Genomic DNA, 110,413 nt, shown 5'->3' with positions numbered 1-110,413 from the left:
AATCGGCGTCCTTGTGGATGAGCGCAATGTAGTGGAGTTCACGCATCGCTGTCTGGGTCCCAACCTGCCTGTCGATAGATCGAGCGGACCGTACCAACAGGAATGTCCTTGCGCGGATGCGGCAGTATCACCGTCCACCCACTCGACAGATGCCGATATTTATGGTGCGAACCGCGTGTCGATACAAGGATGAACCCGTCGGCCAGCAGGCGACGGATGATCTGTCGGCTATCGCGCTGCACGGGCGCCATGATAAACCGCCCCCAAAATGGTTGGGCACATCATGCGCCGCCAGCGAGAAGCAGAGCATCGGGCGCCGCCCGATGCAAGTGTTGCTAGACGTCCAGGTTGCTGACGCTGAGGGCATTGTCCTGAATGAAGTCGCGGCGGGGTTCGACCAGGTCGCCCATCAGGGCGGTGAAAATCTCGTCCGCTTCGGTGGTGTTGTCGATCTCGACCTTGAGCAGGGTGCGGGCATTGGGGTCGAGCGTGGTTTCCCAGAGCTGGGAGGCATTCATTTCCCCCAGGCCCTTGTAGCGCTGCAGCGACACGCCCTTGCGGCCGGCATCGGTCACTGCCTTGAACAGCGAAGCCGGGCCAAACACGGGAATGGAGTCGCCCTTGCGGGTCAGCGTCGGCACGCCGCCATAGATTTCGTCCAGCCGGTCGGCGAGCTGGCGCAGCTTGCGCGCGTCGGCGCTTTGCAGCAGCAGCTTGTCGATGACGTGGGTCTCGGTCACGCCGCGCACGGTGCGCGAGAAGGCCAGGCTTTCGTCGTCGGTGATGGCGCCGGACCAGCCGCGTTCCAGCTCGTCGGAAATGCGGTCGAGCCGGTTGGAGATGCGGTTCATGGTGCCGGTGATGCGGTCCGGATCGGCCAGGCCATCGGGATCGAGCCCGCCGACAATCGCCGCCTGTTCGACCAGGCTGCGATTATAGCGGGTGTTGAGATTGTCGATGGCCAGCACGATATCGCGCGCCTGCTGCACGATGCCAAGCAGGTCGCCGCCGGCATGTTCGACGCCGTCACGGGTCTTGAATACCGCGTCGTCGAGCCCGGCTTCCATCAGATATTTGTCCAGCGCCGCTTCGTCCTTGAGGTACTGCTCGGACTTGCCGCGCATGGCTTTGTAGAGCGGCGGCTGGGCGATGTAGATGTGGCCGCGCTCAATCAGCTCCGGCGTCTGCCGGTAGAAGAAGGTCAGGAGCAGGGTGCGAATATGGGCGCCGTCCACGTCGGCGTCAGTCATGATGATGATCTTGTGGTAGCGCAGCTTGTCGGCGTTGAACTCTTCGCGACCAATGCCGGTGCCGAGCGCCGTGATCAGCGTGCCGACCTGATCGGAGGAAATCATGCGGTCAAAGCGGGCGCGCTCGACATTGAGGATCTTGCCGCGCAGCGGCAGCACCGCCTGATTGGAGCGGTCGCGGCCCTGCTTGGCCGAGCCACCAGCCGAGTCACCCTCGACGATGAAGATTTCAGACTTGGCCGGGTCGCGTTCCTGGCAGTCGGCCAGCTTGCCGGGGAGCGAGGAGATTTCCAACGCGCCCTTGCGGCGGGTCAGTTCGCGCGCCTTGCGGGCGGCTTCGCGGGCGGCAGCGGCTTCCGCCACCTTGCCGACAATGATCTTGGCCTCGTTGGGATGCTCTTCGAACCACTGGCCGAGCTTGTCGTTGACGATGCTTTCAACGACCGGGCGAACTTCGGAGGAGACCAGCTTGTCCTTGGTCTGCGAGCTGAATTTCGGATCGGGGACTTTCACCGAAAGCACGCAGGTCAGCCCCTCGCGGGTGTCGTCGCCGGTCATGCTGACTTTTTCGCGCTTGGCGATGCCCGAGCTTTCGGCATAGCCGACCACCTGGCGCGTCAAGGCGCCGCGCAGGCCGGCCAGATGGGTGCCGCCATCGCGCTGCGGGATGTTGTTGGTGAAGCACAGCACGTTCTCGTGATAGCTGTCATTCCACTGCAGCGAGACTTCGACGACGATGCCGTCCTTTTCGCCGATCATGGTGATTGGCGCCTCGAGCACGCCGGTCTTGGACTTATCGAGATATTTGACGAAGGCTTCGAGACCACCCTCGTAATACAGCTCGGTGCTGACCAGCTCGGGGTGGCGGGAATCGTTGAGAATGATGCGGACGCCCGAGTTCAGGAAGGCCAACTCGCGCAGGCGATGCTCCAGCGTCTTGAAATCGAACTCGACCATGGTGAAGGTGTCGGTCGAGGGGAAAAAGCTGATGGCGCTGCCGCTGCGGCCTTCATAAGTGCCGGGCTGCTTGTTGGCGACATAGGTGCCGGTCTGGGCCAACGGCGCATCGGCGACGCCATGGGTGAAACCCATCTCGAAAATCTTGCCGTCGCGGCGGATATTGAGCCGCAGCCACTGGCTCAGCGCATTGACCACCGACACGCCCACGCCGTGCAGGCCCCCCGAGACCTTGTAGCTGTTCTGGTCGAATTTACCGCCGGCATGGAGCTGGGTCATGATGACCTCGGCCGCCGAGATGCCCTCTTCCTGATGGATGCCAGTGGGAATGCCGCGACCATTGTCGTTGACCGTCACCGAACCATCGGCATTGAGCGACACCGTGACCAGGTCGGCGTGACCGGCCAGCGCCTCGTCAATGGCGTTATCCACCACCTCATAGACCATGTGATGCAGGCCCGAACCGTCATCGGTATCGCCGATATACATGCCGGGGCGCTTGCGCACGGCGTCGAGGCCCTTGAGCACCTTGATGCTGTCAGCGCCGTATTCGTCGGGAATGGGATTTTCGCTATCGGTCATGGGGTCCGAATCAGTCTATTTCGCAGGTACTTTGTTCTACCGGAACAGGGGTCTAACCCCAAGCAAAATGGGCTTTTGCGGGCCATTTGCGGGGGATAGGCGCCCCGATTCGCCGGTTCATTCCCAGGCGCCGCCTCAGTCGGGATAAACCCGTCCATCGCGCACCGTGATCAGCTGCGCCCGCTCGCCCAGCGCCTCGAACAAGACCCGGTCGGTACCAGTCAGAAAACACTGCGTACCCAACCCGTCGAGCGCCAAAAACAGCGCCCGGCGCCGGTCGGGATCGAGATGGGCGGCGATCTCGTCAAGCAGCAGAAACGGGGTGATGGCGGTGCGCAATTTGACCAAGCGCGCATGCGCCAGGATGAGGCCGATCAGCAGTGCCTTTTGCTCGCCGGTCGAGCCCAGCGCGGCCGGCATGCCCTTTTGGGCATAGGTCACCTCAAGATCGACCCGGTGTGGCCCTGATATGGTGCGCCCGGCGGCACGATCAACCCCGCGCGCGGCCCGCCAGGCGTCGCGCAGGGCGGTTTCCAGCGCCGCCGAGGACGGATGGTCGACCACGCCCTCCAGCAGCGGCGTCAGCGCCAGATGGGCGGCCGGGAAACTGACATCATCGAGACTCTGCTCGATCAGCGCCTGCAGATGCTCAAGGCTATCGGCGCGCGCCAGATGGATCGAAGCACCCAGCTCGGCCATCTGCGCCTCGATGGCATTGAGCCAGGCCGGATCGCCCTGCTCTTCCAGCAGCCGATTGCGCTGGCGCATGGCCTTTTCGTAATCGCCGACCGAGGCCGAGTGGCTGGGAATGAGGGTGGTGACGAGCCGATCGAGAAAGCGCCGCCGATCGCCGGCCGGGCCGGAAAACAATCCATCCATCGCCGGGGTTAACCACAGCACGCGCAGATAGTCGCTCATCGCCTCGATAGAGCGGGCATTGGCGCCATTGATGCGCACCCGCCGCCCGCCTTCAGGCGCCGCGCCGGTGCCGATATCGGCCGGTCCGTTATCGGTTTCGATGGTGGCCGCCACCGCCCAGCCGATATCGCTGCCATGGGCCTGCAGGGTCTCAAAACTAGCCCCACGCAGCCCCCGGCCGGGCGACAGCACCGAAATGGCTTCGAGCAGGTTGGTCTTGCCGGCGCCATTGGGGCCGGTCAGTACGACATGGCGAGAATCAAGATCCAGCGCCGCCGCGGCATAATTGCGGAAGGCGGTGAGGCGCAGGCGGGAGAGGTGACGGGTCATTACACCCTTTCTACCCCTCTCCCCTTGAGGGAGAGGGTGGATCGGCGCAGCCGAGACGGGTGAGGGGTCGTAACAGTCGGCATTGCAGGCTTCACCATCGCAGACCCCTCATCCGCCCTTCGGGCACCTTCTCCCTCAAGGGGAGAAGGGAGGATCGAGCATGCGACAAGTCTGGGCCCTGCGAGCATAGCTCTCCGGGCGTTCGCGGCTTAAATCGCTCCACCGGAGCGATTTCCCCTGCGGGACGCCACTTACACCCGCATCGGCATCAGCACGTAGAGCGCGCGGGTTTCGCCGTCGTCCTTGACCAGCGTCGGCGAGCCGGCGTCGTTGAACATGAAGACGGCGTTTTCCGAACGAATCTGGCCGATGATGTCGAGCAGATAGCGGGCATTGAAGCCGATCTCGAAGCCGTCGGTTTCAAATTCCACGGCCAGCTCTTCGCTGGCCGTGCCATGGTCGGGATTGGTCACCGACAGTTCGAGCAGGCCGTTGGTGGCATGCAGCTTGACCGCCTTGCCGCCGCGATCGGAGGCAATGGTGGAGACGCGGTCGACAGCGATGGCAAAGCTGGCGCGATCGACATTCATCTGCTTGTCGTTATTCTTGGGGGTCACCCGATCGTAATCGGGGAAGGTGCCTTCGATCAGCTTACTGAGCAGCACCACGGTGCCGACGGTGAAGCGGATCTTGGTGTCGCTGACTTCCACCGTGACGTCGCCATCGGCGCCGTCGAGCAGCTTTTGCACTTCACCCACGGTCTTTTTCGGCACGATGATGCCGGGCATGCCCTGGGCACCAGCCGGCGCGTCCAGCTCGGCGCGGGCCATGCGGTGGCCGTCGGTGGCGACGGCGCGCAGTACGGTGCCGACATTGGAAATGTCGACGGTGTGGAAATAGATGCCGTTGAGATAGTAGCGCGTCTCCTCGTTGGAGATGGCGAACTGGGTGCGCTCGATCAACTCGCGCAAAGCCGAGGCGGGCATGGTGAATTCATGGCCGAAGCTGCCCGACTTAAGATCGGGGAAGCTGTCCGGCGACAGACACGCCAGGTTGAAGCGCGAGCGGCCCGAGGTGAGCACCATGTTCTCGCCGCCATCGGTCTCGAGCCGCACTTCGGCGCCATCGGAGAGCTTGCGGACGATTTCATAGAGCGTATGGGCCGGGACCGTGGTGGTGCCGGCAGTCGACACCATGGCCGGCACCGATTCGGTGACTTCGATGTCGAGGTCGGTGGCGCGCAGCTCGACCTTGTCGTCGCTGGCCTTGAACAGCACGTTGGCCAGAATGGGGTAGGTGTTGCGCCGCTCCACCACCCGATGCACATGGCTCAGCGACTTGAGCAGATGATTGCGTTCGAGCGTGACTTTCATTCGGCAACTTCCCTGGCACTACGCGACGACAAAAAACCCCGGCGGACCGGGGTTTGGACATTTACAATTTGTGAACGCAAAGGCAAGGGCGGGGACAGGTTTGCCGCAGGATTTTCCGTCGCATTGGTCTGCCCTTCTCCCAGCGAGGGGAGAAGGGGGCAACCCGCCCGCTATTCTTCGAGCATGCGCTTGAGCAGCTCGATCTCCTGCGCCAGTTCCACGTCGTCCTTGATCATCTGCTCGACCTTGCGCACCGAGTGCAGCACGGTGGTGTGATCGCGGCCGCCGAAGCGCCGGCCGATTTCGGGCAGCGACCGCGAGGTCAGCGCCTTGGCGAGGAACATGGCGATCTGGCGCGGACGCACCACGTCGCGCGAGCGACGGGCCGACAGCAGCTCGTTGCGCGGCACCTTGTAGTGGCGCGAGACGATCTTGAGGATGTCCTCGATACGGACGCGGCGGGCTTCGCGGCTGCGGATCAGGTCGCCCAGGGTCTTTTCGGCCAGCGGCACGGTGATCAGTTCACCGGTCAGCTGGTTGGCGGCGACGAGGCGGTTGACCGCGCCATCGAGATCGCGGCCATGGCTGACCACGGCGCGGGCGACATAGTCGATCACCGGCACCGGGAAATGCATGCCATAGCGGGTTGCCGACTGCTCGGCGCGGCGCTGCACGATGGCCCGGCGCAGATCGAGATCGAAGCCGGAAATCGGCACCACCAGCCCGCCCGACAGGCGCGACTTGATGCGTTCGTCGAGCATTTCGAGATCACGCGGCGGTGCATCGCCGGCTACCACCACCTGCTTGGCGCCGGTGAGCAGCGTGCCCAGCGTATGGCCGAATTCGGTGGCGGACTTGCCCTGCAGGAACTGCATGTCGTCGATGAGCAGCAGATCGACCCGACGCAGCCATTCCTTGAAGCCGAGTGCCGACTGGCGCTGCACGGCGGTGATGAAATGATACATGAAGTGGTCGGCGGTCAGATAGACGATATTCTTGGACGGCTCGGCCTGCTGCACCGCATGGGCGATGGCGTTGAGCAGGTGGCTCTTGCCCAGACCGACCGTGGAATGAATGTAGACCGGATTGAAGGTCACGGTGTTGTTGGCGACCGCCTGGGCGATCTGCTTGGCCACGCCGAGCGCCATTTCATTGGCGCCACCGGGCACAAAGCTCTCAAAGGTCATGCGCGGATCGATGGCACTGCCGGCCAGGGCATCGCCCTTGGCGGCAGAATTGTCGCGCACCATGCGCGGCTGGCTCGTCGTCGGCAGCGGGGCAGGCGCCAGAGCGGGAGCAGCGGTTTCATTGGGGGCGGCGGGTTCGGCATTGGCCTGGACCAGGCGCGGGCGGGCCTGACCATTGACGCGCAAAGTCACCTGAATGCGGCCGACTTCCGCAGCATCCTGGCGGAAGGATTCCAGAATCCGGTCGCTGTAGTTGGACTGGACCCAGGAGCAGAGGAAGCGCGTCGGCGCCGACAGATGCACCACGTCCTCGACAATTTCCTCGAGCTCCAGCCGGGCGAACCAGGACGCGAAGACATCTTCGCCAACACCGGCCTTGAGGCGCGCGCGGACCCGGTTCCACAGATCGCGCTGGCCTTCGGAGGTGTCGGAAGTGGTCATGACAGGTTTTTCGCCTTGAGTGGTCGGAAGGGAAGAGGAGGAATTGGCCTTGGCCCAATCATCCCCTCCGGCAATTGCCTGTCGCGTCATCTTGATGTGCCCCATTCTGTTCGATCCGCTGGCCCGCAAAGCCAGTGGATGTGCCCTGTCATTTTTTCTGCCGTGGCCGGAACCGGAGGGCTCCAACTGGCCATAGCTTCGCCGTTGGCGTCCGACATTGCGGACGCATTTACACTCCCCGGTGGTTGCCCCACCGGCTGCCATCTCAATCTTGTCGTGAACCCGGCCCTACGGCCGAAGGCCTACTGAACCATGCCGATATCGAGGGGACTGGCCCCCAAACACGCTGCCAACACAACCTTCACCGGTACAAAAACACCTGCGGCGTTGCCGCCGAGAAGCTAAAAACCAACGCTCGGAAAATGAGCCTGCCAACCTCGCCGGACACTCATTCTTGGTGTCCTTTGCCGTGTTGACCAATTCACTTTAGAGGCAGGGTTTTGGCCCCGCAACCGTGGAATCTTTAAAATGAGGGGTTGACTCCGAGGTTGTGATTTCTGGTCCCCCGCCCCCGCCAAAGTCCCTCAAAGCAAGGGTCTGTGACTCAACGCAGATTCCATTCCTTAAGTCGGCCCGAAGGGTAAAAAATTTATTTCCGCCCGGGTGATTTTTCCGCCGCACGCCCGATTTCCGCGCTGCGGCAAAAACGACCTTCATGGCGCCAAGCCTTTGGCAGGCCAGCACAAAGCCCCAAACGGGCATACCCGTCCGGCAATTGGCTATCCTGTCAGGAGCTTCGTAGGACGCCGGACAGACGGAAAAACCTTGCCCGGTACCATACAAAGAAAATGGGCCCCTTGCGGAGCCCAGTTTCACATGCTGGCAGCAGCAGCCCTTAGGGCGCCGCGCTGGCCGATCAGGCGCTAAGCGCCTTGACCCGGCTATTGAGGCGGGAAATCTTGCGGGCCGCCAGATTGGCGTGGACGATACCGCGAGTGGCCGCACGGTTGATCTCGGGAGCCGCTGCGCTCAGCGCTGCCATGGCAACTGCGTGGTCGCCGGCAACAATGGCTTCTTCAACCTTGCGGATGAAGGTGCGCACGCGCGAACGGCGCGACTTGTTGACCGCGGTGCGGGCTTCGATCTTGCGGGTGGCCTTCTTGGCTGAAGGAGTATTGGCCATAACGGTCCTCTTGGCGTCCAACCGGCCACATGCACCCTCATGGGTCACAGGCGTCCGGGATGAAATGAAATTCGGCGGCGTTCGTCTGCCACCAAGTTGGGCGGTCTATAGGGGATGGCGGGGTGAGCGTCAACTGGATTCAGGCCACAAGGGGCGCTGAGGCCTGCTATGGCGCCTTCTGGCACACCGGACAGAAAAACGTCGAGCGTCCCGACTGCACGATGCGCTGGATGGTGCCGGTGCAGAGCGGGGTCGGACAGGGCTCGCCTTCGCGGTCATAGACGGCGAAACGATGCTGGAAATAGCCCGAGCCGCCTTCGGCATTGCGGAAGTCGCGCAGGGTCGAGCCACCCACTTCGATGGCCTCCACCAGCACCTGCCGCACCGCATGGGCCAGGTCCTCCAACGCCGCCTTGGGCTTGCCCTTGGCGGTCACCAGCGTGCCGGCCAGCACCGTGGGCAGGATATGGGCCCGGTGCAGCGCCTCGGCCACATAGATATTGCCCAGCCCCGCCACTACCCGCTGATCGAGCAGCGCTGCCTTGATCGGGGATTTCTTGCCCTTGAACTTGGCCGCCATCATGTCGGCATTGAAATCATTACCCAGCGGCTCGGGGCCCAGATCCTTGAGATAGGGGCTGTCGCCAATATCGTCATAGAGATCGATGAAACCGAAGCGGCGCGGATCGGCATAGATCAGATGGCTCTTGCCATGGGCGGGATGGGAAATATCCCAGATCATGTGATCATGTTTGGGCTCGGTGCCCGGCTCGTAATAGCGCGGCGGCTTGTCGATGCCGTGCTCGGCAAAGCGCCAGGAGCCGGTCATGCCCAGATGGCTCAGCACGGTCTGGCCATTGCTCAGCCCGATCAGCAGATATTTGGCGCGGCGACCCACCGACACGATGGTCTGGCCTTCCAGCGCTGCGGCCAATCCCTCGGGAAACGGAAAGCGCAGATTGGCGCGGCGCAGCGTCACGGAATCGATCCGCGCCTCCACCAGCCAGGGCTCCAGCCCCCGGCGTACGGTTTCGACCTCGGGCAGTTCGGGCATTGTTGGCCTCTTTACCTGTGCGGCTTTGTGCCATGGCAAAGCCAGAATGGGTTGCATATGGTGCGGCCGTACGAGATGTACGAATATCATACAAGGCCGATTGGACGATGCCATGACCGACGCGCGCGAGACCACTCATTTCGGCGAGCAGACCGTGGCGATGGACGATAAGCAGGGCCTGGTCAATGCGGTGTTCCATAATGTGGCCGACCGCTATGATTTGATGAATGATCTGATGAGCGCCGGCGTGCATCGCTTGTGGAAGGACGCCCTGGTCAATGAGCTGGCGCCGCCCAAGACCGGCACGCGGCCGTATCAGGTCCTCGACATGGCCGGGGGCACCGGCGACATCGCCGAGCGCATCATCAATGCCTCGGTCGGCTATGCCGAAGTCGTGGTCTCGGACATCAATTCGGACATGCTGCGGGTCGGGGCCGAGCGTGCCAAGGCCTGGCGCTATCCGGCGCAGGCCAGCTTTGTCGAAGCCAATGCCGAAGAGCTGCCCTTCGCCGACAACAGCTTTGACGCCTATACGATCGCCTTCGGCATCCGCAACGTGCCGCGCGTCCAGAAGGCGCTCGACGAGGCGCATCGCGTGCTCAAGCGCGGCGGCCGCATTCTGGTGCTGGAATTCTCCCAGGTCGACGTGCCGGGCCTCGACAGTCTCTACAAGCTCTATTCCGACCGGGTGATCCCGCCGATGGGCAAGGTGGTGACCGGGGATTCCCAGCCCTACCAATATTTCGTCGAATCGATCCGCAAATTCCCTGCCCCGACGGCGTTTACCGCCATGCTGACCCAGGCCGGCTTCAAGCGCGCCAAACACACCTCCTTCACCGGCAACATCGCCACGCTGTTCTCCGGATGGAAGCTCTAGCCCATGGTCATCGGCGCTTATCTCCGTCTGTTCCGCGCCGGCTATGTGCTGGCGCGCGAAGGGGCGCTGTCCATTCCCGGTGAACTGCCCCCCGCGCTGGCGCCGCTGCGCCTCGGCATCTGGCTGGGCCGGCTGATCGAGCGCCCCAGCGTGCGTAAGACCGGCCATGTCGAACGCCTCAACAAGGCGCTCAACCGGCTCGGCCCCACCTATGTCAAATTCGGCCAGACCCTGGCCACCCGCCCCGATGTGGTCGGGCCGCAGATCGCCAATGATTTGGCCGGGCTGCAGGACAAGATGGACCCGTTCGACGCCACGCTGGTGCCGGCCATTCTCAAGACCGCATTGGGCGACAAGGCCGACGAGCTGACCGAGCTGTCCCCGCCCATCGCCGCCGCCTCCATCGCCCAGGTGCATCAGGCCAGGCTCAAGCCGGCCAGCGGCCTGCCCAAGACCGTCGCGGTCAAGATCCTGCGCCCCGGCGTCGAAGCCCGCTTCATGGCCGATATCGAGAGCTTTTACGCGGTCGCGCGGCTGGCCGAGGGGCTGGTGCACTCGACCCGCCGTCTGCGTCCCACCGAAGTGGTGGCCACCCTCGACCGCTCGGCACGGCTCGAACTCGATTTACGGCTCGAAGCTGCGTCCATTTCGGAAATGGCCGAGAACATCAAAAACGACACCGGCTTCGTCATCCCCACCGTGTCGTGGGATCACGTCGCGCAAAATGTGCTGACCACCAGCTGGGTCGACGGCATCCCGATTCGCGACCATGCGGCGCTCGATGCCGCCGGGGTCGATCGCAAGGCGCTGGCGGCCAACCTGCTGCAGAGCTTCCTGCGCCATGCCATCCGCGACGGCTTTTTCCATGCCGACATGCATCCGGGTAATCTGTTCGCCGATCGGCGCAATGGCGACGTCATCGCCGTCGATTTCGGCATTATGGGTCGCATCAACCGCAAGGAACGCCGCTTCCTCGCCGACATTCTTTACGGCTTCATCACCCGCAATTATCGCCTGGTGGCCGAACGGCATTTCGATATCGGCTATGTTCCCAAGGACCAGTCGGTCGACGACTTTGCCCTCGCCATCCGCTCCATCGGCGAGCCGCTGCATGGCCGCACCGCCTCGGATATTTCCATGGCCCGCGTGCTCGGCCAGCTGTTCACCATCACCGACCTGTTTTCCATGGAGACGCGCCCCGAGCTGGTGCTGCTGCAAAAATCCATGGTGCTGGTCGAAGGCGTCGCCCGCGCGCTTGATCCGCATCTCGATATCTGGACCGTGGCCGAGCCGGTGGTGGGCGATTGGCTGCGCAAGGAAGCCGGACCGCTGGGGCGGCTGGAAGACATCAAGGACCATTTCACCACCGCCGCCGAGGCGGCCGGGCGACTGCCCATCATCATCGAGCAGGCCGAACTGGCGCTGGCCGATTATCACGCCAACAAGGCCCGCCCGCGCGATCGAGTGCTGCGCTGGGCCATGCTGGGGCTGATGGGGATTACCGGGCTGACCATGGCGGCGCTGCTGTGGCGCCTGCTGACGCTGACTTCGCTGTGAGGCCTATACGATGATTGATGTGGTTTCCGTCGACCTGGTCTGGCTGCCGCATGGCGTGGGCCTGCCCGTGCCGAGCCGGCAGACCGCCGGCGCCGCCGGCATGGATCTGGCCGCCGCGCTGCCGGTAGGCGAAGTGATGGTGCTAGCGCCGGGTGTGCGCGGGCTGGTGCCTTGCGGCTTTGCCATGGCGCTGCCCGAAGGCCACGAGGCACAGGTGCGGCCGCGCTCGGGCCTCGCGGTCAAATATGGGGTGACTGTGCTCAACGCGCCGGGCACAATCGACGCCGATTATCGCGGCGAGGTGATGGTGCCGCTGATCAATCTGGGGCAGGCCGAATTCACCCTGCGCCGCGGCGACCGCATTGCCCAGATGGTGATCGCCCCGGTCAGCGCGGCAAGTTTCGTAACGGTGGAGACGCTCGATGACACTGAACGCGGCCATAACGGCTTTGGCTCAACCGGACGCGGCTAACCCGGTGAGCGGGCGCGCGCCATTCTGGCTCGGCGCGGCCCTCGCCCTCACCCTCGCCACCCCCGCTTTTGCCGGTGACCGGGCCGGCATCGACTATCTCGGCTATTCCGACGATTTCCGCTATTTCGCCTTTGAAGAATTCGGCATTCAGGACGGCTCGGGCTTTGCCTATGCCAATATCTATGTGCTCGATCTAAGCAGTGACAGTTGGGTCAAGGGCGCACCGATCCGCGTCCGCCTCGACGATGAGAGTGTCGGCCTGCCCCAGGCCCGCGCCGAAGCGCAGGAACAGGCAAAGCCGCTGCTCGAACAATATGGCATCACCGAGCCGGTGGACATTCTGGCGCTGAATGGCGACGGCACGGTCGATGCCGATTTCAACCAGCTGAGTGTCGGCTGGCCGAGCTATGGCATGAGCGCGCCGGACCATGTGTTCGATTTGACGCTGGAGAGCTTCACCGCGCCGGGCGACGCCGCCTGCGCCAGCTATACCGATGAACCAGTCACCGGCTTTGCCCTCATTTACACCAAGGACGGCACCAGCACCGAAGTGCATCGCGACGAGACGGTGCCGAAAAGCCGAGGCTGCGTCTCGGCCTATCGGCTCTATGGGGTGATCGCCCCGTTTGACAGCTTTGCTGCCTTCAACACCGACCCGACGGCCGGCGTGGTGGCGATTGTCAGCGTCTATTCGCTGGGCTTTGAAGGGCCGGACCGGCGCTTCATCGCGGTGCCCCTTGCTCCCTGACCCGCTCTCGCCCGAAGAGACGCGGCGCTATTCGCGCCATCTGGTGCTCAAGGGCATGGGCGGGGCCGGGCAGCAGGCGCTGAAGGCGGCGCGGGTGCTGGTGGTCGGCGCCGGCGGGCTGGGCAGTCCGGTCATCGCCTATCTGGCGGCTTCCGGCATCGGCACCATAGGCATTATCGACGATGACGAGGTCTCGCTGTCCAATCTGCAGCGGCAGGTGCTGCACACCACTGCCAGCATCGGCAAAGCCAAGGTGGCGAGCGCCGCGGAATTTGCTGCCGCGCTCAATCCGCATGTGCAGATCGTGCCGCACAGCCTTAGGCTGACGCCTGACAATGCCCCGGCCATTTTCGCCGATTATGCGCTGGTGCTGGACGGCACTGACAATCTCGCCACCCGCCGTATCACGGCCGCTGCCGCCGAGGCCCTGGGGCTACCGCTGGTTTCCGGCGCTGTCTCGATGTTTGACGGCCAGGTCACCATCTTCGCGCCGGGCGGCCCGCGCTTCGACGATATCTATCCTGCCGAAGCCGACGATGCCGACCTGCCCAGTTGCGAAGCCACCGGCATTCTGGGGCCGCTGACGGGCGTTATCGGCACGCTGATGGCCATGGAAGCCATCAAGCTGCTCACCGGCATCGGCGAGCCACTGATCGGGCGCCTGCTGACCTATGACAGCAAGGGCGGCCGGTTTTCGGAGTTTTCGTATTAGGGGCTGCTGGCTTGCGCCGTCGCACCCACACCCTCGACGTCACTCCGGCCTTGAGCCGGGGCTCATCTCGAGATCGCCCAACAGCCGCAAGGTCGCTCCGCCACCCACCGTGTCACGACCAGCATCTCAGGATGGGTCCCGGCTCAAGGCCGGGATGACATCGCGGATAGGATCGTCACCCGCGCCAATTCGGCATTAGGCGTCAGGGTGCTTGAACACCAGCGCGGCGTTGGTGCCGCCGAAGCCGAAGGAGTTGCTCAGCACCACGCCCAGATCCACATTGTCGCGGCGCTGGCGCAGGATGTTCATGTCTTCGAAGGCTGGGTCCAACGTTTCGATATTGGCGCTTTCGGCGATGAAGCGGTGCTTCATCATCAAAATGGAATAGATCGATTCATGCACGCCGGTGGCGCCCTGGCTGTGGCCGGTCAGCGACTTGGTGGCCGAGATCGGCGGGCAGTTGTCTTCATTGCCGAACAGCGCGCGGATCGCCTCGATTTCACGCAGGTCACCGACCGGCGTGGAAGTGGCGTGCGGGTTGATATAGTCGACCTTCTGCTTGACGTTCTTGAGCGCCATGCGCATGCAGCGCTCGGCGCCTTCACCCGAGGGAGCGACCATGTCGAGCCCGTCCGAGGTAGCGCCATAGCCGATCAGCTCGGCCCAGATCTTGGCGCCGCGCGCCTTGGCGTGCTCATATTCTTCCAGCACCAGCACCCCGGCGCCGCCGGAAATGACAAAGCCGTCGCGATTGGCGTCGTAGCAACGCGAGGCCACGGCAGGCGTGTCGTTATAGCGCGAGCTCATCGCGCCCATGGCGTCGAACAAATCGCTCAGGGTCCAGTCGAGGTCTTCGTGACCACCGGCGAAGACGATGTCCTGCTTGCCCATCATGATCTGTTCCATGGCATTGCCGATGCAATGCTTGGACGTCGCGCAGGCGGCGGTGATGGTGTAATTGATGCCCTTGATGCCGAAGGGCGTGGCCAAAGTCGCCGAGGCCGTGGACCCCATCGCCTTGGGCACGGCCAGCGGCCCGATGCGCTTGGGGCTGAGATTTTTGCGGGTGATGTCGGCGGCTTCGACGATGGTGCGGGTGGAGGCGCCGCCCGAACCCATGACGATGCCGGTCATCGGGTTAGAGATGTCGCTCTCTTCCAGCCCCGCATCGGCAATCGCCTGCTGCATTGCCAGATAGTTCCACGCCGCGCCCTTGCCCATGAAGCGGGTGACGCGGCGGTCGAGGATTTCAAACGGGTCGAGGCCGGGATCGCCCTTGACCTGGCTGCGGAAACCCAGCTCGGCATAGTCCGGCGCGGCAACAATGCCGGGCTTGGCGGCGCGCAGGCTGGCCGTGACCTCGTCGAGCGAATTGCCGATCGAGGAAATGATACCCATGCCGGTGACGACAACTCGTCTCATCGTGTCCTCGCTTATGCTCTTGTATGGGCGCACTTTAGGGCCGGCGCCGCATTATGGTCGGAAAAGGTCCGGCATTAAGGCCGGTCAGGCACTGGCCTTCTGGTCATGCAGCTGGGCATCGGTAAACAGCCCGACGCGCAAATCCTTGGCTTCATAGATGATCTTGCCGTCAGCCTTGACCCAGCCGTCGGCAATGCCCAGCGTCAGGCGGGACTTCATGACCCGCTTGAGGTCGATGCCATATTCCACCAGCTTGACGTCGTCCGTCACCTGGCCGGTAAACTTGATCTCGCCACCCAAAGCGCGCCCCTTGCCGGGCTGGCCGATCCAGCTCAGGAAAAAGCCGGTCATCTGCCACACCGCGTCGAGCCCGAGGCAGCCTGGCATCACCGGGTCGCCGATGAAGTGGCATTTGAAGAACCACAGATCGGGGTTTACATCGAGTTCGGCCCGCACCTGGCCACGGCCAAAGGCGCCGCCGGTTTCATCGATCTGGGTGATGCGGTCGAACATCAGCATGGGCGGGGCGGGAAGACGGGCGTCGCCCTGACCGGGCAATTCGCCACGACCATGGGCCAGCAGCTCTTCATACCCAAATGCATTCTGCCGCTCGGCCATGCTTGTTACCCCGGTTAACCCTGTTGTTTTGTCTCGTATAGACGCGCGCAAGGGGGGTCAAGTCAGCCCCGGTTCGCCAGATCGCGCCGCCAGAGGCCCGCCGCGCCCCTGCGACTTGTATGAATACCCTGCCGTGGCTATAAGGAAGCCAGCAATTCCCGGCCCTTTTTCGTTTCCAAGGACCCCATGACAGATCGCTCCCAGACCGTCCGGTCGCATCCATCGCGCAAGCCCTGCCTCACGGCGGTCCTGCGCATGGCCGGTCTTCGCCCGACCCGTCAGCGCGTGGCGCTTGCCGAACTGCTGTTTGGCGGCCCGCATCGTCACGTCAGCGCCGAGCAGTTGCATGGCGAAGCTTCCGACGCCCGGGTCAATGTCTCGCTGGCGACAATCTATAATACGCTGCATCAGTTCCATGAAGCCGGACTGTTGCGCGAAGTCGCCGTGGATGCCTCGCGCTCCTATTTCGATACCGATACTTCCGATCATCATCACTTCTTCGTGGAAGATGAGCAGCGGATGATCGATATTCCTGCCGCCTCGGTCCAGTTCCTGGCCCTGCCCGACGCCCCCAAGGGCATGGTGGTGAGCCATGTCGACGTGGTGATCCGGGTGCGCAAGGCGCAGGCCTGACACTTTCAGCGAGCCGATATTTGGCGCGTCCAGCCCCCCGGCGCGACGAAATTGCATTCGGTGCCGGTGACAGCGCCCCACGCATCGACCATATTGCACGCCGAACGAAAACAGCGGCAGGGGTGGCTCATGAGCCAAAAGGTCAATCTCAAAGCCTATTTCGACCGAATCGGCTTTGCCGGCTCCATCGCCCCGACCTTGGCGACACTTGAGGCGATCCACGCGCTGCACCCCGCAGCCATCGCCTTTGAAAATTTCAATCCCCTGCTCGGCCTGCCGGTCAATCTCGATCTGGCTGCCATCGTCAAGAAGCTGCTGACCGACCGGCGCGGCGGCTATTGCTACGAGCACAATCTCCTGCTGCAGGCGGTGCTGCGCGAACTCGACTTCACTGTGCGCGGACTGGCGGCGCGGGTGCTGTGGAACGACCCCGATGCCACCGACAGACCAGCGACCCATATGCTGCTGGCCGTCGACATCAGCGGCGTCACCTATATTGCCGATGTCGGCTTTGGCGGCATGACGCTGACTGGTCCGCTGCGGCTCAAGGCTGATGTCGAGCAGGCCACCCCGCACGAGGCCTTCCGCCTCACCGGCGGCGATCCCGAGTGGCGGCTCGAAGCCAAGCTGGGCGATGAATGGCGCGCGCTCTACCAATTCGACACCGCCGAGCGGCAGTCCGCCGATTACGCCGCGTCCAATATTTTTCTCTCCACCGATCCCGAATCGGGCTTCCGCAAGGAACTGCGCGTCGCCCTGACCCCGCCCGGCAAGCGGCTGGCGCTCAGAGATAACCGGTTGACCACCCATGTGCTGGGCCAGCCCTCGGAAACCCGCCACCTGACCAGCGTCGCCGAACTGCGCGAGGTGCTGACCAATATTTTCGGCATTCATCTGCCCGCCAGCGAGCTGCTCGACCCGAAGCTCGAATCCATCCTCGCCACGGCCGGCGTGGCGGTGGACTGAATGGCCCCGGTCGTCGTCGACCCGGCCAAAATCAGGGAATTCACCAGCAAGGCGGCGTTTTACGACTGGCTCGCCTCCCATCACGACAGCGCCGACGAGGTGTGGATCCGCATCTTCAAAAAGGCCAGCGGCCACCAGAGCATCACGGCGGTGGAAGCCATCGACGTAGTGCTTTGCTGGGGCTGGATCGACGCCATCCGCAAGGGCTGGGACGAGATTTCCTTCGTCCAGCGCTATACCACACGCAAGCCCAAGAGCCTGTGGAGCCAGGTCAATCGCGACAATGTCGCCCGGCTGGTGCAAGAGGGCAAAATGACCGCGCATGGCCTGCGCCATGTCGATGCCGCCAAAGCCGACGGGCGCTGGGACGCCGCCTATGCCACCACCATGGAGGCGCCGGTCGACCTGCTCGCTGCCATCACCGCCAATCCTGCGGCCAAGGCACGCTATGATACGCTCAGCGCCCAAAACCGCTTCGCCCTGACCTTTCGCGTCCACAGCCTCAAGACGCCCGCTGGCCGCGCCAAAAAGATTGCGGCCTTTGTCGAGATGCTGGCGCGTGGCGAAACCATCTATCCGCAGGGCCCGGCGAAATGATCCGCCACCTGGCTTTGCTGCGCGGGGTCAATCTGGGCCAGCGCCAGGTCAAGAGCGCCGATCTCAAAGCCGCTTTCGAGGCGATGGGCTTTGCCAATGTCAAAACCATCCTGGCCAGCGGCAATGTGCTGTTCGATGCTGCGCCCGCAGCCGTCGGCCAGAAGGCGATCGAGGACGCCCTCGCCGCAAGCTTCGGCTTCCCTATCGGCACGGTGTTGCGCACCCAGGACGAGATCCGCGCGCTGCTGGCCGCTGACCCGTTCAAGGGCCGCAAGGAAGATCACGACACCAAGCTCTACGTCACCTTCCTCGCAGACAAATCCGCCAAAACCCTGCCCATGCCCAATGCCATAGCGGGCGACTACGAGGTGGTGCAGCTCACCGACGACGAAGTGTTCATCCTGGCGTTCCGTATGCCCAATGGCCGTTTCGGCGCGGGCATGGAGCAGATCTGGAAGCATTTTGGCAACAAGCGCCTCTGGACCTCGCGCAATTTCAATACCGTGGTAAAAGCCGCCGCATAAAGCGTCTGGGAGGCTCCTGCATGATCACCGTTTTCGGCTCGACCAATCTCGATCAGGTCGGCACCGTCAGCCGTTTGCCCAAGCCGGGCGAAACCGTCGCCGGCGGCACCTTCTCCATGGCGGCCGGGGGCAAGGGCGCCAATCAGGCGCTGGCCGCCCGCCGCGCCGGAGCCGAAGTGCGCCATGTGTCGGCCGTGGGCGATGATGCCTTTGCCGGTCTGGCGCTGGAACTGCTCAAGGCCGATGGGGTGAATCTCAGCGCGGTGCGCGTCGTCGACGGCCCCACCGGCATTGCCATGATCTTTGTCGACACCAAGGGCGAAAACGTCATCGCCGTGCTGCCCGGCGCCAATGGCCAGGTGACGCCCGAAGACGCCGATGCGGCGCTGGTCGGGCAGAGCGGCGGAGTGTTGCTGGTGCAGCAGGAAATCCCGCAGGCCGCCACTGCGCGGGCGCTGGAGCTGGCGCGCGCCCAGGGCATCACCTCCATCCTCAACACCGCGCCTTTCCTCGACAGCACCGCCGCACTGGCGCCGCAGGCCGCGATCCTGATCGCCAATGAAACCGAATTTGCCCTGCTGACCGGCAGCGACATCAGCGAACTCGACAAGGCCATGGCGGATTGGGCCCGCCAGCACAGCCAGACCGTCATCGTCACTCTGGGCGGCGATGGCGCCCGCGCCGTCACGGCCGCAGGCCAGACCATCTCGGTGCCGGCCCTGCCAGTCAAGCCGGTCGACACCGTGGGGGCCGGCGACACGTTTTGCGGCTATCTCGCCGCCGGGCTCGACGCCGGGCTCGACCTCGAAGCCGCCATGAAGCGCGCTGCGGTCGCCGCGAGCCTGGCGTGTCTCAACCCCGGCGCGCAGCCGGCCATTCCACGCAGCGACGCGGTCGCAGCGGCGCTCTAGGGCTTAGCTCCGCGCCCGTTGCTCCACCCCCTCCCAACCTCCCCCATCATGGGGGAGGTGTCGGCTTTGTGGTTGTGACCCGATCGCTGCCCCAACTCGATCTGATACCTCCCCCTTGACGGGGGAGGCTAGGAGGGGGTGGCGGAGAGCCCCGATATTCGGGCCAATCCCCAACAAAAAGGGCAGGCCCGACCGGACCTGCCCTTTTCAATTCATCCTGCTGCTGCCGCCCTTATTTGGGCGCCAGCACCATGACCATCTGACGGCCTTCGGAACGTGGCTGGCTTTCCACCTTGGCGATGGCGTCCATCTGTTCCTTCACCTTGACGAGCAATTGCATGCCCAGTTCCTGGTGCGCCATTTCGCGGCCGCGGAAACGCATGGTGACCTTGACGCGGTCGCCCTCGTCAAGGAAGCGCTCTACAGCCTTCATCTTGGTCTCGTAGTCGTGCGTGCCGACATTGGGGCGCAACTGGACTTCCTTGACCTCGATTACCTTCTGCTTCTTGCGGGTCTCTGCCGCTTTTTTCTGCGCCGCATATTTGTAGCGGCCGAGATCGAGCATCTTGGCAACCGGCGGGACGGCGTTGGGCGAAATCAGGACGAGGTCGAGCCCCTGCTCCTGAGCCTCAGCAAGAGCGGCGCGGGTATTGACGATCCCGCGATTCTCACCTTCAGCATCGATGAGCTGGACATCGGCGCTGGTGATATCTTCATTGGCAGGCGGCCCATCTTTCTGGGGCGCGACTTGTCTCATGGGACGACGAATGGCAAACGATCCTTGTGTTATTAAGCCAAGCGGGTGATTTCGGGCATAAAATCGTGTTACGCGGGCGATAAGTCAACTGGCAAACTACCAGAATTTCTGGCCTGTTGCGCCACGCAAACGCCGCGATTGCCACGCCCGATCGGCACGGCTAACGATTCATTTCCGTGAGAGGGAAATCTTCCCCATGTCTATAGCACAGATCCGCAGCTTCCGCATCCCCGTCGGCACCGGCGCCGCCGCGCGCGACATTGCCGTCGAGCAGCGCGACGGGCGCGGACCGGGCCTGTTCTGGCTGGGCGGCTTTCGCTCCGACATGGCTGGCAGCAAAGCGCTGGCGCTCGACGCGCTCGGGGCCCAACACGGCCTTGCCGTCACCCGCTTCGATTATTCCGGCCACGGCATCTCCGGCGGCGACTTCAACCACGGCACCATCAGTCGCTGGCTCGAAGAAGCCGAGGCGGTGCTGGCCACCACCAGCGGCCCGCATATCATCGTCGGCTCCTCGATGGGCGGCTGGCTGGCGCTGCTGCTGGCAAGGGCGCTGCTGGCGCGTGGCAGCAAGGCGCATGGCGTGGTGTTGATCGCCCCGGCGCCCGACATGACCCATGAGCTGATGCTGCCCGACTTCACCCCGGCCGAGCACGAATCGCTGCAGAATAACGGCTATGTCGACCAGCCCAGCGCCTATTCCGACACGCCTTACCGCATAACCCGGGCGCTGATCGAGGATGGCGCCAACCATCTGCTGTTTGGCGGCGTCATCGAAACCGGCTGCCCGGTGACGATTCTGCAAGGCGGGCAAGATCCCGACGTGCCCCAGGCCCACGCCATTCGCCTCGTCACCCACATGCTGCACGACCCGGTGACGTTGACGCTGATCCCCGACGGGGACCACCGGCTGAGCCGCGATGAAGATCTGGAACGGATGCAGGACGCGGTGCTGCGGCTGGTGGAGGCTTAGTCGCGCAGCACCAGCTTGGTGCGCTGCACGCCATCCACCCCGAAATTGTCCGGGCTCAGCCAGCGTTCATATTCGGCCTGCAGCGCCGGCCATTCGCCATCGATGATGGAGAACCAGGCAGTGTCGCGGCTCTCGCCCTTGACGATGCGGTCCTGCCGAAACACGCCCTCGAATTGAAAACCAAACCGCAGCGCCGCCGCTTTGGAGGCTTCGTTGCGGGCATTGCATTTCCACTCGAAACGCCGATAACCCAGATCATCGAAGGCGTGGCGGGCGAACAGATACAGTGCCTCGGTGGCGAGACGCGTCCTGGCCATGGCCGGCCCCCAATAGACGCCGCCGATTTCGATGGAGGCGTGCTCGGGGAAAATCCGCATCCAGCCCTGCCGACCCAAAGTCTTGCCCGTAGCCTTGTCGATCACCGCGACATAGCGGTCGGGTCCGGCATTGGTCTCATCGATCCAGGCGCCGACCTCTTCGACACTTTGCGGCGCTTCGCCATAGAGCCAGCGATAGCGCTCGGGCACCCCCGCGCCGATCGAAGCGGCATAGAGCCCGGCAGCATGCTGGGACCCGAGGGGTTCGAGCCGGGCGTAACGGCCTTCAAGGGTAGAGTGCGGCGGCGCGGATTTGGCCGGTTGCGGGGCGGTCATGGCCGCGTCTCCTTGAGGATGGCGCCCAGTCCGGCGCGATAATCGGGATAGAGCAGCTCGATCCCCAGCGCCTGCTTGATGGCGGCATTGGAGACGCGCTTGTTGTCGGCATAAAAGCTGCGCTGCATCGGTGTCAGTTCGGCCGTGGCATAATCCAGCACCGGTGGCTGGGGCACGCCCAGCACATCAGCGGCATGGGCGATCACCTGCTGCGGCGGCGCCGGCTCGTCATCGGCCAGATTGAACGTGCCATCGAGCCGCGCGGCCGCGGCCAGCGCCGTCACCCGACCGATATCGGCAACATGGATGCGGTTGAACACCTGGCCGGGCTTGGCGATGGGCCGCGAGGTGCCATCGCGCAGCTTGTCGAAGGTCGAGCGGCCCGGTCCGTAAATCCCGGCCAGCCGCAAAATCGTCAGTTTCACGCCCCGCGCCTGGGCATAATCGCGCCACGCCTGCTCAGCCAGCACCCGGCGGTCGCTGCGGGCATTGCGCGGCACCAGCGGCGCTGACTCGTCGATCCAGGCGCCGCCGAAATCGCCATAGACCCCGACGGTGGAATAATAGCAGAGCCATTCGAGGTCCGGTGCGGCATCGAGATCGGCCCGGTGCTGCAGCAATGCCGGGTCACCCGCTTCGTCGGGGGCGATGGAGAGGATCACATGGCTGGCGCGGCGCAATGCTGGGCCGAGTGTGACGCCCGGCGCAGTGCCGTCGAACAGATAGGTACCGATGCCCTGCTGGCCCAGCATGCTCGCCTTGTCGGCGCTGCGCACGGTGCCGTCGACAGTGACGCTGGGGTCTATCTGGCGCAGCGCATCCACTGCCGCTTGTGACGAATAGCCCAACCCAAATACAAAACACTTCATCCGATATCCCCGTCCCACTCCGCCGCTACCGCGCTGTCGCTTTCCCGCGCCAGTTGGCTTGGTCGCAGCGCCTCGGCCCGCGCCGGCACCAGCCGCCGCAGCGCCCAGATCGCCGCCCCACGCACCAGCGGATCATCATGCTCCAGCCGCGCTTCGGCCAGTTTGCTCAATGCCACATCGCCTGAATTGCCGATGGCGATCAAGACGTTGCGCAAAAATCGGCCATGGCCAATGCGCTTGATTGGCGAGCCGGCAAACAGCACGCGGAACCCGGCATCATCCAATTGCGCCAGATCGGCCAGCCGCGGCCGCTCCAGTTCCTCGCGCGCCCGCAGCCGCGCTTCCCGGCTCACCGAGGCAAATTTGTTCCATGGGCAGACCGCCAGGCAATCATCGCAGCCATAGATGCGATTGCCCATCGGCACCCGGAACTCCAAGGGGATCTGGCCCTTATGCTCCACCGACAGATAGGCCAGACACCGCCGCGCATCGAGCTGGAACGGCGCGGGGAAGGCCTTGGTGGGGCAGATATCGAGGCAGCGGGTACATGAGCCGCAGCTTTCGGCATGCGGCTTGTCTGCGGGCAGCTCCGCCGAGGTGAGGATGGCCCCCAGAAACAGCCAGGAACCGAAATCGCGGCTGACCAGCACCGAATGCTTGCCCTGCCAGCCCAGCCCTGCCGCCTCGGCCAGCGGCTTTTCCATCAGCGGCGCAGTATCGACGAAGACTTTGACCTCGGCGCCGGAGCGCCGCGCCAGCAGCCCTGCCAATTCCTTGAGCTTGCCTTTGATGATCTCATGATAGTCGCGATTGCGGGCATAGACCGAAATGGTGCCAAGCGATTTTTCGCCCAGAATGGCCAGTGGATCGCTTTCGGGGCCGTAATTGAGACCGAGCAGGATCACCGACTTCGCCTCGGGCCACATGTTTCGTGGGCTGGCCCGGCGCTCCGCCGTCTCTTCCATCCACGCCATGTCGCCATGCCAGCCGGCCGCCAGTGCGGCGTTCAGTTTTTCCGGCAGGTCGGGGCGTGCATCGGCCGGGGCAATGCCAAAACTTTCAAAGCCCAGCGCCATGGCGCGGGCCCGCAGTTCGGCGACGAGTTTTTCGGTATTTTGGGCCACGATGCTCAAGCTACTGCATTTTGGCGTGGCGTGGATAAATCTGGCGTTCAAAAGTCGAGATCGGCATAGCCCTTTTGCGGCGGCATGGCGACGACGCGGTCATTGAGCAGGGTGCGGAAGGCCGGCCGGGATTTAATGCGGGAATACCAGTCGCGGGTTTCCCCGGCCTTGTCCCAGTCGATATCGCCGAGGTAGTCCAGCGTCGACAAATGCGCCGCCAGCGCGAAATCGGCCAGCGTCATGGTATCGCCGGTCAGCCAGGCGCGGGTGGCGAACAGCCAGTTGAAATACAGCATATGCTCATTGAGATTGGCCTTAGCCACGCGCAGCACGGCCGGATCGGGCGTCGCCCCGCGCTGGTCGCGCTTGACGATCTTTTCCTCGAGCACGTAGCGCGTCACTTCCTCGTTGAGCTTGACGATAACCCATTCGATCATCCGCCACATCTCGGCGCGCGGCCCCGGATCAGCCGGGATCAGCCCGGCCACGGCGCTGGGCGTATAGAGGTCTTCCACAGTGTGGATGGTGGCCAGAATGCCGACGATGGGCTGGTCGCCTTCGCCGATCAGGATCGGCAGGGTGGCGGCCGGATTGATTTCCAGCAATTGCTCGTCGCGCAGCCAGGGCTTGATCTCTTCCATGTCCAGCGGCACGCCATATTCGGCGCACATCAGGCGGATGAGGCGCGAGGACGGGTCGAGGGGATGGTGGATAAGGCTCGGCATTTACACGCTCTGGTTACAACCGGCCCGTTTGCCGTTCCCCGCCTTGGCGCATAGTGCGAACAGAGCTAAGAGGATCGGCCACTGCGGCCCTGGAAACGAGTTAGGGGATCAGATGAACGTCGATCAAGGTCTTTTTGTGCCGCTGATCCTGGGAATCCTCGAAGGGCTTACCGAATTCCTGCCCGTCAGCTCCACCGGGCACCTGCTATTGGCTGGTCATTTCTTCGGATTGAGCCAACCGGCGACCTTTATCGTGCTGATTCAGCTCGGCGCGATCCTGGCAGTTATCACCGTCTATTTCGCCAAACTGGGCCGGCTGATCGCCGATGCGCTGACCGGCAAGCCCTATGCCTGGCAATTCGCGCTGGCGGTGATTCTCGCCTGCCTGCCGGCGGTGGTGGTCGGGGTGCTGCTGCGCGACTTCATTCAGGGCGATCTGTGGAACTCGGCCTGGCTGATCTGCAGCACGCTTTTGGTCGGCGGCATTATCCTGTTGCTGGTCGACCGATTGAAGCTCGAAACCAAATATGACGATATTTACCAGTTCCCCTGGCATCTGGCGCTGATCATCGGGCTGTTCCAGATGCTCAGCCTGGTGCCGGGTGTGTCGCGCTCGGGCGCCACTGTGGTCGGGGCCATGCTGTTTGGCGCCAGCAAGCGCGCGGCGGCCGAATTCACCTTCTTCATCGCCCTGCCGATCATGATCGGCGCCTTTGGCTATGATCTCTATAAAAGCCGCGAGCTGATCGATCCCGATCTGGCGCTCAGCGTCGGCATCGGCTTTGCCGCCGCCTTCGTGGTGGGGGCACTGGTGGTGCGCTACCTGCTCGATTTCGTCAGCAAATACGGTTTCACCCCATTTGCCTGGTGGCGCATTATCGTCGGCGCCGCCGGCATGATCGCGCTGCTGATCTGGGGCTAGGGCGAAACCGCCCTATTGCTCGAGCGGCTTGTAGGTCGCCGGGATGGAGAAGAAGGCGCGTGGAATTTCCACGTCCTTTTCCACGTCATAGAGCGAGAAGGTCAGTTCGGCTCCGCTTGGCTCGACCAGGCTCCACTGCACCAGCTCCAGCGAATCGGTGTCGAAAATCAGCGACACCTGCACCGTGCCGGCCACGGTTTCGTCGATCACCGTGATCGACAGATAGCCATCGGAATTGGTGACGCCGATCACATTGGCATTGAGCAGGTCGATCTTGTCGCCGAGGAACTGGCGCAGCGGGATCGAATCCTGCGGATAGGCGTAATAGGTCTCGTCGCGCCGGTTGAGCACGTAAAAGCCCTTGCCGACGGAGACGATTTCCTCGCGGCTGGGCGGCGCGTAGCGGAAGGCGATCTTGTTGGGGCGTTCGAGAAAGAACGTGCCCTCGGTGCGCCCGCCATTGGTGTCGATCTGCAGGAAGCGACCGACCATGGTGCGGATGGCCGAATTATGCGCGCCGATATTGGCGATGAGTTGCTGTTCCTCGGGCGTCAGCGCCCGGTCGAGCGCCCAGGCCGGCACAGTGAGGGCAAAGGCGGCGGACAGGCCAAGCAGCAAGGCATCGCGGCGAATCATGAATAGAGGTCCCTGGCTGACAATCACGGTAAGGCTAACCTAGAAAGCAATTACGGCAACAGGTGGTTCCGCCCGTTGCCGCATGCTGTCACGTCTGCGTCAGTAGCGCCGACTGTTAATAGGGGTCCGACCCCACCAGAATCTCGCGCTTGCCGGCATGGTTGGCCTGGGAGATCAGCCCCTCGCGTTCCATGCGTTCGATCAGCGTTGCCGCCTTGTTGTAGCCGATGGCCAGACGGCGCTGCACATAGGAGGTGGAGGCCTTCTTGTCGGTGAGCACGATATGGACGGCCTTGTCGTAGAGCTCGTCGCCCGAGCCGGCATAATCGTCACCGCCCGCCGCGCCTTCGCCGCCGAACTCGCCACCTTCACCGTCTTCCTCGGTGATGGAATCGAGATAGTCGGGCGAGCCCTGGCTCTTGAGATGGGCCACCACGGCTTCGACTTCGGCGTCCGAGACGAAGGGGCCGTGCAGGCGCTTGGTGCGGCCACCGCTGGCCATGTAGAGCATGTCGCCATTGCCCAGCAGCTGCTCGGCGCCCTGCTCGCCCAGAATGGTGCGCGAGTCGATCTTGGACGTCACCATGAAGGAGATGCGGGTGGGGAAGTTGGCCTTGATGGTGCCGGTGATGACGTCGACCGACGGGCGCTGGGTGGCGGTGATGATATGGATGCCGGCGGCACGGGCCATCTGGGCGAGGCGCTGGATGGCGCCTTCGATGTCCTTGCCGGCCACCATCATCAGATCGGCCATTTCGTCGACGATGACCACGATATAGGGCAAGGGCTCGAGATCGAATTCTTCGCTCTCAAAGATCGCCTCGCCGGTTTCGCGGTCAAAGCCGGTCTGCACCGTGCGGGTGATGACTTCGCCCTTGGCTTTGGATTCGGTGACGCGCTGGTTGAAGCCGTCGATGTTACGCACACCGATCTTGCTCATCTTGCGATAGCGATCTTCCATCTCGCGCACGGCCCATTTCAGCGCCACCACCGCCTTTTGCGGATCGGTGACCACCGGGGTCAGCAGATGGGGAATGCCGTCGTAAATGCTGAGTTCCAGCATTTTCGGGTCGATCATGATCATGCGGCACTGCTCGGGCGTCATCTGGTAGAGCAGCGACAGAATGAAGGTGTTGATACCCACCGACTTGCCCGAGCCGGTGGTGCCGGCGATCAGCAAGTGGGGCATGCGGGCGAGGTCAGCGATCACCGGCTCGCCGCCAATGGTCTTGCCGAGGCAGATGGGGAGCTTGCCCTTCATCTTCTCGAAATCGGAGCTGGCCAGCATTTCGCGGAAATAGACGGTTTCGCGATTCTGGTTGGGCAGTTCGATACCGATGGCATTGCGCCCCGGCACCACGGCGACGCGGGCGGAAATCGCGCTCATCGAGCGGGCGATATCGTCGGCCAGCGAAATCACGCGGCTCGACTTGATGCCGGGGGCCGGCTCGAGTTCAAACAGGGTGACCACCGGGCCGGGGCGGACATTGATGATGTCGCCCTTGACGCCGAAATCTTCCAGCACGCCTTCAAGCTGGCGGGCCATTTCTTCCAGCCGCTCCGGCGCATGCTCGGGCGCCGGACCATTATGGTGCGGCGTGGCGAGCAGGCTCAGCGGCGGCAGCTCGAACCCACCGGGCTCATCGAGGAACGAGCTTTGCGCCTCGCGCAGCATGCGCTGGCCGGGAGCCGGGCGCGGCGCCGGCGCGGCAACGACGCGGGGCTTGGCCGGATCAACCGGATGGAAACGCGAATCGCCGCGCTGCTGATGGCTGGTCGGCGTGCTTACCGGCAGGTCGGGCACGAAGGGAATGTCGTCCTCGACCTCTTCAGGGTAGTCGAGTTCGGTATCGTCATAGCTTGGGCGGGCATTGATGCGCGGCGAAATGGCGGGCGCGGCGTCGAAGGCCGGCTCGACCGGGGCGTGGATGCGGCGCGGCGTCAGCGACGGCTCGCGGCGTTCGACGACAGGGGCCTGGCCATCCATGCTCGGCTCGACTTCATCGTCGCGCCAGGTCGCGGCTTCGGCAGCGCGGCGTTCGGCATGGCTTTCGCGGGCGCGGCGGAAGGCGGTGCGCAGCGAATAGCCGGTATGGACCAGCGCGCCGAGCACGATATCGACCAGCGGATTGGTCTCGGGCTCATCGGCCTCCGGCGCGGCGGCAGCGCCCTTGCGGCCAGCGGCCAGCGGCTTTTTCGGACCTGTCGGCACGGCGCTGCCCAGACCCATGGCGATCCAGAAGGCGGCCATGGCCGGAATGGCGATGATGATGGCGAACAGCACGGCGGTGACCGCCTGCGGCGCTTCGCCGGCCACCAAAGTGGCCAGCATGGTGAAGCCATTGCCGATCAACCCGCCCAGCCCGGTGGGCAGCGGCCAGCTGGCCGGCATGGCGACAAAGGACAATACCCCCGCGCCCAGTATCGTCGCGGCAACCCAGCCAGTGAGGCGCATGCCGAGATGGGTCGGCATGCGGCGGCGGGCAAAGGCCCAGCCCCACAAGGCCGGCGGCACCAGCAGCAGCAAAGCGGCCAGTCCCAGCACCTGGAACAGCGAATCGGCGATCACCGCGCCGGGAAAGCCCAGCCAATTGGCCGGCGACTTGGCGGTGGCATAGGAAAAACTCGGATCGTCGACCGACCAGGAGGCCAGCGCCACGAGGCACACCGCCACCAGCCCGAGCAGCACGAAGCCGGCCAAGCGCACCGGAATGCGAATGGCCAGCGCGGGCGGCGGCATCGGCACAGCCTTGGCGCTGCCGCGCGAACGCTGCGGCACGGAGCGGATTTCATCGAGCACTGGCGAGGGGGAGCTGGACATGGGCGAACTCAATACTGCCCGGAACAAACCGGGCCCACTAATTGCTGCCAATCTAAGCCGAGCGGGTTAACCCAAGGCTAACCATGGGAATTTGTGAGGGCGGCAGGCGCGTGCACAAGCGCCGCCAGGCGCGGTTTCGACCAGAACAGGCGGAGCCCCGAGGCGGCAACCGCCCCGATGGATAGTAAAATAGTGAGGTGATCGTCGCCTCGGGGCGTCGGGTTTTTCTCGGAAGGCAGACCGCAAGCCCCAGCATGAAACCGTAGCCTCATGCCCGAATGCCCCATCCGCACAGCCCAGGGCGGAGCGCGACCTCCACCCTCCCGACCGTCAATCCGGACACCGGTCGCTGCAGCGCCCCTGTATCCCGGAAGATGGGAGGAGTATGCGCGAGGTTTTGGGGGCGGGGATAAGATGGATAAGTTTTGGGGGGGTGTGGCGCCTGGGGCACCACCCCCTCCTAGCCTCCCCCTTCAAGGGGGAGGTATCGCTCCACTCTTGGGCGCGATCGTGCCGCACACGCGAAGCGAAAGCCCCTCCCCCTTGAGGGGAGGGAAGGTCGACTGATGGTGTTGGTGCACCACTCTTGCGATACGCCTCAGTTGTATGCGCGCTCGCCATGGCTCGAAATGTCGAGGCCATCCACTTCGCTCGATTCGGCGACGCGGACGCCGCCGAACAGCGCCTTGACCACCAGCATGGCGACAAAGGCCACGACGGCCGACCACAGCACGGCCACCAGCACGGCCAGGCCCTGGATCACCAACTGCCCGCTGATGGAGTAACCCTCGGCGCCGAAGCCGCCCAGGGCCGGCGCGGCGACGATGGCGGTGCCGAGGGCGCCGACAATGCCGCCAATGCCATGGATGCCGAAGACGTCGAGGCTGTCGTCATAGCGCAGCCAGGGCTTGAGCGTGACCACGGCCCAGAGACAGACAAAGCCGGCCACCGCGCCCAGGACGATGGCGCCCAGCGTTCCGGCAAAGCCGGCTGCGGGGGTGATGGCGACCAGCCCGGCCACCGCACCCGAGACAAAGCCCAGCGAGGAGGCATGGCCGCGGGTGATTTTTTCGCCCAGTGCCCAGGCGATGCCGGCAGCAGCCGGCGCGGTGATGGTGTTGAGGAAGGCCTGTGCGGCCAGACCATTGGCGCCGAGGGCCGAGCCGGCATTGAAGCCGAACCAGCCGACCCAGAGCAGGCAGGCTCCGATATAGGTGAACACCAGATTATGCGGCGCAATCGGCTCTTTCATATAGCCCAGACGCGGCCCCAGCACGATGGCGGCGACCAGTGCGGCGACACCAGAATTGATATGCACCACGGTGCCGCCGGCAAAATCGAGCGCCCCCATATTGAAGAACAGCCCGGCCCCCGACCACACCATATGGGCGATCGGCAGATAGGACAGCGAGAACCAGATCGCCAGAAACGCCAGCACGGCGCCGAATTTCATGCGCTCGGCAATGCCGCCCACCACCAGCGCGGCGGTGATGCAGGCGAAGGTCAGCTGGAACACCACGAAGACCAGCTCGGGAATGCTGCCCGACACCGCATCGGGCGTGACATTGGCGAGGAAGAGATTGGAGAAATCGCCGATAAAGGCCGAAATACCGCCATCGGCGGGGCCGGAAAAGGCCAGCGAATAGCCATAGGCCACCCAGAGCAGGGCGATCATGACAAAGGCCCCAAACACTTGGGTGGCCACCGACAGGATGTTTTTGGAGCGCACCAGCCCGCCGTAAAACAGCGCCACGCCCGGAATGGTCATCAGGATGACCAACAGGGTTGAAACGAGCATCCAGGCGGTATCGCCGCTATCGATGCTGGCGACGGCCTCTTCGACCACTTCGGTGGCCGGCGCGGCCGCGTCCTGAGCCAGCGCCGGCAAGGCCAGCAGCAGAGAGGCGAGTGCAGCGCTCCCCAATAGTCTTGACGTCTTCATCTTGGTTCTCCCGATGACGTTTTTTGTGTCGTCGCGTGTCCGAACCGCAAAAGTGGCGTCCACTTTTGCGGGACGCGCGCTAAAGTGCAGACGCGCCGGTTTCGCCGGTGCGGATACGGGTGACGGCGAGCAGGTCGAGCACGAAAATCTTGCCGTCGCCGATGCGACCGGTGCGGGCGCTGTCGCTGATGGCGGTGCTGACGGCGTCGGCGAGATCATCGTCGACGGCGATTTCGAGTTTGAGCTTGGGCACGAAGTGGACGGCATATTCCGTGCCGCGATAGATTTCCGAGTGGCCCTTCTGGCGGCCATAGCCCTTCACCTCGGTCACGGTCATGCCGTGGACATCGAGCGTATTGAGAGCCTGGCGCACCTCTTCGAGGCGTGATGGCTTGATAATCGCGATCACCAGTTTCATGTGTTCCCCTTTGCGACTTGGCGCTGTCTGGAATGCACAAGACGACTCAAGCGCCGTGCCAAGTCGGGGACGCAGCGAAAATACAAGATGATTCAATGACTTATGATTTTCGTTGGAATCGGCCGGCGCGTGCGGCCGGATAAATGCTCAATTTTTGCGCAAGGCGAAAAGCCTCTGATCAAAATTGCAGCAGTCGCCGCGACGATCAGCGCGCTTGCACCAAAACACGGCCGGACCACAAATAGAGCGCAAGGAGACACGGCATGAGCACTAGCAACGATAATTTCGACGTGCTGATCGTGGGTGGAGGGCCGGTGGGCCTGACGCTGGCGCTGGCGCTGGTGCAGTCGGCCCGCGGCATCCGTATTGGCCTCGTCGATCGCCGGCCGCTGTCAGTGCCGCGCGATGCCCGCGCTTCGGCCATTGCCGCCGGGGTGCGCCGGGTGTTCGAGGCACTGGGCGTGTGGCCGGCGATGGCCGCCGAAGCCCAGCCGATCACCGCCATGCGGATCACCGATTCGGGCGAGGGCGATATCGCCCGACCGCTATTCCTGACCTTTGATGGCGATGTGGCGCCGGGCGAGGCCTTTGCCCATATGGTGCCCAACCGCGTCAGCGGCCAGGTGCTGCTTGATGCCGTGTCCGCGCATATCGAGGTCATTGCCCCGGCCACCATTACCGGCTTTGCCGAAGGTGCTGGCAGCGCAAGGCTGACGCTGGCCGATGGCCGTGTGCTGAGCGCCCCACTGGTGGTCGCTGCCGATGGTGGCCAGTCGACCCTGCGCAACATGGCCCAGATTGGCGTCATCGCCCATGATTATGGGCAGACCGGGCTGGTCACCAATATCGGCCATGAATTGCCGCATGATGGCATGGCCTATGAGCATTTCCGCCCCGCCGGACCGTTTGCCAGCCTGCCGCTGCCGGGCAACCGCTCGTCGCTGGTGTGGACCGAGCGGACGGCCGATGCGCCACGTTTCCTCGCCATGGACCACGCCACGCTGGCGCGCGAAATCGAGGCGGTGATGGGGTCCAGCCTGGGCGCGGTTACTGTCGAGGAAGATTTGCAGGGGTTTCCGCTGCGGCTGCAGATTGCGCGCGAGTTTATTGCCCCTCGCCTGGCACTGGTCGGCGACGCTGCGCATGTGGTGCATCCGATTGCCGGACAGGGGCTTAATCTGGGGCTCAAGGATGTGGCGGCTTTGGCCGAAGTGGTGATCGAATCGATCCGGCTCGGGCTCGATCATGGCGGCGCCGATGTGCTGGGGCGCTATCAGAGCTGGCGCCGGCTCGATACGGCCAGCATGGCGGCGATGACCGATGGGCTCAATCGGCTGTTTTCCAACGACCTCGCCCCGGTGCGTGCGCTGCGCGATGTCGGGCTGGGGCTGGTGGATCGGGCCGGTCCGATCAAGGCGGCGCTGATTCGCACTGCGTCGGGCGTGTCCGGCAGCGGCCCGAAACTGCTCAGCGGCTTGCCGATCTAAAATGGTCCGGTTCGACTCCACGGCGATCGAGCGCGCGGAGTACGATCCAGAGAGCCGGGTGCTGCAAATCTGGTTCAAGCCCTCGGGTGGCCCCTATGACCATCTCGAGGTGCCCGAAGAGGTGTTTTACGAGCTCTGCACCGCCCCCTCAGCCGGGCGCTACTACAACGAGCATATCCGCGACCGCTATGAGGTGATCCCGCCTTAGCCGCCGCCCTTCAGCTCCGGCATTTTCCGCAGGGCTTCGGGGTCGACATTGCGGGCTTCGTCGAGGCTGAGCAGCGGCACGCCCTTCACAATCGGAAAGGCCAGCCGCGCTGCTACCGAAATCAGCTCGCTGCGGTCGGCCGATAGCGTCAGCCGCGTCTTGGTCAGCGGGCAGACCAGCATTTCGAGCGTCTTGACGTCGAACTCATGGCGCAGATTGGGGGCGGGCGCCTGGGCCATGGTCAGTTGAGCGAGCTGGCGCCGCCGCTGGCGCCCCGGGCAATTTCATATTCGGTCATGGCGATCAACGTCTCGGCCCGCTGCTCCAGCGTCTGCGCCTCGAGCAGCACCTGCTTCTCGGCCGGACCGTAGGGGCCGACCATGCAGCAGAAATTGACCAGATCGGCGGTGCCGGTCCGCTCGATCTCTTCCCAGTTCAGCTCGATGCTGGCGAATTCGGCATAGTCGCGCATCATCTTGACGAAGCGCTCGCGGTCCACCGCCTCCTCGCCGAAATCGCGGGTGAAATCGCTGGCGTAATCTTCCGCCGCGATCACGCCCTGCCGATACGGCGTCAGCACGGTCAATTCATGGGCCAGGCGAAACCGCGTCACTCCTTCGAGAATGACGAAGTAGCGGCCTTCGCCACTTTCCTCGAAATGGGTCAGCCGCCCCAGACAGCCAATGGCCTGCAGCGGGCTGCGGGTCTTGGGGCTTTCCTCGCTGGTGTCCTCGGGCTGTATCAGCCCGATCAACCGGTCGCCGCGCAGCGCCGCATCGATCAGCTCGATATAGCGCGGCTCGAAGATATTGAGCGGGCGATGCGAAAACGGCAGCAGCAAAGCGCCCGACAGCGGAAACAGCGGTACGGATTTGGGCAGGTCGGCCGGAGCGGCCGGGCGTTTCAGCATCGATTCGTTTCCCTTACGAGAACAGCGCCGCCGACAGCAGGCGCCTGCCCTTGAGTGTCGCCGGATCCTTGGGGCCCCAGGCGTCGAAGAATTCGAGCAGCTTTTTGCGCGCGCCGTCGTCGTTCCAAGTGCGGTCACGCTTGAAGCTGGCGATCAGCGCCTCGGCGGCCTCGACGCGCTTGCCTTCGGCATTGAGCGCCAGCGCCAGATCATAGCGGGCCTGATGGTCATCGGGGTTGGCGGCAACGGCGGCTTCCAGCGTCGCGATTTCGCTGACATTGGCAGCTTCGGCGAGCAGGCGGATGGAATTGGCCAGCGCGCTATAGGCGTCGCCCGTCCGGTCGGCTTCGGGCACCAGATCCAGCGTGGCCTGGGCCTGCTCGGTCTCGCCGGCGGCCAGGTAGACCCGGGTCTGCCCTAGCAGCGCGGGCACATGGTCGGGCTGATGCTGCAGCACCATGCCGAAAATCTGCGCGGCGCGACCGAGGTCGCCGGCGGTTAGCGCGGCCTCGGCGGCGGCGATGGCCTCGGCGATCTGGGCTTCCATCGAATCAGCAGCCGGCTGCGGCGCCGGAGCACCGGCAATCACCTTCTCGGCAAAGCGGCGCACTTCACCCTCGGGCAGCGCGCCCATGAAGCCATCGACAGGGCGGCCGTCGGCAAAGGCGAACACGGCTGGTATCGACTGCACGCCGAGCTGGCCGGCAATCTGTGGGTGCTCGTCGATGTTTATCTTGATCAGCCGAATCGCTCCGGCCTTTTCGGTGACCACTTTTTCGAGCGTCGGGGTCAGCGCGCGGCACGGGCCGCACCAGGGCGCCCAGAAATCAACCAGCACCGGCTGGTCGAGCGAAGCATCGATCACATCGACCTTAAATGCAGAATCGCTCGAATCCTTGATCAGAGCGCCAACAGGCGCGGAAGACTGGGGGGTAGCGGCAACGCCGTTAAGCGGAGTGGACATGACGGAACAAGGCCCTTCAACCGAGGCAAACTGGGATATTCGTGGCCCTTCTTGCGCCAGCGAACGGTGACCTGACAAGCCCTTGGGCCACTAAGACGCCGACAAGATGACGATAGCGCCAAAAAGTGGGTTGCAATCGGTCAAGTGATTGGGCATATAGCGCCCGTCGACCGGTGCTAAGGCACTGACCGGCAAACGGAGCGCGGGTGTAGCTCAGGGGTAGAGCATAACCTTGCCAAGGTTAGGGTCGTGGGTTCGAATCCCATCGCCCGCTCCAATCTTCCCTCGGGAAGAAACGATCAAAAGGCCAGACGCAAGTCTGGCCTTTCGTTTTTTCCGGCCTAGGGCAGCGTGTGCCCGGCGGCGGTGAACAGGCGATACCATTCCTGACGCGTCAGCGGCACGGCCGAGCCGGCAGCGGCGTCGGTGACGCGGCCGGGATTGGTGGTGCCGAGCACAACCTGGATATTGGCCGGATGGCGGGTGATCCAGGCCACGGCAATGCCGGTCGGGGTCACGCCATATTGCGCCGCCAACTCATCGATGGCGTCGTTGAGCGCCGCGAAATTCTCGCGATCGCCGAGAAACACCCCGTCAAAAAACTGCTTCTGGAACGGCGACCAGGCCTGCAGCGTCATCTTGTTGAGGCGCGAATAGTCGAGCAGGCCATTGTCGCGGCTGACCGACTGCTCGAGCCCGGCCATGTTGGCGGCGATGCCCTGCGCAAACAGCGGCGCATGGGTGATGGAGAGCTGCACCTGATTGACCACCAGCGGCTGGTTTAGCGCGCTTTTGAGCAATTCAATCTGCCCCGGGGTGTGGTTGGAGACGCCGAAATGACGGACCTTGCCCGAAGCCTTGAGCGTATCGAAGGCCTGGGCCACCTCGTCGGGCTCGACCAGCGTATCGGGGCGGTGCAGCAGCAGCAGATCGAGATAGTCGGTGCGCAACGCCGCCAGTGATTCGTCGACCGAGGTCAGGATGTGCTCGGCCGAGAAATCGAAATAGCCTTTGCGGATGCCGACCTTGGACTGGATCACCAGCTGTTCGCGCTCGGCCGGCGACAGCGTCACCGCTTCGCCGAAACGCGCCTCGCATTTGTGACGCTCGCCGCCGTAGATATCGGCGTGGTCGAACACATTGACGCCGGCATCGCGGGCGGTGCCGACCAGCGTCGCGATTTCGGCATTGCTCATCTTGGGAATGCGCATCATCCCCAGGATGACACTCGACACCGTCAAATCGGTATGAGGGAGCTTATAGGTCTTCATCGTCGGCACCGTGGCTAGGGTCACAAACCGCCAGCAGGGAGTGCCGGCGCGGTTGTCAAACTATGTCACGCCGGCGCCACGAGGCCCAGCAGCGTGGTCAGCTCCCGCGCCGCCACCGCACCGGCGCGATTGGCGCCGATGGTTGAGGCCGAGGGGCCATAGCCGACCAGATGAATGCGGGGATCGCGCGCCACCTGCGTTGCCAGCCGCCCGGTCATGGTGATGCCGCCCGACTCTTCGCGCAATTGCAGCGGCGCCAAATGGTCGAGCGCGCTGCGAAAGCCGGTGCACCACAGAATCACATCGACATCCAAGCTGCGGCCATCGGCCCAGCGCACGCCGGTCGGGGTGATCTCGCTGAACATGCCTTGCCGCGCCAGCGCGCCGCGCTGGGCCATGGCGGCGATGGAAGGGGTCATCGGCAGGCCGGTGACCGACACCACCGAACTGGGCGGCAGCCCGGCCCGCACGCGTTCTTCCACCAGCGCCACGGCGGCACGCCCGGCCTCCTGATCGAAGGGGCCTTCGCGGAATTTTGGTGGCGTACGGGTGACCCAGCTGGTGCGGGTCACCTGCGAAATCTGGTCGAGCAGTTGGATGGCCGAAATCCCGCCGCCCACCACCAGCACATGCTGGCCGGCAAAATCCTCCGCTCGATGAAAATCGCGGGTATGCAGCTGGCGGCCGGCGAAGCTGTCGGCGCCGGGATAGTCGGGGACATAGGGCTTTTCCCAGGTGCCGGTGGCGTTGATGATGCCACGGGCCGAAAACAGCCCGCGATCACTCTCGACCCGCAGCCGCTCGCCCCGGTCGCACACCACGCTGACGCTGGCCGGACGCAACACATTGAGCCCGAAATGGGCCTCATAAGCGGCGAAATATTGCGGCACCGCCACAGCGGCGCGCACGCTGGCATCGCCGCCGGCCATGGCCTCAAAGCTCATGCCGGGCAGGTCATGCACCCGATTGACGGTGGAGAGCGTCAGCGACGGCCAGCGATATTGCCAGGCCCCGCCCGGCTGCGGCGCCCGGTCGAGCACGAGGAAATCGCGGCCGGGGGCCAAGCCGAGCTGTTTGAGATGATAGGCCGAACTCAGCCCGGCCTGGCCGGCGCCGATAACGACAATATCGAGCTTGAGCGCGACGCGCGCGCCCTGGGTCTGATCTGGCACGCTTGGCCCCCGATAATTGCCACCACATTTAGGACTGCGCTGCGACGGGAGCAACCTCTGGGCCGCTGCGGGGTTTTAACCGGCACAGGAGTGCTGATCCATGACCCACGTGACCTATGATGTCGTCGAACATGACGGCGGCTTTGCCTACCGAGTGGGCGATGTGTTCTCCGAAACCTTCCCCACCCACGCGGCTGCGCACGCCGCAGCCGGCGCCGCCGCCCGCCGCATGCAAACCAGCGGCAGAGACGAGGCCATCCAATTCCAGGACAGCAGCGGCAAATGGCACGAAGAGCAAGCCAATGGCGGCGACCGCCCACAGACCGATGTCGAGGATGAGCTGAAGGATTGAGCTTCACCTCACCTCAAAATGCGGTGTCATCCCGGCCTTGAGCCGGGATCCATCCTGAAATGGATTCACCGGCACAATCTCAGGATGGGCCCCGGCTCAAGGCCGGGGTGACATTGTGGGTGGGACGATACCCAGCCCGCCCCTACACCCGCTTGGCCAGATGCTGCCCGGTCAACGAGCCCTTGGCCTTGACCAGATCGCCCGGCACGCCTTCGAACTGCACGCGGCCGCCATCCTGGCCGGCGCCGGGTCCCAGATCGATCACCCAATCGGCCCGCGAGATCACGTCGAGATTATGCTCGATGACGATCACTGAGGAACCGGCATCGACCAGCCGGTCGAACAGCCCGATCAGCGTATCGACATCATTCATATGCAGGCCGGTTGTCGGCTCATCGAGCACATAGATATTGCCCTTTTTGCCCAGCTCGGCCGCCAGCTTGAGGCGCTGGCGTTCGCCGCCCGATAGCGTCGATAGTGGCTGGCCCAGCGTCAGATAGCCCAGCCCGACATCGTCTAGCCCCTTGAGGATCTTGGCGATGGCCGGCTCGGTGAAAAACCCCACCGCGTCGTCGACGCTCATCTCATAAACTTCGGCAATCGACTTGCCGCGCAGATGGTGTTCCAGCACCTCGGGCAAAAACCGCTTGCCCTCGCAGGTCTCGCACACCGTCACCATCGGATCGAGATGGGCCAGATCGGTATAGATCACCCCCAGCCCGTTACAATCGGGACAGGCGCCCTTGGAATTGGCCGAGAACAGCGCCGCATCGACCCCATTTTCCTTGGCGAAGGCCTTGCGGACCGCATCGAGAATGCCAGTATAGGTGGCGGTATTGGAGCGCCGCGAGCCACGCGCCAGATTCTGGTCGATGATGATGGTGTCGGGATAGGCACTGGGCAGGCAGCCCTGGATCAGGCTGGATTTGCCGGAGCCGGCGACGCCCGTTACGGCGGTGAGCACCCCTTTGGGAATCGACACCGACACGTCCTGCAGATTGTTCAGCTTCGCGTGGGCGATCTTCAGTTCGCCGGTGGGCTTTCGCACCTTGTCCTTGATCGGCTGATGCTTCTGCATGTGGTTGCCAGTCAGCGTGCCGGATTTGAGCAGGCCGGCATAATTGCCCTCATACACGACCTCGCCACCCTTGGAGCCGGCATAGGGCCCCATATCGACCACATGGTCGGCAATGGCGATCATGTCGGGCTTGTGCTCGACGATCAGCACCGTATTGCCCTTGTCCCGCAGCTGTTCCATCAACCCGGCCAGCCGCCCCACATCGTGCGGATGCAGCCCCACCGAGGGCTCGTCGAACACATAGGTGATGTCGGTCAGCGAGCTGCCGAGATGGCGCACCATTTTGACGCGTTGGCTTTCGCCGCCCGACAGGGTGGAGCTTTCGCGGTCGAGGCTGAGATAGCCCAGCCCGATGGTGACGAGGTTTTCCAGCCGCAGTGCCAGCGCCTCGAGCATTGGCCCGACCTGCGGCGCGGTGATGCCGCGGATCAGTTTGGCCAGCTCGCTGACCTGCATGGCCGAGAGCTGGGCGATATTATGCCCCTCCACCGTGCTGGCCAGCGCCTGCTGGTTGAGCCGCGCACCCTGGCAGACCGGGCAGACGGCGCGGGTGAAGATGCGGTCATATTCGGCGCGAACATGGGGCTGCAGCGTTTCGGGGTCCTTGCTGCCCAGCCCCTTCTTCAGCTTGGCGACGACGCCCTCATAGGTGAGGTTGATCTTGCCCACCTTGATCTTGCGGCCGTCATCGAGATGAAACAGCATCTCGCGCTCTTCGGCGCTGAAGTCCTTGATCGGCTTGTCGACATCGAACAGGTCGGCGCCGAAATAAATCGCCGACCACCAGCCATCGACTTCAAAGCCCTTGGGCAGCAGCGCGCCTTGCTTGAGCGATTTGGTCTCATCGACCACGGCGCTCATATCCATCGCCGCCACCTGGCCGATGCCTTCGCAATCGGGGCACATGCCGCGCGGGTCATTGTAGGAATAGAGCCCCGGCGAACCCAGGCGCGGTGTGGCCAGCCGGCTGAACAGCACGCGCAGCATCTGCGCCGCATCGGTCACCGTCGCCACCGTCGAGCGCGAATTGCCGCCCAGCCGCTGCTGATCGACAATGATCGCCGCCGAGATATTTTCCAGCTGGTCGGCGTCGGGCTGGCCGTAATGCGGCATGAATTGCTGCACGAAGGCCGGATAAGTCTCGTTGATCAGCCGCTGGCTTTCCGCCGCGATGGTGCCGAACACCAGCGACGACTTGCCCGAGCCCGACACCCCGGTGAACACGGTGATCTGCCGCTTGGGAATATCGAGGGAAACCGATTTGAGATTATTCTCGCGGGCGCCGCGAATGATGATCGAACCGTAGAGCGATGAAGTCACGCGATGATCCTCTGGTCTGGGGCGGCAGGGACGCAGTTTTAGTCGGTCACGGCGCAGCCGCCAACCCGCACACTAAAGCCACCCCGCTGACATGACGCGTCAGCAGGGTGGCTTTCGACAGGCTTGTGGATTTTTGGTTTTTTGAGGGTGGGTGAGCCTCACCGACCCCGTGGGATTGTCCAACCCGGACTGCCATCGAGTGTCTGGCCCCACCCCACCCTCATTCCCTCCCCATCAGAGGGGAGGGAGGCGCAGGTTGCGATGGCAGTGTTCATCGTCTCCCTCCCCTTTGTGGGGAGGGATCAAGGGTGGGGGTGCCGCTTAAATCGATAGTCCCTCGGCATTGAACAGATGCAGTCTTGCCGGGTCGAAATGCACGCTGACGGTGGAACCCAGTTCCACCGGCCGCTGGCCTTCGAGCACGATATTGACCGGCTGGTTGTCGGCGGTGGTGGCATAGACCACCGTCTGGCCGCCGAGATTTTCCACCAGATCGACCCGCACCTCGGCCAGTTTGACCCCGCTGCCTTCGGCAATTGTGATATGCTCGGGGCGAATGCCCAGGGTCGTCGCTCCCGCCACCGCCCGCTCCAGCGTCAGGCTGTTGCCGGCCACGGTGAGCGTTGCCCCATCCGCCTTGGCGCTGAGGAAGTTCATCTTCGGGCTGCCGATGAAGCCGGCGACGAACAGGTTCTTCGGATTGTTGTAGAGTTCCAATGGCGCGCCGGCCTGCTCGATAACGCCACTGCGCAGCACCACGATCTTGTCGGCCATGGTCATGGCTTCCACCTGATCATGGGTCACATAGATCATGGTGTTGCCGAGGTCATTATGCAGCTTGGCGATCTCGACCCGCATCTGCACCCGCAGCTCGGCGTCGAGGTTACTCAAGGGCTCGTCGAACAGGAAGATTTTTGGCTCGCGCACGATGGCGCGGCCGATGGCGACGCGCTGGCGCTGCCCGCCCGACAGGGCCTTGGGCTTGCGCTTGAGCAGCGGCTCGATCTTGAGGATTTCCGCCGCTTTGGCCACCCGCTCGGCGATTTCGGCTTTCGGCATGCGCGCGGTTTCGAGGCCAAAGGCCAGGTTCTGATAGACGCTCATATGCGGGTACAGCGCATAGGACTGGAACACCATGGCGATGCCGCGCTTGGCCGCCGGCACGTCGTTCATGCGCTGGTCGTCAATCAGCAGATCGCCGCCGGTGATCGGCTCGAGGCCGGCAATCATCCGCAGCAAGGTGGACTTGCCGCAGCCGGACGGGCCGACAAATACGGTGAACTCGCCCGGGTCGATATCGAGATCGATGCCGTGGATCACTTGCGTGTCGCCATAGGCTTTGACGATCTGCCGAAGCTGAATGCTGGTCGCCATGGTCAATCTCCTATGCGGTCCGGAACTGCGCCGGGACCCAGCTTTCGTAGAGCACATGCCCCGGGCCGATCGGCAGGACAACATCCTCGCCGGTAGCCGATGAATGATAGAACGCCGTCACCAGTTCAAGCGAACGCCGTGAATCGGTGCTGGTGACCGGCAGCTTGCCAGCCCCCGTCAGCGCGTCATGGAACCGGGCCATCTGGGTCTGGAACCGCGATGGCACATGCTGCCAATCCTTGAGCAGCGCGTCGATGGAAGCAGCCGTTTCCGGATTGCGCGGCTGGATGCTCCACAGCTTCTCGCCGGGATTGTACGCCGCGTGGTCGCTCTCGAAGGTGACGTTTTCAAACGCCAGGCGAATGCGGGTGGTGTCGTCGGCCGCGCCCAAAGTGGCGGTGAAGCTGGCCAGGGCGCCGCTTTTCATCACCAGCGAGGCCGAAATGGTGTCTTCCACCTCGATCGGATTGACGCGCGTGGCGACCCGCCCGAAGACGCGTTCGATATCGCCCATCAGATAGGTGAAGAGGTCATGCGGGTGGATGGCATGGCCCATCAGCACGCCGCCCAGCTCGGTCGCCCATTTGCCGCGCCACGGCACGGCATAATAGGGCGCGTCGCGGCGCCACAGCGTTTCCACCGTGCCCATGAAGGGCTTGCCGGCAATGCCGGCATCGATGATGGCCTTGGCCTGTTCGATGCCATTGCCGAAGCGATATTGGAACACCGGCATCAGCATCCCCTTGGAGAGTTTCTCCTCGGCGATGACCTGATCGACCTGCGCCAGCGAGCCGACCAGCGGCTTTTCGCAGATTACATGCTTGCCGGCGCGCAATGCCGCCATGACCATGGAGAAATGCAGCCCCGGCGGGGTGCAGATATCGATGATGTCGATATCGTCCATCGCCAGCACGTCGTCAAAACTGGTGCTGCGGCCGGCAATGCCGAACTCATCGGCGACCGCGTTCAGGCGCTCTGCATTGAGGTCGCACAGCACCTTGACCTGGAACTTGTCGGCATTGGGCAGATAGCCCTCGACCACATGGCTGCGGCCGATGCCGACGCCGATAATAGCAACGTTGAAGACGCGACTCATTGGGCCCACTCCGTTCCCACTTCGGCCTGGGCCTGCGCGGTCAGCGCCAGCTTCATGGCGTTAAAGCAGCGTTCGCGCGGCATGGCGGTCTCGGTGCGGTCGCGCACGTCAGCCAGGAAGTGGCGGCCGAAAGGCAGGTCGACGGCGCTGCAATCGATATGCTGCACACCCTTCTTGTCGACCAGGAACAGATGGTTGTCGCCGGGGCGGCCGGCGATATCGACATATTTGCGCAGCTCGATATAGCCCTCGGTGCCCAGAATGGTCAGGCGACCATCGCCCCAGGTCGGCAGCCCCTCGGGGGTCATCCAGTCGACGCGGATATAGCCGGTGGTGCGCGCGGTGCGGACATGCACGTCGCCCACATCCTGCAAGCCGGGACGCTCGGGATGGTGGCGGTTGAACACGCTGGACGACACCACTTCGCCATCCATGGCGTTGGAGAAGAACAGGAACTGCTCGAACTGGTGGCTGGCGATATCGGTGAGGATGCCGCCATAGCGCGTGCGGTCGAAGAACCAGTCCGGGCGATTGTTGAGGCGCAGCGAATGCGGCCCGAGGCCCACCGTATTGACCACTTCGCCAATGGCGCCGGCGGCGATCAGATTGCCGGCTTCCACCGTGGCCCGCACTTCGAAATGCTCGGAATACATGATCGAGAAAATCTGGCCGGTTTCGGCCTGCACGCGCTTGATCTCGTCGAGCTGGGCGAAGCTGGTCATGCCCGGCTTGTCGGTCAGCACATCCTTGCCATGCTGCATGGCGGCAATGGCGATGGCGGCACGGTCAGCCGGAATGGCGGCGGTCACCACCACCGCGATCGCCTTATCTTCCAGGATGGCGCGCGGATCGGCAACGCGCTTGGCCTGCGGATATTTGGCGCCGAACAGCGCCGCCAGATCGTCTTCCACGGCGTGGAAGGCCACGAACTCGGCCCCGGCCTGCACCAGGCAATCCACCTGCCCGTAGATATGGTTGTGATTGATGCCGATGGCGGCGAATTTGATGGTCATGCGAGAATAGTCCCGTCGGTAATATCTGTGTTCTGCCTCCCCTCCCCCTTGCGGGGAGGGGTCGGGGGTGGGGGTCCATCGGTGGTCACAAAGCCGACCCCCTCCCCGGCCCTCCCCTCAGGGGGGAGGGAGCGCCAACCATAGCCGTCTTGCATCACCGCTTCATTCCGGTGGTCGCGATGCCTTCGATCAGCAGGCGCTGGAAGAACAGGAAGAACAGGAAGATCGGCACCAGACTGAGCACGCTCATGGCGAATAGTCCGCCATAGTCGCTCATGCCGGTACTGTCAGTGAAGGTGCGCAGGCCGAGCATGACGGTGTAGGTCTTCATTTCGCTGAGATAGATCAGCGGCCCGAAGAAATCGTCCCAGGTCCAGATGAAGGTGAAGATGGCGGCGGTGGCCAGCACCGGCATGGAGAGCGGAATGATGATCTTCCAATAGATGCGCCAGGGTGAGCAACCATCCATCTGCGCCGCCTCGTCCAGCTCCTTGGGCAGTCCACGGAAGAATTGCACCATCAGGAAGATGAAGAAGCCATCGGCGGCGAGAAACTTGGGCACGACGAGGGGCAGGAAGCTATTGACCCAGCCGAGCTGGCGGAACAGCACATATTGCGGGATCAGCGTCACCTGATAGGGCAGCATCAGCGTCATCAGCATCAGCGCGAACCAGAAATTCTTGCCGCGAAACTGCAGCCGGGCAAAGGCAAAGGCCGCCATCGAACAGGCGATGACATTGCCGACCACGCTCAGCCCCGCAATGATGAAGCTGTTGGTGAAGAACACGCCAAAGCTGGTGCGCAAGCCGTTCCAGCCCCGCACATAGGCGTCGAGGCTCCAGGCCGAGGGGATGATGCTGGCCGAGGTGAAAATCTCGTTTTCCGGGCGGAACGAGGCGGCCAGCAGCCAGAGCAGCGGATACAGCATCAGCACCGAGGCGCCGAGCAGGCCGACATGGGTCAACACCGAGAGCAGTTTGCGCTGGGTCGGGGTGAGGGTCCGCAGCCCGACAACGGTCAGTTTGTTGGGGGCGTCAGTCATCGTAGTGCACCCAGTATTTGCTGGTCAGGAACGAGAAGGCGGTGAACGCCCCGACCAGCGCCAGCAGCACCCAAGCCAGCGCCGAGGCATAGCCCATGCGGAAGAAGCCGAAGGCCTCCTGGTAGAGGTACAGCGTATAGAACAGGGTCGAGTTGATCGGGTTGCCGGTGCCGCCGGAGATGATGAAGGCCGGAGTGAAGCTCTTGAAGGCCTCGATGGTCTGGATGATGGCGTTGAAGAACACCACCGGGGTCAGCAGCGGCAGGGTGATCTTGAGGAACTGGCGGAACTTGCTGGCGCCATCGAGACTGGCCGCCTCATACATGTCCTGCGGAATCTGTCGCAGACCGGCGAGGAAGATGATCATCGGCGAGCCGAACTGCCAGATCGACAGCACGATCAGCGTCCACAGCGAATATTGCGGATTGGAAATCCAGCTCGGGCCATCAATGCCGAACATGGCGAGGAATTTATTGACCAGGCCGTCGCCGGCAAAAATCTGCCGCCACAGGATGGCAATGGCGACCGAGGCGCCGAGCAGGCTCGGTAGATAGAACAGCGCGCGATACAGCGGCAATCCGCGAATGCCGCGATTGAGCAGCATGGCCACCGCCAGCGCGAAGGCGAGCTTGAGCGGCACCGAGAAAATGACGAAGAAGGTGGTCACCCGCATCGACGCCCAGAATTTGGGGTCGTTGGTGAACATGCGCATGTAATTGTCGACGCCGGTCCAGCGCGGGGCGGTGAGCAGGTCGAAATGGGTGAAGCTCAAATAGAGCGAGGTCGCCATTGGCCCGACCGTGAGCCCGATGAAACCGATCAGCCAGGGCAGCAGAAACAGATAGCCCGGGGCATCATTCTGCCAGATCCGGGCCCAGAGCGAGGGCGAGGCCGCGCGCTCCCTTTCGGGAGCGCCCGATTGAAGGGAGCGCGCGGTCATATCTTAGCTAGCCCGTTCGAGAATGGCAGTGGCTTCGGTGACGAAGTAGGCACCGGCATCCTCGGCGGTGCGGGCGCCGAAAGCGACTTCCTGGCTGAGCGTACGCAGCAGCGAGATGTCGATTTCACCAGCAGCGGCCGGCGGCGGCGGGGGCAGTGCGCCAAGCAGATCGCCCAGATTGGCCACGAAGTTCAACGCAATCTGGTTGGCTTCGTCCAGCGTCGGGGCCACGGCGTCACGCACCGCGGCCGAGCAGGGAATGCCGCGCTCAACGCCGAGAATCTTGCCGGCTTCCGCATCGTTGATGAAGAAGTTGAGGAATGCAGCGGCAGCTTCCTTATTGGCCGACGAGCCAGCCACCGAGAAGAACATTGAGGGCTTGCGGTAGTGGCCGCCGCCGACGCCGGCTGCGAGGCGGGGGTAGCCCACCATATCGAGGCGATCGGGAATGATCGCCTGGTAGCCCACCAACTGGTTGGAGTTGGACGGCATCATCGCCGATTTGGCGCGCACCAGCGGCGTGGTTTCCACGGCACCGGTATCGATGGCCTGCTCGTCCGGCGCGATGATGACACCAGCCGCGCGGAACTCATTCCACATGGCGAACCACTTGACCATTTCGTCGGCCCCGAAGCCCAATTTGCCCTCGGCGGTATAGAGCGCCAGGCCCTGCTGGCGCAGCCAGTTGTCGAGCATCGGTTCGGTGCCCGACGAGTCGTTCATCATCTTCATGCCGCCACGGACATTGGCAGCAGCAAAGGCCGCACCCTTTTCCAGGATGTCGGCATAGGTCCAGGCATTGGTCGGCGCTTCAATACCGGCTTCCTCGAAAGCAGCGGTATTGATCAGCGTGGCCACGGAGTTGGCGCCCAGCGAAATGCCATACAGCTTGCCGTCGACCTTGCCGCCTTCGAGCTGGTCGGCGTCGAAATCGTCGAGCTTGAGCACGCCGCCGACGAATTCATCGAGCGGGGCGATGGCGTTGCGCTTGGCGTATTCAACGATGTAGCGATAATCCATCTGGATCAGATCGGGGGCGTTGCCGCCGGCGGTCTGGGTGGCCAGCTTGGGCCAGTAGTCGTTCCAGGCGAGAAATTCGCCCTCGATGGCACCGCCATTGGCGCCGGTATAGAGATCGGTCACGCCATAGGTGCGGTCGGCACGAGCCTGGCCGCCCCAGAAGGTCAGACGCAGATTTGCGCCTTGGGCCCAGGCTGGCATGACGCCGGCGGCGCCCGCAGCGACGAGCGCTGAACTGCCCATCAGAAACTGACGGCGGTCGATACGAATAGTCATTAGGTTTCCTCCCAAGAACTTAGGTCGTTCCATTCCGGAACGTGTGTGACCGCAGCCTCCCCGCCGCTAAATCACCAACCAGTTACATACTCCGCACTGCTGGATATCGATGTCAACAGCCCGAAGTCACGTTTTTCGTCGGCTACTTCCTATATCGTTTGCGCAAATAACCGACTGGTTACGACATAGCACACAGATTCGGCGCAAGGCAATCACTTGTATGGAAGATGCGGGCAGTCGGTGAATGCCGGGTTACGCCCCATGCAAGCACCGCGCTCCAAGCCCGGATTTCGGCGCTTTCAGCCTGTTCAATGCTGTCAGGCCCTCCCTTTTTTACTGCCTTTCAGCGGCAGATCGGGTCTTGTTGAGCAACAGAGTGGCGCAGTCTCGACCAAAAGAAAAATACGAAATATCCTCTCCATTATAGATTGTATCTATGGCACGAGAGGAAGCGCCGGCATGGACAAGCTGCTCAACCAATTCCTGGCGGTGGCCGAAGCCGGCAGCATCACCGCCGCCGCTACGGCGCTGTTCGTCACCCAGCCGACCCTGACCTTCAACATGCGCAAGCTGGAGGAAAATCTCGGCGTGAAGCTGCTGATCCGCACCCCGCGCGGGGTAGCGCTGACCGAATATGGCGAAACGCTGTATCAGAACGGCCGACTGATGCGGCGGCTCTATGACAATACGCTCAGCGCCATCGCCCACCAGCATGGCCGCACCGAGCAGGGCCTGCGCATCGGCTCGGGCTATTCCTGGTGGTCGTTGTTCATCCGCGACATGGTGCTGGATTATTCGCGCAGCCATCCCAATGCCCGCATCCATGTCAGCCTCGGCAACCAGCTGCGCTGCATGGACCAGTTGCTCAGCGGCGACATCTCGCTCTTCGTCGCCCATGAGATCGACGGTCTCAATCGCAGCACCGGCGCCGAGCTGGTGCCGCTGACCCGCGTCGGCCAGGGTTATTTCGTGCGTGAAGGCCATGCCCTGCTCAGCCGGCCGCGCAGCATCGCCGAGATCGAGGCCTATCCGGCGGTCAACAGCTCGATGCCCGAAATCCGCCACCAGCGCTTTTTCGAGACCTGGGGCCGCAGCCCCTCGGGCAGCGCATCGTTCGATCAGGGCAATTATGTCTTTGCCTCCAATTCGCTGGCGGCGTGTCTCGACTATGTGGCGCGCAGCGATGCGGTGATCGGCCATACCGAGGTGATGCAGGACGAATTCATCCGCCGCGGCCTGCGCCGCATCAGCGTCAGTGAACCGACCCGGCAAAGCCTGATTGGCATCTATGTGCTGCAGGAACGCGCGGTCGAGCCGCGCATCGCCGAGCTCATCGCCCAATTGCGCAGCGCTGCCAGCAAGGTGCTGCCAGCGCTGGACTAGGCCGGCTTGGTCCGCAGATAGTCCACCACCATCTGCACCGCTTGGGCTTCGCGTTCCTGCACCATGTCGATGCCGCTGAGGTCGCGGGCAAAGATCACCGACAAAGTCGCCATGTTGGAGACATAGAAGAAGCCCAGCGCGGCGATGGAGATATAGAGCTGCACCGCATCGACATCGCGGCGAAAAATGCCGGCATCGGCGCCGCGCTCGACAATGGTGGTAATCTGCCCGACCAGCGGCGAATGCAGGTCTGGAATATCGGGCAGGGTCTTCAGAAACCGCGCATTCTCGATATTTTCGGCGTTGAGCAGGCGCGGAAACCACGGATTGGCGAGGAAGTGGCGGAAGGTGAAGCGCACCAGCCGGTCCATGGCGTCGACCGGGCCGAACTGGTCGAGGCTGAGCGCCCGTTCGCCGCGGCGAATCTCCTGATAGGCGTCGAGCAGCACCGCCCGGTACAGCACTTCCTTGTTGCCAAAGTAGTGGTAGAGCAGCCGCTTATTAGCCCCCGCCAGCGCGGCTATGGCATCGACCCGCGCGCCCTCGAAACCGCGCTCGGCAAATTCGGCGCGGCCGGCCACCAGAATGTCCGCCTTGGTCTTTTCCGAGTTGCGCGCGCGCCTTGGCGCCTCAGCCTTGAGGCGAGGCTTTGGCGCGGCCACGGGGGATGAGGGCTCTGACACGCTTGGATACCGCCGGAATGGACATGAGGATGGTGAAGGTGATGATCAGGCAGATAACAGCACTGATCGGACGGGTAAAGAACGGGCTCGGATCGCCATTGGTCAGTTGCAGCCCGCGCCGCAGATTGAGGTCGAGCAGGTCGCCCAGCACAATGCCCAGCACCAGCGGCGCCATGGGGAATTTCATTTCCCGCAGCAGGAAGCCGACAACGCCGAAGAACAGCATGACATAGACGTCGAACATGCGCTGGGTGATGGCGAAGGAGCCGACCACGCAGAGCACATAGATCACCGCCATCAGCCGTTCGCGCGGCACCATCAGCACCTTGATGAACAGCTTGGTCAGCGACAGGCCGAAGATCAGGTTGGCGATGGTCGCCAGCAGCAGCATCGCCACCACCTGGTAGAGGAAGACCGGGTTTTCCACCATCAGCATCGGGCCGGGGCGGATGCCGTGAATATACATGGCCGCGATCAGCACCGCCGCCGCCGCCGAACCGGGCAGCGCCAAAGTCAGCGTCGGGATCATGGCGGCGGACACCACCGCATTGTCACCGGTCTCGGCAGCGATCAGCCCTTCCTGGCTGCCCTTGCCGAACATTTCGGGGTTTTTGGAGAATTTCTTGGCCGCCGCATAGGAGGTCCATGAGCCGACGTCTTCGCCGACGCCGGGGATGATGCCGACCAGCGTGCCGATAACGCCGGAGCGCAGGATGGTTTTCCAATATTGGAAAATCTCCTTGAAGGTCGGCACCACCCGGTCATTGACCGAGACGATGTTGGCGACGGCGCTGCGCTTCATCGAGGAGAGGATTTCGGCCAGCCCGAAGGCGCCGACCATGGCCGGGATCAGGTCGATGCCGCCACCCAGCGCCTGAATGCCGAAGGTGAAGCGCTGATGGGCATGCAGGGTTTCCATGCCGACCATGGCGACCAGCAGGCCCAGAATGCCGGCGATATAGCCCTTGAGCGGGGTATCGCTGCCGGTCATCTGGCCCGAGATCACCACGCCGAACAGCGCCAGCCAGAAAAATTCATAGGAGCCGAATTTGAGCGCCGCTTCCGACAGGACCGGGGCGATGATGGCGAGAAAGAAAATCCCCACCATGGTGCCCAAAGTCGAGGAGGTGGTGGCCAGCCCCATGGCGAGGCCGGCCTTGCCCTGCAGCGCCAGCGGATGGCCGTCCAAGGTCGCCGCCGCATTGGCGGGGGTGCCGGGAATATTGAGCAGGATGGCGGTGCGGCTGCCGCCATAGATGGCGCCGAGATAGACGCACATCAGCGTCAGGATCGCCTGATCGGGCATCATTTTATAGGTCAGCGTGACCAGCAGGGCGACGCCCATGGTGGCGGTCAGCCCGGGCAGAATGCCGATGGTGACGCCGAGCAAGGTCGCCCAGGCGACGTTGAACAGCGACCCGGGGGTCATGAAATGGCCGATGCCCTGGCCCAGCAGCAGGAGTCCGTCGAACATGGGGTGCTCCTAAGGCAGGCGAATGAGGAAAATGCGGGTGAAGGCGTAGGCAATGCCGCCGCCCGCGACCACGGCGACGCCCAGCGCCCAGAGCGCGCTGCGCAGCAGCGGAATGGGCTGATCGGCCAGTACGGTTTCAAACAGAATGATGAAGGTGAAGATGAACAGCATGGCCGCCAGCCAGAACGGCAGCCAGCCCACCAGCACCAGGGTGAACACCAGCGCCAGTCCCAGCACCGCGCCAACGCGGAAGGCCTGCCAGCTCACCAGCAATTGCGCGAGGCCCCGCCAGCCGTCCGGCGCTTCGATGCGCCAGGAGCGCCAGGCGAGCAGCCCGCCCAGCAGGGTCAGCACCGCGCCCAGAATCATCGGCACCAGGCCCGGAATGGTCGCGGGATTGATGCGGCGCGCTTCCAGCCGGGGCATGGTCCAGCTCATATAGAACACCGCCAGACCCAGTGCGACCAGCACAATGGCCGCCACAAGATCGGCGCGGGCGCGAACCCCCTGTTCGTCGGGCTGGATAGTCATGTTTGGCATTTCCTTGGCAAAAATTGCGGGCGGCAGCGAAGCACCGCCCGCATGAGGCTTATTTCATTTCGGTGCGGGTTTCGCAGTCGATGCCGATGGTCGAGGGATCGTTGACCGCCTCGCCGCGCAGCACGGCGTCACAGGCTTCCAAAATCACCACCGGCATGGCCAAGGCGCGGGCTTCGGCGCCATAGGCGGGGGAGAACACCGCGCCGAAGGTCTCGGCATAGGTTTTCACCGCTGCCGAATTGGCCACCTGATCGGCCCAGATCTTGTCGAGCGTGGCGATCACTTCGTCCGGCACGCCGGTCGGCACGAAAATGCCGAAATAATCGGGCGCCAGTTCCATTTCCGGCAACCAGTCGGTGATCGGCGGGATCGGCTCGACGCCGTCAAGCAGCAGCGGCTGGTTGGACAGCACGGCCAGGGCGCGCAGGCGGCCACCACGGATCAGTTCGGTCTGTTCCACCGCCAACTGGGTGGTCACCATGGCCTCGCCGGCTGCCGCAGCAATCGCTGCCGGCCCGCCGCCATCATAGGTGATCATGTTGAAGGGGAAGTTGTCGGCCGCGCCGCTCAGCGCCCCGATGGCAGTACCGCCCGAAGAGGTGATGCCCGCCGTGGCCACGGTCACTTCATTGCCGCGTGTCTTGAAGGCTTCCAGCAGCTCGCCGAAATCCTTGAACGGGCTGTCGGCAGGGACGCTGACCACCGGCACGTTGGCGACCGACAGATAGATGTGCCAGTCGTCGATATTGGTGTCTTCCAGCAGGCCGGTCACCGCATAGGTGGCATTGTTGGCGATGGCGTTGGCGGTCCAGGTATAGCCGTCACGCGGGGCGTTCAGCACTTCCTGGGTGCCGATGGCGCCCGAGGCGCCCGGCTGGTTGACCACCACCACATCGACGCCCAGCGCTTCGCCCAGAATCGGTGCGGTGACGCGGGCGATCTGGTCGGTCGAGCCGCCGGCGCCCCATGGCACGATCAAATTGATCGGGCGGTCGGGTTTCCAATCCTGCGCGGCGGCAAAAGATGTGCCCAGCAACAGCGCCGAGGCGCCCCCCGCCAGGACAAACAGCAAGCGTCTGTTCATCGCATATCCTCCCTAGATGCATCTGGTCCGGACATTTCCGTGACCCGGCCCCCAGACTGCGGTCCGACTTTGGCGCTGTCAACCGATAAGTAACTATCCAGTTCTTATTCGGGCAGCGAAAATTTACGGGCAGCGACCGCTGGATAGAGATTGCGCCGGCCGCCGTGCCGAAGCATCCTGAACCGAAAGGTTGTCTCGCAGGGGCGGAATATGGAATTTCAGTCGGCCATCATCATGCTGGTGGCATTGGGCCTGGGCGCCGTGGTCAAGGGCGCCACCGGCATGGGGCTGCCGCTGATCGCGCTGCCGGTGCTGGCCTCGTTTTTCGGGCTGCAGCATGCGGTTGGCCTGCTGGTCATCCCGCTGATCGTCACCAATGGCTGGCAGATCTGGCGGTTTCGCGCCGAGGCCAGCTCGCCCCGGCTGGGCTTCATGCCGTGGTTTTTGATCTGCGGCGCCATCGGCGTCGGGCTGGGCACCTGGGCGCTGATCGCCCTGCCGGAACGGGCGCTGGTGCTCACTTTGGGCATCATCCTGCTGCTCTATGTGGCGCTGCGGCTGCTGACCCCGCATTTTTCGCTCAGCGACGCCGCCGCCCGGCGCTGGGGGCCGCTGGCCGGCACGGGTGGTGGCATTTTGCAAGGCGCCACCGGCATTTCCTCTCCCATTGGCGTCACCTTCATCCACGCCATGGCGCTGGGCCGGGAAGCCCATGTGTTCACCGTCTCGGCGATGTTCCTGGTGTTTTCGGTGGTGCAGCTGCCGGCGCTGTGGGCCACCGGAGTGATGCGGCCGGAATGGCTGGTGCAGGGCCTCCTGGCCATGATCCCCATCCTGCTGTTCATGCCGCTGGGCCAGTGGATCAGTGGCCGGCTCAGCCGGCAGGCCTTCGATCGGATGATCCTGATTTTCCTCGGCGCCATCGGCGTCAAAATGCTGCTCGGAGTCTAGCGCAGGCGGCGCTTTTCACGCCCCCTCCGAACGTCGATAGCGATCCCGCTTGACGGCCCCCCGCCATCGCGTGTAGCTAAGTAACCAATCAGTTACACCGCAAAATCGCTCGGAGGAATTCAATGGCGGAGCAACGGCTCGGACTCATCATGCACGGCGTCACCGGACGCATGGGCTATAATCAGCATCTGGTGCGCTCGATCCTGGCGATCCGCGATCAGGGCGGCATCGCACTCGCCAATGGCGATCGGCTGATCGTCGACCCGATCATCGTCGGCCGCGACGCCGACAAGATCGAGCGTCTGGCCAAGAAGCACGACATCAAGCGCTGGAGCAGCGATCTCGATGCGGCGCTGGCCAATCCCGATGACACCGTGTTCTTCGATGCCGGCACCACGCTGATGCGCGCCGGGCTGATCGAGAAGGCACTGGCCGCCGGCAAGCATGTCTATTGCGAAAAGCCGACCTCCGACTCGCTCGACATCGCCGTCGAACTGGCCAAGACCGCCCGTGCCTCCGGCCTCAAGCATGGCGTGGTACAGGACAAGCTGTTCCTGCCGGGCCTGATGAAGCTGAAAATGCTGCGCGACAGCGGCTTCTTTGGCGAAATTCTCTCGGTGCGCGGCGAGTTTGGCTATTGGGTGTTCGAGGGTGACTGGCAGCCGGCGCAGCGCCCGAGCTGGAACTACCGCAAGAAGGATGGCGGCGGTATCATCCTCGATATGCTGTGCCACTGGCGCTACGTGCTCGATAACCTCTTTGGCGAGGTCAAGGCGGTCTCCTGCCTCGGCGCCACCCACATCCCGACCCGTGTCGACGAGCAGGGCAATAGCTACAAGGCCGATACCGACGACGCGGCCTATGCCACGTTTGAACTCGAAGGCGGCGTGATCGCCCAGATCAATTCGAGCTGGACCACCCGCGTCCGCCGCGACGATCTGGTGACCTTCCATGTCGACGGCACCCACGGTTCCGCCGTGGCGGGCCTGCACAAATGCTGGACCCAGCATCGCGTCAACACCCCCAAGCCGGTGTGGAATCCCGACCAGCCCCAGACCATGGACTTCTTTGGCGATTGGGAAGAAGTGCCGGACAACTGGCCGGCCCAGAACGGCTTCAAGGCGCAGTGGGAAATGTTCCTGCGCCACGTCGCTGAAGACGCGCCCTGGGAATATGGCCTCGAAGCCGGCGCCAAGGGCGTCCAGCTCGCCGAACTCGGCCTCAAGAGCTGGGCCGAACGCCGCTGGCTCGACGTGCCGAAGCTGGAATTCTGAGGGGCACTCCCCCCGACCGCGATGTCATTCCACCCACGGTGTCACCCCGGCCTTGAGCCGGGGCCCATCCCGAGATGTTTCAGCGCTCAGCGATAGTGAAACTATCTCAGGATGGGTCCCCGCTTTCGCGGGGATGACACCGAGTTTGTTGAGGAAACGCTCTCCATGACCAGCATCAGCCTGCCCAATCCCGACCGGTCGATATCCAGCTATACGCTGACCGGCACGCCGATCCCCTTCGTTCGCCACAAGGCATCCGACTTCAACCGTATCGCCTATGCCGCGGCCCATGTCGTCGCCGATCCGCTGGCCAATAATGATCCCTGGCTCACCCCGGCCATCGACTGGGACACCACATTGAAATTCCGCCATCGGCTATGGGATCTCGGTCTCGGCGTTGCCGAAGCCATGGATACCGCCCAGCGCGGCATGGGTCTGGGCTGGGCCGAGGCGCAGGAGCTGATCCGCCGCGCCCAGGCCGAAGCCCGCACCCGCGACGATAGCCTGATCGCCTATGGCGCCGGCACCGACCACCTTGCCGCCGGTCCCGATGTCACCATCGACCAGATCATCGCCGCCTATGAAGAGCAGGTTGGCTTTGTCGAAGGTGAAGGCGGCCGCGTCATCCTGATGGCCAGCCGCGCCCTGGCTGCCGCCGCCAAGTCGCCCGACGATTACGCCAAGGTCTATGGCCGCATTCTCAGCCAGGTGAAGCAGCCGGTGATCATGCATTGGCTCGGCGAAATGTTCGATCCGGCTTTGGCCGGCTATTGGGGCCAGGTCGATCACGACGCTGCCATGGATGTCTGCCTCGACGTCATCGCCGCCCATGCAGACAAGGTCGACGGCATCAAGATTTCGCTGCTCTCGGCGGAAAAAGAAATCGCCATGCGCCGCCGCCTGCCGGCCTCGGTCAAGATGTATACCGGCGACGACTTCAACTATGCCGACCTCATCGCCGGCGACGACCAGGGCTATTCGCATGCCCTGCTCGGCATTTTCGACGCCATCGCTCCGGCCGCTTCGGCGGGCCTCGCCGCGCTCGGCAAGGGCAATAATAACGAGTTCTTCGACCTGTTGGCCCCCACCGTGGCGCTGAGCCGCCACATCTTCGCGGCGCCGACCCGATTCTACAAAACCGGCGTGGTGTTCCTCGCCTATCTCAACGGGCTGCAGGACCATTTTTCCATGGTCGGTGGCCAGCAATCGACCCGCTCGGTGCAGCATCTCAGCGAGCTGTTCCGCCTCGCCGATCAGGCCCGCGTGCTCGGCGACCCCGACCTTGCCGTCAAGCGCATGCAGGCGGTGCTCACTGTCAACGGAGTGTCGGCATGACCGCGCGCGCTATCTCGCTGAACCTGGCCACCACCCGCCAGGTCTGGGGCTTCAAGGAGGCCGTGGAAGGCTGTGTGAAGGCCGGCATCACGGCGATTTCGCCGTGGCGCGACCAGATCGCGGCCGTCGGCCTCGATGAAGCCGCCCGCATGGTCAAGGCCAATGGACTGCAGGTTTCCGGCGTCTGCCGCGGCGGCATGTTTCCCGCCGCAACTGCGGCCGGACGGCAGGCCCAGATCGATGACAATTTGCGCGCCATCGACGAAGCCGCCGCGCTCAATGCCGACTGCCTGGTGCTGGTGGTCGGCGGCCTGCCCGGTTCGTCCAAGGACCTGGCCGGCGCGCGCCAGATGGTCAGCGACGGCATCGCCGCCATGCTGCCACACGCTCGCGCCTCGGGCGTCAAGCTGGCCATCGAGCCGCTGCACCCGATGTATGCCGCCGACCGCGCCTGCGTGAACACCATCGATCAGGCGCTCGATATCTGCGAAAATCTGGGCGAAACCGTCGGCGTCGCCATCGACGTCTATCACGTCTGGTGGGATCCCAATCTGGCCAACGCCATCGCCCGCGCCGGCCGCATGAAGCGCATTTTCGCGCATCACATCTGTGACTGGCTGGTGCCGACCCGCGACATGCTGAATGATCGCGGCATGATGGGCGACGGCGTCATCGACCTGCCAGCCATCCGCAAGATGATCGAAACCGCCGGCTTTTTCGGCCCGCAGGAAGTGGAAATCTTCTCGACCGAAAACTGGTGGAAACGCCCCGGCGACGAAGTGCTGGCCACGATCAAGGAACGCGTCGCTACGGTTTGCTGATCCAGCAAGACTCAAAAACCCCCGGGCCACGCCCGGGGGTTTTGCGTTGTTAAGCCCGGTTATAGGCCAGCGTCTGGCACAGGATCGCCGCGCGGCAGCCCTGAATTTCGATAGTGTCCGGGCCAACCTGGGTCACGGTGGCCTCGGCGCTGATGCCGCCGGCCTTGAGCGCGCCTTTCCACTGGTTGGGCGCGCTCTGGGTGGCCTGCATAACCTGCTTGCCGACAAAGGCCAGGTTCTGCTCGGTGGCCGACTGGCCTTCCAGATTGGTCAGCACGCCGCACAGATCGGTGCCGGTTTCCCCGCACAGGGTGAAGCTAAATGAGGTGCCGAAGGAATCGACAAAACTGCCATTGGGGTCGACAGCGGGTGTGGCCTCCTGGGCGAATGACGGCAGCGCCGCCGCGACCAAGAGGCTGATGGCAAATGTCGTTTTAGCAAAGTGCATATGGTGATCTCCGTTCGCAACAACCGCCGCCCCCGCGCAGCTATTTGTTGATTGACGGTATCCCAACGCAGCTTCACCCGACCGGGTTGCGCTCCTGCGACAAACTGTGATCAGCGCCGGAAGGTGGCCGCCATCTCGATATGGGTGGATTGGGTGAACTGATCCACCGCGATCAGATCGCTCATAATGTAGCCGCCGCCGATCAGAATCGCCGCATCGCGGGCAAAGGTTCTGGGGTCGCAGGCCACCATCACCACGGTGGCGATTTTCTTGGCCAAGGCCAATTCACGCACCTGCGCCTCGGCCCCGGCGCGGGGCGGATCGAGCACCACCGCCGCATAGGGCAGTTCGAACTGGGTCAGCGGATCGCGGAACAGATCGCGCGCCTTGGGCGTCACCTCGCGCAGATTGCGGGTAAAGCGCCAGGCCTTTTCCAGCGCGGCAATACCCGCCTTGTCATTGTCGAACGCCGCCACCGGCCGCTGCTCGGCCAGCCGCAGGGCGAACGGGCCGACGCCGCAAAACAGGTCGGCCACGGTTTTGGCCTTGCCCACGGCATTGACGACATAGTCGCCCAACACGTTTTCCGCCGCTTCGGTCGCCTGCAGAAAGCTGCTGATCGGCAATTCCACCTGGGCGCGGCCCATAGTGAGCACCGGCGGCTGGATCTGCAGCACCATTTCGCCATTCAGCGACAGCCGCGCCAACCGGAAACGGTCAACCAGCGGCGCTACGCGGTCAGCGCGGGCCTGCTTTTTCTCGGTGCGAATAGCCACGTCGAGCCCACTCGCCGTGGCGGTAAAGCTCACATCGGCCTCGCCCACCAGCTGCATGACCGCGCGGGCAATATCGGGAGCCTTGGCCAGACCCGGCACCAGAATCGGGCAAACATCGAGATTGTGCACCTGATGACTACGCAGCCGCATATAGCCGGCGCCCTCGCGCCGCGCATGCAACGTCGCCCGCCGCCGGCCGTCACCCGCCGCATCAATGAAGCGCGACACCTTGGTGTCGATGCCGGCAAAGCGCAGCGGCGTTTCCACCAGCCCGATCTTGAAGGCTTCGTAGCTGGCCCGATCCATATGCTGGAGCTGGCAGCCACCACAAATGCCGTAATGCGGGCAGAACGGCGCGACGCGATTTTCCGCCGGGGTGATCACCTCCACCAGCGTGCCGCGATCACCCGCGGCCGTGATCACCACCGTTTCGCCGGGCAAGGCCAGCGGCACGAAGACCTTGCGGCCCTCAATCTCGGCGACACCCTCGCCCTTATGGCCGAGGCTGGTGATGGTTGTGGTGATGGTCATGGATTTCCGGTGCTTGCTGAAGAGGTTCAGTACAAGGTCCCGGCCCCAAAGCCAACCGGGCGCGATTTACTGGCCTTTCTTCCCCTCGCCCCTTGTGGGAGAGGGACCGAAAATCCGCGTTCAGCGGATTTTCAGGGTGAGGGGTTCTCTCCGCATATACTGTGGGTGAAAAGGCCCCCTCATCCGCCCTTCGGGCACCTTCTCCCGCAAGGGGAGAAGGAAAGCGGCGTTACGGCCGACTCGCCCATTCCAGCAGGCTGGCCAGCCCGACAAACGGCACCCCGGCATGTTCGCTCAGGCCCGACGCGCAGGTGCTCACCGTCGACACGCCCAGCGTACAGCCCGCCGGGATATCGTTTTTGGCAAAGCGCGTGGCATGGGCATTCAGCTCGGGGAAAAACAGCCCCTTGTCGCCGGCATAACCGCAGCAGGTCACCGAACTCAGCACCGCAACCCGCTCGGCACAGGCCGCCGCAATCGCCTCGGTCATTGGCTGCTCGGCCAGCCGCTGCGCCGAGCAATTGTGGTGCACCGCCACCACATCCAGTTTCTTGGTGATGGTGAGTTTCGGCAGGATCTGGCTCAGCAAAAACTGGCTGGAATCGAGCACCGGCGCATCACCGGGAAATTCCCGCAAATGCTTGGCGCAGGTCGACGCATCGGTCACCACCGACAATCGCCCCGCCTCGCTCAGCGCCGACAGCTCGCGGTTCAGCGCGCCGCCGACTTCGGCCGCCTGCTCGGGAAAGCCCTTTGACTGGAACGGCTGGCCACAGCATTGCCCATTGAGCTTTTCGGGCATCACAACGTCAAACCCGGCCCGCGCCAACAGCGCCAGCATCGCCTCGGGCACAGCCAGCAGATCATGCTCGGTCTTGGGGGCGCCAAACATGCGGGTGGCGCAGCTGGGGAAATAGACGATGGAGGGCCGCCCGCTCTGGGTAATCGGCACCGGAAACCCCGTCTTGCGCGGGTCCTGCCGCGAATCGACCGGGGCTTTGGGCGCCCCCGGCCCATGGTTTAACGCCCGCGATACGCGCGGCACCCGATCGCCGGTCAGTCGCCGGGCCGTCTCGGTAATGGCTTCCACCGCCCCCGCCGGCACCAGCATTCGTGCTGCATCGGCAAAAGCCACGCCACCGCGCATCAGATGCTCAACACTGCCGCGATGATCGGCGACAAAGCCCGCCACCGCCTGCGCCGTGCCGCCGCGCCGCTGGGCGCGCTGGCCGATAATCATGGTGCCGGTTTCGATGCCCACCGGGCAGCGCAGCGAGCACAGATTGCACGCCGCGCAGGTATCGAGCCCGGCATATTGGAAATCATCATCCATGCGCTTGAGCCGCGCCGAGTCTTCGCCACTGGCGCGCAGCCGCTCGCGTTCGCGGGTCACGGCGATGCGCTGGCGCGGCGACAGCGTCATGTGCTGGCTGGGGCAGGCCGGCTCGCAAAAGCCGCACTCAATACACAGATCGACCAGCTCGTCGGCCAGCGGCATCAGCTTGAGATGCTTGACGTGGATCTTGTCGTCATCATTGAGCAGCACGCCGGGATTGAGCAGCCCTTCGGGATCGAAGGCCGCCTTGATGCGCCGCATGATGGCATAGGCCTTGGCGCCCCATTCGGCCTCGACAAACGGCGCAATAGCCCGCCCGGTGCCATGCTCGGCCTTGAGCGAGCCGCCATAGCGCACCGACACCAGGTCGGACAGCGCATGGGAAAAGGCGTCGAATTTTTCCGCCGAACCGGGCAGGGAAAAATCATCGCCCATCTGGAAATGCAGATTGCCGGCCAGCGCATGGCCGAAAATCACTGCATCCTCATAGCCATGGTCATCGAGCATGGCGCGCAGATCGACGACGAAATCGGCCAACCGCTCGATCGGCGCCGCTACGTCCTCGGTGAGCATGATGCTGCCCTTGGGCCGCGTCGCACCGGCCGAGGCAAAGAACCCCTTGCGGATGTCCCACAGCTCATGGCTGCGATGCTCGTCGGTGGAAAGATCAATCTGGGTGGCGCCATGCCGGGCCAGCAAGGCCACGGCCTTGTTGACCTCAGCCTCGAGCGTCGCCGCATCGGGCGCGGTCACGTCGATCAGCACCGCTGGCGAATTGTCGGTCAGAAACGGCAGCAGCGGCGCCATTGGGGCCAGATGCTCCACCGTGGCCAGCGCCCGGCGCTCGATATATTCGGCGGCGGTAATGCCCGTCGTCACCTGCACGCCGCCATTGGCCATTTCGATAATGGCGCGGCCGGCCGATTGCGGATCGGGAAACGGCACCAGCCCGGTGGCCTTGAACGGATGCTCGGGCACGGTGTTGTAGGTCACCTCGGAGACGAAGCCGAGCGTGCCTTCCGAGCCGACCATCAGATGGATCAGGATTTCGAGCGGGTCGTGATAATCGACCAGCGCATTGATCGAATAGCCGACCGTGTTCTTGATGCGGTATTTATGGCGGATCAGCGCCACCAATTCGGCATCGGCCATGATTTCGTGATGCAGGCGATGCAGCTCGTCGAGCATGTGGGCATGGCTGGCGCGAAACGCCGCGCAGCTTTCCGGATCGCCCGAATCCAGCATGGTGCCGTCGGTCAGCACGATGCGCAGCCGCGCCATGGTGTGATAGGTGTTCTGCGCCACGCCGCAGCACATGCCGCTGGAATTATTATTGACCACGCCGCCGATCTTGCAGGTGGCCTGGCTCGCCGGATCGGGCCCGATCTTCTTGTTGAACTTTTTCAACGCCGTATTGGCATGGGCGACAATGATCGCCGGCCCCAGCGTGATCTGCTCGGCGCCGGGGTGAATTTCCAGCTTGCGCCAGCCATCGCCCAGCACTGCCAAAACCCCATCGGTCACCGCCTGCCCCGACAGCGATGTACCTGCCGCGCGAAACGTCACCGGCAGGCCTTCGGCCCGCGCCGCGATGAACACGGCGCGCACCTCGTCCTCGGAATTGACGAAGACCACCACGGCGGGAATCAGCCGGTAGGAGCTGGCGTCGCCGCTCCAGGCATAGGTCATCAACGGGTCGGTATAGATCTGCCCCCGGACTTTACCGCGCAACAGCGCGGCCACACGCTCGCCGGCGGCGAGACGCTCCGGGGTTTGAACGACGGGCTGGATCGAGGCGAGAAGAGGAGCTTGCTGCATCTGCTTGCACTAACATGTTAGCAGCCGGCTGCGAAGACCCTTGTCAAAGAAGCGGGTCAGGGATTTGCTCGACACCAGACCAATGGCGCCACCGCGCCGGGGAGCAGGACAATGCCCGAAATCAACTGGCTGGCGGTGATTGCCGCCGCATTATCGATGTTCGTGATCGGCGGCGTCTGGTATTCGCCGCTGCTGTTCGACAAGGCCTGGCGCCGCGCCGCCAGCCTGAGCGAAGCCGATCTGGCGCGGGGCAATCCGGCGCTGATCTTCGGCACCGCCTTCGTGCTGTCGCTGCTGATGGCGGCCAATCTGGCCTTTTTCATCGCCGGGCCGACCACCACATTGAGCTTTGCCATCGGCGCTGCCGTCGCGGCGGGGCTCGGCTGGGCCACGCTCAGCGTCGGCATCCTCACTCTGTTCGAGCGCCGGCCACTCAGCTATTTCCTGATCAATGGCGGCTATCTCACCATCAGCTTTGCCGTGATGGGGCTGATTCTGGGCCTCTGGCGCTAACGCAAAAAGGGCGACCGTCGCCGGCCGCCCCCATAGCTTTCAGATATCGACGTCGTCGTCGCCCAGCGCCTCGATTTCGGTGGCCGCGCGCTTGAGAATCTCCGCCGCGTGGCGCTGCTGGTCTTCAGTGCCGCGCCGCGCCTTCTTGATCGCCGCCTTAAGGGCGCGCCGTGCATCATTGAGTTCGGGCACCACATCCTTGAGGTCGCGGTCGCCCGCGCCTTCGGGATTGGGGCCCCAGCCGGGGCCGAAGCCGCGATGGGGCGGCGGTTCGCCGGGGCCCGATTCGCGGTTGAACGGCCAGTCGGCCTTGGCGAATTCGCGGAAGCGGGCCATCTGCTCGCCGGCCTTGGCCAGGAAGGACAGCGTCGATTCGATGGCTTCGCGATTGTCAGCCAGATGCGCCCTGCCCTCGTCGGTGATGGTATAGAGCTTCTTGTTGCCATCGGCCTCGGAGGTGACATAGCCGGCCTCTTCGAGAAAGGTCAGCGCCGGATAGACGATGCCGGGACTGGGCGTATAAAAGCCCGCCGATTTTTCCTCGACCGCCTTGATCAGATCATAGCCATGACGCGGCTGCTGCTCGATCAGATACAGCGCCACCAGCCGCAGATCGCCCGAAGCCAGCATCCGCCCGATGCGCAAATTGCCACCCATATTGCCAAATCCCTCACTGCCCTCGACGCCGGCGGCAAACCGTCCCCAGCCGCGCCTGGCCATGGCTTCCATGCGGCGCCAATTGGGCTCGCCCTTGTTCCAATAACTTCCCATGATGGGTCTCCGATATATCTTGAGTTCCGTTACAAGGGAAGATCGGGGCCGCATGCGGCTATTTCAAGATATATCTTACGATTGTTTTCGCGCACTAGGCGCCCGCAACAAAACGCCCACGGACCGGGTCCGCAAGGCGTGATTATGTTGGGAGCTTGAGGGCGACCCCACCCACGGTGTCACCCCGGCCTTGAGCCGGGGCCCATCCTGAGATCTCAAGATGGATCCCGGCTCAAGGCCGGGATGACATCGAGATCATGGATAACATTGAGGAAAGTACCGCTTAAAGAACCGGCGCCGGGGCGTTGTCGCGGTCGAACTGGCCGGCCTTGCGATAGCGGTAGAGATAGCTCGGCAGAATGGTCTCCATCGCCGTCGGCACAATGCCAAACGCGGCAAAGCTGCGCTTGTCCTTGATCGCCGCGTCCGACACCACATTGTCGACGCCGAGCAATTCGACCTGATCGGCGGTCAGCAGCGGCTTGCCCGGCAGGATGGCGAAGGGCAGCGCCAGCAGCTTGGCAAAGCCGGCAGAGAGCGGCAGCAGCGGCCGGTTGCGCGCGGCTTCGCGCTGCACCAGCTCGATCAGCTCGCGGTGGGTCGCCACTTGCGGCCCGCCCAGCTCATAGATGCGCCCGGTTTTGACCCGGCCTTCGGCGGCCCGCAGGAAGGCTTCGGCCACATCGGTGACATAGGCCGGCTGGAAGCGGGTATTGCCGCCGATCAGCGGCAGCACCGGGAAGAAGCGGGCCAGCGCGCCCATCAGGTTGAAGAAGCCATCATCCTGACCGAACAGGATCGAGGGCCGCATGATGATGGCATTGGGGAAGGCGGCGAGCACGGCGGCTTCGCCGGCCAGCTTGCTGGCGGCATAGCGGCTGACCTCGGCGGCGACATCGACGCCCAGCGCCGACATATGCACCAGCGTCGAAGCGCCCGCATCGCGCGCGGCAGCGGCGACATTGGCTGCGCCATCGACATGCACGGCCTGAAAACTCTGCGCGCCCCGGCTATGGCCGACACCCACCAGATTGATGACGATATCGGCGCCGGCAACGGCGCGGCGCACCGAGGCAGCATTGCGCAGATTGGCCTGGATCGGCTGCACCTGGCCGACGCTGCCATACATTCTGGTGTGCCCGGCCAGGTCCGGCCGCCGCACCGCCACGCGAATGCGATGGCCATTCTGGGCCAGCAGCTGCACGAGCTGGGTCCCCACAAAGCCCGAACCACCGAAAATGGTGACGAGTCTGGGTTCAAAGCGATCCATTTGCGGGCTCCGGCAACAGGCGAAAATTCGTCCCCGCTTCTAGCCCATGGCCGCCGCCGCTGTCGAGGGCTGCGCCCAGATAGCGGCGCGAATCACCTTGACTCCACCGCACAATCGTTCTTGTTTTGTTCAATAACCTCCAACCGAGTCTGGCCCCATGCCCGAAACCACGACCTATCACGGCCAATGCCATTGTGGCGCCGTGCGCTATTCCGCCACCACCGACCTGGCCTCGCCGGGCGATTGCAACTGCTCGCGCTGCCGCCGGCTGGGCTGGGTGATGCAGTCGCTGCCGGCCAGCGCTTTCGTGCTTGAAAGCAGCGAAGACAATCTCGCCGCCTATCACTTCAACACCGACAAGATCGATCACCTGTTCTGCAAAACCTGCGGCATCGAATCATTCGCCCGTGGCAGCGACGGCAAGGGCAATGCGCTGGTCATGATCAATGTGAACTGTCTCGAGCCGGCCGTAACGGTGGATAGCAGCACGATAAAGCACTGGGATGGGGCGAACTGGTGATTGCGAACAGAAACCGTGTTGACATCGTCCGGCGCGCCCCCTAGTTAAGCCGCGCCTGCCCAGATGGCGGAATTGGTAGACGCGCACGGTTCAGGTCCGTGTACCGCAAGGTGTGGAAGTTCGAGTCTTCTTCTGGGCACCAATTATTAAACCCCGGCCCCGACGCAAGTCGCGGCCGGGGTTTTTGGTTTTAGGGCCACTCTAGAGTGGGCTTCCCTCGGCCCCACCCACCGGACCCCACCCTCCCCCTTGCGGGGAGGGAGAGCGAGATAGGAGTTAGCTTGCTAACTCCGTGATCGAGCCGGGAGGGGGTGCGAGAGCCCCGATATCGCGGCCAACCCACCCCCACCCTTGATCCCTCCCCGCAAGGGGGAGGGCGTCGACTGAAAATTCAGCAGCCCAAAATTTCATGAGGCAAGTCTCGCCGCATGCACGCCGCGCGCCCCCCGCCCGCTCGTCTTCCCAATGCCGTTTTGCTGTGTCATCAGAGATCAAACGCAATTTTAGAGAAATTTCATGGCCATCCGACTGCACCGCGGCGATCTGCCGGACCTTTCCCGTTATGGCCGCGAAGTGGCGATCGATACCGAAACCATGGGCCTCGACCCGCATCGCGACCGGCTTTGCGTCATCCAGCTGTCGCCCGGCGATGGCAGCGCCGATGTGGTGCAGATCCCGCAAAACGCCACCGAGGCGCCCAATCTGGTCAAACTCCTCGGCGACGCCAATGTCACCAAGATCTTCCATTACGCGCGCTTCGACGTCGCCGTGCTCAAGCAGCGTTTCGGCGTGGTCACCGGCCCGATCTATTGCACCAAGATCGCATCCAAGCTGGTGCGCACCTATACCGACCGGCATGGGCTGAAGGATCTGGTGCGCGAGCTGCTCAATGTCGATCTGAGCAAGCAGCAGCAGAGTTCGGATTGGGGCCAGGACAAGCTGAGCGATGCCCAGCTCGATTACGCCGCCGCCGACGTGCTCTATCTGCATGACCTCAAGCGCCATCTCGACCGCATGCTGAAGCGCGAAGGCCGCACCGAGCTGGCGCAGTCCTGCTTTGACTTCCTCAAGACGCGCTGCGAACTCGATCTGCTCGGCTGGGCCGAAACCGATATTTTTGCCCATAGCTTAGCCCGCTGAGGAGAGACCATGAGTCTGCATGGCGATGCCGCACAAAGGCTGACGATTTACCGGGGGCTGCAAAGCCGCAACCGGATCGTCGCTATTTTGCGCATCGGCGTGCCGGTGCTGGGCGTCATCGCGCTCGCCACCCTGATGCTGCAGATCTATGTGTCGAGCCTGGGCAGCCGTTTCGGCGTCGGCCAGATCAGCGTCACCTCCGAACGCGTCACCGTCGAGGCGCCCGAATATGCCGGCGTGCTGAGCAATGGCACCGCCTATCGGGTCTCGGCCAGCGCTGCGCAGGCCGCCACCAGCGCCACCGACCGCATCGGGCTGATTGATGCGGCGCTGACCATGCTGCGGCCCGATGGCGTCAGCATGCAGGTCGATGCGCCGCTGGCCGTGCTCGATACCACCAACCAGTTGGTCACCGTCGAGGGCGAGGCCCAGGTCAGCAATTCGCTGGGCACCACCGGCGTCGTCGCCAATTCGGTGTTCGACTATGCCAGCCAGGCGCTGGTCGGCAAGGGTCCGGTGACGGTGGATTATGCCGATGGCACCCATATTGTCGCCGAAGGCATCACTTATGATGCTGTCGGGCTGGTCTGGACATTCAGCCGCGCCACGGTCACCCTCCCCAACACGCCGGGAGCCCGGCCAACCAAGATGGAATCACCATGATCAAGCGTCTGCTGCTGGCCTTCGCCTTGACCCTGCTGGCGCAGCCCGCCTGGGCCCAGCAGAAGGTGGAAATCACCGCCGATCTGTTCACCGTCGACGAGAACACCCAGGAAGCGGTGTTCACCGGCAATGTCGTGGTGGTGCATCCCACGGTCAAAGTCTGGGCCGACAAGGTGGTGGCCATGTATGGCGAGGGCGGCACCAGCGATATCGAAAGCTTTGTCGCCACCGGCACGGTGCGGCTGGTCACCAAGGATCAGGACGCCACCGGCGAGCAGGCAGTGTTCACCCCGGGCGACCAGATGCTGCGCCTCACCGGCAATGTGCTGGTCACCAATTCGGGCGGCACCGTCCAGGCCGGCGAGCTGCTGGTGAACCTCAATACCAATGTCTCCACCTTCACCAACAAGGACGGCGGGCGCGTCACCGGAGTGTTCACCTCGCAATGAGCGACGCAAGCAACACACCGCGCATCGACCAGACCGGCTGGCTGGTGGCCCATGGGCTGGCCAAGAGCTTTGGCAAGCGCGTGGTGGTGCGCGACGTCTCCATCGCCGTGCGGCGCGGCGAAGCGGTCGGGCTGCTCGGCCCCAATGGCGCGGGCAAGACCACGGTTTTCACCATGATCATGGGGCTGGTCAAACCCAATGCAGGCAGCATCAGCCTTGATGGCAGGCCGATCACCCATTTGCCGCTGTTCCAGCGCGGCCAGCTCGGCATCGGCTATCTGCCGCAGGAGCCGTCGATTTTTCGCGGTCTGTCGGTGCGCGGCAATATTCTGGCGGTGCTGGAAAACCACGTGAAGGGCCGCGCCGAACGCAAGCGGCGGCTCGATGCGCTGCTCGAGGAATTTTCCATCCAGCATCTGGCCAATGCCAATGCGCTGGCTTTGTCGGGCGGCGAGCGCCGCCGCGTCGAGATCGCCCGGGCGCTGGCCGCCGACCCGATTTTCATGCTGCTCGACGAGCCCTTTGCCGGCGTCGACCCCATCGCCGTGGCCGAGGTCAAGGGACTGGTGCGCCAGCTCACCCAACGCGGCATTGGCGTCTTGATCACCGACCATGCGGTGCGCGAAACCCTGGGCCTGGTCGACCGTGCCTATGTCATCCATGGCGGCAAGGTGATGATCCAGGGGCGCCCCGAAACCATCAGCGCCGACCCCGATGCCCGCCGCGTCTATCTCGGCGAGGGCTTTGAACTCTAGGAGCGGGCGACCCGTGAAGCGTCGGCCCCTTCGCCCCCTCGCCCCTCAGGGGAGAGGGAAGGGGTGAGGGGTGAGGGGTGAAGGCCTCACAGCATAATCGCGATGCTGAACCCCTCATCCGGCCCTGCGGGCCACCTTCTCCCCTCAGGGGAGAAGGGAAGTACGCTCACCTCAGCGCCCGGCAAACCCTGGAATGCGCAAGCCCCCAACCACTTGGCACAAAACTTGCTCTGACCAAAAATATGCGGCATGGTCCGGCCGAATTACTGCTGATTTTGCCCCAAGGGTCTTGTTTGAATGGCACTTTCGCCGCGTCTCGAATTCCGTCAGACCCAGAGCCTGACCCTGACGCCGCAGCTGATGCAGTCGATTCGGCTGCTGCAGCTGAGCCATCTCGAACTCAATGCCTTCGTCGATGCCGAGCTGCTGGCCAACCCCCTGCTGGAGCGCGAAGACGGCGCCGAGCCCGGCGAGCCCGAGCCGGTCGAAGCCGAGCGCTCCACCGAAATCAACGCCTATGAAGACACGGTCGATCGCGGCGAACGCATTCAGGACGCCGATTCGATCGCCGATGGCTACGACACCGCCGTGGACAACGTGTTTCCCGACCAGAGCGCGCAGGATCAGCTCAATCCGCAGAGCCGGCTCGACCGCAATGGCGCCAACGCGTCCGGCGATGCTCCCGATCTCGACCAGTTCGTCGCCTCGCGGCCGCTGCTCAGCGAGCATCTGGAAAACCAGGCCAACATGCTGCTGCGGACGCCGGCCGACCGGCTGATCGCCCGCCATCTGATCGATGGGCTCAACGAGGCCGGCTATCTCACCAGTGATCTCGATGCGCTGGCCGAATTGCTGGGGGCCGAGCGCGCCGATATCGAGGCGGTGCTCGAAGCGCTGCAGGGCTGCGATCCGGTCGGGGTGTTTGCCCGCACGGTGCCGGAATGCCTCGCCATCCAATTGCGCGAGCGCGACCGGCTCGATCCGATGATGGCCAAGCTGCTCGAGCATATCGGCCTGCTGGCCAGCCATGATCTGGTCGGGCTGATGCGGGAAGTCGGCTGCGATCGCGAAGATTTGATGGACATGCTGGCCGAAATTCGCCAACTCGACCCCAAGCCGGGCCTGGCCTTCGATAGCGGCCCGGTCGAAGCGGTGGTGCCCGACGTGTTCGTGCGGCGCGGCCCCGATGGCGGCTGGCAGATCGAGCTGAATGCCGAAACCCTGCCCCGCGTGCTGGTCAACCGGGTCTACTATGCCACGGTCACCAAAAAGACCCGCGATCCTGCGGAGAAATCCTTCCTGTCCGACTGTCTCGCCACCGCCAACTGGCTCACCAAGAGCCTGGATCAGCGGGCGCAGACCATCCTCAAGGTGGCTGCCGAAATCACGCGCCAGCAGGATGGCTTTCTCACCCATGGCATCGCCCATCTCCGGCCGATGACGCTGAAAATGGTGGCCGAAACCATCGCCATGCACGAATCGACGGTCAGCCGCGTCACCGCCAATAAATATCTGGCGACGCCGCGCGGTCTGTTCGAGATGAAATACTTTTTCACCACCGCCATCGCCTCCAGCGACGGCGGCAGCGAGCATTCGGCCGAAGCGGTGCGCCACCGCATTCGCCAGCTCATCGAGGCCGAAGTGATCAGCGCGGTGCTGTCCGACGACACCATCGCCGCCATGCTGAAACAGGAGCAGGGCATCGAATTGGCCCGCCGCACCGTGGCCAAGTATCGGGAGGGAATGAATATTCCCTCATCGGTGATGCGCCGGCGGCAGAAGAAAAATCTGGAGCAGATCGGCTAGCGGGGCAAATCACCCGCCCCCGAAAATCCGCAGGCGAAGGCTAAGGCCATTATGTGGCGAAGTCCAAAGGATAAACGCTGCAGCAGGGGGAGTTGCGCATTGTTCGGCACGGCGGGCGGGGCTAGCATCGGGGTCGCAGACTACCCACATCATGAGGCTAGGCTGCAGACGTGATCCCGAAAACCGGGTCCCGGCTTTCGAGATCCTCGTCGAACCAAAACGACAGAAGGAAGAGGATGCCATGACTTTGCGCGTTTCGGGAAAGAACATGGATGTCGGCGATGCCCTGCGCGGCAAGGCGCAGGACCATTTTGCGGTCGTGGTCGGCAAATATTTTGACGGCGGCTATAACGGACATCTCACCCTCAGCCCCGATGGCATCGGCTTTCGAGCCGATTGCGTCGTTCACCTCGATACCGGGGCAAGCCTGCAGGCCAGCGCTCAGGGGGGCGACCCCACCAGCGCCTATGAGATCATGGCGATCAACATTGAAAAGCGCCTGCGCCGCTACAATCGCAAGCTGCGCCAGCGGCCGCGTGGCGCCAATGGCGCCGGTGAGGACTTCACCGCCAATTACACCGTGCTTGGGGCCAGCGACGAGTTCGATGAACTCGATGCCGACTATGCGCCCCCGGTGATTGCCGAGACCACGCAGAACCTGCGCCAGATGAGCGTTGAGGAGGCCGTGATGGAGCTGGATCTGACCGCTGGACAGGTCGTGATGTTCCGCCATGCTGGACATGGCGGGCTGAATGTGGTCTACCGCCGCTCCGATGGCAATATTGGCTGGATAGACCCAGCCCTCGGGGCCAATTGACGCCCGGACGCCACAATTTAGCGTAATCAATCCCAGGGCAGATTTATGGAATTGGCCGATATTTTGGTTGAGCGCGCGGTACTTTGCTGTACCGGCGTGAAAACGAAACGCCAGTTATTTGAAGAGCTTGCGGAACGGGCAGCAGAGCTTACCGGGCATCCTGCGGCCGAGATTCTGGAGGCGATCACCAGCCGAGAAGAACTGGGATCGACCGGGCTGGGCAATGGCATTGCCATCCCGCACGGCAAGATTGCTGGCCTAAAGACAGTGACCGCGCTGGTGGCGCGGCTGGATCACCCCATCGAATTCGATGCGGTGGACGACCAGCCCGTCGATATCGTGGTCATGCTGCTGGCGCCCACGGGCGCCGGTGCCGATCACCTCAAGGCGCTGTCGCGCGTGGCGCGACTGCTGCGCACGGAATCGGTGGTGGACGAATTGCGCCAGGCCAATGACCCGGCCCATCTGCGCGCCGTGTTCACCGCGTCAGACGAAACCCACTACGCCGCCTGATTTTTTTGGCCGCGAGAAACACCAAGACCCCCGCGCTTTCGCCCGGGGGTCTTTTTTGTTTGCTCTATGTCCCCACACCCACCGCGTCATCCCGGCCTTGAGCCGGGACCCATCCTGAGATGGCGGTCGCGACACGATCCGGGGATGGGCCCCGGCTTTCGCCGGGGTGACATCGTGGGTGGGGGAGCGAAACTGCGCGGGGCGAAGCCCCTAATGCAGCGTCGCCAGGCCCAAATTCTTGTCGCCGAGCCAGTCGGCCACGGAATCCTCGGTATCGGTCACCAGCAGCGGCGTGCCATCGGCGGACATCACCAGCTGGTAATCCAGGCCGGGCTCAAACTCGGCATCGTGGATCATGGTCGAAAGGACAGCACCGCGCACCGGCCGTACGTAAGCGACAGCATCGCCACCCAGCGCAGCGAACTGCGCGCGGGTCAGCAGCTTCAGCGGGTGTACCAGCGCAGCGGCCTCGGCCTCGTCATTGCGTTTCTCATACATCTGGTCGGCCCTTTCCTCAAAGTGAGCGAATGTCGATACGTCGGGCGATCTTGGGCGTCCGGGGACGCTCTACTGCAACAACGAGCATACCATGCCCAAGAGTTGCATCCTTCACGATCATGCCATCGGCCAGAAGGAAGCTCCGCTGGAATTGTCGCGCCGCGATACCGCGATGCAGGAACTCCCGTCCCGGTTCATCCTTCTGTCGGCCGCGCACCACGATCTGGCCGTCTTCGGCCAGCACTTCGAGCTCGCTGACGCCAAAGCCGGCTACGGCAATGGACACCAGAAAATGCTCGGTGCCTTCGGCATCGATCCGGCGCTCGATATTATAGGGCGGGTAGCCGTCGGCAGACTTGGTCAGCCGGTCGACACGCTCCTCGAAGCCATCGAAGCCGAGGAGAAAGGGAGCGGAAAACACCGAAATACGCGACATCCACGCCGTCCTTGAGTATCAAGCAACGTATCAGCGCGGACCCATTCAGAACTTGGCATCGCGCGCCTGACGGAGATATGGGACAAGCCAGCGTCCCATTCAAGAGCGCCGGAGGAACAGCCTATGGATCGCACCGTCGCCATCATCACCCCGGCCTGGAAGGCGCAGGACACACTGGTCGCCACGGTGCAAAGCGTGTTGGCGCAAACCCATGCGCATTGGGAATGGTGGCTGATCGCCGATGACGGCGCCGATTATGAAGCCTTCCTGGCCGATCAGGGCATTCGCGACAAGCGCTTTCGCTTCCTCAGCAGCGGCGGCAGCGGGCGCGGCGCGTCCAACACCCGCAATGTGGCGCTGGAGCAGCTCACCGCCCCCTATGCCGCCATTCTCGACGCCGATGACCGGTTGAAGCCCCGCAAGCTCGAACTGGCCGTCGCGGCCCTCGCCGACCACAGCATCGTCACCACCGCGCTCGACGTGATGACCGACAGCTTTGCCCATCTGCGCCATGTCGGAGCCGGCCCCGATCGCGTGCTGACGCCGGGCGCGCATAAATGGGTGAGCCTCTCGATGGATTCGATGCTGGTCTGGGATCGCCGCCGTGCCGATGGCCGCTACGACCCGACCATGAGCAATATGACCGACCTCGAATTCCTGCTGCAGCTCTATCGCACCGCGCCGACCTCGCTGCATCTGGGCACGCCGCTGCATGATTACGTCAAGCGCTCCAGCTCGATGAGCAATGGCGCCAATGTCGCCGCCGGCATGATCGCCTCCAAAACCGAAATCCTGCGCCGGCTGCAAAGTGGCCATTACGGCCTGCCCGCCGCCGAGGCCGACGGCGTCGCCGCCTTCCTGACCATTTCGCTCGACGCCGAGGCCCGCTATGGCGCCGCGCTGGCGGCCAAACCCGGCCTGCTGTTCGAGGATCACCTCGAGCCGATGCTGGCAGTGGCCGCGACCCGCCCCGCCGCGCTCAGCTGAGCAGGATGGCGATGATATCCTCGTGGATGACGCGCCATTCCTCAGCGCCGAACGGATAAAAGCCAAAACCGCGCAGCATGAAGGCCCCTTCGGTCGCCAGCAGCGCCAGCCTCGCCTTGCGCCCCACCTCGGCTGACAGATCGAGCCGGTCGAACAGTGATTGATAATAGGCCCGGCTTTCCTGCTGGAAATTGGGCGAGCGCACGAAGCTGGCCATCAGGGCGACGGCGCGCGCCTGGGCCGCCTCGTCTTCCTGGCTGCTGGCCATGACATGGGCGGCGAAATGCGCCTTGGGACCGTCGGCAGCGATGGCAAGAAACTGCTCGACCAGCGCGTCATAGGTCGCGGTAACCCGGCGCATCATTTCGTCGATCAGCGTATCCTTGGTGGTAAAGGCATAGAGCACGCCGCCCTTGCTGACCCCGGCCTCCCTGGCCACGGCGTCCATGGTCAGGCCGTTGGCGCCATCGCGCAGCACCACGCGCTCGGCCGCATCCAGCAATGCCCCACGATCAATTGTTTGACGCCGACCCATGATTTTCTCTTTTCAATCCGTCTGGACGGATATATGTAGCAGCCCGCGCTATCACAATGCAATTCGCGCGCTGCGCAAAGAGGTTTTCGATGCCGACCGCAACCAATCGCTGGTTGATTCTAACCGCCGTCATGCTGGCTTTCATCCCCATCGTGGTCGATATGACCATTCTGCATATCGCGGTGCCCTCGCTCACTTTGGCCCTCGGCGCCACCGGAACCGAGATCTTGTGGATCATCGATATCTACCCGCTGGTGATGGCTGGCCTGCTGGTGCCGATGGGCACTTTGGCCGACCGGGTCGGGCACCGTCGTATGCTGCTGACCGGCCTCGTGGTCTTCATCATCGCCTCGACCGCCGCCGCCTTTGCCCCCACCGCGATGGCGCTGATTGCCGCCCGCGCCCTGCTGGCCGTCGGCGCGGCGATGGTGATGCCGAACATTCTGGCCATCATTCGCCAGACCTTCGTGGATAGCCGCGAACGCGGCATGGCGCTGGGGCTATGGGGCACGGTCGGCGCCGCCGGTGCCGCTATGGGCCCGCTGGCCGGTGGTGCGCTGCTGGAGCAATTCTGGTGGGGCGCGGTGTTCCTGGTCAATGTGCCGATCATGCTGGTGGTGTGGCCGCTGGCCTTTGCCACCCTGCCCAAAAACCGGCCGGCGCGCGCTGGCAACTGGACCATCGGGCAAGCGCTGGTGCTGATCGCCGGGCTGTTGACCACGGTCTATGCGATCAAAACCGGCTTCCGCGCCGATAATTCGCCGCTCATGACGGGGGCGCTGCTGGTCATCGGGCTGGGGCTGCTGGGCTGGTTCGCCCGCCGGCAGCTGGTGTCGGCGTCGCCGATGCTCGATCTGAGCCTGTTCACCCGCCCGGCCATTGCCATGGGCATGGTGATTGCGCTGGTGGTCTCCGGTTCGCTCGCGGGGTAGAGCTGACCATTGCCCAGGAGCTGCAATTCGTGGTCGGCCATTCCCCGCTGCAGGCCGGGCTGTTCATGATGCCGCTGGTCATCGCTTCGGCGGTGGGCGGCCCGCTGGCAGGCTATCTCACCAGCCTTGTTGGACTGCGTCTGGTGGCGACGGCATCGCTGGCGGTCGCCGCTGCGGCGCTGGCCGGGCTGGGCATTGCCGACTTCCACGCGCCCGGTGCCGGCGTCATGCTCTGCATGGTGCTGCTCGGCCTGTCGCTCAGTATCGGGCTCACCGCCTCCTCCATCGCCATCATGGGCAGTGCCCCGCTCGACAAGGCCGGTGCCGCCGGGTCGCTGGAAAGTACCGGCTTCGAGCTGGGCGCGGGCCTGGGCATCACCTTTTTCGGCGTCCTGCTGGCTGCCAGCTATGGTGCCGGCATGGTCATGCCACCGGCGCTGGCGGCCTTGGTGCCGGCTGGGGCCGGCGATTCCATCGGCGAGACCATGCTGGCGGCCGAGCGATTGGGCGGCGCTGAAGGCGAAGCCCTGGCCACCGCCGCGCGCCTGGCCTTTTCCGGGGCACACGGCACGGTCTTGCTGAGTGCAGCGGCGCTGATTGCCGTGCTGGCGGTGGTAGTGCTGGTGGCGTTGCGCCACTACCGCGAACCGGAGGCTGAACTGGCCTCGCAGCCTTGAGGTCCGGACTTGCCTTGCCGCCAGTTTCCCCCTATAGAGCCCACTTCTCCGGACCGCCCGGCCAACAGGCATGCCGTGGCGGTCTTTGAAAGCGATAGGCCCTAAACCAGCCCATCTAGAACAAGGACCCGCAAAATGCCCAAGATGAAGACGAAATCTGGCGCCAAAAAGCGTTTCAGTTTCACAGCGACCGGTCGTGTCAAGGCAGGCGTCGCCGGCAAGCGCCACCGCCTGATCAACCACAACGCCAAGTACATTCGCACGAACCGCGGCACCAAGATCCTCGCCAAGGGCGATGAGGGTCTGGTGAAGTGGTACATGCCGTACAACCGCTAACGCTGAAGGGAAGCTGACACATGTCACGCGTTAAAAGAGGCGTTACCGCTCACGCCCGCCACAAAAAAGTATTGAAGGCTGCGGAGGGCTATTATGGCCGCCGCAAGTCAACGATCCGCATCGCCAAGCAGGCCGTCGAAAAGGCCGGCCAGTACGCGTATCGCGACCGTCGCAACAAGAAGCGCAATTTCCGCGCGCTCTGGATCCAGCGTATCAACGCTGCCGTCCGCGATTACGGCCTGACCTATGGTCGATTTATCGACGGCCTCAGCAAGGCTGAGGTTGCCGTTGACCGCAAGGTGCTGAGCGATCTCGCGATCACCCAGCCTGAAGCGTTCGGCGTGCTGGTCGCTAAGGCCAAGGCTGCGCTTGTGTATCTGGATGGTGTCGAAGCCACCACCCACGCACGCATCAACGCCTAACACTCCCCAGCGCTGCTGAGGCTGAATATGCGCCTTGCGCCACCCGATAAGGGCTGGCGCGGGGCGTTTTGTTTTGGTCTAACCGCCCGTAATCTGTCCGAACGAGTTCTGCCATGTCCCTCGATAGCCAAATCGCCACCCTCCGCACCGATCTGTCGGCCGCCATTGCAGCTGCCGGGGACGATGCCGCGCTGGACGCGGTGCGCGTCGCCGCCCTGGGCAAGAAGGGCAGCGTTTCAGCGCTGCTGGCCTCGCTCGGCTCCATGGCCGCCGAAGACCGCAAAAGCGCCGGCCCGGCGATCAACGGCCTCAAGGTCGAAATCGCCGGTCTGATCGAGACCAAGAGCGCCACCCTCAAGGCCGCCGCGCTCGACGCCCGCCTCAAGGCCGAAACCGTCGATGTCACCCTGCCCTTGCAGGCAGCCCCGACAGCGCGCGGCCGCGTCCACCCGATCAGCCAGACCATCGACGAAATCACCGCGATCTTCTCCGACATGGGCTTTTCCATCGCCGAAGGTCCCGATATCGAGACCGACTATTTCAACTTCACCGCGCTGAATTTCCCCGAAGGCCATCCGGCCCGCGAGATGCACGACACCTTCTTCATGAAGCCCGGCCCCGACGGCGTGAAAAAGGTGCTGCGCACCCACACCTCGCCGGTGCAGATGCGGGTGATGCAGAAGAGCAATGAAAAGCCCGCCGCCAGCTACATCACCCCCGCCATGGATCCGCCGATCCGCGTGGTGATGCCCGGCCGCACCTATCGCAATGACTCAGACCAGACCCACACCCCGATGTTCCATCAGGTCGAAGGCCTGGTCATCGACAAGTCGAGCCATATCGGCCAGCTGCGCTGGGTGTTGGAGGAATTCCTAAAAGCCTATTTCGAGGTGCCCAACGTCACCCTGCGCTTCCGCCCCAGCTTCTTTCCCTTCACCGAGCCGTCGATGGAAGTCGACGTGCAATGCGACCGCTCGGGCAATGAGGTCAAGATCGGCGAAGGCAGCGACTGGCTGGAAATTCTCGGCTGCGGCATGGTCCACCCCAATGTGATCCGCCACGCCGGGCTCGACCCCGACGTCTATCAGGGCTTTGCCTGGGGCATCGGCATCGACCGCATCGCCATGCTGAAATACGGCATGCCCGACCTTCGTGCGTTTTTCGACGCCGACCAGCGCTGGATCGACCATTACGGCTTCCGCCCCCTCGACCTGCCGACCCTGTTCGGCGGGCTGAGCAGCTAAGATGCTCTGCTTCCAAGAACCGGCACCTCAGTCGACGCCCTCCCCCTTGCGGGGAGGGATCAAGGGCGGGGGTAGATTGGCCCCAATATCGGGGCTCTCACACCCCCTCCCAACCTCCCCCGTCGAGGGGGAGGTGTCGCTCCGTGGTTGGGACGCGCTCCGTGGCTATGGCGAGGCGCAGCTATGACTCTGCCATCCCACTATGCCAACGCCATCCAGTTCAGCTTCGGCGACTCGCCGCACCTGGCCGATGAGCTGCTCGCCCTGGTGCTCGCCGGCAAAAAAACCGCGACCTGCGGCGCCTTGCGCGACTATGGCCCCGGCAAGGAGGCCATGCCGGCCGTCGGTCGCCGCGACGTGGTGCTGAACGGCGCGGGCGAACCCGCCTGCGTCATCGAAACGCTATCGCTCGACATCACCCGCTTCGACGCCGTAACCGAGGCTTTTGCCCTCGCCGAGGGCGAAGGCCCCTATGCCGCCTGGCGGTCCGGCCACGAAGCCTATTTCGCCCGCAATGGCGGCTTTGCCCCCGAGATGGAGCTGGTCTGCGAGACCTTCCGGCTGGTGGAAGTGCTCCCCGCCGGTCGCCCAATATACAACCAGGTCGCCACCCCGATTTTCATCGTCACCGATATCGAATCGGATGGCCCGACGCCGCTGCATAATTCCATGCTGAGCTTTGCCTCGGTCGCCATCGCCGCCGATGGCACGCCCTATGGCGAGTTCGAAGCCCAGCTGCTGGCCCGCCCCGACCGCACCACCAATGAGACCACCATGGCCTGGTGGGCAACCCAGCCCGAAGCCTGGGCCGCCACCACCGCCAATGCCGAAGCCCCGGCCGTGGTGATGCCGCGCTTTGCCGACTGGGTGGAAGCCCTGCCCGGGCCAAAGGTGTTCGTCGCCGCGCCGATGATTTTCGACGGGCTGTGGATGGATCATTATCTCGATGAATTTGCCGGCACCCGCGTGCTGAGCGGCCCGTTCAAGCAGCGGCAGATTTTCCGCGGTGGTGGGGTTTGCCTCTACACCATGGCCGGCACGCTGCGCGGCGCGCCCTATCTCGATTGGGGCATGAGCAAGCTGCCCGCCGAGTTCTACGGCCACATTGCCCACACCCACAAAGCCATCGACGATGCGCGGGGCTTTGCCCATGTGCTGGTCGAATTGTTCAAAATCTCCCGTGCCCTGCCTGCCATCAACGGCAGCAAGTCCGACTTCCGCTAAGGTGCCAAAACCATGAAATTCACCCTCGACTGGCTCAAGCAGCACCTCGACACCGACGCGTCGGCTGATGAAATCGGCAAGACGCTGACCCTGATCGGGCTCGAACTCGAAGGCATGGAAGATCAGGGCAAGGCGCTGAGCGCCTTCGTCACCGCCCATATCGTCTCGGCCGAACAGCATCCCAATGCTGACAAGCTCCGCGTCTGTAAGGTCGATGCCGGCAGCGGCGAATTGATCGACGTGGTCTGCGGCGCCCCCAATGCCCGCACCGGCCTCAAGTCGGTCTTCGCCTTCCCCGGCACCTATATTCCGGGCAAGGACATGACCATCGGCAAGGGCAATATCCGTGGCCAGGTGTCCAACGGCATGCTGTGCTCCAATGCCGAGCTGGAACTCAGCAACGACCATGACGGCATTATCGAGCTGCCGGCAGACGCCCCAATTGGCGTCTCCTATCCCGACTATGCCGGCATCAATGGCGTGATCTTCGATATCTCCATCACCCCCAATCGCGGCGACGCCACCGGCGTCTATGGCATTGCGCGGGACCTCGCCGCCTTTGGCCTCGGCACGCTCAAAGCCACCGACATGTCGCCGGTGCCGTCGCAGGGCCCGAGCCCCATCGCGCCGCTGCCGCATCAGTTCGCCGCGGACGAGCCCAAGGCGATCCGCAAATTCGGTGGCCGCCTGATCACCGGCGTCAAGAATGGCCCCTCGCCCGAATGGCTGCAGCAGCGCCTGCGCGCCGTCGGCCTGCGTCCCGTCAATGCCGTGGTCGATATCACCAATCTGGTGTCGCTCGGCTGGGGCCGCCCGCTGCACGCCTATGACGCGGACAAAATGGTCGGCCAGCCGGTGCTGCGCAATGCCCGCCCCGGCGAAACGCTCGACGCGCTCGACAACAAGATTTACCCGCTCGATGAGAGCATGACCGTCATCGCCGATGATGACGGTCCGCTCTGCCTCGGCGGCGTCATGGGCGGCATCCGCTCCAGTTCCACTGACGCCACGGTCAACGTGTTCATGGAATGCGCCAGCTGGGACCCCGAACTGATCGCCCGCACCGGCCGCAAGACCGGCATCGTCTCCGATGCCCGCTATCGCCTCGAACGCAATGTCGATCCGGCCCTGACCGAGCCGGGCCTCGAACTGGCCACACGCCTCGTGCTCGAACTCTGCGGCGGCACCCCGCTGGAGCCGGCGATTTCGGGCGAGGACGTCTATCCCAACACCGTGGTCGAATTCCCCCTGTCCGAGGTCAAGCGCCTCACCGGGCTGACCGTGGAGCCGATGGTGGTCAGCGCCATCCTCAGCCGCCTCGGCTTCGAGATCACCGGCAAGGGCGATGTGCTCACCGTCAAGGTGCCGAGCTGGCGTCCCGACGTGACGCAGAAGGCCGATCTGGTCGAAGAAGTCATGCGCATGGTCGGCGTCGATAACGTCCCGGTCGAGCCGTTGCCGCGTCTCAGCCACGTCGCGCCGCGCATGCTCACCTCGATCCAGAATCGCCGCCGTCTCGCCCGCCGGGCACTGGCGTCGCGCGGGCTGGATGAGGCCGTCACCTGGTCCTTCATTTCCCACAGTGAAGCCACCCGCTTCGGTGGCGGGCAGGAAAGCCTGCAGCTGGCCAACGCCATCGCGTCCGACATGACCGACATGCGCCCCTCGCTGCTGCCCGGCCTGCTGGCCGCCTCACGCCGCAACGCCAATCGCGGCCTTGACGATCAGGCCCTGTTCGAAGTCGGTCAGGTGTTCCTCTCGGCCGCGCCGGAAGGCCAGCACACCTATGCCACCGCCATCCGCACCGGCACGGCCAAGCTCGACGGCTCGGGCCGGCACTGGTCGGGCAAGGCCGGACCGGTCGGCGTGTTCGACGCCAAGGCCGACCTCGCCGCCGCGCTCGACGCGCTCGGCTACGACATCGACAAGATGCAGGTCTTGGCCGAACCCGCCCCCTGGAGCCATCCCGGTCGCGGCGGCCGCGTCGCCCAGGGCCCCAAAACCATCGCCTGGTTCGGCGAACTGCACCCGGCCTGGGCGGCCGAACTCGACATTGACGGTCCCGTCGCGGCCTTCGAACTCGATCTCGACGCCCTGCCCGAGCCGCGCAAGAAGGCGACCCGCACCAAGCCGGCTTTGGACCTCTCGAGCCTGATGCCCCTGACCCGCGACTTCGCCTTCGTGGTGGATAAAGCCGTCACCGCCGGCGCGATCCTCAAGGCCGCCCGCGGCGCCGACAAGGGTCTGATCAAGGACGTCGTGGTGTTCGACGTGTTCGAAGGCGCTCACGTTGGCGAAGGCAAAAAGTCCATCGCCATCGAAGTGACCCTGCAGCCCACCGACAAGACGTTGACCGACGAAGACATCGAAAAAGTCTCCACCGCCATCATCACCGCCGTCACCAAAACCAGCGGCGGCGTGCTGCGGACCTGAGAGGCACGCCTCTCCCCCAACCACCACGCTGCACCTCCCCCTAGAAGGGGGAGGCTAGGAGGGGGTTGCGGGGAGCGGATGCCACTGAGCGCAGGCTCCCTCGCCCCTGAGGGGAGAGGGTGGGGTGAGGGGTTCAACGCCGAAGAAGGGCAGCGCGCCCAACACGGACCTGAACCCCTCACCCGACCCTTCGGGTCGACCTCTCCCCTCAGGGGAGAGGTGACTTATGCTCCACTCCATGCGATTGCCTGCCCCAAGGGGAGGCCCCAACTGCGCGCGAGCCACTGGACATCCCAGCCCCGCCCCGCTCTTATCCGGCCATGACCGACACCGCCCGATTCCCTGACGTCATGCTGCTGGCTGCGGGCCTCGGCACCCGTCTGCGCCCCATCACCGAAACCCTGCCCAAAGCCCTGGTGCCCGTCGCCGGCGTGCCGCTGATCGAGCGCATCATGGGCAATGCCAAGGCCGAGGGCGCCAAGCGTTTCGTCGCCAATGCGCATTACCGCGCCGACCAGATCCTGGCCCATTTTGGCGGCTTGCTGAAGGTCAGCCGCGAAGACCAATTGCTCGGCACCGGCGGCGGGGTGAAGCAGGCTTTGCCGATGCTGCATTCCGATCCGATCCTGGTGATGAACACCGATGCCTTCTGGCCCGCCGGCAGCGACACCCCGCTGGCCCGCATGCTGGAGCGTTACACCGACGATTCTATCGTGCTGCTCTGCGTCCACCCGCGCAACGCCACCGGCTTTGCCCGCAGCCATGATTTCTGCCTGTCGCCGCAGGGCGAGATCACCCGCGATTATGGCGCGCCGGTGATCTATGCCGGCGTGGCGCTGCTCGGCAAAGCCCGCTTCGCCGACACGCCGGATGGGGCCTTCTCCATCAATGATCTATTCGAGGCCGCGCTGGAGCGCGAGCAACTCTTCGGCGTCGTGCTGGACGCGCCGTGGTTCCATGTCGGCGACCCGATGGCGCTGGCCGATGCCGAGCGGCTGCTCCGCCCATGACGCTTTATTCCATCGCTCCGCACGCCAAATTCCTCGCCACCCTGGCCGAAAGGGTGATGGATGGCACGCTGTTGGGCGATTGGGATCGCAGCCAACCGTTCTGGCTCAGCGACGTCACCATCGTGCTGCCCACCCGCCGCGCCAAACAGGTGCTGGCCGACGCCTTCGCCCGCCACCCCGACAACAATGGCCTCCTCCCCGACATCCGCACTTTTGGCGGCGAAGTGGAAGACGAAGAGCCGTTCCTGCCCCCCTTCGATGCGCCACCGACGCTGCCCGCCGCCAGCGGCCTCGAACGCCGTCTGGTGCTGTCGCGGCTGGTCGCCGCCTGGGCCGGGTCGGAAGCGGGCCGCGAGGCATTTTCCAGCCCACCCACCGCCGGCGAAATTCTGGCCATGGCCGAGTCGCTGGGCGAGCTGATCGACGATCTGCTGACCGAGGAGCGCAGCGCCGACGACATCCGCGCCATCGTGCCGCAAATCGCAGGAAATCTGTCAGCATACTGGCAGCAGACGCTGAATTTTTTGGACATCGCTTTACGCTTCTGGCCCGAGCATTTGTCGGCAAAAAACCGCGATGACGTGGCCAGATTGCGCGGCCAGCGGCTCGACCGGCAAGCAGACGCCGCCATCCATCTCTATGGCGCGCGCCCGGTGATCGCCGCTGGCTCCACCGGCTCGATTCCCGCCACCGCCAGATTGCTCAAGGCGATCAATGCCTTGCCACGTGGCGTCATCGTGTTGCCCGGCCTCGATACCGCCCTGAGCGACGCCGACCACGCTGCCCTGCTCAACGACAGCAATGCCCCGCATGGCCACCCCCAATACGGCCTGGCTAGGCTGTTGAATAGCCTCGGCAAAACCGTCGCCGAGGTCACCGAATTGGCCGCCAATGTTTCCCCCCGCACCCTGCTGGTCAACCATGCGCTGGCGCTGACCAAGGACACCGCGCGCTGGGCCGAGCACCGTCTCAGTGAGGTCGAATTAGCCAATGCCAGCAAGGGCTTGTCGGTCATCCGCGCCCGCAACGAGGACGAGGAAGCCCGCGCCGTCGCCATGGCCGCGCGGCAGGCTTTGGCCGATTCCAAGACTGTCGGCATCGTCACCCCCGACCGCAACCTCGCCCGCCGCATCGCCGCCGAATTGCAACGCTTCGAGATCGCCGTCGATGACGCCGCCGGCGTTCCCTTGTTCCAGTCAGCATCCGGCCGCTTGCTGCGCCAGATTCTGACCCTCGCCAGCAGCGATTGCGCCCCGGTCGATCTGGTAGCGCTATTGCGCAACCGGGCCACCCGCTTCGGTCTGGAACGCGGCGAAATCGCCCTGCTGGCCGACAATATCGAGCTGGGTCTCTTGCGCGGCCAACGCCCCAATCCGGGGCTTACCGGGCTGCGCGTCCTGCTTGCCGCCAATCTCGATCGCAGCACCAAACACCCGGCCCGCAAGCTCAAGCCCGACGATGGCCCAGCCATCGAAGCTCTGTTCGCCCGCATCAACAACGCGTTGGCGCCATTGCGCAATTTGCTTGCCACCCCCTCGATCAGCGCCAGCGAATTCGCCGCCGCTTTGCATGCCGCCTTCCTCGCCGTGGCCGATGGCGCCGACCTCCCCGGCCGCCGCGAACTCGATTCCTGGGCGGCGCAACTGGCGGCGCAGGCCGGCGAAGGTCACCACTTTGCGCCGATCCAGTTGGACGGCGTGCTGTCGGCCTTGATGACCGGCGCACAGGTCCGCACCCGCAACGACAGCCGCGACGATATCGCCATCTGGGGCCAGATCGAAGCCCGCCTGCAGCCCCCCGATTTGCTGATCCTGGCCGGCCTCAACGAAGACAAATGGCCCGAAGCCGCCGACCCCGGCCCCTGGCTCAGTCGCGGCATGCGGCTGGCCGCCGGGCTGCAACCGCCCGAGCGGATGCAGGGCCTCGCCGCGCATGACTTCGCGCAAGGGCTGGGCAATGCTGAGGTTATCGTCAGCTTTGCCGACCGCGTCGGCGCCAGCCCCGCCATCGCCTCGCGCCTGTTGCAGCGACTTGAAGCCTTTGCTGGCGACGAAACCGCCAAGCACTGGCAGCAAAAGGGCGAAATCTGGTTGGCGCAGGCCCGCCGCATCGACGCGGTACCGGCCGTGGTGGCGGCGTCGCGGCCGCAGCCCAACCCGCCGGCCAGCCAGCGCCCCAGGGCGCTCAGCGTCACCGAAATCGAAACGCTGATGCGCTCGCCCTATGACGTCTATGCCAAGCATGTGCTCAAGCTCCGCCAGCTCGATCCGCTCGGCGACACCCCCGATGCGCGCGAACGCGGCACCATCATTCACGATATTTTCGCCAGCTTTGTCGAGGCAGGCCATGACGTTAGCGCGCCCGATGCCCTCGATCAGCTCAGCCTTATTGCCAAGGAAAAATTCGCCGGGCTCGAAGCCATTGGCGAGCGCCGCGATATCTGGCTGCGCCGCTTCGACACCGCCGCCAGCCAGTTTCTCGACTTCGAACGCGCCCGCGACGCCCTGGTGAAACAGCGCCATGCCGAAATCGACGGCCAGTGGCAACTGCATCTGGCCGAAGCTTTTACCCTCAGCGGCCGCGCCGACCGGGTGGATGAGCTGGTCGATGGCACGCTGGAAATCATGGATTTCAAGACCGGCTCGCCCCCCACCAAGGGCGCGATGCAGGCGTTTGAAGTGCCGCAACTCCTGCTCGAAGCGCAGATGGCCCATGCCGGCCAACTGGCCGAGGGCAAAATCGCCCGGGCCCAGACCAGCGCCCTGACCTATATCAAGGTGGGCCTTGGCCCCGACGCCTTCCAGCCCAAGCCGTTCACCCCCGCCGAGGGCTATGACATCATGGGGGCGGCCGACGAAATCGCCCGCCGCATGCAAGCCCATATCAGCCATTTCCTGCTCAGCGACACCCCCATGCCGTCGCGCCTGCTGCCGCTGCCCGGCCAGCGCTTTGCCGGCGCCTATGACCATCTGGCGCGGGTCGCCGAATGGACCGCCGTCGATGGCGAGGAGGGCGGGCTATGAACGATCGTGGCGAGCTGAAAATCCCCTTCGACACCAGCCGCAATCAGGCCCGCGCCGCCGATCCGGCCTGGTCGATCTGGGTGTCGGCCAATGCCGGCTCGGGCAAGACCTTCGTGCTCACCCGCCGCGTGCTGCGGCTGCTGCTGGCCGGCGTCGAGCCGCAGGCAATCCTGTGCCTCACCTATACCAAGGCCGCCGCCGCCGAAATGCGCCGCCGCGTGGCGCATGAGCTGGCCCAATGGGCCCTGATGGACGAAGCCGAACTCGACACCGAGCTGGTCAAAATCGAGGGCGAGAACTTCCCCTCCATTTTGCGCGAACGCGCCCGAACGCTGTTTGCCAAGGCGCTGGAAACGCCGGGCGGGCTCAAGATCGTCACCATCCACGCCTTCTGCGAATCGGTGCTGCACCGGTTTCCGCTTGAAGCCTTGGTGCCCTATGATTTCGCGGTCATCGAGGACGACGAGCGCACCGCCATGCTGCTGGCGGCGCGCGAAAGCGTCATGGCGCAGGGCATTGGCGTCGCGGGCGCGGTGGAAACCCTGTTTGAAACCCTGAGCGACGACCAGCTGCGCACCGCCATCGATGCCGCGCTGATGGATGGCCGCAAGCTGCGCGCTGTGCTGGCCGATCCCGCCCGCGCCAAAGCCAATCTCCGCCGCCTGGTCGGCACGACTTTGCCTGCGGAGACCATCACCAGGTCCATCGTCGCGGAGCGACTGATCGGCCCCGCCGAATTGGCAAAACTGTTTGAGATCTGCCCGCCCAGCGGCGGCAATCGCAGCCTGCAGGACAAGCTGGCCGCACTCGATCCCAATGATCCAGCCCCCGAAGGCTGGCTGCGCGCCTTCCTCACCGCCGATGAGACGGTGCCGGCGCGCTTTCCCGTAAAGGCCATCACCAGCGCCGATCCCGATCTGGCCGATACGCTGATTGCCGAGGCCGAACGGCTGGCCGCCCTTGCCGAAGCCCGCCGCGCCGCAAAACTGATCGAGCGCAGCGATGCCCTGCTCGACATCATTGCCGCCGTGGTGCGCCATTACGAGGCGCGCAAGCGGGCCCGCTCGCTGCTGGATTTCGACGATCTGGTGGAGAAGCTCGCCAATCTCTTCGAGCACGAATCCGGCGAATGGGTGCGCTACAAGCTCGATGCCGGCATTGACCATATTCTGGTCGATGAAAGTCAGGACACCAATGGCGAGCAATGGCGCGTGGTCAAAGCCATCGCCGCCGAATATTTCGCTGGGGCCGGCGCGGTGACCCGCCCGCGCTCGCTGTTCGCCGTGGGCGACCAGAAACAGTCGATCTATTCCTTCCAGGGCGCCGAGCCGGAGCTGTTTGACGACACTGGCAATGACTATCGGCGCGCGGCCAACCAGGCGGAGACGGCGTTCGAGCGCGTGCCTTTGCGCACCAGTTTCCGCACCCTGCCCGAAATTCTGGCCGCCGTGGATCTGGTCAGCGCCAATCCGGCCATCCAATCAGCATTGCTGGAAGCCGAGGCGGTGCATCACGATACCGCCCGCACCATGCGGGGCGGCAGCGTCACGCTGTGGCCGCCGATCCAGCAGGCGGGCGATGCGCCGCCGGGCAGCGCCTGGCCCACCACGCCGCCCGAAAGTGAACAGACCGCCCCGCGCCAGGTGGCGGCGCGCATTGCCCGCGAAATCAGCCAGTGGATTGCCGAGCGCCGGCCACTGACCGGGCGCGGCCGCGCCATCAGCGCCGATGATGTGCTAATCCTGGTGCAATCGCGCGGCTCGCTGTTTCAGGAAGTCATCCGGGCGCTGCGGCTGGCCGGACTGCCGACGCCGGGTGCCGATCGGCTCAAAGTCACCGGCCATATCGCGGTGATGGATCTGCTGGCGCTCTGCGACGTGCTGCTCAATCCGGCCGACGATCTGCAACTGGCAGCATTGCTGCGCTCGCCTTTGTTCGATGTCAGCGAGGACGATCTGCTGGCGCTGGCGCAACCGCGGGCCAAGGGCGAAACCCTGTGGCAGGCGCTGGCGCATTGCCCACTTCCCTCCTGTGCCGAAGCGCATGAAAAGCTTGCGCGCTGGCGCAGCGAACTGGATTTCGAGCGGCCCTTCGAATTTCTGGCGCAGGTGCTGTATGCCGAAGGCGGGCTCAAGCGCTTCCACGCGCGGCTGGGCGCCGAGGTCGACGACGTGTTCGCCGAAATGCTGGCGCTGGCGCTGGATCACGAGCAGGATTCTCAGCCCTCATTGCAGGGCTTTGTCGCCGCCATGCGGCAGCGCCAGGGCACCATCAAGCGCGAACTGCCCGAAGCCGGTGGCGGCGTGCGGGTGATGACGGTACATGGCGCCAAGGGGCTGGAAGCGCCGATCGTCATTCTGGCCGATGCCACCGCCAAGCCACGCATGCAGATGGTGGGCAAGCCGATTTATGTGATTGCCGAGGCGCCGGGGCCACTGCTGATCCATGCCGCCGCGACTGCCGGGCATCTGCCGGAGACGCTGCCGCTGAAGCAGGGCGTCGACGACAATATTCTGGCTGAGTACTGGCGCCGGCTCTATGTCGGCATGACCCGCGCCGAGGACGAGCTTTATGTCACCGGCGCGCTGACGCCGGGCTCGGACGCCGGCAAGCAGCTGGCCGGCAGCTGGTATGAGGCTATCGAGACGGCATTGCGCCCGGAGGCTGCCAGCGTCGTGGACGGCGAGGGGCGCGAGAGCGCCCTGGTCTATCCGCGCCAACGCGTCCAGCCGCTGCCGGCCGGGCCTGATGCCACATTGGCGGCGCTGGTCGATCAGCCACTGACGCTGGCCCCGGTGCCGGCCCCACCCAGCATCGTCACCGTGACGCCCTCGATGGCGCGGAGCCATGTGGCGCCGGTGCAGGCGCTCGATAGCCTCGCCGAACAGGTGCGCGACGCCGAGCTGGCGCGGCAGGAGGGCATTGCCCTGCATGCCCTGCTGCAACATCTGGGGCGCATCGCGCCGACATTGTGGGATGACGTAGTGCCCAAGGCGCTCGAAGCGCTCTTGCCCGGCGCGGCAGAAAGCCACGCTCGGCTGGGGGCCAAGGCAAGTTCCATCCTCACCAGGCCGGAGCTGGCGAGCCTGTTCGGGCCGCAGAGCCGGGCGGAAGTGCCGTTTTTGCTCGACGCGCAGCGCGATGGCGCGCCGATCCGCCTCGCCGGTCGCATCGACCGGCTGGTCATTGACGACTCGGGGGTAACTCTGGTCGACTACAAGTCCGATGCGTCGGTGCCCGGGGGGCCGGGCGAGGTGCCGGGAAACTATCTTACCCAGCTCGGACTATATGCGTTGGTTGCAGGTCAGCTTTTCCCCGGACGAAGCGTACGCGCGGCAATCCTGTGGACCCAACTGGAATCATTGATGTTTTTGCCACCAGACCTGCTGGCGGCCGAAACGAAGGGCTTCACCATGCGGTGACTCGGCTTGCACCCAGACTGGACTCTACCCAGCTTTAGGCGCACAGAGACCGCCGCTTTCAACCCAAAGGCTAGATACTATGACGACTCACGTTTCCGACGCCAATTTCGGCGAGGAAGTCCTCAACTCCAAGCAGCCCGTCCTGGTGGACTTCTGGGCAGAATGGTGCGGACCGTGCCGTGCGATTGCACCCGTTCTCGATGAGCTTTCGACTGAGCTGGCCGGCAAGGTCAAGATCGTCAAGCTCAACATCGACGAAAACCCCTCGACCACCTCCAAATACGGCGTCCGCTCGATCCCGACCATGATCCTGTTCAAGGGCGGCGAAGCCGCCGACATGAAGATCGGCGCCGGCACGCCCAAGGCAGGCCTCAGCAAATGGCTGGAAAGCCACGCCTAAGCCTACCCGCTGAATTGACCACGACACCGCTGGGGCAACCCGGCGGTGTTTTTGTTTGGTGCTGAACCATGTGGATTGCCCGGACGAGCCGGGCAATGACGATGGGGGGATGGATTGTGGCCTCCTCCCCACCGTCATCACCGGGCTTGTCCCGGTGATCCATCTTCCCCGCACCAGCAGCCGCTCCCCTTGAGGGCAGGGCTTCGCTCCCGTGCCACCCCACCCACAATGTCACCCCGGGCCTGACCCGGGGCCCATCTCGAGATCGTCCCACAGCCGCAAGGTGGCCGCCCCACCCACCTCAGGATGGGTCCCGGCTCAAGGCCGGGATGACATCGGGTTTGTGGGGCGTCCGGAACACCCACTTATCCATCTTATCCCCGCCCCCAAATCCTGGCCCATACTCCCCCCATCTTTCCGGGATACGGGCGGCGCTGCAGCGACCGGTGTCCGGCAAGACGGTCGGGAGGGGGGAGGTCGCGCTCCGCCCTGGGCTGTGCGGATGGGGCTTTCGGGCATGGGGCTACGGTTCCATGCTGGGCTTGCGGTCTGCCTTCCGAGAAAAACCCGACGCCCCGAGGCGGTTTCGTCTCACTATTTTATACTTACCAGAGGCGACAACCGCCTCGGGGCTCCGCTCGTTCAACTGTCCCCGGAGGCGTCAGCGCCGACCGGCGCTTTGTTCCGCCCGACACTTGCTGCTTTAGCCACGATCACCTGCTAAAAAGAGGCAAAGAAGACCTGGGAGTATCCCGCCGTGACCCTGCTCAACCTCGCTGCTGCGCCGTTCAATCTCGATGACGATGCCATCGCCTGGGTCCACACCACCCGCGACGGGCTCACCCCGCGCGACAAGCTGGCCCAGCTCTTCGTGCTGCTGGAGCGCGGCACCCCCGCCGAAGTGGCCGAGGAGGTGCGCGGTTTCCGGCCCGGCGGCATTACCCGCATCTATTCCGATGATCTGGCCGCCGAAGTCGCGCTGGCGCGCGATCTCGGCACGCTGAGCGCCATCCCCCTGCTGATCAGCGCCGACCTCGAAGGCAGCCGCATGAGCCTGCCCTTTGGCACCAGCGTGCCCAATCCGCTGGGATTGGCCGCGGTGGATGATGTGGCGGCGACCAGCGCCATTTCTACCATCATGGCCCGCGAGGCGCGGGCGGTGGGGCTCAACTGGAGCTTTACCCCGGTCATCGATATCAACGCCGCCTGGCGTAGCGCCATTGTCGGCACCCGCTCCTATGGCAGCGACATGAACAAGGTCGAGCGCCACGCGCTGGCCCAGATCGAAGCCTTCCAGGCCAATGGGGTCGCCGCCACGGTCAAGCACTGGCCGGGCGAAGGCTATGACGACCGCGACCAGCATCTGGTGACCACGGTCAATCCGCTGACCATGCCGGAATGGGAGGCCAGCTTTGGCCTGCTCTACCGCAAGGCCATCGAGGCGGGCGTGATGAGCGTGATGAGCGCCCATATCGCGCTGCCCGCCTTTGTCCGCGCGCTCGATCCCGAGGCGGGCGCCGAAGCCTATCGCCCGGCCTCGCTCAGCAAAATCCTCAATGAGGATTTGCTGCGGCGCGAGCTGGGCTTTAACGGGTTGATCGTCTCCGACGCCACCCCGATGGCCGGCATGGGCGATTGGGGGCCGCGCGATGTGGTGCTGCCCGAGGTGATCATTGCCGGTTGCGACGTGATCCTGTTCACCGACGACGCCAACGGCGATCTGATGCGGCTGGTCAAAGCCGTGGCCGATGGAAGGCTGACCCAGGAGCGGGTCGACGAAGCGGTGACCCGGGTGCTGGCGCTGAAGGCGGCGCTGGGCCTGCACAAGGTGGACCATCCCGAACCCAGTATCGACGCGGCGCGCCAGATCGTGGCGACCGACGAGAACCGCAAGCTGGTGGCGGACATCACGGCGCGGGTGCCAACGCTGGTCAAGGATATCAACGGGCTGCTGCCGCTATCGCCGGGCAGGCACAAGCGGGTGCTGGTCTATTCCGGCGGGGTCATCGTGCCCTTCGTGCCGCAGCCGCTGCCGCTCAGCCTGCCCGATCGGCTGGGAAGGGAGGGCTTTGACGTCACCTTGTTCGCGCCCGGCATGGAGGTCAGTTCCAAGGATTTCGATCTGGTGCTGTATCTCTTCGCCGAAGAGACCACGCTGGGTCGCAGCCGGATTTTCCTCGACTGGGTCAAGCTGACCGGCTCGGTGTTCGGCGCCATGAGCCGGCTGTGGCACGATGTGCCGACGCTGATGATCTCGTTCGGCTATCCCTATTATCTCTACGACGCCCCCCGCGTGCCGGCCTATATCAACGCCTATGGCTCCAGCGAAGCGCTGCAGGCAGCCGTGGTCGAAGCGCTGCTGGGCCGCAGCCCGTTTACCGGCACCAACCCGGTCGACCCATTCGTCGGCAGCGGGCAGGGACGGTATTAATCCGGCGGCGTTCCATTGCGCGCCAGCACATCGCCGGCCAGATAGAGCGAGCCGCAGATCAGCACCCGCGCGTCGGGGACCGCGGCCGCCGCCTTGAGCGCCGTCAGCACCGAGCGTGCCGGTTGCGCGGCAAAGCCGGCCTGCTGTGCCTCGGTGGCGATAAAGGCCGCCGGATGGGCATTGGTCTCGTCGGGAATGGTCAGGGTGAACACCTGCGGCGCCAATGCGGCAAACGGCGCCAGAAACTCGGCCGGGGCGCGGGTGTTCATCATCCCCATGATCAACACCAACGGGGCTTGGCGCCTGGCGTTCATTTCGTCCAGCGCCTTGGCCAGCGCGGTGGCGCCGTGGGTATTGTGCCCGCCATCGAGCCATAATTCGCTGCCCGGCGGCAGCAGGTCGCGCAATTTGCCATGCAGCGGCATCAGCCGCGCCGGCCAGGTGACCTGACGCAGGCCCGCCGCGAAGGCGGCTGCATCGACCGGCAGGCCGAAATGGCGGGTAGCGGCAATGGCCAACGCCGCATTGTCGAATTGATGGGCGCCAAACAAAGCCGGCGGCGGCAGATCGAGCAGGCCGATTTCGTCGGAATAGACCAGCCGCCCATCCTGGGCCGAACCATGGAAATCCTCGCCCTGCCAGATCGGGGTAATCCCCAGCCGCCGCGCCGCCCGGTCAAGCACGGGACGGGCCTCGTCGCGCTGCAAGCCGATCACCGCCTTGCTGCCGCGCTTGAAAATGCCGGCCTTGTTGGCGGCGATTTCGGCCAGCGTATTGCCGAGAAAACCCTGATGATCGAGATCGATCGGGGTGATGATCTGGCCCAGCGACCGGGTCACCACATTGGTCGTGTCATAGGTGCCGCCCATGCCGGTCTCGAGCAGCAGATAATCGGCCGGCGTTTCGGCGAACAGCGCGAAGGCGGTGGCGGTGGTGATTTCGAAAAAGGTGATCGGCCGCCCGGCATTGAGGGTTTCCACCCGCTCCAGCGCCGCATTGAGCCGCTTGGTGCTGACCAGCGTCCCGGCCAGCCGGATGCGCTCGTTGAAATGCACCAGATGCGGCGAATTATAGACATGCACCTTTTTGCCGGCCGCTTCGAGAAAAGCCCGCAGATAGGCGATGGTGGAGCCCTTGCCATTGGTGCCGGCGACATGGATTACCGGCGGCAGGTGATCGTGCGGGCTCCCCAGATCGGCCAGCAGCGGCAGGATGCGGTCGAGACTGAGATCGATCAGCTTGGGGTGCAGCGCCGACAGGCGCGCGAGAATGGCATCAGTGCGGGACATGAGACTCACCAGGAACAGGCCCTGATGGGGTACCGCCGATGCGTCAGGGGGGCAAGATGGGCCGGTGTCTCAGAACTCCGACCAATCCTTGTCGGGCGCCGCATTGCCGCGCCGCAGATAGCTGCCGGCCACGGCCTTGAGCCTGTCCTGCATGCCCCTGATACCGCTCGCCGGAGCTGCAACGCTGCGGGCCGGCGCCGCATCGATAGTGAAAATATCGACGATGCGGTCGAGCTCGCTGGCCTGGGCTTCGGTCTGCTCGATGGCGGCGTTGGTTTCCTCCACCAGCGCGGCGTTATGCTGGGTCATCTCGTCCATCTGGTGGACGCCGACATTGACCTCGTCAATGGCGCTGGACTGCTCGCGGCTGTCGCGGGCGATGGCTTCCAGTGCGGCCGTATTGTCGCGAATGGCGCTGAGCATGGCGGCCAGCTTGGCAGCGGCATCGGCCACCAGCAGCGAGCCGCCCTTGACCTCATTGGCGCTCTGCTCGATCAGCAGTTTGACGTCGGCCGAGGCACTGGCTGCCGATTGCGCCAGCCGGCGGACTTCCACCGCCACCACGGCAAAGCCCTTGCCGGCGTCGCCAGCGCGCGCCGCTTCCACCGAAGCGTTGAGCGCCAGCAGATTGGTCTGGAAGGCAATGTCGTCGATCAGCCCGATAATGTTGGAAATCTTGGCAGAGGAGGCGGTGATGCGGTCCATGGCGTCGGTCGCCTGCGCCATCACCTGCCCGCCCTGTTCGGCGGTGGCGGAGACCGATTTGGCCTGCACGCTGGCGGCTTCGGCCTTGTTGGCGTTTTCCAGCACCGTGGCGGCCAATTGCTCCATGGTGGCCGAGGTCTCTTCGATGGTCGCCGCCTGCCGTGCCGTGCGCTCGCTCAGATCATTGGCGCCCGAGAGGATTTCCCCGGTGGCAGTCTTGAGCGCGCCGGAGGTCAGGCGCAGTTGGCCGACAATCTCGCCGAGCTTTTCGGCCACCGCATTGGTGTCGGTCTTGAGCCGGGCGAAGGCCCCCTCATAATCGCCGCGCACCCGGCGCGTCAGATTGGTGTCAGCCAGCGCCGAGAGCACCTCGCCGGTTTCCGACAGGCCGCGATCGACGGTTTCGACCAGCGAATTGACCGAGCGGGCCAATGCGTTGAGTTCAGCATCGGGGAATTCGGCCTCGACGCGGCGGCTGAAATCGCCGGCAATGGCGGCATCGACCACATTGCCGAAAGCGCGCTGCAAATTGCCCATCATGCGAGTGCGCTCGGCCTGATTGGCCAGCACTTGCGCGGCTTCCGCCTCGGTCAGCTGAGCCACCTTCTGGCCGTTTTCGCGGAACACTTCCACGGCGCGAGCCATGGCGCCCAATTCGTCGGTGCGGTCAGCGCCGCGCACGTCCACTCCCAGATCGCCCTTGGCCAGCGCCTCCATGGTGTCGGTGAGGCGGGTGATCGGCTTGGTAATAGTGCGCGAGAACAGCAGGCCCAACCCCGCCACGACGGCGAGCAGGCCGGCTCCAATGGCCAGCATCATGTTGCGCATATTGGCGACCGGGGCCAACACCTCATCAGTCGCCATCACCGCCACGGCGGCCCAGCTCTGGCCGCGTGTGGTGATCGGCGCGGCGGCGACCAGCATGTCGCTGGCGCGATAGGCGCTGGTCTCGCCCTGGGCCGGAATGCCGGTCAAGGCGGCGTCGAGCACCGGCCCGGCAAATTCGGTGGCCAGCGCATCATTGGCTTCGGTGAAAATGGAATCGCTGCGCAGCAGCCCGTCCGGGCCGACGACGATGACTTCGCCGGTCTGGCCCAGTCCGGTGCGATCGCCAATGACCGCGTCGAGCCGCTCAGAGGGCAGTTGCAGCGCCAGCACGCCGACCTTGCGGCCCTGGGCATTGAATACCGGCTTGGCGAAAAAGCTCGCCGCCTGGCCGGCAGCGGGGGCATAGGCGGCGAAATCGGCAAAAGTGATGGCGTCGGGATCTTCGATGGCCACCGCCTGCGCGAACACCCCGCCCAGGCTGGACGACGCCAGCGGGCCGGCGGCAAAGCTGGTGCCGAAATCGACGCCCTTGTTGACCGAATAAACCAGAAACCCCTTGAGATCGAACAGATAGAGGTCGCGATAGCCGCGCGCGGTGATCTGGGTGCGGTAGCCGGGATGGAAGCGGGTATGGGTGACATCATAGGCGCCGGTGGTGCCCAAGGTGGCCAGCGCTGCCAGATTGTCCTTGTTGGGATTGTCATCGACATAGAGCTTGCGCACTTCGGTGGTCGGATCGACCTTGAATTGCAGCCAGGCGCCGCCGAAATCGCGCAGCGCCTGCACGGTCGCCTCCGAGCGCGAGGTAGCGACCAGATCGTCTTCGACCGATTTGAGATAGGTGGACACTTGGCTGGCGCGCTCATTGGCCAGCGTCATCAGATTAGTTTCGGCGGAATTGCGCAGCGCCTGGCTACCAATCAGGTAACTCGCCAACCCCACACCCAGACTCACCAGCAAAGCCGAACCGAGCAGCGCCAGCGGCAGCTTGCGCGCAATCGGCAGCGAGAATTTGATCATGGAACGCGCCCCCTCATTCCGAATGGCTGGCGCAGCAAATGCGTCAGCCCGGTCGGCAACCTAGGGGAACGTCCTTAAGTGTCGGTAAAGGCCTTATTCGGCATGCGCCCCGGCGGGCGGCAACAGCAGATCGCCGTCATCGCCTTCGGCCGCCACGGCCGCGTCGCGCAGGCTGGTCCGGGCTACGGTCGGCGCCGTGTTGGTCAGCGCACCGGCCGATTCCGCCTTGGTCAGGATGGCGGCCAGCGAACCGATGGTGGCGCGCAGATTGTGGCGATGCACCACCATGTCGACCATGCCGTGCTCGAGCAGATATTCCGAGCGCTGGAAGCCCTTGGGCAGCTTTTCGCGAATGGTCTGCTCGATGACGCGGGCGCCGGCAAAGCCGATCTGTGCGCCCGGCTCAGCCAGATGCACATCGCCCAGCATGGCATAGGAGGCAGTGACGCCGCCGGTGGTGGGGTTGGTCAGCACCACGAAGAAGGGCAGGCCCGCCTCGCGCAGGCGCAGCACGGCAACCGTCGTGCGCGGCATCTGCATCAGGCTGAGCACGCCCTCCTGCATGCGCGCGCCGCCGGAGGCGACGAACAGCACGAAGGGGGTCTTGCGATTGGCCGCGGTTTCGAGGCCGGTGATGATGCCCTGCCCGGCAGCCATGCCGAGCGAGCCGCCCATGAAATCGAAATCCTGCACGGCCACGGTGATGTTGCGTTCGAACAGCTTGCCGGTGGCGACGATGACGGAATCGTCAAAGCCGGTCTTGGCACGGTTTTCCTTGAGCCGATCCGGATAACGCTTCTGGTCGCGGAATTTCAGTGGATCGACCGGCACGGAGGCCACCGGCACCAGCTGATAGGCGCCATCATCCAGGAAGGTCTTGAGCCGGTCAGCCGGCTTGATCTTCATGTGGTAGCCCGAATTGGGCACCACCCACTGGTTAGCTTCCAGATCGCGATAGAACACCATCTCGCCGGACTCGGGGTCCTTGACCCAGAGATTTTCCGCGATCTGCGGCTTGTTGCCGAGGATGGAGCGGATTTTGGGGCGGACGAAATTGTCGATCCAGTTCATGGGAGCCTCGTACAGGGACTTTGCGTCACCTAAGCGTCAATTGTGGCAATTGTTATCAGGCCCGGCGGGCCAGGGCAAAGGCGGAGCTGGTGCCTGTGGAGAGATTACCCCCGCGCCCGCTTCACCCCGGCAGCCAGATCGGCGACGATGTCGCGCACCGCAGCCACGGTCTGGGCGCCGCCCTTGCCGTCGACCAGCGAGCGGGCCACGGCGTCGACCAGCACCGAGCCGACCACGATGCCATCGGCATGCTTGCCAATATCGGCAGCATCATCGGCCGTCTTGATGCCGAAGCCGACGGCCACCGGCAGATCGGTATGGCTCTTGATGCGGTCCACCGCCTCGCCCACCGCGCCGCGCGACTTGATCGCCGCGCCGGTCACGCCGGTCATCGAGACGTAATAGACAAAGCCCGAGGTATTCTTGAGCACCGCCGGCAGACGCTTGTCGTCGGTGGTCGGGGTGGTCAGGCGGATGAAATTGATGCCAGCCTTGAGCGCCGGAATGCAGAGTTCTTCGTCTTCCTCGGGCGGCAGATCAACGATGATCAAGCCATCGACGCCCGCTGCCTTGGCGGCCGCGAGAAACTTGTCGACGCCGAAAATATAGATAGGGTTGTAATAGCCCATGAGCACGATGGGCGTGGTCTCGTCCTTGCGGCGGAAATCTTCCACCATGCCAAGCACGCCGCGCAGGGTCTGGCCGGAGGCCAAAGCGCGCTGGCCGCCAAGCTGGATGGCAACGCCATCCGCCATCGGATCGGAGAAGGGCATGCCCAATTCGATAATGTCGGCGCCGGCCTGCGGCAGCGCCTCAAAAATAGCCTGGCCAATCGCCAGATCGGGATCGCCGGCCATGATGAAGGTGACCAGCGCCGGACGATTGAGGGTCTTGAGTTCGGCGAAACGCTTTTCGATACGCGACGTCATGATCTACAGCAGCCCCAGATATTTGCCGACGCTCTCGACGTCCTTGTCGCCGCGCCCGGAGAGGCACAGCACGATCGACTGGTCCTTGCCCATGGTGGGCGCCACCTTCATCAGCTGCGCCAGCCCATGTGCCGATTCCAGCGCCGGAATGATGCCTTCCATACGCGTGCAGAGCTGGAACGCGTCCAGCGCCTCATTGTCGGTAATCGGGGCATAGGTGACACGCCCGCTGTCGTGCAGAAACGAATGTTCGGGGCCGACGCCGGGATAATCGAGGCCGGCAGAGATGGAGTGGCCTTCCAGAATCTGGCCGTCGCTATCCTGCAGCAGATAGGTGCGGTTGCCATGCAGCACGCCGGGGCTGCCGCCGGTCATCGAGGCGGCATGGCCGTTCTTGGTGTCGATGCCATGGCCGCCCGCTTCGGCGCCATAAATCTTGACGGAAGGATCATCGAGGAAGGCGTGAAAGGTGCCGATGGCGTTGGAGCCACCGCCGACACAGGCAACCACCGCGTCAGGCAGCTTGCCTTCGGCCTCGTGGAACTGCGCCTTGAGTTCGGTGCCGATGACCGACTGAAAATCGCGCACCATTTCCGGATAGGGATGCGGGCCGGCGGCGGTGCCGATCAGATAATAGGTCGAGTCGACATTGGTCACCCAGTCACGCAATGCCTCGTTCATGGCGTCCTTGAGCGTGCCGGCGCCAGCGGTGACCGCGCGCACTTCGGCGCCGAGCATCTTCATGCGCAGCACGTTGGGCATCTGCCGCTCGACGTCGGTGGCGCCCATGAAAATCACGCAGGGCAGGTCGAATTTGGCGCAGACCGTCGCCGTCGCCACGCCATGCTGGCCGGCGCCGGTTTCGGCGATGACGCGGGTCTTGCCCATGCGCTGGGCCAGCAGGATCTGGCCGAGGCAATTGTTGATCTTGTGGCTGCCGGTGTGGTTCAGCTCTTCGCGCTTGAACCAGACTTTGGCGCCGCCCAGATGCTCGGTCAGCCGCTTGGCGAAATACAGCGGGCTCGGGCGTCCGGCATAATGCACCGACAGATCGGATAGCTCGGCCTGAAACGCCGGATCGATCTTGGCAGCGCGGTAGTGCGCCTCAAGGTCCAGAATCAGCGGCATCAGCGTTTCGGCAACGAAACGCCCGCCATAGAGCCCGAAGCGACCCTGATCGTCAGGGCCATTGCGCAGGGAATTGGTGCCGGTGGTAGCCACTCGTGCCTCACAGATACGTCGGCTCCTGCGTCTCCCTCCCCCTTGTGGGGAGGGATGGCGCGCAGCGCCAAGGGTGGGGGTGGGCCACGTGCGCCGGGCGAAGGAAGACCCCCACCCGACCCCTTCGGGGCCACCCTCCCCACGAGGGGGAGGGAAAGAAAAAGCTAACCGGCTGCCCTGGCGTTCCGCATGAACGCTTCGATCAGCCGCTTGTCCTTGACGCCCGGTGCGCTTTCGACGCCGGAAGACACATCCACCCCGAAGGGGCGCACGGTCTTGACGGCATCGGCCACACTCTGCGGTGTCAGGCCCCCCGAAAGCATGAAGGGGATGGATGGGTCAAGCGCCTTGAGCAGGCCCCAGTCGAAGGTCTCGCCCAATCCGCCCGGCCGATCGGCGCCCTTGGGCGGCTTGGCATCGACCAGGATACGGTCGGCGACGTCGAGGAACGCGCTGACATGGATCACGTCTTCGGCCGAGCCGATGGGCAGCGCCTTGATGATTTCCACACCGGCCTCGGCGCGGATGGCGGTCACGCGGTGCGGCGTTTCCGGCCCATGCAGCTGGATCCAGTCGGGGCCGAGCGCCGCCACTTCGGCGACGCAGCTATTGTCCGGATTGACCAGCAGCACGCAGGTTTCGACCCGCCCGCGGGCCGCCGAAATCAGCGTAGCGATCGTCTCGATAGAGACGTGGCGCGGCGAGCGCATGAAATGCACAAAACCCACCATATCGGCCCCCGCCGCGATGGCGGTTTCGAGGATGTCTTGGGTCTTGATGCCGCAAATTTTGATAATCAGGGGATCGGCCATCTTGTCGCTCAGCGCAACTCCAGGAGGTCATCGACTTCGGTCAGCGCGCCTTGCGCGGCCTGGCCTTGGGTGCGGCGCAGCTTTTCCAGCTCGCCATTCAGCGCGTGGGCTTCGCGCCGCCAGTGCTTTTCGCGGCGCCGGTGGTGGCTCTGGGCAAACCATGTGGCGGTGCCGCCCAGCAACACGCCGATCAGCAGCACGACATAGAGCACCACAAACAACGGCACGCCATAGCCCGGCGCCACCGCCGCATCGCTGGCGGCAAAGGGATTGAAATTAATGGCCACGAAGTGCCGGTTGGCGAGGGCGAAGACAATCAATCCCAGGCAAAGCGGGACGAGGATCACCCAACCAACGATTTTGCTGACCATGCGCCTGGTGACCTATGGAGCCCTGGCCCCGTGAGTGAAGCGTCGTGCACCGCCGAAGCGGAAAAGCGGGGCCCCACTTTTCCCGGCTGCGCTCAACTGCGGTTAAGCCGCTCGCGGATTTCCTTGCCGGCCTTGAATTGCGGCACATATTTCTCGCCCACATCGACCTGTTCGCCGGTGCGGGGGTTGCGCCCGATACGCGCCGGGCGGTTCTTGACCGAAAAAGCACCGAAGCCGCGCAGCTCGACCCGATCACCGCGCGCCATGGCGTCGCCGATTTCATCGAGGATGGCGTTGACGATGTTTTCGATATCACGCTGGAACAGATGCGGGTTCTCCGCCGCGAGTTTCTCGACGAGTTCCGACTTGATCATCCCCGGCTCCAGTTGGCAGGCTGTGGCCTCATTCAGTTACGAGGCAGCGCCAACCTGCCAAAGCGAGACCAACCCGTCAAGCGTGATGGGGCCATCGGGCAGACCGAACGCGGCCCGAGCCTGCCCATTGAGGAAGGTTCCGAGCAGGTCAAAGCCTTGCTGGGGCTGTGGCCAGACGGTGTGAACCTCGAGATCGTCGGCCAATTCGCGCTCGCTTTTCAGCCAGGCGATGGCCTCCAGCTCGCCGCCAATGGCGTCGATCAGGCCGGCTTCCACCCCGACTCGGCCGGTCACGATGCGACCATCGGCCAGCGCCAGCGTCACCGGCCGGCTCAGGCCGCGCCGCTCGGCGACGATATCGACGAACCACTGAAAGCTGTCATCGACCAGCGCCGCAATCGAAACGCGCGGCGCCCCCTCCAGCGGCTCGTTGTAATCCGGCTCAGCCTTGAGCGGGCCGGAGGCCACCTTGTCGAGATCGATGCCGATGGTGTCCATCAGCTTGCCGGCATTGATGTGCTGGTAGAGCACGCCGATGGAGCCGACGATGGACAGCCGCCGGGCGAAGATCCGGTCGGTGGCGATGGCGGTCATATAGGCTGCGGAGGCGCCCAGCTCGCCGATCACCGCCACGGTGGGCTTGGCTTCGCGCAATTGCGCCAGGGCTTCGTAAAGTTCCTCGCCGCCCGCCGTGGTGCCGCCGGGCGAATTGATGGCGACGATCACCGCTTTGACCGCATCGTCCTCGGCCAGGTCATCGATGGCCTGCAGCCGATCCCGGTCGGTGGTGATGGTGCCATCGATCACCAGCCGCGCCACATAGGCGCCGCCTGAGGTCTGCGGCCAGGCAAAGCGCCCCAGCCCGACCAGGACGACCAGCGCCAGCGCGATAAAGGCCAGCACCCGCCAGCGCCCGCGCGATTTGCGATAGGTTTCTGCCGCAACGACCGTATGGGCATCAAAGGGGCGGGATGGATCAGTCATGGCGGCCTCGCTCTTGCCTATCGGGGTAGCCGCCACCCGCCGGCTTGGCAAGCGCAACCGCGTTAGCCGGCCTTCTTGGCCGCCTTCTTTTCCTGCGCCACCACATAGGCGCGCAGCGCTTTATTGATGTCGGTCTGATAGCCCTTGCCGTCCTTGGCATGGCGCTTGAACCAGTCGAGGATATCGGCGTCGAGACGCAGCGTGGTCTGCTTTTTCATCAGCCGATACATCGTGCCCTGCTTGGCATTCTCGAAGAACGCATCATCCAGCTCGGGAATATCGGAGTAGTCGATCTCGCTATCGGGGCGCGCGGCCAGTTCCCGCATGCGCTCGATCTGCTCTTCCGTGATCGGACCGGGCACATAGCGCACGAACTTAGGGCTCTCTTCGTTCATAGCGTTTCCTTTCTGCCCGCGATGCCGGTCGGGCCGAGATGATGCGAATGAGGTGACCAGCTGACATCTCCCGGCGCGTATGGACCACAAGCAGGATAGCCTCTGGGCCAAAGCGCCCGATGGTCTTGAACCGCGCTTCGCCCGCGACCGTCTTGGCCGGCAAGGTCAGCTCGTGGGGTCTTTGAAGATCATGGCCGCATCTTCAAAAAAGACACCATGCTTTGCCAAGTTCAGCTGTCGCTTATGCGCATCCCATTCGAACTCCACGCGCAGCCCCCTCCGCGTTTCGCCCAAATGTAACTACAATTTTGTAACTACACAAGCGGCTTGACCATGAATTTTGCCGCCGCCTCATAGCTGGCGAGCTTGTCGGTCAGTGCGGGCGCGGCGACGACGCGGAAGCCGTGCTTGTACCAGAAAGGCAGCGAGTCATTGACCGCAACCAGGCTGACATTGGCGAAGCCGGCAGCGCGAGCGTGGCGCAGGATATCGCCGACGATCATGGCAGCCGCCCCCGTGCCGCGCAGGGCGGGCAGCAGGGCCAGATCGTGCAGATAATAGGTGTCGGCATCCGCCGGAATTTCACCCAGCAGGCTATTGAGCTCCGGCAGCGCCTGATAGCGCCAGGGATGGGAGAGCAGATAGCCCGAAGGCACCCCGTCCAGTTCGAGCAGCCGCGTGCCATCGGGATAGAGCCGACGCCGCTCGGCAAACACCGCTGCATCCTCGGGAAAATTCGGATGCACTGCCGCAGCAATGGTCTCGACCGCAGGCAGATCCAGCGTGGTCATGGCCCGCCAGTGCATTACATTCTTCATCAGGCAGGCCCCTTGGTCGCGGTTGCGAACCGCTTACCCTTAAAAAGCAAAAGGCCCGCGCTGTGAAGCGCGGGCCCGGATTTTCAAGCCGTTTGGCTTAGTTGCCTTCGCGACCCTTGAGCGCAGCGCCCAGGATGTCGCCCAGCGATGCGCCCGAATCGGACGAACCGTAATTGGCGACGGCTTCCTTTTCCTCGGCGATTTCCAGAGCCTTGATCGACAGCTGGATGCGGCTGGTCTTGCGATCGTACTGGGTGACGCGTGCGTCGACCTTTTCGCCCTTGGAGAAACGCTCCGGGCGCTGGTCGTTGCGGTCGCGGCTGAGGTCAGCACGACGGATGAAGGCCGTCATCTCGGTGTCGGCGATACGGACTTCAATGCCCCCATCGTTGACTTCGACAACAGTGCCGGTGACCACAGCGCCCTTGCGGATGCCACCCTGGTCAGCAGCGCCAGCCGGCGCGTCCGACGTGGTTTCGCCGGTCGACAGCTGCTTGATGCCCAGCGAGATGCGTTCCTTTTCGACGTCAACATCGAGGACCTTGGCCGAAACCATGTCACCGCGGTTGTAGTCGTCCAGGGCGATTTCGCCCGACTTCTGCCAATCGAGATCGGAGAGGTGAACCATGCCGTCCACATCGCCGTCGAGGCCGATGAACAGACCGAATTCGGTCTTGTTCTTGACTTCGCCTTCGATAACCGAACCGACGGGGAACTTCTCGGCGAAGCTTTCCCACGGATTGGCCAGGGTCTGCTTGAGACCGAGCGAGATGCGGCGCTTGTCCGGATCCACTTCCAGCACGACAACTTCGACTTCCTGGCTGGTCGAAACGATCTTGCCCGGATGGACGTTCTTCTTGGTCCAGCTCATCTCGGAGACGTGGATCAGGCCTTCAATGCCCGGCTCCAGTTCAACGAATGCACCGTAGTCGGTGATGTTGGTCACGCGGCCGGTGAACTTGGCCTCGATCGGGTACTTGGCTTCGATGCCATCCCAAGGATCGGCCTGAAGCTGCTTCATGCCGAGCGAGATACGATGGCTCTCGTGATTGATACGCACGATCTGGACCTTGATGGTCTCGCCGATCGTGAGCACTTCGGATGGGTGATTGACCCGGCGCCAAGCGATATCGGTGACGTGCAGCAGGCCGTCAATGCCGCCGAGATCAACGAACGCACCGTAATCGGTGATGTTCTTGACCACGCCGTCAACAACCTGGCCCTCTTCGAGCTGCTGGACGATTTCCGAACGCTGTTCAGCACGCGACTCTTCGAGGATGGCGCGACGCGAGACAACGATGTTGCCACGACGCTTGTCCATCTTCAGAATCTGGAACGGCTGCGGCACGTTCATGAGCGGTGCGATATCGCGGATCGGACGGATGTCCACCTGCGAACGCGGCAGGAAGGCGATGGCGCCTTCGAGGTCGACGGTGAAGCCGCCCTTGACCTGGTTGAAGATGGTGCCTTCAACGCGCTCATTGTTGTTGTACATTTCTTCGAGCTTGACCCAGCTCTCTTCGCGGCGAGCCTTCTCGCGCGACAGCACGGCTTCGCCAGCGGCGTTTTCGACGCGGTCAACATAGACCTCGACGATCGAGCCAACGACGATGGTGCCGTCACGGCCAGCCTGGCCGAATTCCTTCAGCGCGATACGGCCTTCGGTCTTCAGACCGACGTCGATGATCGCCAGATCCTTTTCGATCGCGACGACGGTGCCCTTTACGACGGCACCCTCTAGCGGCTCATTGTCGACGAACGAGTCCATCAACAGGGCTTCGAAATCTTCTTTCGTCACAGTTTGCTGTGCCAAATATCTTCTCCAATGCACCGGGGGTTGGCGTTAAAAGACCGGAAACCCGCCATTTCCAAACGAAAATGCCGGCGCGCGAGCGCCCGATCGAACAGTTGATTGGTAATTGTTTCCGGTGCCAGCGCCTGGATGATGGTCGGGGCCGAACCGCACAAGGGTGGATTAGAGCTTACAGCCCTGCCTTGTGCGCCATGGTCCCATCGACAATCGCGATGGCTGCGCGGAGTGCGGCCTCTATATCGAGAAGCGTCGTATCGAGCAAGTGCGCGTCGTCCGCTTTGTAGAAGCCGCCATGGGGATTTTGCATGTCACGCGCGTCCCGCTCTTCAATCTGGTGATAGAGAGCGTAGCGGTCAACCGCCTGGCCACGCGATTCAAGCTGGCGCGCCCGGCGCTCCATGCGCGCTTTGGAATCGGCCTGGATGAACAATTTGACATCGGCATCGGGGGCAATCTTGGTGCCGATATCACGGCCGTCGAGCACTGCGCCGCCGGCCTGGGTGGCAAAAGCTCGCTGATAGTCGAACAGCGCCTGCCGCACCGGACCGATCACCGCCACTTTACTGGCCATCACCCCAGCATCGGCCGAGGTAAGCGCCTCGATATCGTGGAGATGGCTGGCGTCGAGCGCCCGGGCCGCCGCAATCGCCGCCGCCTCGAAACCCGGCTGCTCATCCTGCCCGGTCACTGCCAGCCCGACGGCGCGATAGAGCAGGCCGGTATCGAGATAAGGCAGCTGGTAGTGGCGGGCCAGACCCGAAGCCAGCGTGCCCTTGCCCGAGGCGGCGGGTCCATCCACGGCAATAATCATGACAATGGTCCTTTGACAGGCGTGAAGCGGGCTCCGATAGCGGTCATGGCGGCAACGAAGCCGGGAAAGCCGGCATCGATAATGCTGGCGTCGTCGATGGTCACGGGCTGCTGGCTGGCCAGCCCCAACACCAAAAAGCTCATCGCCATACCGGCATCGCCTCGGGTCAGCACGGTTTCGCCGCCCTCGACCGCGCCGCTGCCCATTATGGTCAGCCGATCCGCACTCACCTGTGCCGCGACCTTGTTGGCAACCAGCCCGGCCACGATGGCGTCCAGCCGGGCGTCGCGCAAATCCGCTAGCCCCTCGATCACCGTCTCGCCCTGGGCATAGGCCGCCGCGACCGCCAGCAGGGCCATATCGTCCAGCATGGCGGCGGCGTGTTCCGCACTGACCCGCACGCCCTTGAGCCGCGACGAGCGCACGCGCAAATCGGCGACATGCTCGCCGCCGGTCTCGTGCTGGTTGAGAAACTGGATATCGCCGCCCATTTCGAGCAGCGTGTCGATCAGCCCGGTCCGAGTGGGGTTGATCAGCACGTTTTCGACCACGAGGTCCGATCCCGGCACGATCAACCCGGCCAGCAGTGGATAGGCCGCCAGCGCGGGATCGCCCGGCACCATTACGTGGCATGGCCGCAGCGGGGTGAGGCCGGTCACACTGATGCTCGCCACACCTGCCGCGTCATGCGTCACCGTCACCGCCCCGCCAAATTGGCCGAGCAGCTTTTCCATATGGTCCTGTGTCGGCACCGGTTCGACAATAGTGGTGATCCCGGCGCTTTGCGCCCCGGCCAGCAGCAGCGCCGCCTTGGTCGCGGCTGTTGGCACGGTAACCTGCTGCGGCAGCGAGGGACCGCGCAGCGTGACCGTCTCGCCGTCGTCATCGAGCGCAACGCCGAGCGCCGCCATCAGGGACTGGCATTGCCGCCCGCCAGCCAGCTGCGACGAAAAACCATAGGGAGCCAACAGACCCAGCAATAAGGGCGCCGCACCGCCCGTCTGCGCCAACTCGATCGGGCTAGCGGGGGCCAGCAGGCCGCCGACGCCAAGGCCATCGATCTGCCAGCCGTCAGCGTGCCGTTCGATGCGCACGCCGAGCTGGCGCAATACCGTCATCACGGCGGGCACCGTGGCGGCCTCAGACAGGCCCTCTATATGGCTGCGGCCCACGGTCAGCGCGCTCAGCAGCAGCGCGGCATGGGAGATGGCCTGATCGCCGGGCGTCATGAAACGACCCGTCATCGGGGCGGCGCCATGGCTGGCAAGCGGGGCCGGTTCGGCGGGATTTTTGGCGTTCTGATCGGTCATGGGCGAAGCCGGCTTTAGCACGGCCCGGAGCGGCAAGGCCATCGCGGGCTGTCGGTGGGAACCCGCTGTCCACATTTTCGGTTTGACAGGGGGCAGGTTTGGCCATAACCGGACGGACCAAACCGGGGCCAAGAGCCCCGCAAATCCTTACGACGAGGAACATCGATGGCCAGTTCCGAACGCGGCACAAAACGCACCGATCCAGAGACGGGCAAGAAGTTCTACGACCTGAACCTCGACCCGATTGTCTCGCCCTATACCGGCAAGAGCTATCCGCGCTCCTATTTCGAGCAGCTACTCGCCAGCAAGCCCGCCCCCGTAACCGCGCGCAAGCCCGCTGCGGATGAGGACGAAGAAGAGGTCGAGGACGAAGTCGAAGACGTCGCCGCGCCCGAGATCGTCTCGCTCGAAGATGCCGACGCCGAAGAATCCGGCGATGAGGAGATCCCTGACGTCGAGGACGTCGAGGTCGATGAAGAACTCGGCGAAGACGAAGCGGACGTCTTCCTTGAGGAAGACGAGGATGAAGACGCGGAACTCGGCTTCGACGTCGGCGGCGACGAAGACCGTTGATTCTAAAAAACTTTTCGGCCGGCAGAGCTATTTTGCCGGTCGAATAAAAAAGTGTCATTTAGGCACTTGCAAGGGGGCGGATCATCCAATAGGTTCCGCCTCGCTTCGGGAGGCAATTGCCACCGAGACCCAAAGGAATGGGGCCTTAGCTCAGCTGGGAGAGCGCTTGCATGGCATGCAAGAGGTCAGCGGTTCGATCCCGCTAGGCTCCACCATTCCGTTTTCAATCTCGAAAACACCATAAATCGCAATGACTTAGCAGGGACCGCCTTCGGGCTGCGTACCCCGCCAAGTACCCCATTTGCGTACCCCACCACCGCCATCTCTGTGTGTTCCGACAACGGAGCGCTGACCGCGTCTGGCCCTCGCCTCTAGCAGCCCCTTGGCGGGCGCATAGGGCGGCTTTGGCACGGCGGTAGGCTCATCGCCCCAACGCAGCCTAACTGACTCTGTGTGCCCTCCTGGGGGCTGTTCCTCCATGCCTTCCCGATACTGGGCGGGCACCACCGCGAATCAACGGGGCAATCCATGCGCGGTCTATTCTCTTCGGCTCAGAACTTTATCCACAATGTTGGTCTCGATATCCGGGCGGCCGTCTCGAAGCACTGGTTCAACGGCTTGGGTGGTTCATCCAGCGGCGTTTATATCCTGGTCCCGTTCACCCGCCTCAGCATGTGGGTGGAGTGGCGCGAGGTCTCGGTGGGCTTCGGCCATGAACCCGGCAAGGCGCAGTGGGAGTTCTTCGCGGGGCGGCTCCAGGGCGTCCTGTGCATTGAACCCGCAGCGGGGCGGTGAGCGCCATGACCACCTTCATCGCCGTTATCGCCGGCCTCGGCACTTGGCTCGGGCTGTCCCTCGTGTTTGCTTTTGCCCAGGGGTATCTGCGGGGCATGGGCAATCTGGGGAGGCTGTTGCTCAGTCTCCAGCCGTACAAAATTATCGTCCAGGTGATTTGCTGGTTCGCAGCGGTATGGGCAGGACTGTCAATCTTCACCAGCTTGAACGGCTAGTGTCTCACTATGGGGGTGTCCTCGGTTTTGAGGGGAGGCCCCCATCTACCGTGCAGATTGCGAGGTCATCATGCGAGCCTATCGGATTGAACACTTTTCAGGGATTGGGCCTATAGCCGCTGGCCTTGGTCTAATCCATTATCATCACGCCCTAGACGCTATTCAGCGTGGGGTGGAGCGGGCAGCAGAGGGTGAACACATCAGCGAGCTGAGCCAAGCTGATGGGGTGCAGCACCGGGCTGAGACATATCACAATTTCGGCTGCGACACCCTGACACAACTGCGGAAGTGGTTTCCCTCACCCCTGGGTTGTGAGGCAATGGGACGGGCGGGGGGTGTGCTTCGAGCCTTTGACGTCAAGGAAAGGGACGCGACATGCGCGGCCACCCGTGTGATGTTCGATAGGCGTCTAGCCCCGCTCCTATGGGAGCTACCTGCGAGCCGCCTTCACTCGCTCACTGACGAAACAGGGGCGGCGATGTAGGCCCCGGCCACCTCCGGCCCGAACAGCCGGTGACCACGCCCCTGCCATTAATCGGTGGCTGAAGCTCCCCAACCTCGCGCACCGCCCCAAGGAACCTGATGACAGACCTCAACGCCGCCACTCGCGAAACCATCACCAAGGGCAGACACTACCTCTTGGCCACCGCTGGCTCATGCCCAGGCAGCAGGGGCACGGGCGGCTGGGGTTATCTGCTCCTGCTGAACGACAAGCCCGCTGAGCCCCGCCAGCGGGTCCACGCTGAGCAGGTGCCTATGATCGCCACCAACAGTGAAATGGACTTGGTTGCAGCAATCGAGGGCCTGAGCATGCTTGTCGAGCCGAATACGCCCGCCATCGTGCAGTCCATCAGCGGCTACCTGATCACCGGCATGACGGAGTGGGTGCCAATGTGGAAGTTGAATGGATGGCGGGACGGCAAGGTCGAGAACATTGAGCTATGGAAAAAGCTGGACGCCTTCAACCAAGCGCGGACCATCGTATGGGAGAAGAGGGCCGATGTTGATAACTGTCCACCAGTCCAGCTTGCAGGCCGCATGGCAAAGCTGGCCCTAGATGGGCGTAACGTCGATGAACACGGCGAGCTGAAGGCTTCCAAAAGGCTCCGGTTGGATGCCTCGGAAATGTGAGGGTCGCCATCGGTTTAGGGTTGCGGTTCCTTTTCGGTACTTAGTATCTATTAGAACCCACCTTAGGACCCAGTGCGCATTTTGGACCGCAACGGTGGAGATAGCCTCAGGCATGCGTACCCTCCGCTAAACAAACGCAGGACGTGATGAAGATTGAAGCGATAAAGCGCAGGCTTGCCAAAGCTGCCCCAGGGGTTGCCATAGGCCCATTTGAGATTGACCTTGGTTACATCCGGGCAGACCCGACCCTTCAAGTTCGGACGCGCCTGGACCCTGGCAATCTGGCAGACCTGAAGGCAGCCTATAAATCCGGTGCCAAGGTCGAGCCCGTCACCCTGGCCTTCATCGACGGTGACGATGACATGCCGGTCATTATTGATGGTCATCACCGGGTGACCGTGCTGGAGACCCTGGACGCTGAGGCACGGGTGCGAGGGGGCGAGCGGGTAAGGGTTGTGAGTGCGCGATTTGCCCGCCTCAGTCGGGAGGAAGCCCGCTTTCAGGCCGCTGATGCCAACTCCAGGCACGGGCTGAAGCTCGACCGTGAGGCCAAGCGCAGACTGTTCGTGCGGTATATTGAGGCAGGTCGTCATCAAGGCGCGGCGGGTTCGGCCAAGTCGTATCGGGACATCGGCAAGGAACTGGGGACCACCCACAATTCCATATCAACGTGGATGAAAGCCAATTTCCCGGCCCTTGCTGCGGAGATGGGAGACGCGAACATGGTCAAGGCTGGCGGCTCTGGGTCACCGCCCCCGTAGCTTTGGTCAAGCACAAGGCCCATGCCAAGCTCATGGAAGTTAGCGGCCTGTTTGAAGGCGGCTTGAGCGGTGACAGAGAGGAAATCATCGCGGGCATGAAGAGCCTCTTGGCCGACATGGAGCGCACCCACGCCCGTACCAATAGCTTCACCCGAGACGATGCTATCGCGGGGATGGGTGATGCGCTGGGGACCGACAAACCTACCTTCTGAGTGGGTAATTTACCCATGTGCAGTAAACGCCACCACATTGGCGGTCGCGGCACGAGAACGTTTGGAGGCCCACTATATGTGGTGTTCGTGATAACCCCTCACCATAGAAGTAGTGGCTCATGGGCCATAGCGGGCGTATATTCGGCCAGCGCTGGTTTTGGCGAAAATCTTCGAGCCGTTAAGATTGAAAAGTGGGTGGGACGCTACCCCCTCCGCCCCCTCACCAGCCGGAGGACCATCGTCTGCGTCATTAATTTGCGGAGAAAAGGCCCAGGAATGGTGATGGTCAAACCGAAGTCGGCGGAGCTGCGCCGCAGCATTGATGTTGAGTTGCCCGCCATTAAGCGCCTTCCGGCCCTGGCCAGCCTGGACGCTGAGATGCAAATCCAAGTGGTAACAATGCTGGCCATCGTTGCCCAACGCCCTGGCGTCTATCAGCGGGATATGGATGGCCATGTTGGCGTCAGCCAGTCATCGGTCTCCCGCAACGTCCACATCCTCTCCCGCTGCCGCCGCGATGGCACCCCAGGCTTTGGCCTTGTTGAGCAGCGTCCTGATGCGAGAGATGTACGCAGTCAGCGGCTATGCCTGACGGCAGCGGGGGTAACCTTCGTCTCCCGGTTGATTGACCAGAGCGCTGCTGTTGCCCAGACTGAGACGTTACCCGCACCAGCGAGGGGGTAGGTTTGCGGGCACGCATTGGGAGGTTTGGGTGGATTGACCCACCGACATTGCGCGGTGTGCCATGCAGCTCTAGCCAATGAGCCTCTTTCGGTCGGCAAGTATCGACAAGACATGTACGGTTGACGAAGTTGCTTCGAGACACAAGGCAGCCAACCGGTGGCCTGCGGTGCGGCGGTGTTGTAGTTGCGTAGCAAGGTCATATGAGGCGCGGGCATGGGCTCGCACCTCCTTATAACCATCGCCGGGCACTGCCGTAGCAAGGAAGGCTTCCATCATTCGCTTGGCGTCAGTGGTGCTTGGTGCCACGCCATCCTGGCTGGTATGGATGTCGGGGTCGTATACTGCCTGGGCAACCGAGATTAGGATTTCTCGGCAGAGTAGTCCTACCCCCTGATAGTCCTCCTCGGTTGCCGCTGCTTCGATCTGCTCGCGTGCTTTGGCAAGCGCTCTGTCCACCCTTTCCCAACCGGTCGGCTCGCGCTGAGGCGGAGCCTTAGGCGTCCGTGAAGCAGTGGCGTCAATAGCGACCCTGAAAATGTCCCTGACATGCTCGCGCCGCTCGGCATAGCTCGGCAGGTGCGCCCGCCAATGGTTGTACCAATCCCAAAGACCGGGATAGGGATTCTGGTAGATTAAGCCCAGCGCTGTTGTCGCCTGGGAAATCCTGGCCTCGCGTGCAACGTAGTAGTCGTCCACATCTTGGATGCGCTTGCCACCAGTCGCCACGTCAATCATCAACTGCCGCTGGACCATCAACTCACCGATCAGAGCCTCGGGCCCGGCCAGCTTGCCACTAGGCTCTACCATGTAGTCTGAATAGCCCCGCGTTCTGTAGACACCTTCGGGGTTAGGTTTGGTGTCGTCGCTCGAACTCGACAGGTGAGAGCATACCATTGCGGGCGTGCTTGCGGGTCGGGTTGTAGAACATCTCGATG

General features: G+C 63.9%; 108 protein-coding genes and 3 tRNA genes (1 of these 111 cut by a window edge). 52 read left to right on the top strand and 59 right to left on the bottom strand.

Translation table 11 applies throughout. The features are described 5' to 3' along the window. From ACX3OZ_RS08670 to mutM, 8 genes are all read right to left on the bottom strand, one after another. Window positions 1-46: the 5' end (the start) of a type II toxin-antitoxin system HicB family antitoxin gene (locus ACX3OZ_RS08670; protein ID WP_459094329.1), read on the bottom strand. It extends 242 nt beyond the left edge of the window; the window shows 46 of its 288 coding nt (coding positions 1-46); it begins with the start codon at window positions 44-46; its stop codon lies off the left edge, out of view. Then, entirely contained in the window at window positions 39-251 is a 213-nt protein-coding gene (locus ACX3OZ_RS08665) for a type II toxin-antitoxin system HicA family toxin (protein ID WP_459104276.1), read from the bottom strand. The genes ACX3OZ_RS08670 and ACX3OZ_RS08665 overlap by 8 nt, the downstream gene beginning before the upstream one ends. Window positions 252-335: 84 nt before the next feature. After that, window positions 336-2,789 (bottom strand): DNA topoisomerase (ATP-hydrolyzing) subunit B, encoded by a 2,454-nt coding sequence (gene gyrB / locus ACX3OZ_RS08660; RefSeq protein ID WP_459094327.1) that lies wholly within the window; start codon window positions 2,787-2,789, stop codon window positions 336-338. Window positions 2,790-2,924: 135 nt separating this feature from the next. Further along, window positions 2,925-4,037: a DNA replication/repair protein RecF gene (recF, locus tag ACX3OZ_RS08655; RefSeq protein WP_459094326.1), complete on the bottom strand. Its 1,113-nt coding sequence runs from the start codon at window positions 4,035-4,037 to the stop codon at window positions 2,925-2,927. Window positions 4,038-4,288: 251 nt separating this feature from the next. Further along, window positions 4,289-5,410 carry a DNA polymerase III subunit beta gene (gene dnaN, locus ACX3OZ_RS08650; RefSeq protein WP_459094325.1) on the bottom strand — a complete coding sequence of 374 codons (1,122 nt, stop codon included), beginning with the start codon at window positions 5,408-5,410 and terminating at the stop codon, window positions 4,289-4,291. Window positions 5,411-5,580: 170 nt separating this feature from the next. Next, window positions 5,581-7,038 carry a chromosomal replication initiator protein DnaA gene (dnaA, locus tag ACX3OZ_RS08645; RefSeq protein ID WP_459094324.1) on the bottom strand — a complete coding sequence of 486 codons (1,458 nt, stop codon included), beginning with the start codon at window positions 7,036-7,038 and terminating at the stop codon, window positions 5,581-5,583. A gap of 916 nt (window positions 7,039-7,954) precedes the next feature. Next, entirely contained in the window at window positions 7,955-8,221 is a 267-nt protein-coding gene (rpsT, locus tag ACX3OZ_RS08640) for a 30S ribosomal protein S20 (RefSeq protein ID WP_459094323.1), read from the bottom strand. Window positions 8,222-8,387: 166 nt separating this feature from the next. Then, window positions 8,388-9,275: a bifunctional DNA-formamidopyrimidine glycosylase/DNA-(apurinic or apyrimidinic site) lyase gene (gene mutM, locus ACX3OZ_RS08635; RefSeq protein ID WP_459094322.1), complete on the bottom strand. Its 888-nt coding sequence runs from the start codon at window positions 9,273-9,275 to the stop codon at window positions 8,388-8,390. Between the two features lie 112 nt (window positions 9,276-9,387). On the opposite strand from mutM, the gene ubiE reads away from it, so the two are divergent. From ubiE to ACX3OZ_RS08610, 5 genes are read left to right on the top strand one after another with little or no spacing between them, the layout of a single operon-like run. Then, window positions 9,388-10,152: a bifunctional demethylmenaquinone methyltransferase/2-methoxy-6-polyprenyl-1,4-benzoquinol methylase UbiE gene (gene ubiE, locus ACX3OZ_RS08630; RefSeq protein WP_459094321.1), complete on the top strand. Its 765-nt coding sequence runs from the start codon at window positions 9,388-9,390 to the stop codon at window positions 10,150-10,152. Window positions 10,153-10,155: 3 nt separating this feature from the next. Then, complete coding sequence (ubiB, locus tag ACX3OZ_RS08625) at window positions 10,156-11,709, top strand: 2-polyprenylphenol 6-hydroxylase (protein ID WP_459094320.1); 1,554 nt, start codon at window positions 10,156-10,158, stop codon at window positions 11,707-11,709. Window positions 11,710-11,719: 10 nt separating this feature from the next. Then, a complete protein-coding gene (dut, locus tag ACX3OZ_RS08620) occupies window positions 11,720-12,181 on the top strand; it encodes a dUTP diphosphatase (RefSeq protein ID WP_459094319.1) in 462 nt (153 codons plus the stop codon). Further along, a complete protein-coding gene (locus ACX3OZ_RS08615) occupies window positions 12,132-12,929 on the top strand; it encodes a DUF2259 domain-containing protein (RefSeq protein WP_459094318.1) in 798 nt (265 codons plus the stop codon). The genes dut and ACX3OZ_RS08615 overlap by 50 nt, the downstream gene beginning before the upstream one ends. Before the next feature lie 55 nt (window positions 12,930-12,984). Next, window positions 12,985-13,641: a HesA/MoeB/ThiF family protein gene (locus ACX3OZ_RS08610; RefSeq protein ID WP_459094794.1), complete on the top strand. Its 657-nt coding sequence runs from the start codon at window positions 12,985-12,987 to the stop codon at window positions 13,639-13,641. Between the two features lie 195 nt (window positions 13,642-13,836). Here the strand turns inward: ACX3OZ_RS08610 and fabB are convergent, their stop codons facing one another. Both fabB and fabA read right to left on the bottom strand, forming a co-directional pair. Continuing rightward, complete coding sequence (gene fabB, locus ACX3OZ_RS08605; RefSeq protein WP_459094317.1) at window positions 13,837-15,063, bottom strand: beta-ketoacyl-ACP synthase I; 1,227 nt, start codon at window positions 15,061-15,063, stop codon at window positions 13,837-13,839. A gap of 84 nt (window positions 15,064-15,147) precedes the next feature. After that, entirely contained in the window at window positions 15,148-15,681 is a 534-nt protein-coding gene (gene fabA / locus ACX3OZ_RS08600) for a 3-hydroxyacyl-[acyl-carrier-protein] dehydratase FabA (RefSeq protein WP_459094316.1), read from the bottom strand. 186 nt (window positions 15,682-15,867) lie between these two features. Here fabA and irrA point away from each other — a divergent pair, with 186 nt between their 5' ends. The 5 genes from irrA to ACX3OZ_RS08575 all read left to right on the top strand — a co-directional run bounded on the left by irrA (window position 15,868) and on the right by ACX3OZ_RS08575 (window position 19,312). Then, window positions 15,868-16,314, top strand: coding sequence for an iron response transcriptional regulator IrrA (gene irrA, locus ACX3OZ_RS08595; protein ID WP_459094315.1), 447 nt, complete (start codon window positions 15,868-15,870; stop codon window positions 16,312-16,314). 129 nt (window positions 16,315-16,443) lie between these two features. After that, the gene (locus ACX3OZ_RS08590; RefSeq protein ID WP_459094314.1) at window positions 16,444-17,280 is read left to right on the top strand and encodes an arylamine N-acetyltransferase family protein; all 837 of its coding nucleotides are present in this window, start codon (window positions 16,444-16,446) and stop codon (window positions 17,278-17,280) included. After that, window positions 17,281-17,877, top strand: a complete 597-nt coding sequence (locus tag ACX3OZ_RS08585; RefSeq protein WP_459094313.1) for a YdeI/OmpD-associated family protein — start codon at window positions 17,281-17,283, stop codon at window positions 17,875-17,877. Continuing rightward, on the top strand, window positions 17,874-18,401 hold the full coding sequence (locus ACX3OZ_RS08580; RefSeq protein WP_459104275.1) for a DUF1697 domain-containing protein: 528 nt from the start codon (window positions 17,874-17,876) through the stop codon (window positions 18,399-18,401). Before ACX3OZ_RS08585 ends, ACX3OZ_RS08580 begins: the two co-directional genes overlap by 4 nt. 20 nt (window positions 18,402-18,421) lie before the next feature. Then, window positions 18,422-19,312 (top strand): ribokinase, encoded by an 891-nt coding sequence (locus ACX3OZ_RS08575; protein WP_459094311.1) that lies wholly within the window; start codon window positions 18,422-18,424, stop codon window positions 19,310-19,312. Window positions 19,313-19,544: 232 nt separating this feature from the next. Here the strand turns inward: ACX3OZ_RS08575 and infC are convergent, their stop codons facing one another. Further along, entirely contained in the window at window positions 19,545-20,081 is a 537-nt protein-coding gene (gene infC, locus ACX3OZ_RS08570; RefSeq protein ID WP_459094793.1) for a translation initiation factor IF-3, read from the bottom strand. 184 nt (window positions 20,082-20,265) lie between these two features. On the opposite strand from infC, the gene ACX3OZ_RS08565 reads away from it, so the two are divergent. Continuing rightward, on the top strand, window positions 20,266-21,042 hold the full coding sequence (locus ACX3OZ_RS08565) for an alpha/beta hydrolase (protein WP_459104274.1): 777 nt from the start codon (window positions 20,266-20,268) through the stop codon (window positions 21,040-21,042). On the opposite strand, the gene ACX3OZ_RS08560 is transcribed toward ACX3OZ_RS08565, so the two are convergent. The 4 genes from ACX3OZ_RS08560 to ACX3OZ_RS08545 all read right to left on the bottom strand — a co-directional run bounded on the left by ACX3OZ_RS08560 (window position 21,039) and on the right by ACX3OZ_RS08545 (window position 24,413). Continuing rightward, a complete protein-coding gene (locus tag ACX3OZ_RS08560) occupies window positions 21,039-21,695 on the bottom strand; it encodes a GNAT family N-acetyltransferase (RefSeq protein WP_459094309.1) in 657 nt (218 codons plus the stop codon). The two genes, ACX3OZ_RS08565 and ACX3OZ_RS08560, sit on opposite strands and share 4 nt — an antisense overlap. Next, window positions 21,692-22,564 (bottom strand): SDR family oxidoreductase, encoded by an 873-nt coding sequence (locus ACX3OZ_RS08555; RefSeq protein WP_459094308.1) that lies wholly within the window; start codon window positions 22,562-22,564, stop codon window positions 21,692-21,694. Before ACX3OZ_RS08555 ends, ACX3OZ_RS08560 begins: the two co-directional genes overlap by 4 nt. Beyond that, complete coding sequence (gene queG / locus ACX3OZ_RS08550; RefSeq protein ID WP_459094792.1) at window positions 22,561-23,640, bottom strand: tRNA epoxyqueuosine(34) reductase QueG; 1,080 nt, start codon at window positions 23,638-23,640, stop codon at window positions 22,561-22,563. The genes ACX3OZ_RS08555 and queG overlap by 4 nt, the downstream gene beginning before the upstream one ends. A gap of 95 nt (window positions 23,641-23,735) precedes the next feature. Further along, window positions 23,736-24,413: a glutathione S-transferase family protein gene (locus ACX3OZ_RS08545; RefSeq protein WP_459094307.1), complete on the bottom strand. Its 678-nt coding sequence runs from the start codon at window positions 24,411-24,413 to the stop codon at window positions 23,736-23,738. A gap of 112 nt (window positions 24,414-24,525) precedes the next feature. Here ACX3OZ_RS08545 and ACX3OZ_RS08540 point away from each other — a divergent pair, with 112 nt between their 5' ends. Continuing rightward, window positions 24,526-25,335 carry an undecaprenyl-diphosphate phosphatase gene (locus ACX3OZ_RS08540; protein WP_459094306.1) on the top strand — a complete coding sequence of 270 codons (810 nt, stop codon included), beginning with the start codon at window positions 24,526-24,528 and terminating at the stop codon, window positions 25,333-25,335. Between the two features lie 12 nt (window positions 25,336-25,347). On the opposite strand, the gene ACX3OZ_RS08535 is transcribed toward ACX3OZ_RS08540, so the two are convergent. The 4 genes from ACX3OZ_RS08535 to ACX3OZ_RS08520 form a co-directional block, all read right to left on the bottom strand. Further along, window positions 25,348-25,971: a LolA family protein gene (locus tag ACX3OZ_RS08535; protein WP_459094305.1), complete on the bottom strand. Its 624-nt coding sequence runs from the start codon at window positions 25,969-25,971 to the stop codon at window positions 25,348-25,350. A gap of 115 nt (window positions 25,972-26,086) precedes the next feature. Further along, the gene (locus tag ACX3OZ_RS08530) at window positions 26,087-28,792 is read right to left on the bottom strand and encodes an FtsK/SpoIIIE family DNA translocase (RefSeq protein WP_459104273.1); all 2,706 of its coding nucleotides are present in this window, start codon (window positions 28,790-28,792) and stop codon (window positions 26,087-26,089) included. A 598-nt stretch (window positions 28,793-29,390) separates the two neighbouring features. Next, entirely contained in the window at window positions 29,391-30,734 is a 1,344-nt protein-coding gene (locus ACX3OZ_RS08525; RefSeq protein ID WP_459094304.1) for an ammonium transporter, read from the bottom strand. Between the two features lie 79 nt (window positions 30,735-30,813). Further along, on the bottom strand, window positions 30,814-31,152 hold the full coding sequence (locus ACX3OZ_RS08520) for a P-II family nitrogen regulator (protein ID WP_459094303.1): 339 nt from the start codon (window positions 31,150-31,152) through the stop codon (window positions 30,814-30,816). A gap of 263 nt (window positions 31,153-31,415) precedes the next feature. Here ACX3OZ_RS08520 and ACX3OZ_RS08515 point away from each other — a divergent pair, with 263 nt between their 5' ends. Together ACX3OZ_RS08515 and ACX3OZ_RS08510 are read left to right on the top strand one after the other, a co-directional pair. Next, entirely contained in the window at window positions 31,416-32,639 is a 1,224-nt protein-coding gene (locus ACX3OZ_RS08515) for an FAD-dependent monooxygenase (RefSeq protein WP_459094302.1), read from the top strand. A gap of 1 nt (window position 32,640) precedes the next feature. Continuing rightward, window positions 32,641-32,847, top strand: a complete 207-nt coding sequence (locus ACX3OZ_RS08510; protein WP_459094301.1) for a KTSC domain-containing protein — start codon at window positions 32,641-32,643, stop codon at window positions 32,845-32,847. Here ACX3OZ_RS08510 and ACX3OZ_RS08505 read toward each other — a convergent pair. The 3 genes from ACX3OZ_RS08505 to ACX3OZ_RS08495 are packed head-to-tail and all read right to left on the bottom strand — an operon-like array spanning window position 32,844 to window position 34,721. Then, window positions 32,844-33,086 (bottom strand): Trm112 family protein, encoded by a 243-nt coding sequence (locus ACX3OZ_RS08505; protein ID WP_459104272.1) that lies wholly within the window; start codon window positions 33,084-33,086, stop codon window positions 32,844-32,846. The two genes, ACX3OZ_RS08510 and ACX3OZ_RS08505, sit on opposite strands and share 4 nt — an antisense overlap. Window positions 33,087-33,088: 2 nt before the next feature. Beyond that, window positions 33,089-33,757 (bottom strand): LON peptidase substrate-binding domain-containing protein, encoded by a 669-nt coding sequence (locus ACX3OZ_RS08500; RefSeq protein ID WP_459104271.1) that lies wholly within the window; start codon window positions 33,755-33,757, stop codon window positions 33,089-33,091. A 13-nt stretch (window positions 33,758-33,770) separates the two neighbouring features. Then, window positions 33,771-34,721 carry a tetratricopeptide repeat protein gene (locus ACX3OZ_RS08495; protein ID WP_459104270.1) on the bottom strand — a complete coding sequence of 317 codons (951 nt, stop codon included), beginning with the start codon at window positions 34,719-34,721 and terminating at the stop codon, window positions 33,771-33,773. Between the two features lie 202 nt (window positions 34,722-34,923). Here ACX3OZ_RS08495 and ACX3OZ_RS08490 point away from each other — a divergent pair. Then, window positions 34,924-34,998 (top strand) — tRNA-Gly (locus ACX3OZ_RS08490). Between the two features lie 64 nt (window positions 34,999-35,062). Here the strand turns inward: ACX3OZ_RS08490 and ACX3OZ_RS08485 are convergent. Together ACX3OZ_RS08485 and ACX3OZ_RS08480 are read right to left on the bottom strand one after the other, a co-directional pair. Next, a complete protein-coding gene (locus ACX3OZ_RS08485) occupies window positions 35,063-35,992 on the bottom strand; it encodes an aldo/keto reductase (RefSeq protein ID WP_459094282.1) in 930 nt (309 codons plus the stop codon). Window positions 35,993-36,057: 65 nt separating this feature from the next. Beyond that, window positions 36,058-37,164 carry an NAD(P)-binding domain-containing protein gene (locus tag ACX3OZ_RS08480; RefSeq protein ID WP_459094281.1) on the bottom strand — a complete coding sequence of 369 codons (1,107 nt, stop codon included), beginning with the start codon at window positions 37,162-37,164 and terminating at the stop codon, window positions 36,058-36,060. Window positions 37,165-37,264: 100 nt separating this feature from the next. Here ACX3OZ_RS08480 and ACX3OZ_RS08475 point away from each other — a divergent pair, with 100 nt between their 5' ends. Continuing rightward, the gene (locus ACX3OZ_RS08475) at window positions 37,265-37,516 is read left to right on the top strand and encodes a hypothetical protein (RefSeq protein WP_459094280.1); all 252 of its coding nucleotides are present in this window, start codon (window positions 37,265-37,267) and stop codon (window positions 37,514-37,516) included. A 142-nt stretch (window positions 37,517-37,658) separates the two neighbouring features. Here ACX3OZ_RS08475 and ACX3OZ_RS08470 read toward each other — a convergent pair whose 3' ends face one another. The 7 genes from ACX3OZ_RS08470 to ACX3OZ_RS08440 all read right to left on the bottom strand — a co-directional run bounded on the left by ACX3OZ_RS08470 (window position 37,659) and on the right by ACX3OZ_RS08440 (window position 46,675). After that, window positions 37,659-39,914, bottom strand: a complete 2,256-nt coding sequence (locus tag ACX3OZ_RS08470) for an ATP-binding cassette domain-containing protein (RefSeq protein ID WP_459104269.1) — start codon at window positions 39,912-39,914, stop codon at window positions 37,659-37,661. Between the two features lie 321 nt (window positions 39,915-40,235). Then, on the bottom strand, window positions 40,236-41,288 hold the full coding sequence (locus ACX3OZ_RS08465; RefSeq protein ID WP_459094278.1) for an ABC transporter ATP-binding protein: 1,053 nt from the start codon (window positions 41,286-41,288) through the stop codon (window positions 40,236-40,238). Between the two features lie 10 nt (window positions 41,289-41,298). Beyond that, a complete protein-coding gene (locus ACX3OZ_RS08460; RefSeq protein ID WP_459094277.1) occupies window positions 41,299-42,384 on the bottom strand; it encodes a Gfo/Idh/MocA family protein in 1,086 nt (361 codons plus the stop codon). Next, a complete protein-coding gene (locus tag ACX3OZ_RS08455; RefSeq protein WP_459104268.1) occupies window positions 42,381-43,397 on the bottom strand; it encodes a Gfo/Idh/MocA family protein in 1,017 nt (338 codons plus the stop codon). The genes ACX3OZ_RS08460 and ACX3OZ_RS08455 overlap by 4 nt, the downstream gene beginning before the upstream one ends. 154 nt (window positions 43,398-43,551) lie before the next feature. Next, the gene (locus ACX3OZ_RS08450; protein ID WP_459104267.1) at window positions 43,552-44,439 is read right to left on the bottom strand and encodes a carbohydrate ABC transporter permease; all 888 of its coding nucleotides are present in this window, start codon (window positions 44,437-44,439) and stop codon (window positions 43,552-43,554) included. Next, on the bottom strand, window positions 44,432-45,379 hold the full coding sequence (locus ACX3OZ_RS08445) for a carbohydrate ABC transporter permease (protein WP_459094274.1): 948 nt from the start codon (window positions 45,377-45,379) through the stop codon (window positions 44,432-44,434). The genes ACX3OZ_RS08450 and ACX3OZ_RS08445 overlap by 8 nt, the downstream gene beginning before the upstream one ends. Before the next feature lie 3 nt (window positions 45,380-45,382). After that, on the bottom strand, window positions 45,383-46,675 hold the full coding sequence (locus tag ACX3OZ_RS08440) for an ABC transporter substrate-binding protein (protein WP_459094273.1): 1,293 nt from the start codon (window positions 46,673-46,675) through the stop codon (window positions 45,383-45,385). 459 nt (window positions 46,676-47,134) lie between these two features. Here ACX3OZ_RS08440 and ACX3OZ_RS08435 point away from each other — a divergent pair, with 459 nt between their 5' ends. Continuing rightward, the gene (locus ACX3OZ_RS08435; protein WP_459104266.1) at window positions 47,135-48,058 is read left to right on the top strand and encodes a LysR family transcriptional regulator; all 924 of its coding nucleotides are present in this window, start codon (window positions 47,135-47,137) and stop codon (window positions 48,056-48,058) included. On the opposite strand, the gene ACX3OZ_RS08430 is transcribed toward ACX3OZ_RS08435, so the two are convergent. The 4 genes from ACX3OZ_RS08430 to ACX3OZ_RS08415 are packed head-to-tail and all read right to left on the bottom strand — an operon-like array spanning window position 48,055 to window position 51,839. Beyond that, entirely contained in the window at window positions 48,055-48,720 is a 666-nt protein-coding gene (locus ACX3OZ_RS08430) for a TetR/AcrR family transcriptional regulator (RefSeq protein ID WP_459094271.1), read from the bottom strand. The genes ACX3OZ_RS08435 and ACX3OZ_RS08430 overlap by 4 nt on opposite strands. Beyond that, window positions 48,689-50,215, bottom strand: a complete 1,527-nt coding sequence (locus ACX3OZ_RS08425; RefSeq protein WP_459094270.1) for a tripartite tricarboxylate transporter permease — start codon at window positions 50,213-50,215, stop codon at window positions 48,689-48,691. The genes ACX3OZ_RS08430 and ACX3OZ_RS08425 overlap by 32 nt, the downstream gene beginning before the upstream one ends. A 9-nt stretch (window positions 50,216-50,224) precedes the next feature. Further along, complete coding sequence (locus ACX3OZ_RS08420; RefSeq protein ID WP_459094269.1) at window positions 50,225-50,746, bottom strand: tripartite tricarboxylate transporter TctB family protein; 522 nt, start codon at window positions 50,744-50,746, stop codon at window positions 50,225-50,227. A 58-nt stretch (window positions 50,747-50,804) separates the two neighbouring features. Further along, window positions 50,805-51,839 carry a Bug family tripartite tricarboxylate transporter substrate binding protein gene (locus ACX3OZ_RS08415; RefSeq protein WP_459094268.1) on the bottom strand — a complete coding sequence of 345 codons (1,035 nt, stop codon included), beginning with the start codon at window positions 51,837-51,839 and terminating at the stop codon, window positions 50,805-50,807. 210 nt (window positions 51,840-52,049) lie between these two features. Between ACX3OZ_RS08415 and ACX3OZ_RS08410 the strand changes: the two genes are divergently transcribed. The 4 genes from ACX3OZ_RS08410 (at window position 52,050) to ACX3OZ_RS08395 (ending at window position 56,220) form a co-directional block, all read left to right on the top strand. After that, a complete protein-coding gene (locus tag ACX3OZ_RS08410; RefSeq protein ID WP_459094267.1) occupies window positions 52,050-52,790 on the top strand; it encodes a sulfite exporter TauE/SafE family protein in 741 nt (246 codons plus the stop codon). A gap of 122 nt (window positions 52,791-52,912) precedes the next feature. After that, window positions 52,913-54,064: a Gfo/Idh/MocA family protein gene (locus ACX3OZ_RS08405; protein ID WP_459094266.1), complete on the top strand. Its 1,152-nt coding sequence runs from the start codon at window positions 52,913-52,915 to the stop codon at window positions 54,062-54,064. Between the two features lie 165 nt (window positions 54,065-54,229). Further along, window positions 54,230-55,399 carry a dihydrodipicolinate synthase family protein gene (locus tag ACX3OZ_RS08400; protein ID WP_459094265.1) on the top strand — a complete coding sequence of 390 codons (1,170 nt, stop codon included), beginning with the start codon at window positions 54,230-54,232 and terminating at the stop codon, window positions 55,397-55,399. Continuing rightward, window positions 55,396-56,220: a sugar phosphate isomerase/epimerase family protein gene (locus tag ACX3OZ_RS08395; RefSeq protein ID WP_459094264.1), complete on the top strand. Its 825-nt coding sequence runs from the start codon at window positions 55,396-55,398 to the stop codon at window positions 56,218-56,220. Before ACX3OZ_RS08400 ends, ACX3OZ_RS08395 begins: the two co-directional genes overlap by 4 nt. A gap of 49 nt (window positions 56,221-56,269) precedes the next feature. Here the strand turns inward: ACX3OZ_RS08395 and ACX3OZ_RS08390 are convergent, their stop codons facing one another. The 3 genes from ACX3OZ_RS08390 to ACX3OZ_RS08380 all read right to left on the bottom strand — a co-directional run bounded on the left by ACX3OZ_RS08390 (window position 56,270) and on the right by ACX3OZ_RS08380 (window position 61,129). After that, complete coding sequence (locus ACX3OZ_RS08390) at window positions 56,270-56,668, bottom strand: hypothetical protein (protein WP_459094263.1); 399 nt, start codon at window positions 56,666-56,668, stop codon at window positions 56,270-56,272. Between the two features lie 110 nt (window positions 56,669-56,778). After that, window positions 56,779-57,975 (bottom strand): class I SAM-dependent RNA methyltransferase, encoded by a 1,197-nt coding sequence (locus tag ACX3OZ_RS08385; protein ID WP_459094262.1) that lies wholly within the window; start codon window positions 57,973-57,975, stop codon window positions 56,779-56,781. 229 nt (window positions 57,976-58,204) lie between these two features. Further along, window positions 58,205-61,129 carry an FAD-binding and (Fe-S)-binding domain-containing protein gene (locus ACX3OZ_RS08380; protein ID WP_459104265.1) on the bottom strand — a complete coding sequence of 975 codons (2,925 nt, stop codon included), beginning with the start codon at window positions 61,127-61,129 and terminating at the stop codon, window positions 58,205-58,207. 111 nt (window positions 61,130-61,240) lie between these two features. On the opposite strand from ACX3OZ_RS08380, the gene ACX3OZ_RS08375 reads away from it, so the two are divergent. After that, window positions 61,241-61,642 (top strand): DUF1761 domain-containing protein, encoded by a 402-nt coding sequence (locus ACX3OZ_RS08375; protein WP_459104264.1) that lies wholly within the window; start codon window positions 61,241-61,243, stop codon window positions 61,640-61,642. Window positions 61,643-61,681: 39 nt separating this feature from the next. Here ACX3OZ_RS08375 and ACX3OZ_RS08370 read toward each other — a convergent pair whose 3' ends face one another. Beyond that, window positions 61,682-62,413 carry a PadR family transcriptional regulator gene (locus tag ACX3OZ_RS08370; RefSeq protein WP_459094259.1) on the bottom strand — a complete coding sequence of 244 codons (732 nt, stop codon included), beginning with the start codon at window positions 62,411-62,413 and terminating at the stop codon, window positions 61,682-61,684. A 283-nt stretch (window positions 62,414-62,696) separates the two neighbouring features. Beyond that, window positions 62,697-63,683: a complex I NDUFA9 subunit family protein gene (locus ACX3OZ_RS08365; protein WP_459104263.1), complete on the bottom strand. Its 987-nt coding sequence runs from the start codon at window positions 63,681-63,683 to the stop codon at window positions 62,697-62,699. A gap of 157 nt (window positions 63,684-63,840) precedes the next feature. Here ACX3OZ_RS08365 and ACX3OZ_RS08360 point away from each other — a divergent pair, with 157 nt between their 5' ends. The 9 genes from ACX3OZ_RS08360 to ACX3OZ_RS08320 all read left to right on the top strand — a co-directional run bounded on the left by ACX3OZ_RS08360 (window position 63,841) and on the right by ACX3OZ_RS08320 (window position 70,346). Further along, window positions 63,841-64,203 carry a GFA family protein gene (locus tag ACX3OZ_RS08360; RefSeq protein WP_459104262.1) on the top strand — a complete coding sequence of 121 codons (363 nt, stop codon included), beginning with the start codon at window positions 63,841-63,843 and terminating at the stop codon, window positions 64,201-64,203. Between the two features lie 57 nt (window positions 64,204-64,260). Next, window positions 64,261-64,345, top strand: a tRNA-Leu gene (locus ACX3OZ_RS08355). Window positions 64,346-64,719: 374 nt separating this feature from the next. Beyond that, window positions 64,720-65,343, top strand: a complete 624-nt coding sequence (locus tag ACX3OZ_RS08350; protein ID WP_459104261.1) for a ribonuclease D — start codon at window positions 64,720-64,722, stop codon at window positions 65,341-65,343. Between the two features lie 9 nt (window positions 65,344-65,352). Next, entirely contained in the window at window positions 65,353-66,006 is a 654-nt protein-coding gene (locus ACX3OZ_RS08345; RefSeq protein ID WP_459094250.1) for a hypothetical protein, read from the top strand. Next, complete coding sequence (locus tag ACX3OZ_RS08340) at window positions 66,003-66,455, top strand: LptA/OstA family protein (protein WP_459094249.1); 453 nt, start codon at window positions 66,003-66,005, stop codon at window positions 66,453-66,455. Before ACX3OZ_RS08345 ends, ACX3OZ_RS08340 begins: the two co-directional genes overlap by 4 nt. Next, a complete protein-coding gene (lptB, locus tag ACX3OZ_RS08335) occupies window positions 66,452-67,210 on the top strand; it encodes an LPS export ABC transporter ATP-binding protein (RefSeq protein WP_459094248.1) in 759 nt (252 codons plus the stop codon). The genes ACX3OZ_RS08340 and lptB overlap by 4 nt, the downstream gene beginning before the upstream one ends. 297 nt (window positions 67,211-67,507) lie before the next feature. Continuing rightward, entirely contained in the window at window positions 67,508-69,016 is a 1,509-nt protein-coding gene (rpoN, locus tag ACX3OZ_RS08330; protein WP_459094247.1) for an RNA polymerase factor sigma-54, read from the top strand. Window positions 69,017-69,257: 241 nt separating this feature from the next. Then, the gene (locus ACX3OZ_RS08325) at window positions 69,258-69,833 is read left to right on the top strand and encodes a ribosome hibernation promotion factor (RefSeq protein ID WP_459094246.1); all 576 of its coding nucleotides are present in this window, start codon (window positions 69,258-69,260) and stop codon (window positions 69,831-69,833) included. A 45-nt stretch (window positions 69,834-69,878) separates the two neighbouring features. Then, a complete protein-coding gene (locus ACX3OZ_RS08320) occupies window positions 69,879-70,346 on the top strand; it encodes a PTS sugar transporter subunit IIA (RefSeq protein ID WP_459094245.1) in 468 nt (155 codons plus the stop codon). 210 nt (window positions 70,347-70,556) lie between these two features. Here ACX3OZ_RS08320 and ACX3OZ_RS08315 read toward each other — a convergent pair whose 3' ends face one another. Then, a complete protein-coding gene (locus ACX3OZ_RS08315; protein WP_459094244.1) occupies window positions 70,557-70,844 on the bottom strand; it encodes a DUF1150 family protein in 288 nt (95 codons plus the stop codon). 16 nt (window positions 70,845-70,860) lie between these two features. Further along, window positions 70,861-71,280: an Hsp20 family protein gene (locus ACX3OZ_RS08310; protein WP_459094243.1), complete on the bottom strand. Its 420-nt coding sequence runs from the start codon at window positions 71,278-71,280 to the stop codon at window positions 70,861-70,863. 123 nt (window positions 71,281-71,403) lie between these two features. Between ACX3OZ_RS08310 and ACX3OZ_RS08305 the strand changes: the two genes are divergently transcribed. Next, window positions 71,404-72,267, top strand: a complete 864-nt coding sequence (locus tag ACX3OZ_RS08305) for a glycosyltransferase family 2 protein (RefSeq protein WP_459094242.1) — start codon at window positions 71,404-71,406, stop codon at window positions 72,265-72,267. Here the strand turns inward: ACX3OZ_RS08305 and ACX3OZ_RS08300 are convergent. Beyond that, the gene (locus ACX3OZ_RS08300; protein WP_459094241.1) at window positions 72,260-72,802 is read right to left on the bottom strand and encodes a TetR/AcrR family transcriptional regulator; all 543 of its coding nucleotides are present in this window, start codon (window positions 72,800-72,802) and stop codon (window positions 72,260-72,262) included. The genes ACX3OZ_RS08305 and ACX3OZ_RS08300 overlap by 8 nt on opposite strands. 89 nt (window positions 72,803-72,891) lie before the next feature. Here ACX3OZ_RS08300 and ACX3OZ_RS08295 point away from each other — a divergent pair, with 89 nt between their 5' ends. From ACX3OZ_RS08295 to ACX3OZ_RS08240, 12 genes are all read left to right on the top strand, one after another. Next, complete coding sequence (locus ACX3OZ_RS08295; RefSeq protein ID WP_459104260.1) at window positions 72,892-73,734, top strand: MFS transporter; 843 nt, start codon at window positions 72,892-72,894, stop codon at window positions 73,732-73,734. A 29-nt stretch (window positions 73,735-73,763) separates the two neighbouring features. After that, the gene (locus tag ACX3OZ_RS08290; RefSeq protein WP_459104259.1) at window positions 73,764-74,411 is read left to right on the top strand and encodes an MFS transporter; all 648 of its coding nucleotides are present in this window, start codon (window positions 73,764-73,766) and stop codon (window positions 74,409-74,411) included. A 135-nt stretch (window positions 74,412-74,546) separates the two neighbouring features. Beyond that, on the top strand, window positions 74,547-74,747 hold the full coding sequence (gene rpmI, locus ACX3OZ_RS08285) for a 50S ribosomal protein L35 (protein WP_056230654.1): 201 nt from the start codon (window positions 74,547-74,549) through the stop codon (window positions 74,745-74,747). A gap of 20 nt (window positions 74,748-74,767) precedes the next feature. After that, a complete protein-coding gene (rplT, locus tag ACX3OZ_RS08280; protein ID WP_459094239.1) occupies window positions 74,768-75,169 on the top strand; it encodes a 50S ribosomal protein L20 in 402 nt (133 codons plus the stop codon). A 113-nt stretch (window positions 75,170-75,282) separates the two neighbouring features. After that, window positions 75,283-76,413, top strand: coding sequence for a phenylalanine--tRNA ligase subunit alpha (gene pheS, locus ACX3OZ_RS08275; RefSeq protein WP_459094238.1), 1,131 nt, complete (start codon window positions 75,283-75,285; stop codon window positions 76,411-76,413). Between the two features lie 183 nt (window positions 76,414-76,596). Beyond that, a complete protein-coding gene (locus tag ACX3OZ_RS08270) occupies window positions 76,597-77,637 on the top strand; it encodes an ASCH domain-containing protein (protein WP_459104258.1) in 1,041 nt (346 codons plus the stop codon). Window positions 77,638-77,649: 12 nt separating this feature from the next. Further along, complete coding sequence (pheT, locus tag ACX3OZ_RS08265) at window positions 77,650-80,070, top strand: phenylalanine--tRNA ligase subunit beta (RefSeq protein ID WP_459104257.1); 2,421 nt, start codon at window positions 77,650-77,652, stop codon at window positions 80,068-80,070. Window positions 80,071-80,390: 320 nt separating this feature from the next. Next, window positions 80,391-81,080 carry a nucleotidyltransferase family protein gene (locus ACX3OZ_RS08260; protein ID WP_459104256.1) on the top strand — a complete coding sequence of 230 codons (690 nt, stop codon included), beginning with the start codon at window positions 80,391-80,393 and terminating at the stop codon, window positions 81,078-81,080. Further along, on the top strand, window positions 81,077-84,103 hold the full coding sequence (gene addB, locus ACX3OZ_RS08255; RefSeq protein WP_459104255.1) for a double-strand break repair protein AddB: 3,027 nt from the start codon (window positions 81,077-81,079) through the stop codon (window positions 84,101-84,103). Before ACX3OZ_RS08260 ends, addB begins: the two co-directional genes overlap by 4 nt. Next, window positions 84,100-87,525 carry a double-strand break repair helicase AddA gene (gene addA / locus ACX3OZ_RS08250; RefSeq protein WP_459094233.1) on the top strand — a complete coding sequence of 1,142 codons (3,426 nt, stop codon included), beginning with the start codon at window positions 84,100-84,102 and terminating at the stop codon, window positions 87,523-87,525. Before addB ends, addA begins: the two co-directional genes overlap by 4 nt. A 79-nt stretch (window positions 87,526-87,604) precedes the next feature. Then, window positions 87,605-87,925, top strand: a complete 321-nt coding sequence (trxA, locus tag ACX3OZ_RS08245; RefSeq protein WP_459094232.1) for a thioredoxin — start codon at window positions 87,605-87,607, stop codon at window positions 87,923-87,925. A 757-nt stretch (window positions 87,926-88,682) separates the two neighbouring features. Then, complete coding sequence (locus tag ACX3OZ_RS08240) at window positions 88,683-90,356, top strand: glycoside hydrolase family 3 protein (RefSeq protein WP_459094231.1); 1,674 nt, start codon at window positions 88,683-88,685, stop codon at window positions 90,354-90,356. Here the strand turns inward: ACX3OZ_RS08240 and ACX3OZ_RS08235 are convergent. The 15 genes from ACX3OZ_RS08235 to ACX3OZ_RS08165 form a co-directional block, all read right to left on the bottom strand. After that, window positions 90,353-91,645: a bifunctional folylpolyglutamate synthase/dihydrofolate synthase gene (locus tag ACX3OZ_RS08235; protein WP_459094230.1), complete on the bottom strand. Its 1,293-nt coding sequence runs from the start codon at window positions 91,643-91,645 to the stop codon at window positions 90,353-90,355. The two genes, ACX3OZ_RS08240 and ACX3OZ_RS08235, sit on opposite strands and share 4 nt — an antisense overlap. A 69-nt stretch (window positions 91,646-91,714) precedes the next feature. Beyond that, window positions 91,715-94,198, bottom strand: coding sequence for a methyl-accepting chemotaxis protein (locus ACX3OZ_RS08230; protein WP_459094229.1), 2,484 nt, complete (start codon window positions 94,196-94,198; stop codon window positions 91,715-91,717). 93 nt (window positions 94,199-94,291) lie between these two features. Continuing rightward, the gene (gene accD, locus ACX3OZ_RS08225) at window positions 94,292-95,269 is read right to left on the bottom strand and encodes an acetyl-CoA carboxylase, carboxyltransferase subunit beta (RefSeq protein ID WP_459094228.1); all 978 of its coding nucleotides are present in this window, start codon (window positions 95,267-95,269) and stop codon (window positions 94,292-94,294) included. 104 nt (window positions 95,270-95,373) lie between these two features. Further along, a complete protein-coding gene (gene trpA / locus ACX3OZ_RS08220; protein WP_459094227.1) occupies window positions 95,374-96,198 on the bottom strand; it encodes a tryptophan synthase subunit alpha in 825 nt (274 codons plus the stop codon). A 3-nt stretch (window positions 96,199-96,201) separates the two neighbouring features. Continuing rightward, on the bottom strand, window positions 96,202-97,419 hold the full coding sequence (gene trpB / locus ACX3OZ_RS08215; RefSeq protein ID WP_459094226.1) for a tryptophan synthase subunit beta: 1,218 nt from the start codon (window positions 97,417-97,419) through the stop codon (window positions 96,202-96,204). Between the two features lie 164 nt (window positions 97,420-97,583). Then, window positions 97,584-98,231: a phosphoribosylanthranilate isomerase gene (locus tag ACX3OZ_RS08210; protein WP_459104254.1), complete on the bottom strand. Its 648-nt coding sequence runs from the start codon at window positions 98,229-98,231 to the stop codon at window positions 97,584-97,586. A gap of 8 nt (window positions 98,232-98,239) precedes the next feature. Then, window positions 98,240-98,602: a lipopolysaccharide assembly protein LapA domain-containing protein gene (locus tag ACX3OZ_RS08205; protein WP_459094224.1), complete on the bottom strand. Its 363-nt coding sequence runs from the start codon at window positions 98,600-98,602 to the stop codon at window positions 98,240-98,242. Between the two features lie 92 nt (window positions 98,603-98,694). Next, complete coding sequence (locus ACX3OZ_RS08200) at window positions 98,695-98,976, bottom strand: integration host factor subunit beta (RefSeq protein WP_146291309.1); 282 nt, start codon at window positions 98,974-98,976, stop codon at window positions 98,695-98,697. A gap of 36 nt (window positions 98,977-99,012) precedes the next feature. Beyond that, window positions 99,013-99,960, bottom strand: coding sequence for a signal peptide peptidase SppA (sppA, locus tag ACX3OZ_RS08195; protein ID WP_459094223.1), 948 nt, complete (start codon window positions 99,958-99,960; stop codon window positions 99,013-99,015). 62 nt (window positions 99,961-100,022) lie between these two features. Beyond that, the gene (locus tag ACX3OZ_RS08190; protein ID WP_459094222.1) at window positions 100,023-100,355 is read right to left on the bottom strand and encodes a BrnA antitoxin family protein; all 333 of its coding nucleotides are present in this window, start codon (window positions 100,353-100,355) and stop codon (window positions 100,023-100,025) included. After that, the gene (locus tag ACX3OZ_RS08185; RefSeq protein ID WP_459104253.1) at window positions 100,336-100,518 is read right to left on the bottom strand and encodes a BrnT family toxin; all 183 of its coding nucleotides are present in this window, start codon (window positions 100,516-100,518) and stop codon (window positions 100,336-100,338) included. Before ACX3OZ_RS08185 ends, ACX3OZ_RS08190 begins: the two co-directional genes overlap by 20 nt. A gap of 151 nt (window positions 100,519-100,669) precedes the next feature. Then, window positions 100,670-101,173 carry a GNAT family N-acetyltransferase gene (locus ACX3OZ_RS08180; protein ID WP_459094220.1) on the bottom strand — a complete coding sequence of 168 codons (504 nt, stop codon included), beginning with the start codon at window positions 101,171-101,173 and terminating at the stop codon, window positions 100,670-100,672. A gap of 97 nt (window positions 101,174-101,270) precedes the next feature. Further along, window positions 101,271-102,941, bottom strand: coding sequence for a 30S ribosomal protein S1 (gene rpsA, locus ACX3OZ_RS08175; RefSeq protein WP_459104399.1), 1,671 nt, complete (start codon window positions 102,939-102,941; stop codon window positions 101,271-101,273). A gap of 214 nt (window positions 102,942-103,155) precedes the next feature. Continuing rightward, complete coding sequence (locus ACX3OZ_RS08170) at window positions 103,156-103,797, bottom strand: (d)CMP kinase (protein WP_459104252.1); 642 nt, start codon at window positions 103,795-103,797, stop codon at window positions 103,156-103,158. Next, on the bottom strand, window positions 103,794-105,107 hold the full coding sequence (locus ACX3OZ_RS08165; RefSeq protein WP_459104251.1) for a 3-phosphoshikimate 1-carboxyvinyltransferase: 1,314 nt from the start codon (window positions 105,105-105,107) through the stop codon (window positions 103,794-103,796). The genes ACX3OZ_RS08170 and ACX3OZ_RS08165 overlap by 4 nt, the downstream gene beginning before the upstream one ends. Before the next feature lie 165 nt (window positions 105,108-105,272). Here ACX3OZ_RS08165 and ACX3OZ_RS08160 point away from each other — a divergent pair, with 165 nt between their 5' ends. The 8 genes from ACX3OZ_RS08160 to ACX3OZ_RS08125 all read left to right on the top strand — a co-directional run bounded on the left by ACX3OZ_RS08160 (window position 105,273) and on the right by ACX3OZ_RS08125 (window position 109,478). Then, the gene (locus tag ACX3OZ_RS08160) at window positions 105,273-105,680 is read left to right on the top strand and encodes a TIGR02300 family protein (RefSeq protein ID WP_459104250.1); all 408 of its coding nucleotides are present in this window, start codon (window positions 105,273-105,275) and stop codon (window positions 105,678-105,680) included. Window positions 105,681-105,819: 139 nt separating this feature from the next. Beyond that, window positions 105,820-105,895, top strand: a tRNA-Ala gene (locus tag ACX3OZ_RS08155). Between the two features lie 313 nt (window positions 105,896-106,208). Then, entirely contained in the window at window positions 106,209-106,475 is a 267-nt protein-coding gene (locus ACX3OZ_RS08150) for a hypothetical protein (protein WP_459104249.1), read from the top strand. Window positions 106,476-106,480: 5 nt separating this feature from the next. Further along, on the top strand, window positions 106,481-106,690 hold the full coding sequence (locus ACX3OZ_RS08145; RefSeq protein ID WP_459104248.1) for a hypothetical protein: 210 nt from the start codon (window positions 106,481-106,483) through the stop codon (window positions 106,688-106,690). 582 nt (window positions 106,691-107,272) lie between these two features. Further along, a complete protein-coding gene (locus tag ACX3OZ_RS08140) occupies window positions 107,273-107,821 on the top strand; it encodes an RNase H family protein (protein WP_459104247.1) in 549 nt (182 codons plus the stop codon). A 146-nt stretch (window positions 107,822-107,967) separates the two neighbouring features. Then, a complete protein-coding gene (locus ACX3OZ_RS08135) occupies window positions 107,968-108,582 on the top strand; it encodes a hypothetical protein (RefSeq protein ID WP_459104246.1) in 615 nt (204 codons plus the stop codon). A 2-nt stretch (window positions 108,583-108,584) separates the two neighbouring features. Then, entirely contained in the window at window positions 108,585-108,794 is a 210-nt protein-coding gene (locus ACX3OZ_RS08130; RefSeq protein ID WP_459104245.1) for a hypothetical protein, read from the top strand. 282 nt (window positions 108,795-109,076) lie between these two features. Next, window positions 109,077-109,478: a hypothetical protein gene (locus ACX3OZ_RS08125; RefSeq protein WP_459104244.1), complete on the top strand. Its 402-nt coding sequence runs from the start codon at window positions 109,077-109,079 to the stop codon at window positions 109,476-109,478. A gap of 69 nt (window positions 109,479-109,547) precedes the next feature. Here ACX3OZ_RS08125 and ACX3OZ_RS08120 read toward each other — a convergent pair. Continuing rightward, window positions 109,548-110,413, bottom strand: an 866-nt coding sequence (locus ACX3OZ_RS08120) for a hypothetical protein (protein ID WP_459104404.1), incomplete at its 5' end; no start/stop codon positions are given.

The sequence above is a fragment of the Devosia sp. A369 genome (genome assembly GCF_054489345.1).
Note: the sequence above shows the minus strand (reverse complement) of the source record. Positions and strands in the feature narration are given on the sequence as shown.

Excerpts from the sequence above, each read along its gene's own strand:
- ACX3OZ_RS08665 (WP_459104276.1), bottom strand. The coding sequence starts at position 251 with ATGGCGCCCGTGCAGCGCGATAGCCGACAGATCATCCGTCGCCTGCTG.
- gyrB (WP_459094327.1), bottom strand. The coding sequence starts at position 2,789 with ATGACCGATAGCGAAAATCCCATTCCCGACGAATACGGCGCTGACAGC.
- recF (WP_459094326.1), bottom strand. The coding sequence starts at position 4,037 with ATGACCCGTCACCTCTCCCGCCTGCGCCTCACCGCCTTCCGCAATTAT.
- dnaN (WP_459094325.1), bottom strand. The coding sequence starts at position 5,410 with ATGAAAGTCACGCTCGAACGCAATCATCTGCTCAAGTCGCTGAGCCAT.
- dnaA (WP_459094324.1), bottom strand. The coding sequence starts at position 7,038 with ATGACCACTTCCGACACCTCCGAAGGCCAGCGCGATCTGTGGAACCGG.
- rpsT (WP_459094323.1), bottom strand. The coding sequence starts at position 8,221 with ATGGCCAATACTCCTTCAGCCAAGAAGGCCACCCGCAAGATCGAAGCC.
- mutM (WP_459094322.1), bottom strand. The coding sequence starts at position 9,275 with ATGCCCGAACTGCCCGAGGTCGAAACCGTACGCCGGGGGCTGGAGCCC.
- ubiE (WP_459094321.1), top strand. The coding sequence starts at position 9,388 with ATGACCGACGCGCGCGAGACCACTCATTTCGGCGAGCAGACCGTGGCG.
- ubiB (WP_459094320.1), top strand. The coding sequence starts at position 10,156 with ATGGTCATCGGCGCTTATCTCCGTCTGTTCCGCGCCGGCTATGTGCTG.
- dut (WP_459094319.1), top strand. The coding sequence starts at position 11,720 with ATGATTGATGTGGTTTCCGTCGACCTGGTCTGGCTGCCGCATGGCGTG.
- ACX3OZ_RS08615 (WP_459094318.1), top strand. The coding sequence starts at position 12,132 with ATGACACTGAACGCGGCCATAACGGCTTTGGCTCAACCGGACGCGGCT.
- ACX3OZ_RS08610 (WP_459094794.1), top strand. The coding sequence starts at position 12,985 with ATGGGCGGGGCCGGGCAGCAGGCGCTGAAGGCGGCGCGGGTGCTGGTG.
- fabB (WP_459094317.1), bottom strand. The coding sequence starts at position 15,063 with ATGAGACGAGTTGTCGTCACCGGCATGGGTATCATTTCCTCGATCGGC.
- fabA (WP_459094316.1), bottom strand. The coding sequence starts at position 15,681 with ATGGCCGAGCGGCAGAATGCATTTGGGTATGAAGAGCTGCTGGCCCAT.
- irrA (WP_459094315.1), top strand. The coding sequence starts at position 15,868 with ATGACAGATCGCTCCCAGACCGTCCGGTCGCATCCATCGCGCAAGCCC.
- ACX3OZ_RS08590 (WP_459094314.1), top strand. The coding sequence starts at position 16,444 with ATGAGCCAAAAGGTCAATCTCAAAGCCTATTTCGACCGAATCGGCTTT.
- ACX3OZ_RS08585 (WP_459094313.1), top strand. The coding sequence starts at position 17,281 with ATGGCCCCGGTCGTCGTCGACCCGGCCAAAATCAGGGAATTCACCAGC.
- ACX3OZ_RS08580 (WP_459104275.1), top strand. The coding sequence starts at position 17,874 with ATGATCCGCCACCTGGCTTTGCTGCGCGGGGTCAATCTGGGCCAGCGC.
- ACX3OZ_RS08575 (WP_459094311.1), top strand. The coding sequence starts at position 18,422 with ATGATCACCGTTTTCGGCTCGACCAATCTCGATCAGGTCGGCACCGTC.
- ACX3OZ_RS08565 (WP_459104274.1), top strand. The coding sequence starts at position 20,266 with ATGTCTATAGCACAGATCCGCAGCTTCCGCATCCCCGTCGGCACCGGC.
- ACX3OZ_RS08560 (WP_459094309.1), bottom strand. The coding sequence starts at position 21,695 with ATGACCGCCCCGCAACCGGCCAAATCCGCGCCGCCGCACTCTACCCTT.
- ACX3OZ_RS08555 (WP_459094308.1), bottom strand. The coding sequence starts at position 22,564 with ATGAAGTGTTTTGTATTTGGGTTGGGCTATTCGTCACAAGCGGCAGTG.
- queG (WP_459094792.1), bottom strand. The coding sequence starts at position 23,640 with ATGGCGCTGGGCTTTGAAAGTTTTGGCATTGCCCCGGCCGATGCACGC.
- ACX3OZ_RS08545 (WP_459094307.1), bottom strand. The coding sequence starts at position 24,413 with ATGCCGAGCCTTATCCACCATCCCCTCGACCCGTCCTCGCGCCTCATC.
- ACX3OZ_RS08540 (WP_459094306.1), top strand. The coding sequence starts at position 24,526 with ATGAACGTCGATCAAGGTCTTTTTGTGCCGCTGATCCTGGGAATCCTC.
- ACX3OZ_RS08535 (WP_459094305.1), bottom strand. The coding sequence starts at position 25,971 with ATGATTCGCCGCGATGCCTTGCTGCTTGGCCTGTCCGCCGCCTTTGCC.
- ACX3OZ_RS08530 (WP_459104273.1), bottom strand. The coding sequence starts at position 28,792 with ATGTCCAGCTCCCCCTCGCCAGTGCTCGATGAAATCCGCTCCGTGCCG.
- ACX3OZ_RS08525 (WP_459094304.1), bottom strand. The coding sequence starts at position 30,734 with ATGAAGACGTCAAGACTATTGGGGAGCGCTGCACTCGCCTCTCTGCTG.
- ACX3OZ_RS08520 (WP_459094303.1), bottom strand. The coding sequence starts at position 31,152 with ATGAAACTGGTGATCGCGATTATCAAGCCATCACGCCTCGAAGAGGTG.
- ACX3OZ_RS08515 (WP_459094302.1), top strand. The coding sequence starts at position 31,416 with ATGAGCACTAGCAACGATAATTTCGACGTGCTGATCGTGGGTGGAGGG.
- ACX3OZ_RS08510 (WP_459094301.1), top strand. The coding sequence starts at position 32,641 with ATGGTCCGGTTCGACTCCACGGCGATCGAGCGCGCGGAGTACGATCCA.
- ACX3OZ_RS08505 (WP_459104272.1), bottom strand. The coding sequence starts at position 33,086 with ATGGCCCAGGCGCCCGCCCCCAATCTGCGCCATGAGTTCGACGTCAAG.
- ACX3OZ_RS08500 (WP_459104271.1), bottom strand. The coding sequence starts at position 33,757 with ATGCTGAAACGCCCGGCCGCTCCGGCCGACCTGCCCAAATCCGTACCG.
- ACX3OZ_RS08495 (WP_459104270.1), bottom strand. The coding sequence starts at position 34,721 with ATGTCCACTCCGCTTAACGGCGTTGCCGCTACCCCCCAGTCTTCCGCG.
- ACX3OZ_RS08485 (WP_459094282.1), bottom strand. The coding sequence starts at position 35,992 with ATGAAGACCTATAAGCTCCCTCATACCGATTTGACGGTGTCGAGTGTC.
- ACX3OZ_RS08475 (WP_459094280.1), top strand. The coding sequence starts at position 37,265 with ATGACCCACGTGACCTATGATGTCGTCGAACATGACGGCGGCTTTGCC.
- ACX3OZ_RS08465 (WP_459094278.1), bottom strand. The coding sequence starts at position 41,288 with ATGGCGACCAGCATTCAGCTTCGGCAGATCGTCAAAGCCTATGGCGAC.
- ACX3OZ_RS08460 (WP_459094277.1), bottom strand. The coding sequence starts at position 42,384 with ATGAGTCGCGTCTTCAACGTTGCTATTATCGGCGTCGGCATCGGCCGC.
- ACX3OZ_RS08455 (WP_459104268.1), bottom strand. The coding sequence starts at position 43,397 with ATGACCATCAAATTCGCCGCCATCGGCATCAATCACAACCATATCTAC.
- ACX3OZ_RS08450 (WP_459104267.1), bottom strand. The coding sequence starts at position 44,439 with ATGACTGACGCCCCCAACAAACTGACCGTTGTCGGGCTGCGGACCCTC.
- ACX3OZ_RS08445 (WP_459094274.1), bottom strand. The coding sequence starts at position 45,379 with ATGACCGCGCGCTCCCTTCAATCGGGCGCTCCCGAAAGGGAGCGCGCG.
- ACX3OZ_RS08440 (WP_459094273.1), bottom strand. The coding sequence starts at position 46,675 with ATGACTATTCGTATCGACCGCCGTCAGTTTCTGATGGGCAGTTCAGCG.
- ACX3OZ_RS08435 (WP_459104266.1), top strand. The coding sequence starts at position 47,135 with ATGGACAAGCTGCTCAACCAATTCCTGGCGGTGGCCGAAGCCGGCAGC.
- ACX3OZ_RS08425 (WP_459094270.1), bottom strand. The coding sequence starts at position 50,215 with ATGTTCGACGGACTCCTGCTGCTGGGCCAGGGCATCGGCCATTTCATG.
- ACX3OZ_RS08420 (WP_459094269.1), bottom strand. The coding sequence starts at position 50,746 with ATGACTATCCAGCCCGACGAACAGGGGGTTCGCGCCCGCGCCGATCTT.
- ACX3OZ_RS08415 (WP_459094268.1), bottom strand. The coding sequence starts at position 51,839 with ATGAACAGACGCTTGCTGTTTGTCCTGGCGGGGGGCGCCTCGGCGCTG.
- ACX3OZ_RS08410 (WP_459094267.1), top strand. The coding sequence starts at position 52,050 with ATGGAATTTCAGTCGGCCATCATCATGCTGGTGGCATTGGGCCTGGGC.
- ACX3OZ_RS08405 (WP_459094266.1), top strand. The coding sequence starts at position 52,913 with ATGGCGGAGCAACGGCTCGGACTCATCATGCACGGCGTCACCGGACGC.
- ACX3OZ_RS08400 (WP_459094265.1), top strand. The coding sequence starts at position 54,230 with ATGACCAGCATCAGCCTGCCCAATCCCGACCGGTCGATATCCAGCTAT.
- ACX3OZ_RS08395 (WP_459094264.1), top strand. The coding sequence starts at position 55,396 with ATGACCGCGCGCGCTATCTCGCTGAACCTGGCCACCACCCGCCAGGTC.
- ACX3OZ_RS08390 (WP_459094263.1), bottom strand. The coding sequence starts at position 56,668 with ATGCACTTTGCTAAAACGACATTTGCCATCAGCCTCTTGGTCGCGGCG.
- ACX3OZ_RS08385 (WP_459094262.1), bottom strand. The coding sequence starts at position 57,975 with ATGACCATCACCACAACCATCACCAGCCTCGGCCATAAGGGCGAGGGT.
- ACX3OZ_RS08380 (WP_459104265.1), bottom strand. The coding sequence starts at position 61,129 with ATGCAGCAAGCTCCTCTTCTCGCCTCGATCCAGCCCGTCGTTCAAACC.
- ACX3OZ_RS08375 (WP_459104264.1), top strand. The coding sequence starts at position 61,241 with ATGCCCGAAATCAACTGGCTGGCGGTGATTGCCGCCGCATTATCGATG.
- ACX3OZ_RS08370 (WP_459094259.1), bottom strand. The coding sequence starts at position 62,413 with ATGGGAAGTTATTGGAACAAGGGCGAGCCCAATTGGCGCCGCATGGAA.
- ACX3OZ_RS08365 (WP_459104263.1), bottom strand. The coding sequence starts at position 63,683 with ATGGATCGCTTTGAACCCAGACTCGTCACCATTTTCGGTGGTTCGGGC.
- ACX3OZ_RS08360 (WP_459104262.1), top strand. The coding sequence starts at position 63,841 with ATGCCCGAAACCACGACCTATCACGGCCAATGCCATTGTGGCGCCGTG.
- ACX3OZ_RS08350 (WP_459104261.1), top strand. The coding sequence starts at position 64,720 with ATGGCCATCCGACTGCACCGCGGCGATCTGCCGGACCTTTCCCGTTAT.
- ACX3OZ_RS08345 (WP_459094250.1), top strand. The coding sequence starts at position 65,353 with ATGAGTCTGCATGGCGATGCCGCACAAAGGCTGACGATTTACCGGGGG.
- ACX3OZ_RS08340 (WP_459094249.1), top strand. The coding sequence starts at position 66,003 with ATGATCAAGCGTCTGCTGCTGGCCTTCGCCTTGACCCTGCTGGCGCAG.
- lptB (WP_459094248.1), top strand. The coding sequence starts at position 66,452 with ATGAGCGACGCAAGCAACACACCGCGCATCGACCAGACCGGCTGGCTG.
- rpoN (WP_459094247.1), top strand. The coding sequence starts at position 67,508 with ATGGCACTTTCGCCGCGTCTCGAATTCCGTCAGACCCAGAGCCTGACC.
- ACX3OZ_RS08325 (WP_459094246.1), top strand. The coding sequence starts at position 69,258 with ATGACTTTGCGCGTTTCGGGAAAGAACATGGATGTCGGCGATGCCCTG.
- ACX3OZ_RS08320 (WP_459094245.1), top strand. The coding sequence starts at position 69,879 with ATGGAATTGGCCGATATTTTGGTTGAGCGCGCGGTACTTTGCTGTACC.
- ACX3OZ_RS08315 (WP_459094244.1), bottom strand. The coding sequence starts at position 70,844 with ATGTATGAGAAACGCAATGACGAGGCCGAGGCCGCTGCGCTGGTACAC.
- ACX3OZ_RS08310 (WP_459094243.1), bottom strand. The coding sequence starts at position 71,280 with ATGTCGCGTATTTCGGTGTTTTCCGCTCCCTTTCTCCTCGGCTTCGAT.
- ACX3OZ_RS08305 (WP_459094242.1), top strand. The coding sequence starts at position 71,404 with ATGGATCGCACCGTCGCCATCATCACCCCGGCCTGGAAGGCGCAGGAC.
- ACX3OZ_RS08300 (WP_459094241.1), bottom strand. The coding sequence starts at position 72,802 with ATGGGTCGGCGTCAAACAATTGATCGTGGGGCATTGCTGGATGCGGCC.
- ACX3OZ_RS08295 (WP_459104260.1), top strand. The coding sequence starts at position 72,892 with ATGCCGACCGCAACCAATCGCTGGTTGATTCTAACCGCCGTCATGCTG.
- rpmI (WP_056230654.1), top strand. The coding sequence starts at position 74,547 with ATGCCCAAGATGAAGACGAAATCTGGCGCCAAAAAGCGTTTCAGTTTC.
- rplT (WP_459094239.1), top strand. The coding sequence starts at position 74,768 with ATGTCACGCGTTAAAAGAGGCGTTACCGCTCACGCCCGCCACAAAAAA.
- pheS (WP_459094238.1), top strand. The coding sequence starts at position 75,283 with ATGTCCCTCGATAGCCAAATCGCCACCCTCCGCACCGATCTGTCGGCC.
- ACX3OZ_RS08270 (WP_459104258.1), top strand. The coding sequence starts at position 76,597 with ATGACTCTGCCATCCCACTATGCCAACGCCATCCAGTTCAGCTTCGGC.
- pheT (WP_459104257.1), top strand. The coding sequence starts at position 77,650 with ATGAAATTCACCCTCGACTGGCTCAAGCAGCACCTCGACACCGACGCG.
- ACX3OZ_RS08260 (WP_459104256.1), top strand. The coding sequence starts at position 80,391 with ATGACCGACACCGCCCGATTCCCTGACGTCATGCTGCTGGCTGCGGGC.
- addB (WP_459104255.1), top strand. The coding sequence starts at position 81,077 with ATGACGCTTTATTCCATCGCTCCGCACGCCAAATTCCTCGCCACCCTG.
- addA (WP_459094233.1), top strand. The coding sequence starts at position 84,100 with ATGAACGATCGTGGCGAGCTGAAAATCCCCTTCGACACCAGCCGCAAT.
- trxA (WP_459094232.1), top strand. The coding sequence starts at position 87,605 with ATGACGACTCACGTTTCCGACGCCAATTTCGGCGAGGAAGTCCTCAAC.
- ACX3OZ_RS08235 (WP_459094230.1), bottom strand. The coding sequence starts at position 91,645 with ATGTCCCGCACTGATGCCATTCTCGCGCGCCTGTCGGCGCTGCACCCC.
- ACX3OZ_RS08230 (WP_459094229.1), bottom strand. The coding sequence starts at position 94,198 with ATGATCAAATTCTCGCTGCCGATTGCGCGCAAGCTGCCGCTGGCGCTG.
- accD (WP_459094228.1), bottom strand. The coding sequence starts at position 95,269 with ATGAACTGGATCGACAATTTCGTCCGCCCCAAAATCCGCTCCATCCTC.
- trpA (WP_459094227.1), bottom strand. The coding sequence starts at position 96,198 with ATGACGTCGCGTATCGAAAAGCGTTTCGCCGAACTCAAGACCCTCAAT.
- ACX3OZ_RS08210 (WP_459104254.1), bottom strand. The coding sequence starts at position 98,231 with ATGGCCGATCCCCTGATTATCAAAATTTGCGGCATCAAGACCCAAGAC.
- ACX3OZ_RS08205 (WP_459094224.1), bottom strand. The coding sequence starts at position 98,602 with ATGGTCAGCAAAATCGTTGGTTGGGTGATCCTCGTCCCGCTTTGCCTG.
- ACX3OZ_RS08200 (WP_146291309.1), bottom strand. The coding sequence starts at position 98,976 with ATGATCAAGTCGGAACTCGTCGAGAAACTCGCGGCGGAGAACCCGCAT.
- sppA (WP_459094223.1), bottom strand. The coding sequence starts at position 99,960 with ATGACTGATCCATCCCGCCCCTTTGATGCCCATACGGTCGTTGCGGCA.
- ACX3OZ_RS08190 (WP_459094222.1), bottom strand. The coding sequence starts at position 100,355 with ATGAACGAAGAGAGCCCTAAGTTCGTGCGCTATGTGCCCGGTCCGATC.
- ACX3OZ_RS08180 (WP_459094220.1), bottom strand. The coding sequence starts at position 101,173 with ATGAAGAATGTAATGCACTGGCGGGCCATGACCACGCTGGATCTGCCT.
- rpsA (WP_459104399.1), bottom strand. The coding sequence starts at position 102,941 with ATGGACTCGTTCGTCGACAATGAGCCGCTAGAGGGTGCCGTCGTAAAG.
- ACX3OZ_RS08170 (WP_459104252.1), bottom strand. The coding sequence starts at position 103,797 with ATGATTATTGCCGTGGATGGACCCGCCGCCTCGGGCAAGGGCACGCTG.
- ACX3OZ_RS08165 (WP_459104251.1), bottom strand. The coding sequence starts at position 105,107 with ATGACCGATCAGAACGCCAAAAATCCCGCCGAACCGGCCCCGCTTGCC.
- ACX3OZ_RS08160 (WP_459104250.1), top strand. The coding sequence starts at position 105,273 with ATGGCCAGTTCCGAACGCGGCACAAAACGCACCGATCCAGAGACGGGC.
- ACX3OZ_RS08150 (WP_459104249.1), top strand. The coding sequence starts at position 106,209 with ATGCGCGGTCTATTCTCTTCGGCTCAGAACTTTATCCACAATGTTGGT.
- ACX3OZ_RS08145 (WP_459104248.1), top strand. The coding sequence starts at position 106,481 with ATGACCACCTTCATCGCCGTTATCGCCGGCCTCGGCACTTGGCTCGGG.
- ACX3OZ_RS08140 (WP_459104247.1), top strand. The coding sequence starts at position 107,273 with ATGACAGACCTCAACGCCGCCACTCGCGAAACCATCACCAAGGGCAGA.
- ACX3OZ_RS08135 (WP_459104246.1), top strand. The coding sequence starts at position 107,968 with ATGAAGATTGAAGCGATAAAGCGCAGGCTTGCCAAAGCTGCCCCAGGG.
- ACX3OZ_RS08125 (WP_459104244.1), top strand. The coding sequence starts at position 109,077 with ATGGTCAAACCGAAGTCGGCGGAGCTGCGCCGCAGCATTGATGTTGAG.